Origin of the sequence: Alishewanella maricola, from assembly GCF_016343785.1 — a bacterium.
Lineage (GTDB): Bacteria > Pseudomonadota > Gammaproteobacteria > Enterobacterales > Alteromonadaceae > Alishewanella > Alishewanella maricola.
In genome coordinates, this window is sequence record NZ_JAEINI020000003.1 from 230,685 (window position 1) to 346,027 (window position 115,343).

Here is a 115,343-nt window from a genome sequence, read left to right on the forward strand (position 1 = left end):
CATCAGCGGGATGGCACCAAACAAAGCTGCCAAGGTGGTCATTAAGATCGGCCTAAAACGCAGTAAAGCAGCCTGATAAATGGCTTCGGCTGGAGTCATGCCGCGATTACGCTGCGCGTCTAACGCAAAATCGACCATCATAATGCCGTTCTTTTTAACCAAACCTATCAACAACACGATACCGATAACGGCAATCAAATCGAGCGGCTGCCCTGTTAACAGTAACGCCAATAAGGCACCGACGGTGGCAGAAGGTAAGGTTGATAAGATGGTCACGGGATGGATTAAGCTTTCATACAAGATCCCCAGCACGATATACATGGTGATAATAGCCGCAAGAATTAACCATAGCGTGTTATCCAAAGAAGAACGGAAGGCCTCTGCTGCACCTTGGAAACTCAGCTCAACTTCAGCGGGCAGTTGCAGTTGTTGCTGCACTTGCTCGATCGCGGCTACCGCCTGACCGAGTGAATACCCTTGGGCTAAGTTAAAAGATAAGGTCACGGCCGGGAACTGCCCTTGCTGGTTAATCAGCAAACGGGTAGGTCGCTGACTCACCTTCGCTACTGCCGCTAGGGGTACTGAGTCGCCTCGGCTATTGGTTAAATACAACTTATCAAGCGCGTCCACCCCTTGCACCTGTGCAGGGTCAACTTCTAACACCACCCGATATTGATTACTTTGCGTAAACAAGGTGGCGATTTGCCGCTGACTATAAGCACTTTGCAACACTGAGCTAATTTGTGACACCGTTAACCCCAATTGCGCAGCGGCATTGCGGTCAATATCAATATAGGCTTGTAAGCCTTGCTGCTGCAGATCGTGCGCCACCTCAGAGAGCTCAGGTTGTTGCTGTAAAGCCTCAACCAGCTCGGGAAGCCACTGGCTAAGGGTCTCGTAATCAGGTGTACTAAGCGTAAACTGATATTGCGTGCGGCTAACCCGATCTTCAATACTCAGTTCCTGCACCGGCTGAAACCAGCCTTTAATCCCGGGGACATCTAACACTTGCTGCTCCAGCTCACGGATAATTTCTACGGCAGATTGCGAGCGCTCATTGTGCGACGTTAAGTTCAGTAAAATACGACCGCTGTTAATACTGCTATTACTGCCATCGACACCAATAAACGACGATAAGCTAGCGACATCTGGGTGTTGCAGCATATTTTCGGCTAAAGCTTGCTGACGCAGTGCCATCGCTTGAAAAGAAACATCCTGTGGCGCTTCGGTGATCACTTGAATGACACCACTATCTTGCACCGGGAAGAACCCTTTGGGCACCGCCATATACAAGCCCACGGTTAACGCCACGGTAGCGGCTAAACTTGCCAGCGCCAGCCGTTGATGGCGCAACACCCATTGCAAACCACGACCATAACGCTGGATCACCCGCTGCATTAAATCATTCGGGTTATCATGCGCTGGCATTTTGGTTAGCAAACGCGCACAGAGCATCGGCGTTAAAGTGAGCGACACCACTAGCGAAATCATAATGGCCACCGCTAAGGTCACGGCAAATTCAAAGAATAAGCGCCCCACTACATCGGCCATAAACAATAGAGGGATCAGCACCGCTATTAGAGAGAAGGTCAATGAAATCAGGGTAAAACCAATTTCTTTCGCGCCTTTTAGTGCCGCTTCCAGCGGCGAAGCGCCTTCTTCACGGTGGCGCGCAATGTTCTCCAGCATCACGATGGCATCATCGACCACAAAGCCGGTGGCAATGGTCAGTGCCATTAACGTCAGGTTGTTCACTGAAAAATCTAACCACAACATGACCGCGAAAGTACCAATTAACGACAGCGGCACAGCTAAGCTAGGAATGATGGTTGCCGGTATGGTACGCAGAAACACAAAGGTCACTAAAATCACCAAAAACACAGCAAAAACCAGTTCTTTTTGCACATCGCGTACCGACGCTCGAATGCTTTGCGTTCGATCGGTTAACACCATCACATCAACTGCGGCAGGTAAGGTCGCGGTTAATTGCGGCAAGAGTTGCCGCACACGATCGGCGACTTCAATGACGTTAGCCCCCGGTTGACGCTGAATATTCAGTAACACCGCCGGTTGCTCATTGGCCCACGCGGCTAAAAAGCGATCTTCAGCGCCTTGTTCAATACTGGCGACATCACGTAAACGCACCGGCGAATTATCGCGCCAAGCGATGATCAGGTTCTCGTATTCAGCGGTGTCGTTAATTTGATCATTCGCATCTAATAAGGTTGAGCGAAACGGGCCGTCAAAGCTGCCTTTCGGTTGATTGGTATTGGCTGCAGCAATAGCTTGACGCAAATTTTCTAGGCTCAAGTTCATATTGGCTAATGCCGCAGGATTGGCTTTAACCCGGATGGCAGGGCGCTGTCCGCCGGCGAGGCTAACCATACCGACGCCCGGTAATTGCGCTAACTTTTGTGCCATACGCGTATCCACTAAATCATAGACTTGCGGTAAACGTAAGGTTGCCGAGGTAATGGCTAAGGTTAAGATAGGTGCATCAGCTGGATTCACTTTGCGGTAAATCGGCGGTGTCGGCATATCCGATGGCAATAACGAGGAAGCAGTATTAATCGCCGCCTGGACTTCTTGCTCGGCAACGCCCATATCCACCACTAAAGCAAACTGCAGGGTAATAACCGACGCGCCAGCCGAGCTGCTAGACGACATTTGTTTTAAACCAGGAATTTGCCCCAAGCGCCGCTCAAGCGGCGCGGTAATGGTTCGCGTCATAATGTCTGGGCTAGCGCCCGGGTTAAAACTAAATACTTGGATGATCGGATAATCAACCTGAGGCAATGCTGCTACCGGCAGCTGCCGCCAACTGAGCACGCCAGCAATTAAAATGGCTAGCATTAACAGCGAGGTAGCAACCGGTCTAAGAATAAACGGGCTGGAAAGGTTCATTATTGCGCCCTCTGCGGACGTCTTCTTGGTTGCTCCGTTACGGGTTTTGCTTCTTTAACCGAGCCATCATTTTCTATCACTTCAACCGCACGACCTGGCCGTAAACGATCCAAGCCTTCCAGCACCACCGGCGTACCCGGCTGTAAACCTGCGGTGATGGCCACTTTGCCATTATCGACCGCCCCTAGGGTAACTTGACGAATTTGTGCACGATTTTGCTCAATGGTGTAAATATAGGTTCCGGCCGAGCCATATTGCACCGCATCTTGCGGGATCGTAATAGCCCCTTGTTGCACCGAAACATTTAAACGCACATTAACAAACTGATTTGGAAACAGCTCTTCTTGTTCATTTTTAAACTCGGCTTTTAAGCGTAGCGTGCCCGTTGTTGCATCAATTTGGTTATCTAAAGTGGTTAGCACGCCTTGACTCAGCAGCTGCTGCTCTGCGCGATCCCAAGCTTCTACGGTTAACACCTGCCCACTGCGAAAGGCATTACGAACTTGTTGCAGCTGGCTTTCAGGAATGGCGAATACCACCGTAATTGGCGAGCTTTGGGTAATGGTAACCAGCCCTTCGGCACTATTCGCTTGCACCAGGTTACCCACATCAACCCGGCGTAAGCCTAAACGCCCGGTAATAGGAGCATGAATTTTGGTATAGGATAACTGTAACTTCGCCGCATCTAACTGCGCTTGAATACTCTTGCGGCTGCCTTCTAATTGCGCGACCAATGCCTGTTGCGTATTATATTGCTGCGCAGAAATAGAGCTTTGTTCGCGTAATTTGCTATACAGATCTAAATCCATCTTCGCATTTTTCAATTGCGCGGTGTTTTGCTCTAACTGCCCTTGAGCTTGGGCAAATTGAATTTGATAATCGGCCGTATCAATTTCCGCTAATAGCTGACCCGCGGTCACTTTATCGCCTTCATTAAAATGCAGTTGAGTTAATGGCCCACTTACGCGACTTTGTACAATCACCGTATTGAGCGGCGTCACCGTACCAATGGCTTTTACTTGCACACGTAAGTCAGCCAATGCAGCTTCAACAACGCGCACCGGCACCGGCATTGCCCAAGGACTAGTGGGTCGTTGCCCAGCCTCTGCAGCCGGGGCCTCTGCAGTTTTTGGCCAAAACCAATAAGCGCTTGCTGCTGCCACCAACACCGAGGCAACGATGAACATTGTTTTTTTCTGCCAAGCCATTTTGTATTTCCTTCACCCTGGATCTTAAATTGCTGACACTATAATGTGCCGACAGCCCGCACTCAACGCGACAACCGTCAAGATTTGGTAAAGACGCGCCTGCATTCGCCCAACTGCATTTTTCTGACGGTAGATAGCAGTAAATGCCCTCACGCACCGCAGCGCACACGCCCATAAAACCGCTACAACAAGCTGACGTTCGTAAAAAAACAGTTTGCGCTAAACCTTGAAAGTCAGGCTTGCCGTACCTAACTCCTAAATCACTGATGCTTATACATAGAAATAGGAATGATGATCATGTCCAACACGCTTGAATTACTTAACTGGCGCTATGCCACCAAAAAAATGCGCCCTGATGCGGTAGTGCCCACTGAAAAACTCGATATTATTCTGGAGTCAATTCGTTTATCTGCCAGTTCAAGTGGCCTGCAGCCCTATCAGGTATTAGTGGTAACGGATGACGCCTTAAAGGCACAAATTCGTAAAGTGGCGTGGGATCAGTCACAAGTTACTGATTGCTCGCATTTATTGGTTTTTGCTGCTTGGGATAACTACACCCCTGAGCGCATTAATATGATGTTTGATTTGGTAAACGAACAGCGCGGCTTTAAAAACGAAGGGTGGGAAGCCTATCGGCAAAAACTCTTGGCTTATTATCCACAACGTCCGGCCGAGCAAAACTTTGAGCATGCCGCACGTCAAGCATACATTGGTTTAGGCTCCGCCCTGATCGCGGCAGCGGAACAAGAGGTGGATTCTACGCCAATGGAAGGTTTCGAACCTGAGCACGTTGATCGCATTCTGGGATTAGGTGAACTGGGTTTAAAATCGGTGATATTACTGCCATTGGGCTACCGCGAAGCCGGTGCTGATTGGTTAGTCGACTTGAAAAAAGTACGCCGCGACAGCGCTGATTTCCTGATTAATCGCTAAATACCTACCGCTTCCACATGGTGGGAGCGGTGGTTTCCCTCCCCCTCGGCTTTTTCATTAAAACCTAGAACAACATGTTAAATTGTGGCTTTTCAATCTGGCTCAAGCTATCTTTAATATGCTTGTTATTTCAGCGCATTAAAATGCGACAAGCTTGCTACGATGTATCTTAAATAACAAAAAAGGAAGCGCCTTTGTTGCCCAAATTTAACAAATCGCTATTAAATAAATGGTCATTGCTTGTTTTAATTTGCAGCCTAGCATTGAGTATTACTCTGAGTTATAAAGTTCATCAAGCAAACCAGTCACGTATCCAAACAGCCGCCAAAGCCTCACTGCAACAAAAAGCACAAGATATCTTAACGCGTATTCAACTTTATCAATATGGATTACGCGGTGCTCGTGGAGCACTAATAACAATAGATGAAGAAAAAATAAGCCGAGACCTATTTCTTCGTTATAGTCAAACCCGAGATGTGGATAGCGAATTTCCTGGTGCGCGTGGTTTTGGTTTTATTCGCAGAGTACCGCGCCAGCAAGAAGCGGCCTTTTTAGCGGCTGCCCAAGCGGATGATTGGCCTAGTTTTAGTATCAAAGAGCTGACGCCTCATATTGGTGAGCGTTATGTTATCCAATATATTGAACCGGTAGATCAAAATCTCGCGGCTATCGGTTTAGACATCGCCTCAGAACATAATCGCTACCAGGCGGCTTTGTCTTCCATGCAAAGCGGGGAGGTGCGGTTAACAGGGCCGATCACCTTAGTACAAGCTAGTGGTCAACCTCAACAATCCTTTTTAATTATGATGCCAATATACCGTGGTGCAGTTACACCAATAACAGTGGCCGAGCGCGAGAAATTAGCTTTTGGATGGAGCTATGCAGCGTTATTGATGTCAGAAGTTTTAGCTGAACAGGAGCTGGATAATCAAAAATCTATCTTACATTTAACTGATATCACGGATCCTGCTAAGCCCGTATTATTTTTTAATAATGCCATAAACAGCAGTAGTGGCCGTTACCTCAGCACTGAAACACACCAAGTTTATGGTCGTACTTGGCAGTTTGATTACTCAGTCACGCCACAATTTATCGCAGAACTGCGACTGCCCTCACCTTCACAACTCGGTATTATTGGCTCAACGCTGTCCTTCTTGTTAGCCTTACTAACAAGTTTAATTAATATCAATTTAACCCATAAGCGTTTGTTACAAGCGGAACAAGCTAAGCTCGCAGCTATTGTTCACAGCTCAGCAGATGGCATTATTGGTCATACTATTGACGGCAATATAATAAGTTGGAACCAAGGCGCAACAGCTATTTTTGGCTTTAAAGCGGATGAAGCTATAGGCAAAACGCTAAGCAAACTGATTGTCAAGCCAGCGGATATCGACGCCGACTTGGCTTTTTTTAAACGCGCCGCGCAGGGCGAATATATTCCTAATGTTGAGGTTGTACGTCAACATAAAAATGGCAAGTCTATCGATGTCTCCATTACCTTTTCACCCGTTCGTTCGTCAGAGGGTCGCGTAATTGGCGTGTCTAAGGTTGTACGCGACATTTCAAAACAAAAAGCCGCCGAAGCGAAGATCCAACAACTTAACGCAAATTTAGAAACCCAGGTTGAGCAGCGAACCGCTGATTTGGCCAAAGTTAATTTACTTTTTGAAAACGTGCTGTCGGCAGCATCAGAGTTTGCCATTATTGCCACCGATACGGCAGGGAACATTAAATTATTCAACCACGGCGCTGAGCGCTTATTAGGGTATCAAGCGTCTGAAGTGATCGGCCAAACCACACCTTTATTGTTTCATGATCAAACCGAAATTGCCTCACATGCTACCGCACTGTCTAAAATCCACAATACCCATATTAGTGGCTTTCAAACGTTAATTTACACCTCTAATCTTACCGGTGTAGATAAAAGCGAATGGCATTATATTCGTAAAGATGGCCAACGCTTTCCGATCACCATGGTGGTTACCACCATGCGTAACGAGCAAGCTCAAGTTGTCGGCTATCTCTGCATTTCAACGGATATTACTCAACAAAAACAGCAACAAGCCGCTTTGCTATCTATTCAAGAGCAATTATTGTCAAAAACTGAACAACTGACGCTGGCCTATGAAGTTGCCCAACTCGGCATTTGGGAATGGTCTATCAGCGATGATGTGCTGCAATGGAATGACAAGATGTATCAGCTATACGAGCAACCCATCACTTTACGCGAACAAGGCTTAAATTATGCACATTGGGAGTCTCGGGTGCATCCAGAAGATCGCGTTTTCACTCTCTCCAAACTGCACAATGCCGTTGCCGGTATTGGTGAATATACCCTGACCTTTCGACTGATTTTACCCAGTGGAAAAACTCGCTACATTCAAGCAGGTGCCTATGTACAGCGCGATGAAAAAGGACGGGCCATTAGAGTCATTGGCGTAAACAGTGATATCACTGCTACACATGAGTTGGAACAATACTTACGAGAGTCTAAAGCCGCTGCAGAAGATGCCAATGCAGCCAAATCGTTATTTTTAGCCAATATGAGCCATGAAATTCGTACCCCGATGAACGCCATATTGGGTATGCTGCAACTGATGAAAACCACCGAACTTTCCATGCAGCAAGATGATTATACCAGTAATGCGCAGATTGCCGCCGAGTCGCTACTGCATTTAATCAATGACATCCTCGATTACTCAAAAATTGAAGCAGGTAAATTAGAATTAGAACAGCATCCCTTTAATCTGGATGAATTGATGCGGGAGTTAGCCGTGGTTCTGGCGCATAACCTCGCGACTAAAACAGTAGAATTGCTGTTCGATATCGATCCCGAACTTCCACAATGGATTATTGGCGACAAACTTCGACTACAACAGATCCTGATTAACCTGGCGAGTAATGCCATTAAATTTACTCACCAGGGTGAAGTCATCATTCAGTTACAACAAGTTCATGCACAAGACCGTGCTTGCCGGTTCCGCTTTAGTGTAATCGATACGGGTATCGGCATAAGTCCGGCCCAACAACAGCGCATCTTTGATGGTTTTACTCAGGCTGAAGCGTCTACCACACGTCAATATGGTGGTAGTGGCTTGGGCTTAGTGATCAGTAAAAATATGGTGCAGATGATGGGCGGCGAATTACAGCTAAAAAGTGCTTTAGGTGAAGGTAGCCACTTCTGGTTTGACATTGACTTAGCGCTAGATACCAACAGAGCCTTAGCTGAAGCAACAACGTTTGAAAAAGATACCAACATTTTAATTATTGATGACAACCCTTCAGCTCTGACGCTCTTAAGCCAGGCGGTCAGTCAGCATGGTGCCAAGGTGCTGACCGCGGCATCGTTAACAGCCGCAAAGGCTGAGCTGACACGCTGCTATGACCAGCAGCAAAACATACAGGCGCTACTGCTGGATTACCCTTTACCCGACTTAAGCGAACTCAGCATATTAAAACAACTTAACACATCTACTGACCACGCCTTGCCGCCGATTATTATGCTGGTAACGGCAAAGGGCCGTGAAACCCTGAGCACCCTACCGCAAGATCGTCAGATACCCTACGCCGCCATGCTCACGAAACCCGTTACCCCCAAGCAATTAGTTGAACTGATCGCGAGCGTGCTTGCCGGTAAACAACCTGCGCTGAACACACGAGTGAAGCCATCAAAACGCACAAAACAGCTCAAAGGGCTGCGCCTCTTGCTGGTAGAAGATAATGAAATTAACCAGTTTGTGGCCAAAGAATTACTACAAAACGAAGGCGCCATAGTGGATATTGCGACAGGCGGGCTCGAAGGGGTAAATGCTGTGTTACAGAGCAGCACACCAGAACAAGGCTATGATGCGGTCTTAATGGATGTGCAGATGCCTAACATAGATGGTCTTGAAGCCACTCGGCGCATTCGCGCCGATGGCCGTTTTTCTGATTTACCCATAATCGCAATGACCGCCAATGTGTATGCAGCTGATCAAGCCGCTTGCTTGCAAGCCGGTATGAATGCGCACCTGACCAAGCCCTTTGATATTGATGCCGTCATTAGCACATTACTTCAGTATACGGGCCGAAGCCCAGCAGCGCCAAACCGCAACAACCTAAACAAACTGCCAATTAGCCGCCATAAACGTATCGTTATGGAAAACGCCATAAGCAGCGCAGAGGCAGATCTGCCAAGCCAGCCTCGCATCATAAAAACGCGCGCCAACTTGCTGCAACGTTTTGCCGATAATGAACAGTTTTTTCAACGAGTCTTACAGAGCTTCGAATCAAACCTAGCACAGCAATTAATAGACTTGCAGCAAGCTATTACACAGCAAGACTGGGCCCAGATGCTAGCCATTGTGCATACACTAAAAGGCACTTCTGGTACTGTGGGGTTGACCGATCTGCACCAGCTACTTTGTCAGCTGGAACACAACCTAAAGCAGACCAGCGTGCACGCCGAAGACGTTGCAACCTTTACTATGCTCACTAGTGAACTTGAGCAGCAAATCCGGACTGCCGCGGCTAACGAGTTAAGTATTATTCATCAGCTATTCGCCGAGTAAGATAGTCTTTGCGCATCAAAAGCGTCTAATAACAAACTTTGCTGTGGATGCATCAATTCACGATGGGTGGTGATAAAGTAAAAGTTCTCATACACCTCTGGCAGCATCAGGTATTTCTCTAAACTGCCATTGTGTAATTCATCTTTTACTACTACCTCGGGGATCACCGACAAAGCGCCACTGTCGCGCGTTAACAGCCGCAGCATCGCCATATCATCTGCCTCTGCTACGACATCGGGTTGCAACTGGTATTGTGCGGCCAAGGCGTCAAAGGCGGTGCGGATGGGGCTATGCACTGGTGGTAACACCCAGCGCTGTTGTTGATAGGCCGCCAAGTTTTCGGGTAAGGCTTTACCCGGCGGGCCAATCACTGCCACCGGTTGTCGTGCCAACAAACGACACTGCCACAGTTGATTATCGGTTCCTTGCACCGCAATATTGCTTAATACTAGGTCTAATTGATGTTCGGCCAGCGCATTCAGTAACGCCGTTTGATTCATCGAAAACAAGCTGTAGCGCACATTAGAAGACAACAGCAAGGGCGCGATAAAGCTTTCAATAAAGTTTCGCGACATCGTGGCTAAAGTGCCAATGCGCAGAGGGTTGTGTTGCGGTTGCATGCCTTTCAGCAGCAATTGTTCCAGCTCCTCGCCACGGCTAAAAATATCTTCGGCATATTTTAAGGTTTGATAGCCGCTGTCGGTTAACACTAAGCGCCGCCCCTGCCGCGAGAACAGTTGTACCTGCATGCTTTGTTCAAATTGCTTGATTTGTGCCGACAAGGCCGACTGCGAAATATGCAAGCGCTGCGCGGTTTCGGTCAAATTACCACCACGGGCCACCTGCCAAAAATAATAGAGATGATGGTAATTCAGTCGGCTCATAGTTCTCTTTTAGTGAACAATTTCTAACTTAATATGTATTTTACTTATATTAGTGCTTTTCGCAAAATAGCACCACGTTTAATCAGCCTAGGTGTGGCATGCAAACATTACTTCATTTAACCTCTTTAAAGCTGGTACTGCTCTCACTGGTTGTCTTACTGGGTATTGTCATTTGGCGTTACAGCGCCACCGCTTTATATGGTGAAGCCGAAAAAGCACGTTTTATGCGCGCGCTAACCGCAACGCTAGCGGCCGTTATGGTTACGCTACTGAGTAATCATCTGGTGCTATTCTGGCTCGGTTGGGTCGCCATCAGTTTAAGCGTACAACAATTACTGCTGTTTTATCCCGAGCGGCCACGAGCACAACTGGCTGCGCATAAAAAAGCCCTTAGCGCACGCTTGGGTGAGTTGCTGTTAGCCCTCGCCATGCTATTACTGTATTTAGAGTTTGATACCGCTAGCATCAACGAACTGCTCCTGCAGCTTAGTCAAACGTCTGAAGCCTCAGCCATGCTGCACAGCGCCGCACTCTTGCTGGTAGCAGTAGCCTTACTAAAGTGCGCTCAACTGCCGTTACATGGCTGGCTGATCCAAGTGGTAGAAGCACCAACGCCAGTGTCGGCTCTGCTGCATGCCGGTATTATTAATCTTGGCGGTATCTTGCTGTTATTGTTTGCGCCATTACTCAGCCTGAGTCCGTTAGCCACGGCAGTATTACTGTTTGCCGCGCTAATCAGTACCTTTTTAGCCGCGCTGATAATGACCACTCGCGTTAGCATCAAGGTACGTTTAGCGTGGTCAACCGTGGCGCAAATGGGTTTAATGCTGGTGGAGATTGCACTGGGTTTGTATACCCTAGCGCTACTGCATCTGCTGGCGCATTCCTGTTACAAAGCCTATGCCTTTTTACACAGTGGCAATGCTGTGAATCATTACCTTGCCGCGCAATTGGCTGATCAGATAGAGCCCAGCGCTAAACACTGGTTTGCCGCTATAATACTGGCAGCATTGCTCACTGGGCTAACCCATTTCATTGTGCCACTCGCCAGCTTAGCCAGTAGCGTGCTGTTAATCCTCGCCATTACCGTGTTGTTGCTGCCCTCGCTTAGCCGTGCCGATAGCCATCGCCTACAACGTTGCTTGTTAGCCAGCAGCTATGCACTGGGTTTACTGACACTGTATCTGCTGGGTAAAACCTGCCTCTCTGCAATTATGCCGACACCGCAAGGGAGCACATTTGTCGCTGATGTGCTAAGCAGCTTGGTATTTATCATCTTGTTTGTGGTGGCCGTTCTATTGCGTTATCACGCCAGCCAACCGGCGCTAAATCAGCTGTTTATTTGGCTGAATGCCGGTGGTTATTTGGATGAATGGGCAACCCGGTTAACCCTTAAAATTTGGCCTTACAAAGCAACAACGCCACAATCGAAAACCGCCTCATCGCAACTAAAGGAGCCATTATGAGTGCGCTGCAAAGCAACGTGGATATTACGCTGGAACAGACTGAACGTTTACTCGCGGCTGCCGCCCGTCAGATTGCACCACAGTGGCCATTAGATCAAATGATCGCGGTTAACCCTTGGTGGCCGAAACGCGCCACGGCCTTTACTGCCGTCTGTGCCGAACAACAGCTATTGGCTGGCACATCTTGCATAATGCCGGCTGATTGGTATCTGGCACAGTGGCAGCAGCAAATTATGCCGAACCACTTACAACAGGCACTGTTAGAAGCAGGCTTATCATTCAGCCATGAACAAGCCCTTGCTGGCCTGGCGCAGCCCACTGAATTAAGCCAGTGGCAAAGCCTGCCCACACTGTTAGCAGCTCAAAAAAAAGCCACTTCAAGCTTGCCTTGGCCGCAGTTAATTCAACAACAGTTAAGCCAATTTCTGGCACTCTATTACCAATATCCCGAGCGCTTTAATGCCGATGCCAGCAGCCCCGATCATGCCTATCACAGTTGGCTCAGTGTGGTGCGCCAAGACAAAGGCTTGCAGGTGCTCACCGGGCAAGGTTTAACGGCTTTATTTGTGGCATTGCCGGATTCACCCAAAGCATTATTGCAGCAATTAAGCCCCTGGTTTGCAACGTGGCTACCGACTGCACAAGCTCAACAAGCTTATTTCGAAAGTTTGTTACAAAGCCTGTCTGGCTGGGCCGGCTGGCAAGCATGGCTCGATTGGCAACAGGCTTTGCAAGGCCAGCAAGGCCAACATGCTGTTTGCCAACTGCTTTATATGTTATTGGGGTGGGATTGGGTGTTATGGCAACACAGCAAACAGCATAATCCGCAGCATCAATCGCTGCTACAAGCACTGCAGCAACAAGCGCAACACTATGCCAAAACGTTAGCACAAACCGAAGGCCTATTGCATCTTCGCCAAGTATGGCAACGCGCACTGGAGCTGAGTGTGCAACAACCTCTGCTGCGCCAACTGCAGCAACAGCAAAAGGTTGCAACTGAGCCAGCACAGCCCTTGCTGCAAGCGGCTTTTTGCATCGATGTAAGGTCTGAGCCAATGCGCCGCGCGCTGGAGCAACAACATAAGCAAATCCAAACTCTCGGTTTTGCTGGCTTTTTCGGCCTGCCTATCGCTTTTAAAGCCACAGACAGTGCCCTTAGTCGGCCACAATTACCGGGGTTGTTAGCCCCTGCGTTACAGGTCACACAAATTCGTGCTAACACACCTACCCTATCACGCCAACCTGACTTGGGCTGGAAACAAAGCTTTGATCTCGCCTCCTCTAGCTTAGGCATGGTAGAAGCTGCTGGCGCGACTAAGCTACTGAGTTTAATCAAACGGGCATTTCTGCGCACCGCAGCACCGCATGCTATTAATAAGCACCTTACCGACAGCCAGTGGCAATTAAGTCAAGCCGACCAACCACTGAGCATCAGCGAGCAAGCACAATTAGCCGCTGCCATTTTAACCGCCATGGGCTTACAGCATAATTTGGCGCCCACTGTATTGCTGTTTGGACATGGCAGCGACAGTTGCAATAACCCACATGCTGCTGCCTTAGATTGCGGCGCCTGTGGCGGCCAAACCGGTGAAGTCAACGTCAAAGTGTTAGCGCAAATGCTGAACGATGCGGCAGTACGAACCGCTTTAGCGTCTGAGCAGAATATTGACATCCCTGCTGACACCCAGTTTTATGCCGCGATGCACCACACTACCTCAGACGAGCTGGAAGTATACCGTGCGCCTGAGCAAGCAGATTGGCTGCCATGGCTAGCCAAGGCAACTCAGCAAGCCCGGCAACAGCGCGCGCCGCAATTTGGATTAAAAGGTCAAAGCGATCCGGCGCTAGCGCGCTTTTTCAAACTGCGCACCCGTGACTGGGCACAAGTTCGCCCTGAATGGGGCTTAGCCAATAATGCCGCTTTTATCGTGGCACCACGCAGCCTCACCAAGAATCTCGATTTACAAGGTCGCTGCTTTTTGCATGATTACGATGCGGCACAGGACAGCAATTTTAGTTTATTGCATACCATTATGACGGCACCGATGGTGGTGACTAACTGGATTAACTTACAATATTACGCCTCAGTGGTTGCTCCAGAAAAATACGGCAGCGGTAACAAGTTATTGCATAATGTTGTGGCAGGCCATGTTGGTGTTTTTGAAGGTAACGGCGGTGACTTACGCACTGGCTTAGCCTGGCAATCAGTGCATGATGGTAAAAAATTGATGCACCAACCGGTTCGCTTAAGTGTAGTAATCGCTGCGCCAAAAGACGCCATCGCCAATATTATCCAGAGCGCTCCCGATGTGGCGGCCTTGGTCAATCAGCAATGGTTGTGGCTTTATCAACTGGACAAAGACGGCAGCGTGCACCAGTGGCAGCAGCAAGGCTGGCAAGAGACCCCACTATGAGTGAAACCGTTGCCATAGCCACACTGCATGGTAAAGGGGCAATTATCCGCCCCATACTGGCCGAACTGGGCTGGCAGGTGCAAGAGCTAAACAGTTTTGATACAGATAGCTTAGGCACTTTTGCCAACGAGCGGGCACGCTTTATGTCACCGGTTGAATGCACCCTACGCAAAGCCGCTATTGCTGCCGATCTCAGTGGTTGCGCTATCGGTCTTGGCAGCGAAGGCAGTTTTTCCGCTGGCCCCTTTGGCCTAGGTACCTTTAACCAAGAACTGATTAGCGCGGTAAATATTGAGGCAGGCTGGGTTGTTACCGGACGATTTTACGGCCCAAGTGCCGTGCAGCAGTGGACGATATCGGATCACACCGCACTACAGCAGGCGCTAAAACAGCTGCCTGCCGATCAACGTTTGTTGATCCAACAACAGCAACAGATCTGTAAAGGCTTAACATTGGCAGAAGCAGAACAACAAGCCACACAGCTGTTAGCCAACGGCGCGCTACAACTTAGTTATGATTTGCGTGCGCATTGTTGCCCAGAGCGCCAGCAACATATTGCCCATGCAGCCCGCGACTTGCTGCAGCGCTTAAAGCAACATTGCCCTGTGTGTGCCACCCCAGGTTTTTGGCCAGATCACGCCTTACCGGGTTTGCCATGCGAAGACTGTGGTGCCCCTAGCAGCTTAACGCGGCTGCGACGAGCCAGCTGCCAACGCTGTCAGCATACCGAAAGCTACCCGGTCGCAAAATCGTTTGCTGCCGCTCAATATTGTCAGATATGTAACCCATGAACACACTACGATTAAACGCCCAACAGGGCCAAGATATTGCCACCGCCGCTGATTTACTACAACAGGGTAAGTTAGTGGCCGTGCCAACAGAAACCGTCTATGGTTTAGCCGCCGATGCCAGTAACCCTAGCGCGGTAGCTGGCATTTTTACTGCCAAGGGCCGCCCAGCCAATCACCCGTTAATTGTGCATCTGCATGCGAAAACCGCACTAGGTGAGTGGGCAAAAGATATTCCCGCGGCTGCCTGGCAGCTGGCCGAGGCTTTTTGGCCAGGGCCATTAACCTTGTTATTGCCCAAAGCCGATCACGCTAGCCCAGTGATTACCGGTGGCCTAAATAGTATTGGTCTGCGAATGCCGGCACACCCGGCCTTGTTACAAGTATTGCAACTAAACCAACTGGCCGTTGCAGCGCCTTCGGCTAACCGTTATAAAAAGCTGAGCCCGACCAGTGCCGAGCAAGTACTTGCCGGGTTAAATGGCCGTATTGATGCGGTATTGGATGGCGGTGAATGTGAGCATGGTGTGGAGTCAACCATTGTCCATTTAACCGGCGAGCAAATCCGCATTGTGCGCGCAGGCCCCATCACGGCCTCGCAACTGCAAGCTGTACTTAAAACAACTGTACTGCAACCGCAGCAACATCAGGTGCAAGTGCCCGGCAATGTTGATGCGCATTATCAACCGAATACCCCACTGCGCTGCTTAGATAGCGCACAACTGCATGCGTTGTTGTTAGAACAGCCAAGCAATATTGCGGTGCTGCATCTCAACGCTTTACCGACAGCGCAAGCAAGTGTATTCACTACACAGATGCCAACCGACGCTGCCGGCTACGCCAGCCAGCTCTATCGCCAGTTATACCAAGCGGATAAGCTAGGCGTCACTGCGATCTGGTGTGAACTGCCGCCGCAAGGTGAAGCCTGGCTCGCTGTTCATGACCGCTTACGCCGGGCGCAGTTTATTGAGCGCACATAGCGTAAACACCCTACTAACCTAAACAAAAACCCCGCAATAGCGGGGTACCGTTCAGTTTAACCTTTAGCATGACGCAGTTTGCTCACATCAACACGCCATGAATCATCCCTGAGGCTCGATTCCGGCCATCCATGGCCTTCAACGGTTGATTTAGAGCAAACAGGTCATGCTTAACTGACTTGCATTGCGCAATAGCGGGGTTTTATTTAATGCCTTGATTAAATGAAATTTATTGGCAATAAATTACACAATTACATCTTTGGTGAAAGTCAGAACGGAACAGTAATGTTTTTAGTGTGTAAAGTCAGATCATCAATGAAATCAATACTTGCCTGCCTTTCTCTAGTAAATCACACCAAAATGTAAAGACACGCTGAAGATCCGGAATCGTCTTTACATTTTTAGTTTTCGCTCACAAATTAAGCGTAGCGTACAGGTGTCCACTTCTCCACTTTTACCCGAAAAATAAATTCTCACGTCAGCGAAAAATGATGATTTTAATTGTTCTACGTAACAATAAAGCAAAGATCTTCCGCAATTTAGTTGTTATTGGGTGTTGAGCTAGAATTCCAGCCAAGAGCAGCACACTAGCCTTTCATTGTTGGCACGTTAATTGATGTATTAGGATTAGATGACGCCAAAACCTGCTGAAAACCAAGGATTTCGTGTAAGAAAAACTGACAGCAGGCTTTAATTTTTTCTCGTGTAAAAGGAATTGACTATGCTTAAGAAGCTTCTTGTTATCGCCACCCTGGTGGCCGGATTAATTTCAACTCAGGCAAGTGCTGCGTTTGTGTCAACAGACTGGAAAAACGCTGGTGACGGTTTTGCAACGCTGGATACTGAAACGGGACTTGAGTGGTTAGATCTTACTGCAACTGGCAACAAAAGTATTGATCAAGTTAAATCAGAACTTGGTACTATTTATATGGGCTGGCGAATTCCTACACATCAGGAAATAGTAAACCTGGCCATGAATTTATACCCCATAAACTTTTCTAATGGTCCTCACGTAACAATTAATGAAAATTACGGAGATCAAGGTATACAACATCGGTTATTTGGAGCGAATTTAAGCGGCTATTACTATGGCTTATATGAAAAAAATGGTCAAACATTCCTGTTTGGAAGAAATGAAGTAAATAAATACGTCTGGTTAGAACACCTTTACTCAAGCAGTTTATTATATAAGAACATCTATGCGGGGGTATATTTGGTGAGTGATGGCGGCACCACGCTAAGCTCCATCAACGACCCGACAATTAACATCAATAACCCCAATGCCCCTGTAAACATGGCCGATGTCTCAGCTCCTGCTGGGTTAGCCGCAGCCGTAGCACTGATGCTCATCTTTGGCGCCCGCCGAAAGGCTGCATGAGGCTTGTTAAGGTGTTAAATTTCTAACGAGGATGCATTGCTTCCTCGTTTTTTTCTTCATGTTAGCAATATAATCAAAGAGTTTACGTAGTAATAAAACAAATCACTCATAGGTTTTCGAGCTCTTTTAATACCGATTCAAGTTCCACCCTGATTTCATCAAAACTTAGATCATCACTAGCACGAGCAATAAGTGTATGTGCGGCACCGATAACAAATCGGTCCCCCATAGATAAACGCATGCCGGCCAATCCAAGTTTATCTGCAATGGAAGATATGGATCTATGGAGTTCTGGCGGTTGAAAAGTTGCGAACACCTTCTTCCGGCATACTAAAATCGCATCTAGACTAATAGGTTCCTTTGCCGCTGTTTTCGGACTTGCGGCGCGCAATTCCGCATGAACCGGGTGAACTGCCACAACAGCAAGCCCTGCTCTGTTTATGGCTTCATAGATAGCCGCCCATCCCTCAGCCCTTGAGTGATGAAAACTAAAAGCTAATACACCTTCATCTTTAAGCACTCTACACGCCTCAGTGAATACAGAGGAAAGTTGGCGTGCAAAAACACGAGGGTCCTTATGCTGAACCTCTCCTAAATCAGATGAATCCTGTTTGTTCATCCAGGGATATCTGCTTCTTAGAGCCGGAGAAAGCCAAGCAAAGAAGAAATCACTCAATTCAGAGTAATGCACAAAGTCAAAATATGGGGGATCAGTAACTACAGCATCTACCGAACTGTCAGGGATTGGCAATGCTGAACTATCACCGTTCAGGATAAGCAGCCCCTGCTCTTGATCTTTCAGCTCATTCCAGTTTTCATAATTTTTGGCTCGAATAGGGTGGCTAGCAACTATTTTGCTGGAACCCGCACGATTACCCTCTTTATCGTATCCCAGTGCAATTTCAAAGGGTTCTTCGAGATATCGTTTTGCTCTCAGTAACCTAGACTCAAATAACGTACTGAATGTGCCGCTACTTTTTGGTGTTCCCCATACTGAGTTTTCGAGTGGTGCTCGCTCAGGCTTGAGGATATGGTTTGAGAACATATGCCGAACGGCACCGGTGCCCTCGCCCTTAAAACTGCAAAACATATTGTTGAATTCAAGAGTTCCGGAAAATAAACACAACATCTGTTCTTGAATAATTTGATCTTTTATACGAAGAATTCCACGGAGTAATATGCCAAGACAAAGTAGTTGACGAGAGTTAAAAAAATCACGCCATTTGGTGTAGTTATACCCCCTAGCTTGGTCAGTATTGTGCCCAGATCGAACATTCGACTCAGGCAGAGGCAATATTTCAACCGAGAGTCTAGCAGCAGCTGAATTGAACAAGTCAATATCTTCTTCTTGTACAGGCAAGTAAACTTTTTGCCCGTTATCACGTAACGCCATCATCGCATACATGCGATGCTTTGGAGGTTCATCATCCTTTGATAAAAGATCTTTGATACGATGACGCACACCATTAGCGCCAGTAACATACTGGCCAGATACAGGACCTTGTTGAGGATTGAAATGATGGTTGCAGTGTTTACATTGAAGCTCTGTAGTGTCGAAACGATCCTCAAAAATCCCCCAACACCTAGGGCACAATATTTGTGCACGAGGTTTTTTCTTAGGGTATGCATCTTGAGAGAAAACAAAGCGAGATAGAAGCGGCAATACTTCCCCGTCAGGGGTTGCTACAGTTTTAACCCAAAAGTAATAAAGCACAGGAATGAGTTCACCTGTTTCTGGGTCTCTTGTCTGATAATAACGTCTTATCTCTGAAGCTACATCTTGCTCTAATTGTTTAAATGCATTCCGTAGTAGCTCCTCACTAGCGGGAGTAAACGCTTGTCTAACAAGAAATGTGCTTACCGGATTGATGTCACATCCGATAGCTTTAGCGCCAAGCTTTACAGCTTCTCCCAGAGTCGTGCCACTCCCCATGAATGGATCAAGAACAACTTTTCCATCGAAGTTATGAGTTTCATAAAATTGCGCCCACAAATCAGTTCCAGGCTTACTTAGCGCACCCAATGTAATCCCACGAAATACTGATCCAAGCCGAGTTGCCCACCACTTATGTATATGATAAATCGGGCGGTTTATCTCTTTGCGCCAACTCTCTTGCTCAGCAATTTGGCTGATTTCAACTATAGGAAAATCACTCTCTAGCGCAGTGGTTAATTTAGTTTGCGTTGGCACTTCATATATATCCGTTGAACTCATTATTAATCGGACTTTCCGTTCGTTTCTGAAGACACTGAAGCCCCTGATATTGAGACACTTTTACTTGTTTGTGTTTTTAGACGGTAAGCAATAAATTTATGCTCAGTACCTGCCTTTGGATTTGGGACCCGTTCAGCTCGAAGCTCATTAGTACGAAGATCAAAGTTATATCCAACGACTAATGATTCCGACTCGACTCGTGTCAATTCACCAACCGCTTGATACCGTTCATCACAGCCAAAGTTTTCAGGTAAAATAAGAGTCATAAGGCCGGTAGTCCCCTCGGTTAGCGCAAAAGGGGTTGGCGCTACGTACATTTTTCTGTCGCGGATCATAATATCACCATAGGTTCCAAACCCCTTAACGCTCTTGTTTTTGTGAACATAGTTATGATCAGCATTAAGGAAATCACCGTGACAAATTACTAGGTCTACAACCGGGTACTGTTTACGTCCATTACTACTCTCAACATAGCCGGATAAGTCTGCAGGGTAACGACCAAAAACATAGAAAATTTGACGACCATTATGGTAGCCCGTTGGGACCTGGCTGTTCGAATCATAGTCCCTTTCACGACCTGGCCATGCAAGCCCTTTAATTTCATAACCCTCTGTATGTTCGACCAAACTGAAATCAGGATATGTATTCCGACCAGATCCCTCAAAGTGCATTGAGAGTGTTTCAAGCCTTGCTTGGAACCAGTTTTGAAAGTGAAATTCTTTATCTTTAGAAGAGAGTGACTCAATTAGTTCACCTTCCTGAACAGCTTGGACGCATTTCTCAAAAACATCGAACGCCGTTGTCTTTTTCATATTTTTCCTTATTTATTAAAAATTTAGGCTAAAATCCCTAGGTAGATGTTTTTAGCGAATTGTTTTGTTGTGAAGGCTATCACAACTGACATGCTAAGTAAGAGGTTTTTAATACATCACGCAGATGGAACATTAAGGTAACTGATTCAGCCTTCATGTGCTTGGTGATGCAGGTTGTATACAAGTTAGACAAGGAAATAATCATAAAATGCCATATCGTAAGTGTCGCATGAATATGTCGAGTGGCTGAGAACTCTACAAAACTTTGGGCAAAATATTAAAGCTATCCACTCGCATTTTATTTATCTTACTTTCTTCTGCGATTAGCTTCAGTGCATCGACTAACTTGTCAAAAATCCTTGAGTATTGCTTGTTACTACCTGAGTAGTGTTTATATTTTTCTAAGGTTCGAACCTTATCCACCATCCGATACCCTCCATGACTCGCTTTGAGAAAATCAACGTAATCAGATACCGAGCCATTTACCACAGCAACGATGTGCTCTTCAGCATATTGTCCATTAAGCAATCGGACGGCTGCATCTGTAAAATTTACTGAGGCTTTCCGCTTGAGTTGTTGCGACCAAATATCACGTATTTTTGGATCTATCTCATCAGAAACACTGTCAAAAGCTTCTTCTATCTGTGACGTATCGTTTTCAGTAGCCCTGCTTTCCACAAACAAGCCGATGATCTCATCAGCATAGTCCGACCTGTCCAACTGTCTAAGCCTCTTAACTGCTGAATTTAAGTCGGCAAAGCCTATGTGCTTTATATTAGATTTTGATGACTCATATAGAGCTGCAATAAATGCGTCAGCATTATCATCAAAACTACCTCTAAAAATTTCCCAAGCTTTCTTAATATCTCCAGCCAAGGCAGTTTGACGAAACTCAAGATCTCTAGACGCAAGGAGCGGATGTAATTTCTCTTTGTCTATAAATCCACAAACAACGCCTTCTAACAAAACGGAGTCTTTCTCGTCAGTTTCTCCGTAACCATAAGCTTCAAAATATTTTATCCATTTTTTTCTCTGAAGTTGTTCAGGAGATGTTGATGCCTCACCATCCATCTTGTAATACAATGAAAAAACATCACTAGCTTTATACTCAGAAATAAATGTGCAGCTTGGTATCGAGTTGTCGGCATGGTGAGAAAAATTACAATGACTATATAAGATTAGTGAACTGATAACATCTTCTACCAAAGCGTCACTGTAGACAGATAAATCGGTAAAAATAGAGTCTATTAGTGATTTGCATCTTTTGAGAACTCGGATGTTTCTAATTCCCAAAGACTCTGACTTTTGCTTGGCGTATGCGTAGAATTGGAAGCTATTGTCAAAAACGATATCGAATATCTGGTCTGGCCGTGGTTTATATTCAAATTCAAAATCAACGACTTTTTCCTTATATTTTTCATAATCGTCGTTAATTTGCTGAGCACGATTGAGTAAAATAACGACCTTGGAATTTTTTTGCTCTTTTAAACTTGAAGCAAGTCCAAGCACATCTTTAACATCAAGACCTTTACCAGCTCTCTCAAGATCATCTAGACAAATTACTAAATCTTTAAGTGCAAAAAACATAAGGCTTTCTTCGCTTGGAAGCATACGCTTAAGCAATGGAACGCTCTGTAGGACTCCGCCAAGTTTTTTCAACTTGGGAGTAAAGTTACCAGAAAGCGTGTCTAAGTCAGGATTCTGACCTATCTTTTTCTTATCGACTGCATTTAGGAATATTTCTCGCTTTACATCTATTATAGAGGTTAAACCAAACAGGCTGACATATGAGTATTTTGGTCTTGTTAATGAATCCTTTTTTTCTTCAATAATCTGATTCCAGATATGCGTCTTACCTACCCCCCAATCTCCAATTAAAGCAAAAACACCAGCTTCAGACGATTTGAGGAATTCATTAAGTGCATTTTCAACAAGGCTCATTTAAATATCCTTTTACTGTTGAGCATGTAGCATGTTTTATATCAGAATTTGTTTTGGGTAAACTAAATTCACCTATTCTAACTGGCACGATATGAAGGTAAAAATCTTAAATGCTTATGTTAAATACTTTCCTGCAATCTCAACCAGGTTAGTTAGCATCACGAGATTAGGAGAACCCCGTTTAGCAAAAAACGCCTGCTATTGCTCTAATACAATCATTTCCGCGCTTATTCACTACTGTCCAACGCTTTATTTAACGTCACGCGACTTACCTTAAAGTGTTTGGCAACATCAGTCTTCGTTATTTTAGAATCTAACAACATTGCAGTTGCTTTTTGAATATCGGACTGGCTCATAGAGGGTTTGCGCCCACCTTTTCGCCCTCTCGCTCTGGCAGCAGCTAAGCCGGCAAGTGTTCGTTCGCGGATAAGGTTGTGCTCAAACTCAGCCAATGCGCCAAATATGTGAAACACCAACTTGCCACCGGCGGTAGTGGTATCTATAGCCTCGGTAATAGAGCGAAAGCCGACCTGTTTTGCTTCAAGCTCGGTAATGAGCTCAACCAGGTCTTTGAGTGAGCGCGCCAGGCGGTCGAGTTTCCAAACAACCAATACATCGCCTTTACGAAGCATCCGCAGGCAGTTTTGCAATTCAGGCCGCTCGCGTTGCTTACCTGTAATCTTCTCGCTGAAAATTTCCTCACAGCCGGCCGCTCTTAAAGCATCGCTCTGGAGATCAAGAGATTGGTCTTGAGTACTCACCCGGGCATAACCAACAATCATCGTTCACCTCCAACAACCGATTCACCTTTTGGATTCTAGTTCAAACGCATAGAAAAGGTACCTAAAATTTACATAGATTTCTTTACAGAATTTATTTACACGTTTTGAGGCTGAAGTGAGTTGATTTGAGTATCGGCCGGAAGTGTAAAGAAAACGACCGTTTCTTCCGCGGTAATTGAAAACCCACCTAGTAAAATTAGGAGTGGGAGCGGGAGGAATTCAACCGCCTTCTGCGGAATAAATCATCAAAAGCAACTGTCATTGGTTTTGTTGTATCGAAAAATCAGCTAATTACTTAAATGTTAACTCTATGAAATTTTGTATTATTTTTTGGGCAGATAAAAAATGAGACCTGCTATATTAGTGAAACTAATCGAAAAGCAGGATGCATCATGAAAAAATCAGCTTTGTTTATGCTGTTAGGATTTTTCACTTCGGTATTAACATTCTCATCAGAAGCTAAAGAGGTCCGCCCGACTTTTAATCCTCAAGGGAAAGAAGTTTTTATTTTGGGTAAACTTAAAGGTGCTGATTATGACAGTTATTACAAGGGGGTTTGCACCTCGCTTCCCGATGCTCCTAGATACTCTTTTCGTACAGAGTGTGAAGATGATGGGCTCTATTACCACGGCAACGTCGGTAAACGCTTTATATTCACCGGTGTAACCAGCATATCGCCAATCAAAGACATTGCCAAAGAGATCCTTTTGGAAGATGGACAAACCGTATACTTGATTTATTATGAAAGTGGTTCTGGTCCTTCTTATGTCAAGCCTGCAGATAAAGAGGTTCTTAAAGAAATAGATAATTTCCAGCCCGGCCCAATTTATCCAGGGGCGAAAACAATGATCACGAGCATAAACAGAGGTGAAGAACTGACTTACAGTTTGTTTCACCAATTTGGGCCTCGCATGAATAAGGCACAACTTTCTTTCCTGAGGACAATTGCTGCAAGATACCCGGAAACAGGCCCAAGAATTGCTGACTTACTGGCTTCATTTGTATTTGAGTATGATGACTTTGATAAAAGAGTAATTGTGTATGGGAGTTCGTCACAAGGGATACATAACTTTTGGTCATTGCGTTTACTGATCACAAATGAAGGTGATGTTCATCCATTGGTTGCTGTTAATTATCGCGGAGACGACTGGCTATTTATTTCTCAATACAGTGTTTCTGCTGACGAGTTCCGTTGGAGTAGCAATAGAGTTAATTTCAAACGACGCCATGAAAATGGAACCGTATATGAGTGGAATATTACGGATGCCGATGATTTCAGTCTTTCTCTTGCCAAGAAAATATCGAAATCAGAAAATGCTGTTATCCGATTTAGAGGGCAAAACTCAAATTTTGATGAGGAACTTTCCAGAAGCCAGAAATTGGAGCTTTCAAGTTTGCTGGAGCTATACGAGTTGTTGATTGCGCGTCCGAATGGAGCCAAAGAAAAATGACAGATCTCCAGGCGCTTTATCAACATGTCGGCAGAGCGGTGCACAAAGCCCAAATTGTCGAATTCAATCTTGTAACACTATGGGTTTTATCGGAAAAGCTCGAACCATCTGGCGTAGACCCAAAAGAAGATGGCGTTTGGTCTAAAAAAACACTGGGGAAACTTCTTTACCCGGTAATAAAATCCGGCGTAATAAACGATGATACAAGATTATTTTTGGAAACAGTACTGAGTGCTAGAAATCACCTCGCACATGCTTTTTTTATGTCAGAGGCATCTATCGGTAATACTGACGGTATCTTGAAGTTAGTGCGTGAAGTTAATGCAATGGTAAGCGTTTTCGACAGAGCAATCGCCTTATTTGATCACGTCATGCAAACATTCTGTAGAGAGGCTGACATTGACTATCTCCAAATCATAGAGGAATCACGGACATTGGTCATGTCGACTCTTGACTAATGTTACACTGATTTTCATCTTTTGGGATGATGCAAGCGTGCTTTGACGATGATTGAGTCTTTAAGGGATTACAAAGAATGGGAAAATTCACGGTTCGCATTTCAGAGCGATCTCGCCACACTTCAATTAACGAAGGTTACTGCTTAATTTGCGGCAGCTATGGCCGTCTTTCACCTGATCATGTCCCTCCTAAAGGTGCGATCACGATTACCAAGGTTGAACAGCGGCACATTACAGAAATGAAGGGGTTAAGTGTTGATGACATCAGAGGTGTTGTTTCCAATAATGGAAGCAAGTTTAAGACAATTTGTCACGACTGCAATAATCGTGTGTTGGGCGGCAATGATGACGAAATAGCGAGAGTCTGCAAAGATCTGACATCAAAGATTTCGCACTATTTTCAGTTAGCAAACAGCCCCTACTCAACTATCCAGACAAACGTCAATTCAATCAGGTTTGCTCGGGCAATGATCGGACATGTTTTAGCGGCAACCTCGGTGGAAGAATGCAAAACGGAACCAGTAAACACACCTTATTTTGAGCCCCTAAAACGCTTTGTTCTGGGGAATGATTCAGCAATTGATGGCACTCACGATATCTATTACTGGTTTTACCCGTTTAATATGCATATTAGTGCTAAATTTGTGGCCTTTCGGAATGCAGGGCATTTATCTTTTTGTAGTTTGTTAAGCTTTTTTCCTATCGCGTTTATGGTCACAAAGAAAGGTGAAGGTACATTCCCGGCTCATGCCCAACAGCTGTCTTTGTCAGATAAATTCCTTTATCTAAATTTACAGACCAGAGGTTTTGAGTTCGCTCAATTTCCATTTCATGGTGTCAGAGGAGATCAGATGATGGCGCTTCATAATTCTCAAGCAATCGTAAGTTATCCAATCGGACGCTAAGTGCATAGGCTTGACAGGCTTTTTCTGATTAAGAACACACGGTTGCCGTCAACACCAGGTTAAACCAAAGGCCAGCTCTCCAGCGTGGACGAATATTCATGTCATGACACTTTGATCATCTGGCAACGGGAAGTTGCTGCCAATTTGTTGTATATGCGGGAGATAGAGCTTCTCGCTTCATTCCCCAGCTTTGACTAATCCCTTGCCCAGCGAACCAAACTGTTTTTGCATGCTTGCTGTTAAGCTGATCCATAAGCTGCATAAGCCTGTGCGCTGACTCGTCGTCTTCGGCCGGCATGTCAAATAAACTTGGCTGATATATCCCTGGATCGTAAAAGTCCGAGAGCATAACCCCAGCTTTTGCATAGCGGTAACCGTTAACCCAAATTTTGTCGAGCAATTGCATAGCATGAGTTAAAAATACCCGGGTATCACTGCTTGGCCTATCCAGCTCAACACTTCGGCTCGCACTATAAGGCGCATCCTTGTCACTAAATGGGCTCGTTCTGAGAAATACGGTAAGGTGCTTAGCGTCCTGTCCTTCCTGACGGAGTTTCTTACAGGCCCGACTAATGTATTCACTGATAGCTTCTCGCATTTCCTGCTTATCAGTGATGCGCTCACCAAAAGCCCGGCTGCTGACGATTTGTTTTTTCGTGGGAGCCATTTCTTCCAATGCAATGCAGCTCTCACCATTAAGCTCACGAACAGTCCTCTCCACAACAACAGAAAACTGTTGTCTGATAAAACGGGGATCGGCATCAGCTAATTGTAGCGCAGTGTGTATGCCAAGCGCCTGCAGCCGCTTTGTTAACTTGCCACCGATTCCCCATACTTCATCCACCGGAAGCAAGGCCAGTAACTTTCGTTGTCGCGCTTTGCAGGTAAGATCCACAACACCACCCGTCTTTTGCCAGGTTTTAGCGGCGTGGTTGGCGAGCTTGGCAAGGGTCTTGGTAGGGGCAATACCAACACAGACGGTGATCCCAATCCACTTAAGGATGGTTTTACGAATGGTAAAGCCAAACTCCGTCAGATCATGGGTGTTTTCCATACCGGAGAGATCAAGAAAGGCTTCATCAATCGAGTAGACCTCAACCCTGGGTGCCAGGCTTTCCAGTGTGCTCATGACGCGCTGAGACATATCTGCGTAAAGCGCGTAGTTAGAGGAGAACGCCACAACGCCGTGCTTCTGTATGAGCTCGCGCGCCTGAAATACCGGCACACCCATTTTAACACCAAGTTTCTTAGCTTCTCTCGATCGCGCCACCACGCAGCCGTCGTTATTTGATAACACAACAACCGGGGTATGGGCTAAATCAGGGCGAAACAGTTTCTCGCAACTGGCGTAAAAATTGTTACAGTCCACTAAAGCAAAGAGGGGAGTTGTCATTTGCGTTTCATTTTTCTAATCACGTTGGTCACGACCCCGAAGATATCGAGGCTTTCACCGTTACGTGGCCAGATTGGTTTGTAGGCTGGGTTATGGGGGATCAGGCATAGCGATGGCCTGGTACACAGCTCTTTTACGGTAAATTCGTTTCCAACCGCGGCCACCACGATATCTCCATGCTCGGCATCGACTGAGCGGTCAACAACCAGTACATCTCCGTCATAGATCCCGGCGCCAATCATGGAGTCACCTTCGACTCTAACAAAAAAGGTTGCGTACGGATTCCGGATACACAGCTCGTTTAAATCAAGCTCGCACTCAACATAATCCTGAGCCGGTGAAGGAAAACCGGCTTTTACAGGATCACAAAAAAAGGGAAGTGGCGTTTGTGGCCACTTATCACCCGCTTTGCCAATCAATACCGCCAACGTCACCCTCCAAAACTGTATTTATATACAGTATACCAGCCGGGAAACTTTTGGCAATTTGCAGAGCTAGTGTCAGATTAAATCGTTTTAAACCCCGACCCATTTTAATGGCATGAAATTTGAACATATCTTGTCAATAGCGCATTTAATCAGGGAAAGCCACTGATTTCGCGTAAAGAACACTGACAGGCTCTTCGCCCATTTTTAACGTGTAAAAGGAATTGACTATGCTTAAGAAGCTTCTCGTTATCGCTACCCTAGTTACAGGGTTAATCTCAGGACAGGCAAGTGCGGCTTTTGTCGCCACAGATTGGAAGAGTATTGGTGACGGACTTGCTACTTTGGATACGCAAACTGGCCTGGAGTGGCTGGATTTGACTGAGACAGGCGGAAAAAGTATCAATGAAGTTAAAGCGCTTTTAGACACTGTTTACGCGGGCTGGCGATTGCCAACGCATGATGAAATAAAGACACTTGCTGTCTCTCTCTTTCCAACCATAGAGCCGCGCAAGGACGTATTCAGCAATGCGACGGTCTCTTCTACGGCAGAGCAACGCGCCACCCATTCAATGTTCGGACAAAACGTTACAGGGCACACATATGGCTACTATGAAGTTTCAGGCAGTACATATGGATTCAGCTCTCGACAAGTTAACGGTGCTGCTGTTTGGTTTAGCTATCATTACGCCACTAACTTAGACAAAAAGAGGAATTACGAAGGCATATATCTTGTGAGTGATGGAGGTACAACGCTAAGCTCCATCAACGACCCGACAATTAACATCAACAACCCCAATGCACCCATTAACATGGCTGATGTGTCAGCCCCTGCTGGGTTGGCTGCAGCCGGCGTGCTGATACTGATGATGGGTGCCCGTCGTAAAGTGGCATAAAACCGAATTTAAGCGACAATCAAGAGGAGGTTTGATCTCCTCTTTTTTATTGCTGAAGAGTTTCTGTGACACGCTCACGCGCAGCTATGATGACTGGTTTATTGCTCTCCCCATGATATTTGTGGAACACCGGCGACCAATACTTTGATTGGTGCCGGTTTTGGCGAATAGCAGTTTTGAGTTTCTGTATTTCGGCCAGGGGGAAAATCCACGTGATGAGCTTATCCAAATCTTCACACACGTTATCAACCTCCTCAATAAAATCTAGGCCATTAAGAAACAGCATCGCTTTCTCTACCCGGAGACCAAGGTAAAACAGGCTGATCCGGTTATAGCTATTGTGGATAGGGTTGTTGTTTTCAATAGAACGCTTCGAGTGACACAGTAGCAGTAGATATTTAATAACGTACTCCAAATCCGTCACTGTCACCTTGATAAGTGATAATGGAAGCATGCAAACCTCGCTGACTGTTAAAAAAATAACGTTTTGATGCAGGTTAGGCTGTTATAAGCATTGTGGACGCAAATCATTAACGCCCGTGCTCAGTGCACAATTAAGGATGCCGGCCCTAGAATTAACTCTTCCACGAAATCTGGCAGCTTGATATGGCCAAACAAATCACAAATTAAGGTTTTGTAGGCTGGATCGTCGATTTCGTGGTAAAGCGAATAAAACTTGTATATCGTCCTGAATCGACGGCGGTTTGCATCGAAATCGGTGATTGGAGAAGTTCTGATCAGATGCGCACCTATAGGCTCCAGATACCGGATCCCATAGGCGTAAAATATCGGAGATGAACGTTCCCGGTAAAAGAAATATTCAATAAACTCACCGCCGTAAACTCGCCTCATGACAGACACTGCAACAGATATTGAGATAGGATCCGTTGCACCGTGGGTTTAAAAAGGATCCCGGTTTGTTGGCAGATCTGCTCCACACTCATCCCACCGGCATACAGGTATATGACTGAAGCATCCCGAAGTGCGCGGCTACCCAGCTGTCCCATGCCGGCACTCGAACAGGCAGTACGCCAACACTCGTTCCGTAACCAATTCAGTCTTCCCTCAAGTTTTTGACCAAGAGAGTTACAAAAGACATATTGGTTATTTCCTGAGCGCTGTTTTAGCTTGAACAGCAGTTCTCGGGCATACTTGTCGACATGCACGAACCGGCCGGATAATTCAAAAAAAGCTTCATCAGGACGATACTGCTCCCACTTCAAGCTCAGCAATATCGACGCCGGCAGCCCGGTGATGTACTGCAACAGGAAAAAATCACGGTACTTAGAGGGGACACAGTCGCAAATCACCAGGACATCTAAATAGCCCAACAAAGCTTGATTATCATCACTGGGAGTCAAGTGAAGAGGCTTATCCAGCATAAAGGCCACGGCGGACTGGTCGAGTATATTTAAGGCCAGCCTAAGCGTTCTGATCCGCTCTTCCAGGCTGATCTCACGCAAATCCCGGAGCTCATAGGCAAGCTTGCATAGATGCCGTCCCGACACACGGTCGACGGGCACATCGCCAAAACAGGCCATGATCCGAGCCGCGCGTTTTGGATTAACATAGTAACGGTGTTGCTCAAACTGATACTGATAGAATTGCTGCACCGTCGGAAGGCGTCTCTCATCTAAGGCAATGAACTTAGATTTGAGCGAAATGATCTTCGTGAGGTTTCTACTGTGCGGGAAGTAACTGACGTAATCGAATTCACCCTGTCTTACGCCATGTTGAATGGCATTTAAGATGGTAGACAGTCGCGCACGGTTCGTCTTTGAATCAACGAAATTGGTAGGCTCTGCGAAGCTACACCCAAGGAATTTTAGCCGTATATTCAACTTGCCAGTGCTATCGCGCATGATCGCTCTCATTTCGACCTCCGTTGAGCAGGTTTTGTGCTCAATTTTCCAAAAACCAGTTATGATAAAGACACGACTGCGTAGGAGAGCTTATGATCAAGTACCACCTCATGACATTGATAGAGCAAAAGTCATTTCAAGATCGTAAACGGCTTACACTCAATGAGATCTGTGAAGCGACCGATCTAAGTCGGGCAACATTGTCAAAAATGTTGAATGAGCCCGGCTCTGTGGTGTCGCTGGATACCATTGATCGTCTGTGCAATTTTTTTAAGGTCCCTATCGAAAAACTCATCGAGCATGTGCCCGAGAAGTGATCCCAATATCTTAATCTTGCCAGACACCCAGTTGGTCTGAGAGTAGTCGTAGCAACCTGGCTTCCACTTCCTTGGGCGCCAAATGCATAAAAGACCGATCTTGCTCTACCGATCTAACCAGCCAGCCCATCAACGCATCCGCATTATTTCTCTCATCTGCACCACCAAACACGACAACAAGGTTTTTGCTATGTGGATTAATAAACAAGGAGCAGATTAAATAATCTCTGAGGTTAAGTAACCGGCATCGTTTAGCTTTTTTCTCGCTGAACGATTGGATAAGCATGTCGAGCGGGTTTACAGGGATGGTCATCATAAGTTGTCTCCGATGTATAACCATTTTCTTGGCCGTACCTGGCAACCTACCCATCCCTGGAAGTTTGACTGTACAAAAAACACTCATAAAAAATGTAGATTATAATCGACATATGTCAAACTTAATTGACATAAAAATTCAATATTCAATAAAAATGTCTGTTGGTGGCCATTTCTTAAGAAATCACAAACCAGCTAAAAGGGTACAAATAAAAGAAAAACAGGAGATGAAAAAGCAAACTCAGCACCGCAAACATCAAGACAACAATATGAAACTACTCAGTTTTGCAGTAGCGCTTTCATAAGAAAAAAAGCGCCATCCATGGCACTAAGAATAAGAAGGGAACTTACTTAGCCATTTCAGTTTCCACTCTGAATGTAGATTATAATCGACATATGTCAATTATAATTAACCTCTTGGCAGTCCCCGCGTTCTTGAAACCAATTTAAAGCTCACGCCGATGGGCTTATCTAAGTCGAGCAAGTTAATCCCTTTACTCTGACAATTGTGCGCCCATCGCATGAACCGTTTTTCGTGTTCAAGAACCAGTGCAGCCAGTCTGGCATTTTCCTCCCGCAATAAAAGGATCTCATTTTGGGTCTTTTCAGTATCAAGCGGCTTCTTCTTAGGATCTTTTAATGCCTGCTTCGCCTTGTTGAAGGCATCTCGGATCGGTCGATTAGCGCTAAGCGCCTGGCGTGTATAGCCAGACGCTTTCGCCACCTTTGCCCAGGACAAAGCTTGACCCAGCTCGCCACTTTCCCACTGCTGCAGAAATGCCACAATCTGCTGCTCCAGTTGCTCGCTGATATAACGCTCCATCGTTACTTCACCTCACAAGAGTCCCGGCCGCTAGGGAAGATCTGCACGATTTGCCCAGGGGTGTACTGGGGATCCTTTTCGACGGCAAGCGCCGCATCACAACCGGCCACCAATTCTGCGTGATGGTTATACCACTGATTAGCGCCGGTAAATCCATCCTCAGCGTCAGTGAGCGCAATCTTCATTTGCTCCAAGGCAATAGAGCGCCGGGCTTCAAGACGGGCGATCTCAGTGGCATCACCTTTGGTTCGCCGATAATGTTTGCAGTTATGCAAACAGGCATAGTGGAGGCCGCAAGGCCCCTGCACATAGTCATGTCGGCAACGACCAATATCCATCACATGAGAACTCCCGAGACTATCCAGATCCCTAGTCAGCTCATTAGGCGACAATAATGGAAAGCTTCGAGCGAGCTTCGCTGCCGTTTCAAGAGGAAGATCTTCCTTTTTGGCCATGACCAAACTGACAATCCCCTCGATAGCAGGCGCAGCACCTTTGCTCTGTGTTCGGTGATTGTAGGCAGCATTATCCTTCACACCTGAGCGCAAGAAGTTTCGGGCGATCTCCTCTTGAGAGAATTGATCGGATTCTTGCATGATGGTATTCAGTAGGTGCCGGAACTGGTGTGTCCTTACCTGAAGATCCGGCTCTAAATCCGCCAACTCTGGAAAGTCATAACGTTCAAACACACTTTTGATCCGGCTGTCATCCCCCGAAATGCGCCCTTTATAATCGCGTCCCTGGAAGAAGTCTCTGATCTGTGTGCCGGTTAGCGGCTCGGCAAAGACATTCAGCACTTCCTTGGGCGTATACTGATCTTTAAAGCGCAACGTGATCAGATCCCACACGTTCACCTTGAGACTGCCCATACCAAAGCCATCAGCAATGGGCTTAATTCGCTCTCTGTATGCATCAGAAAAAGCCCGGTGGATATCGCCTACCCGAAAGAAGGTGTGCTTGTGTTTAGAGCCAGGTGTCGGCTCAACACCATACCGTTTAAGGGTGCTGATCGTATTGCTGGTGGAGGACATGCCGATAATGTCCATTACCTGCCTTGAGGTCAGCAGATCATCGTCATCAAATTCCATGAACAACGGCCATTTTCCCTGCTCCAACAACGTCCGGCTGACGACACGGTGATCTTCAGATAACGCCACCAATCTGTCATAAGCCTGGAAGATCAGCTCGTTCATGCTGGGTGGCACGATCTTGGAATCCCAGACATAGCTTTTTCTGGCCATGACTCGAATTTTCAGGATCCGACTTAACTTGCCCGAAATGGGATCAAGTTCTAGCGTACGTCGCTCAAACTCCTCCCTAGACGGAATGCAGTTGATATCCAAACTCACAAACTCGTCCATGCGGAAACCGCACACCATAAGTACCACAGCCATGCAGATCAGCGCTTTGTCCTTCTCCTCCAGCTCATCGTAGTGTTTCCACAACGCAGACAGAAAAACCAAGGCGGCCGTTTTCGGTAACATCTCCGCGCGACGAGAACGTCCTTGCTTGGTGTTACTGAATTGCTGACTTCCTCCATGCTTCTCGCTACGTGGGATCGGGTTTATCCAATTAAGCGGCATGATGGTCAGGTTGAGCTCTTGCACACGAGAGGCGATTGAACTCAGTTTTTCACCGGTAACATAGAGCGTAGAGGGATGTTCCCCCTGCGCAATTGCCAGTTTTAACGCCTCAGTGAAATGCCCTGGATTAAGCTGATGGATCTTCGTGCAACCATTAAGCTCAAACACCTCCTCCAGGTAACGAATGGCGCGAATAAAGACCATATGCGCCACATGTGTAATGGGCCGCTCAGTATGAGCCGTGACAACAAGCGACTTAGCCAGCGAAAGGAAAGGCTCGCTCAGCGGGCGCTCTGCAGATTTACTCTGCTTCTGGCGCGCTTTTAAGCCAGAGCGTTTAGTAAAAAGCACATTACAGGCTTCACCCATCCGGCGGAGGGAAACCGTCGATGTCATGGCTCTGATGTCCCAGGTGTTGCTGTGCCAGTCAACTTGCCCATTAAATGTGAGGTGGCAGAGTTTTTGGCTCAAAATCACCAATTGCCGGAAGTTCTCTTCCGTGCTGTCCGTTGGTTGCCACAGGTTGTAGATCTTGGCTACCTCCTTGTTCGCACTTTTTACGTTGAAATTCGGCATCAACATATTTGATAACAGCGCGCCAGACTTACTCATGATCCACCTCCAGACGTTCAATCAATTCACCACAAGCTTTGATATGTGTCGCGGTATAAAACCCGGGAGGGGCTTCGTCACCGAACTTTTCTCGGATCTCCGCTTGCATCGCGTTAAAAACTTCACGGTGCACCGAGACATCGTTAGATGCTTCGAACTTTTTGCAGCTGTAGCACGAATAAGGGGGTTGCAACTTGCAGGGCTCTTGCTTGGCGCACAACCCAATCCCGACCAGCTTTCTGAGTGAATCAGGGCCGAATACGGTTTTGACATCATTACGGTTAACCAGCTCGGCCAGAGTGATCTTGCCTTCGAAGAAGGAGATATACTCTTTAAAATGCTGGGTGTAGACAGCATCTGCCTTAATAGCAAAAGAGACCCCCAGCTGGTAATAAATCATCACGTGCTGTAAATCGTCATGATCCAGCAGCTCCATCAATGTGATTGCGGACGCCCCCATTGCCGCGGCGTGAGTCGCAAACGTCTTGCGAAGCCTTCTGGGGTACAGTTTTAACAGTAGCTGCGGTTTTCCTTCCTTGTTCCGGTATTGATTGATGAAATCAACAACCTCACTTGGAGCGCTGTTAAATAATCGATCTGATGCGGCATCCTGAAACCGCTCAAAGGTTGAGCCCCGCTCTTTACGAACGTTCTCCGCCGATTTACGGAATATAGGGAGAGCATCACTATTTTGCAGCTCCTCCTTGTTAGCGAGACCCCGGTATTGCTCAGCAATGAGCATCTCAAGCAGTTCTCCCAGGAAAATAGGGATGAAACGAGGTTTAAATCGCTCTCTGATCCCGGTGAAGCGCTTTTTCACCGAGGGAACGTTCAGCATGAATGACTTTTCCCCTGTCGAGGTATTCACATTCACTGCAAAATCGCATGTCATGAGCAGCAAGATCTGGCGAGGCCGGACCCCCAGCACTACATAGAGCCAAGTAACCACCAATTTCTTGAACATCGGATCGGAGGGAGTTACGTAATCACGACACTCGGCTAATGCCGAGCGTAACGCAATAAGCTCATCAGAGTGCAAAGGGGAGCGGTTTTCGATGTAGGTCATAACATCGATCCCCTTTATGTTGCCCCTAAATCTGAACCGCTTTAGAAGCTGAGCCGTGTTTCGAGAAAAAAGCGTCAACCCAAGATGGTATGAGTCCCGGTACCAGGCTCTGAGTACGGACAGATCTCCTTCGTCAGAACGATCTCTGTGCGTGAAGATAAAATCCAGAAGAGACTCACTGAGCTGCTCCTTCAGGCTTTCGCTTTGATCAAAATCGTCAATAGAGCGAAAGAAGCGCTTTAGCGTGGCGAATTCCTGATAGATGGTGTCGGGTGCCATTTTGCTGATCAGCGACTCAAAGTAATATTTGAGCTGGCTCAAAAGCAGCGGCGGTAGACCAGGGAAAAGTCCCCAATTGAGTGATGTAGGAACACTCTCACCAATTTCCCAGACATTCCCAGTGGTATCTACCATTCGGGAACGACCGATTATGGATGTTTGAGAGAAGATTGGGCGTTTGATCTGCTTGATGATCAGAACAGATTTGATACGCTTACGGGTGGATTTTACCATAGACTACGACCTCACTTAGCCTGGATATACGCCCTCTTTTTTTAGTCAAATAAAAATAAGAGGCACAGTACATCTGTTATAAACGTTAGGCTAAGTAAGGTTATTTATGATAAAGAGCATGCGAAGCGTGTTCGCGTATGGTTTTGCACAAATTTAATTATGCGTGGCATATATGCCAAAAACCATACAGAATTTATTACCTAATATGTATGGCTTTGCACAAATCTAATTGCGCGCGGCATATAAGCCAAAACCACACTGAATTTACACCCTCGTTAATGAGGATTTTTAAGCGTAAACTGTTTTTCAATTTCTTGCAAGTGTCTTGATGCAATTATTTCTCGGGATCGTTTCATGTACTCTAATCCTTGTGTACTGGTCGAAGACCATCCACAGAGCTGCCGTTGAATATTTTTAAACTCCTCACCACTCGGATCTAGCTTCGTCGTTAATACCAACAAATCGTTAAATGTGTGCCGAAGAATGTGAGGGTGGAGATTTTTAAGAGTCTTAGGCTCCATTTTGCGCACTCTCAGACAGAGGTTAACAAGCGCTGAAATGGTCATAGGCTGTGGATTGATCTTTGTATTCAAAAAGAGATACGGCGGTGCCTTCGCGGCAGCTTTCCCACGTTGTTTACGCTCGGTAACGATATAATTATCGATCATGCCGGCGAGCCTCTCAGTCACAGGGATTTCCCGCTCATAAGTTTTGACGTTTGGAGGATTCTTCCTGGTGTCGAGATCAAGCGTGGTATTTTGCGTCACTCTAAGCACATATCCATGCGGTCGGCGGATCAGTGCATCGGGGCGAAGACAGAGCAACTCACCATCTCGGATCCCGGTAAGTAACAGTAAATCGATAATTAACTGATTGCGAACCTTGATTCTCTCCTGAAATGGGTTTTCAGGATTATCAGGATCCACGCACCATCTAAGTTTATGCACTTGCTCATCGGTTAAGCCATAGCGTAGATTGGGTATAGCAAGTGCGCGGTGTGCGTTAAATAGTTGTGACAAGCGAGCAATGAAATCCCGTTTATTTTTGCGGTAAGGATCAGTTAACTTCCTGGAGCCCGCGAACACATCCCCAAGGTAAGCCAAGAACGCAAGTATATGATAACATCGTGTCCGGTAGGTGCATTCACCGATAAACGTTTTCTTTCCTATTTCAAGCGTTTCTGGAGCGTCTGTGGGGGCTCTTGACCGAAAACGTAAGCTGGACTGAAGTGACTGCATTTCCAGGAAGGAGAGAAACTCTCCACTTTGGATCCTTTCAACCAAATCAATATCCTGCTTCTTCGCCCATTCATAAACTCGCATGATCGAGTACGCTATCGTCAATCGATATGAATAGGAGCATTCCCGATATGTCATGAGATACAAATTGATCTCAATCGAGGGCAACCCTTCAGGGCATCGGACAATGACCTCCCGATCTCCATGCTGCTCAACTTGGATTAATCTGGCTGTATACGACACAAGATACCCCAATTGGTTAACAATACCTCGCCGAGTATAGCACCAGAATCACAAATGCAAACGAAAGCAGGAACGCATTTTCCTTACTTAAGGTAAACGTTGAATGATTGATTTAAAAGCGAAAAAGGGAAGGAGGGGGTCGTCTTTACAATCGTCTTTACATTTAAAAACGTTTTACTTTCTTTTTCACTTAATTCGCGTACCCAGAAGGTAAACAAATCATATTTTTGACTTAAGCCCCTGATTAAAGGGGCTTTTCTCTTAGATCTGAGAGATTGTCTTTACAAATTACAAAACATTTTTTCAGAACGGAATATCGTCATCAAAGTCGATTGGCGGTTCCATTGGTGCAGCCTGCTGATTGGGCCTAGGTGCTTGATAATTTCCACCGCTCTGCTGGGGAGCTTGTGCAGGTTTTTGATAACCGCCACCGCCTTGCGCTGGTTGCTGATAGTTACTGCCACCTTGCTGTGGGGCTTGCTGGTAATTATTATTACCGCCTTGTTGGCCGCGAGGCTGGTAACCGCCTTGCTGACCGCCACCCATACCGCCACCTTGTTGCTGACCTTCACCACGGCCATCCAACATTTGCAGCTCGTTTGCCACGATCTCCGTAGTGTAACGCTCTACGCCGTCTTTGTCGGTCCATTTACGGGTTTTAAGCTTACCCTCAATGTACACTTTTGAGCCTTTACGCAGATATTCACCGGCAATTTCAGCTAAACGCTGATAAATCACAATACGGTGCCATTCGGTTTGTTCTTTGCGCTCATTGGTCGCTTTGTCGGTCCAGCTTTCTGACGTTGCGATAGTCATATTCGCAACAGCACCGCCTTGCGGCATGTAACGCACTTCAGGATCAGCACCTAAGTTACCGATTAAAATGACTTTATTAATTCCACGCGCCATGCGTATCTCTCCTGCAAAAATGTTACTGGTTGCCGTTGGCAACCAAAGACTGAGCTTGCGCTAAATCGAACTGCTGCGAGCTAACTTTCAGATAGCAACGTTGATCTGCTAACAATATCGTGACCTCTTGAACTCCCACCAACGCGGCCAGCTTGCTGGCCAACTGATTGGCTTGCTGCTCAGTCGTTACCGAAACCGGTAACGATAAGCGCTGAGAACGCGCAGGCACCTGCATGGTGCTGGCAATTGCCAGCCATACTAAACCAATCAAGGCTAAACCTGCAAACACTGCACTAAAACCAAATTGCTGTGCCAAGGTGCCGCCTAATAAGCCACCAAAAAAGGCGCCCAAAAATTGACTACTGGAATAAATGCCCATGGCGCTACCGCGTTGTCCTGCTGGCGCAACACGCGAAACCATGGCGGGCAAACTGGCTTCTAAATAGTTAAAACCAATAAAGAAGACCAACAATGCCAAAACAAAACCCCAGAGGGTAGCCGCCTGCCAACTAATTAACATTGCTATAACTAATAATAGAACATTAATTAAAAAATATCGTTTTTCTTGCTGCCGACGCATCGCAATAATCATCATCGGCACCATAAACACAAACGATAACAACAGTACCGGTAAATAGACCTGCCAATGCTGCTCTGCCGCTAACTGCTGCTTAAGTAATAACGGCGGCAAAGCGACAAACATAGCGGTTAACATTAGGTGCAATAGCATTACACCAACATCTAAACGCAACAACTGACCATGCGCCAACATACTGGCTAAGCTTTGCGGTAACGCTATGGTTTCAGCGCCAGCCGAACGGCTCACACTGTGTGGTACTAAAAAAGCCACAATCAGCATCGCCGCACACGCTAACACGGCGGTAAACCAAAATACGCCGCTAAGCCCTGCCCAACGCGCTAAAATTGGCCCCAGCACCATAGCCAGCGCAAAGGATAAACCAATACTGCCACCAATAATCGCCATGACTTTAGGGCGCTGTTCTTCTCGGGTTAAATCCGCAGCTAACGCCAACACGGCACCCGCAATAGCACCGGCGCCTTGCAGTACACGCCCAAGTGTTACCATATACACTGACTCAGCCATCGCGGCGACTACCGAGCCAAGCACAAATAATGACAGCCCCAACAACATCACTTTATGCCGGCCAATTCTATCCGATAACCAACCAAAAGGAATTTGTAAAATCGCCTGCGTGAGACCATAAGCGCCAATCGCTAAACCAATCCACAAGGGTGAAAAGCCAACCAGCTCTTTACCATACAGGGCAAATACCGGTAATAGCATAAAGAGCCCGAGCATGCGGGTAGAAAAAACTAAAGCCAGTGCGATGGCCGCGCGTTTTTCAAGAGAATTTAGTTGATGCATTCTGCCAGAGCGTTGCTAGATATTAGATTTCACGAAGGCCGCAGTTTAGCATAAAAAAACTGAGCGGGCGGTATAACTAACGACAGGTTGTCTTAACCAAGCGCTGTTACCCTGCATCAACTTAACTGGCCATATCACTCGCCACAAGGCATGCCAGTAAGCTAACTGAAAAATCACGGTTTACAGATAAATTTCGGTGTTTTAAGCCAAACCCCACTTCAATACGTAAGTAAGCGCTTTATGGGTGTTTTACCTTGCTAAAATAGCTTGAGCAGGGGCAATTCTAGCTCGATACTGGCTATTAACCCTGCCATTAGTGTATATTTGTACAGCAAACAGCACGCCAACCACCACTGGAAGCCTGAATGGACAAAATTGATATCCGGGGTGCCCGCACCCACAACTTAAAAAACATTTCGCTGCAAATTCCCCGAGATAAACTAGTGGTGATTACCGGCCTATCAGGTTCGGGCAAGTCGTCACTGGCATTTGATACCTTGTATGCAGAAGGCCAGCGCCGTTATGTTGAGTCATTATCGGCCTATGCCCGGCAGTTTTTAAGCCTGATGGAAAAGCCCGATGTCGATCATATCGAAGGCTTATCGCCGGCTATTTCGATAGAGCAAAAATCGACCTCGCATAACCCGCGTTCTACCGTGGGCACTATTACCGAAATATACGATTACCTGCGCTTACTGTTTGCCCGTGTCGGCGAACCGCGTTGCCCCGAGCATGATTTACCGCTGGCCGCGCAAACCATCAGTGAAATGGTCGACAAAGTGGCCGAGTTTCCTGAAGGCACCAAGCTAATGGTACTGGCGCCGGTGGTACAAGAGCGCAAAGGCGAACATGTCAAAACCTTGGAAGGCTTAGCCGCCCAAGGCTATATTCGCGCCCGGATTGATGGCGAAATCTGTGACTTATCAGATCCACCAAAACTCGATTTACAAAAAAAACACACCATTGAAGTGGTGATCGACCGTATTAAAGTACGCGACGACATTAAAGTGCGTTTAGCCGAATCCTTTGAAACCGCCTTGCAGTTATCTGGCGGCGTGGCCAAAGTGGCGTTAATGGATGATAGTACTGCCCCAGAGCTGGTGTTCTCGGCCAATTATGCCTGCCCAACCTGTGGTTATTCGATGGCCGAGCTAGAACCGCGTTTATTCTCGTTTAACAACCCGGCTGGTGCTTGCCCCAGCTGTGATGGCTTAGGCGTAAAACAATTTTTCGATCCGAAAAAAGTCATCGTCAGTGACGAGTTAAGCCTGGCAGGTGGCGCCATTCGCGGTTGGGATAAACGCAACTTCTATTATTTCCAAATGCTCAAAGCACTGGCCGATCATTATGGTTTTCAGCTCGATGTGCCCTTCAGCACCCTCAGTAAAAAGCATCAAGAAGCCATTTTGCAAGGCAGCGGCAATATCATTGTTGACTTTAAATACTTAAATGATCGCGGTGATATTGTGCAGCGCAGTCATCCGTTTGAAGGCATTTTGCCAAATATGGAACGGCGTTACCGCGAAACCGAATCCAATTCAGTTCGCGAAGAGCTGAGTAAATACCTCGCCACCCAACCTTGCCCGAGTTGCCACGGCACCCGTTTACGCACCGAAGCGCGACATGTGTTTATTGGCCAAACCAATTTACCGCAAGTGGTGGAGCTGTCGATTGGTGATTGCTTAAGCTTTTTCCAACAGCTTAGCTTGCTGGGGCAAAAAGCCAAAATTGCTGAAAAAGTATTAAAAGAAATTCAAGACCGCTTAAGCTTTTTGGTCAACGTCGGCTTAAATTACCTTAATTTATCACGCAGTGCGGAAACCCTCTCGGGCGGCGAAGCACAGCGTATTCGCTTAGCCAGCCAAATTGGTGCGGGTTTAGTGGGGGTGATGTATGTGTTGGATGAGCCGTCGATTGGTTTGCATCAACGCGATAACGATCGCTTATTAGGTACGCTTACCCACCTGCGCGATTTAGGCAATACGGTGATTGTGGTTGAACACGATGAAGATGCCGTGCGCATGGCCGACCATATTATTGATATTGGCCCTGGCGCAGGCGTGCATGGTGGTTACATCGTGGCGCAAGGTAGCCTTGAGCAGGTAATGGCCGAGCCGGAGTCTCTCACTGGGCAATATATGGCCGGTACCCGCAAAATTGCTGTACCAGAGAAGCGCACAGCATTAACCGATAAATGGTTAGAAGTAACCGGCGCTAGCGGCAATAACCTAAAAAACGTTGATTTAGCAATCCCGTTTGGTGTGATGACCTGTATTACCGGCGTATCGGGTTCAGGTAAGTCTACCCTGATTAACGACACGCTGTTTCGCGTTGCCCATCGTGTGTTGAATAAAGGCGAAGGTGCCGATCCGGCTCCGCACAAAGACATTAAAGGCTTAGAGCACTTTGATAAAGTGATCGATATCGATCAAAGCCCGATTGGCCGTACCCCGCGCTCGAATGCCGCCACTTATACCGGTATTTTTACTGCGGTACGTGAGCTATTCGCCGGCACCCAAGAAGCCCGCTCACGCGGTTATCAGGTGGGGCGCTTTAGCTTTAACGTTAAGGGCGGCCGCTGTGAAGCCTGCCAAGGCGATGGCTTAATTAAAGTGGAAATGCACTTTTTACCCGACGTGTACGTGCCGTGCGATGTCTGTAAAAGCAAACGCTATAACCGCGAAACGCTGGAAATCAAATACAAAGGCAAAAACATTCACGAAGTGCTGGATATGACGGTCGAAGACGCCCTGGCGTTTTTTGAAGCGATACCGGCAGTAAACCGTAAACTGCAAACCCTGAAAGATGTAGGGCTTACTTACATTAAACTCGGCCAATCTGCGACCACCTTATCGGGAGGTGAAGCACAGCGGGTTAAGCTGGCGCGCGAACTGAGCAAACGCGACACCGGTAAAACCCTGTATATTTTGGATGAACCGACTACCGGCTTACATTTTTATGATATTCAGCAACTGCTAAACGTATTGCACCGCTTGCGCGACCACGGTAATACCATCGTGGTTATTGAACACAACTTAGATGTGATTAAAACCGCCGACTGGATTGTCGATCTCGGCCCAGAGGGCGGCAACGGTGGTGGCGAGATCTTAATAGCCGGCACACCCGAGCAAGTCGCTGCTTGCGAAAAATCTTACACTGGCCAGTATTTAAAGCCGTTGTTAAACCAGTAATAATAAGGCGCTGGCCAATTAAAGCCAGCGCCTTACTTGCGTAAGATAAGCCTGATAGTCAGCGCCAAACTTCTGCTGTAAATGGCGCTCTTCCGGCATTATTTGAAACCGGTTCATGTACAGCACAAACACTGGCAGTAACAGCAACGCCAACGCGCTTTGTAAATAACAGCCCCATGCCATCAGCAACAGCAAAAAACCTAAATACATGGGGTTACGGCTGACACGATAGATACCCCGAATCACCAGGCTTGAGCTTTGCTGCGGTACGCGCGGGTCTACCGTAGTATCAGCACGTCGAATCGCTAACACGCCCAACAACGCCACAACTGTTCCTACACTAACAAAACCCGCAGCCAAGAAAACACTAAGCGTATGCCACCGCAACCAAGGCGGTGTCAAAGTTACGATCACCCACATCGCCAGCGCAAACAACAACACCAAAATCAACGGCGGGATTTTCAGCTCTAACGCTTGCATGGCTTGCTCCTATTTACTTTGCTTCTCAACTATTTTTAGTTCTTACTCCATAACCGGAGCAACCGCATAGCTTCACTTCTGAGCTCTACTTGAGTAATGAGAGCGGCATTTGCGATAGCAGCTAACACGTTATGCGCGATGACATTCTGCAAAAATCTTAGTATTCATTATCGAAGTCTTTGTTAAAAGCAATAGCAGTTACATTCCTCCACGTTGTTTTGAATTCAAGCTATTCAAAACGACGATATAAATAACGCCTTATCAACGCGGTTATAACTAGATAATCATAAAACAAGAAATAAAAAACCCAGCTAAGCTGGGTTTTCTCAAAAATCAAAAAAAGCTTAAATAATGCGCTTACGACGCAACATTAACCCGCCCATTCCCAACATTAATAAAACTAGCGTTGAAGGTGCAGGTACGACTTGAGCAGCGCTTAAGCTAAAAGTGTCGAAAGCGATGAAATCATTGTTCAGGTCAAAGATTTCTAAAGATCCAAATGTAAATGCATCAAAAATCATATAGTAATTCCATGTATCCGCACCGAAACCTACATCATTTGCGTCGAACTCGAAAAATTCAATACCCGCGTAAATGTTGTCGCTATCGATACCCACATCAAAGAATGAAATGTCAAACTCGCCTACTGAAGAAAAAAGACCAAACAGGCTAATATTTACTAAAGTAATCTGATCGCCAAAACTTTTATAAAGCAAACCGGTATTTAACAAACTGTCATCTATTTGAACTTCAATAGAGCCCATTTTGCCGTAAAAATCACCAATAATATCGTGTTTTATATTAATAAGACCGGCATTAGCAGCGAAAGAGGTGGTGAACATTAATGTAATTAATAACAACGAGTGACTTAATAGTTTTTGCAGATTTTTCATTATCGACTTCCTTATTTTTATAACTTGCCGGAACAAACTAGTTGCTCCGGCGTTTCTTATTATTATGGTTGTACTTCAAGCGCTGTGGTGCCTTGAACTTCACCATTGCCATCAGTAAACGTCACGGTCCCCATGTATAACCCATTTGGATTTAAGTCACGGGTCAACAGAGAAATGTTTTGTAAACGACCATCAACTGCGCGTGGTGAAGCAGATACACGTGTTGTATTCTCTTTGTCATCAACAATCCAAATAAGCGCCTGATAGTTAACACTATTATTGCCAAGCAAGTTCACGCCTTGGACCATTAACAAATAGAAGTTAATATCGGTGTTTTCTGAGTTTTGTGGATTAACAATGATCATATCTTCGTTGGCATCTGGGCCTTTCGAGTTTTGGAGAGGTGAACACCCCGCAGCGCGACACGCCCATAGCTCTAAGTCTAAATTAGTACCCGGAACGCTGACTAATGCGTCACGTGTGCTAATTCTAAGTAACGTAGAACCGGCAGGCACTTCAAACGTAGTGTAACGGTTAGCAGCCGCTACATTTACCCCAAAGTTAAAGGCGCCAGGGTTGCTAGGTGAAGTTTTATTTACACCAAACGGCAAACTTAGCCCTTGATAATCAGCAGTGAAGCTACCTGAGTACAAAGTTTCAACAAAGAACAATGCCCGGCCCCGGTTCAACTTCAATGACAGTGATTCTGGAACAACAATAGTAGCCGACGGCACTTGATTCACCGCAATCGGACTACGAACAGTCAAACCATCGGTACGCTCAAGGGTTACTGCACCAAACACCCATTGATTAACTGGGAAGCCAGGTACTGAATTAAAGGTTAAGCTATAGCTTGCTTTACCGTTTGGCGTTACTTCTAACAAACCACTTGGAATAGCATTACCAGCAGCATCAAAGGTTTTTACCGTGACCGTGGTGCCTGCAGGCGCTTCAACGTTTACTGTGTAAGAGCCACCATCACCCGATACGTCAGTTACAGTACGAGAAATGGTTTCCTTACCTGCAAGCTGAGCAATTGCAATTGATGGATAGTTCAATTGACTGGCGTCAGTAGCAAAGCCAGAAGCAGTAATATCGTTACAATTAGCGCCAAAACGGACTGAAGAGACTAACCCCGCTTCGCCTTGTCCGCAAAGGAACCCTAGGTAATCCCCTAAATTTGCGTCATAAACTAAGCCTGGGTTTAATGATGAAGCAGGTGCAACATGACCCGCACCAAAATCAAATGGACTCGCTGGTGTGGTGCCATTTTCTTTTACCAGATTTTGACGAGCGGTTGTCATCATGGCTGATTTGATTTTCGCTGGGCTCCATCCCGGATACTGACCCGCTAGCAATGCCGCCATACCCGCAATATGTGGGCTAGACATTGAGGTACCTTGCAAGTAGGCAAAGTTTTCACCTTGTGGGTTACCACCAAATCGCAACTGCGCTGGACTTGTCGCCGCTAAGATGCGAACACCCGGTGCAGTGATGTCAGGTTTAAGAATATCACCGGTTTGCGTATTAACACCACGTGAAGAGAAACTCGCCATGATATTGCCAACCTCAACCGCCTCTGTCGCAGCACCATTGAGTGACATTGTCACATTCGTTACACCTGTATTAACACTATTTACCAAAGCTAGGCCATCAGCATTGAACACCATTACACCAGGGATATTCAAGCCCGTGACAGTACCACCCATTGCAATAGGTGTACCACTGAGTGTATAGACTACCGCACCCATAGCACCCGCAGCCTGAGCATTTAATAACTTATCAGCAAATGGACAACCGCCACGGGCAATAAGTGCGATCTTACCTGTCAAGTTACTACTTAAAGGACCACAAGCCTCAATTGGGCTAGCAAGCGCTAAATCTGCTGTTAAGCCACCGACAGGAACCGGAGACCCAATAACTGCAGGAACAGAAAAAATACCGCTGGGTGCTAATGTGCCGCTATTTATTGTTAACTCGTTGCCAATAACCGCAGAAACACCATCATAAGTAGACGCTGCTACTGTGGTAATCCATGGTGCAATATTACTTACTGTGGCAGCAGTCGGGCCACTGTTACCCGCTGAGGCTGAAAAGAACACACCGGCATTAGCAGCACTGAGTGATGCATTATAAACCGGCGAATTAATTGCTTGAGAATTACCGATGGAATAGTTTAATACATCAACACCATCTACCACCGCTTGGTCGATAGCAGCTAAGCTATCACCAAAGAAACACCCTCTTTCTGCGGTTCCACTTGCATTTGTATAGTTTGAGTTCCAGCACACTTTATAAGCGGCAATCCTTGCGCGAGGGGCTATACCCGATACGGCGCCAACATTAGCGCCACGTAAAGACGCTGTTACGCCTGCATTACCCGCAGCGGTTGATGCAGTATGGCTACCATGGCCATCAGCATCTCTGGGAGAAGCAAACTCGCCTAATTCAAACCGAATATTGTATACGCTTGAGAACGCACTACCGAAATAGCGCGCGCCAATTAGTTTGTTGTTACAGGTAAACTCATCCAGAGGTGCAGTACCATCAGCGGCACCAACGCTACCTACGTTACACTCACCATCCCAACCCGCTGGAGCAGGTCCGTAAGTGTTTTCAAGAGTGTTTCCTTCTGAGCTAAACGAAGGGTTTTCAGGCCAAATACCAGAGTCTAATATGCCTACAATTACGTCTTCGCCTACAATGCCGGTGTCGTGTAAACCATCACCCGCATTACTAACTAAACCCATGAACTTAGGTGTATTAGCTGTTTGTAATTGATGTAATTCGTCTGGGTATACTGCTGCAACGTCGGGATGGTTACTTATTGCATTTAATTGTTCTGGAGAGAGGCGGGCCGAGAATCCATTGAATGTGTGTACATATTTGTGAAGTACATCCAACACACCAATTTCAGCGGCAACGGAAACTTGCTTAGCTTTAAGAGCTGCAGCATAGGCTTCAATTTTTGGTGATTTAGCGTTGTAGTTATTACCTGCAATTGCCACCAATTGGTTACTCGGTCTTAGCTCACCGAGTTGGGCAGCCATATTAATTGCTGTAGCACCTTTCAACTCAACGATGTACATACCTGAGGCGGCTTGAATCGCCGGGGCAGGGCCTGTTGCAGTAAGCTGACTGGAATCAACTTGAACGATATATGGCGATGTATTTGCATTTGCATACATACTCGCCAACGCCGCCGATAAAGTAATAGTTATCAGGCACTTATTAAATTTCATTTGCTTCTCCCGCTTTATCATTATTGTTCTTTAGACAACGAAGCAAAATTCTTTTTAAATACCTAACAAGGCTAGAGGGAGACTGTTAGTCGTTCAAAACAAGAAGTTTTGCAAACTTAAAGATTTCTTGGGTTGTTATTATTTTTAACATTAATTTATTTTTATTAACGTAGGAGGGTTGCTTATAGCATTAGAGCAACTTCTGATAGCAGCAATATTCACGCCACCTATCTAAGCCGCTAATTTAAAAAAGTTTATTAAAAATTAATTATTTTTAGAACTTGATTTTGTAAAAATAGCTGACAGTAAGCTCGCTAAATACACTGGAAGAGTTTGTTAAATAGACAGCAATACTAATGCAAGGCCGAAAAAATGTTACAACCATGTAAGTTGGAATTAACTTGCGCTGCAGCAATGATGAAAGCCAACAACCATAGCCACCTTATATAAATCTGGTAAATTTTCTCAATGGCCGGCGCCAATGCGTTTTTTAAGATAATAAATTGTCAGAGTAAATATTCACCATGTGGCGGTCAAAAGTTACAATAGATATTTTTAAAATGTAACAAAGCAAGTTGTTAATCATTAACAGTCGTTTCTGTTACTGCCGGTCCAGCAGAAAAGACCCTAGTTCTGCGCTAATAGCTATAACATAAGACGATATGCGATGAACAAAATCACAGAAAAACACATAGCGAACATCATCAAAAAACACCTAGGATTTACGTTGCTGTTGGCCATCGCGCCTGTCATCTTCTTTTTGTTGATTGGCTTTTTTGAAAAAACAATTTACAGCATTATCCCGTTTATTTTGCCCATTAGCACCCTTGGTGCGGTGGTCTACTTTATCAAACAGGTACTGACTGAGTTGTTGGTCGATCGCTAAGTCAAACTGCCTAAGCGCAACTGCACTAAATACTGCCGCAGTTGTGCAATACGTTCGCTTCGCCCAAACAGCTGATAAATCTGTAGCCAATCGGCGGGAGGCATCCAACAGATGCCGTCTTGCCAGCGGCAGCGCTCAGGATGAAAAGCAAAGCGGCTGATTGTATTTTCTTTTCGCACTGCAATGCCGGCCATCAAATCCACACTACGGCCCTCTGCATGGCGAAAATGGCTGAACTTGGCGGTAGCATATTTGGGATCCGAGGTTATTAACTGCGGTTGATAACCTGCTTTGCTTAACAACGCACTTATGGCGGCAAAGTCTGCTTCTGTACACACTACATCAATATCTGTTGGTTTTTCGACCAGCCCCAGTTGCCACAACAAACAACTGCCGCCCACGCCAAATTGCTTATCGGCTAACAGGCGGCAAAGCTCGGTCAGTTGTGGGGTTAAAGTATCAGCTTGGCTCATGCGCTAACTCACTTATCAGGGTTGAAAGCAGCTGAATTTTTTCATTATTCAACTGCCGATAATCAAAATAGGGGCAGACTAACACACGTTGCTGCTGGTCGATGGCAAACTCGCTATTGAGCCAATGTAATTGCGCATTTAAACCGGCACTCACCAGTGTTTTAGCATGGGTGCGGCCAGCAATAATATGGATGCGTTGGCTGGCTGGTGTCAGTTGCGGCATACTAAATAACAACGCCGTATTACTGCCTGCTTGTAACAAATACTGCTCACGAAACTGCTGCCAACTACCGGCAGTTTGTTGAAAGGTAAACCGCTGCGGCGCTAGCGCAAATAACAGCTTGGCATAGACATTAAACACTTTGCGCCAGCCATTGCCACAGGTTTGATTAATTGCTGTTATTTCACCAAGACTGAGCGGCTGTATGTTGCGTAGTGCGGCATATTCTTGCATCGGTGGCCGCTTTGCAATATACACACAGATTTGTGCCTGCGGAACGCCAAAACCTATGGCGAGTTCGCTCACAAGCGGCGGCGCTGTTGTCACACCAACCAGTGGCATAGATACTCCCGTTTAACGCCTTAGTTCTTGCGGCAGAACGCCTTAACCTAGTAAGGCTTTGTGCTACTATTCTAACGGTAAAGTTTCATAAAAATAACCTAATAATACGGTAATGCCGATCAGTAAAGCATGACCGGTTTGCTTTAAATCACCCCTGACAGGCCATGCATGATTATGGCATGTGGATATGAGCAAACCGCGTTTTATAAAAAACCACACTGATCGGCATTCAATGATACGGAGTCTTACGATGAAAAAATTCGTGTTGCTGTGTTTGTTTTGGCCACTGTTAGCCCTAGCTAACCCGGCCGATGATAAAAGCTTAAGTGTAGAGCGGTTATGGCAATTAGAGCGCATTGGCACTCCGGTTGCCTCCGCCGATGGCAGTATGATTGTCGCGCCCGTGACCCGCTATGATGTACCCGCCGATCAAGGCCATACCCGGCTTTGGCTATTTAGCGCCGATGGTAAAATGCAACGCCCCCTTACCGCTGAAGGCATGCGTGCCAGCGAAGCCACCTTTTCGCCAGACGGTAAAACCTTGGCTTTTATCAGCCAACGGCATAAAGACGATGCCGGACAAATTTATCTGTTACCTCTTACCAGCCCTGGCGAAGCACAGCGTTTAACACAAGTACCCACTGGCGTTTATGGTATTAAATGGGTCGGTGAACACCTGTATTTTGTTAGCCGTATTTGGCCAGGCAAAACCTGGGAAGAAATGAGTGGCGAGCTAAAAGCCAATAAAGAGAAAAAAGTGTCAGCGTGGCAGTGGAATGCGCTGCCTTATTCGCAGTTTGACCATTGGATAGATGAAAATCGCCAAGCGCATGTTTTCCGTATGCCTGCTAAAGGCGGTGAAGTAGAAGCTATCACCCAAAAAATCGGCATCGAATTACCGCGCTCTAGCCAAAACGCCAGCAGCTACGATATTGATGCGCAAGAGCGCTATATCGCCTTTAATGCCAATGGTTCAAGCAACAGCGTTGATCCGAAAATTGATTTGTTTTTAGCGGCCATCGGCAGCGATAAAGCTGACAACATTACACCGGATAACCAAGCCCCCGATGCCAACCCCAGCTTTAGCCCTGATGGTAAAAGCTTGGCCTTTAGCCGCCAGCGTATTCAGGGTTTTTATGCCGATACCGCACGTTTAATGGTTTACGACCTAGCGAAGAAAACCACCCGTGAGCTCACCACTGAGTGGGATCGCTCAGTCAGTGACTTTGTTTGGGCCGCAGACAGTAAAGGCTTTTACGCCAGTGTGGATGACGCGGCTACCAGCCGTTTATTTTATGTCGATGCCAAGAATGGCAAACAACGCGCCATTACCAAAAACACCAGCTTTGGTAGCCCGGTATTAGCGGGTAAAAATACCTTAGTCACCACCAACGACAGTTTTATGTATCCTGCTCGTTTGGTGAAAGTGGATGTGCGCTCGGGTAATACCACACGTCTTGATAGCTTTAATGACGAACTGCTGGCTAAAACGGATTTAGGCAGTTATGAATCGGTAACTTATAAAGGTGCTGAAGGCCAAGATATCCAAATGTGGGTGCATTACCCACCGGGCTTTGATAAGAGCAAAAAGTATCCCTTCTTTATGCTGATCCACGGCGGTCCGCACAATGCCATTGGCGATAGCTTTAGCTACCGCTGGAATGCACAAACCTTTGCTTCTTGGGGCTATGTTACGGCCTGGCCTAACTTCCATGGATCTAGCAGTTTTGGCCAAGACTTTGCCGATGCCATTAACCCCGATTGGCGCACGAAACCCTTAGCCGATATTCAAGCCGCGACAGCGTGGTTCCAGCAACAACCCTGGATCGATACCGAGCGGATGGTGGCCGGTGGCGCCAGCTACGGTGGTTACTTAAGTGCTATCTTGTTAGGTACTGAACATCCGTATAAAGCGCTGCTGATCCATGCCGCGGTATACAACATGTATTCGCAAATGGCGGCAGACTTTGCTGTACATTCAACCCGCTTTGGCAATTTCTGGGACAAACCAGAGATATACAAAAGTATTTCGCCGCATTATTTTGCCGGTAAATTTAATACGCCAACCTTAGTTATCCATGGCCAGTTAGATTATCGGGTACCGGTTGGGCAAGGCTTTGAGTTATTCCGTACCTTGCAAAGCCGTGGCGTGGAATCGCGAATGATTTACTTCCCCGATGAAAACCACTGGATCTTAAAACCAAACAACTCCATCTATTGGTATAACCAAGTGAAAGATTGGATGACCCAGTTCGCCGAGCCTGGCGCGCGTTAATCCCTCCCAGCACGCAGCACGCGCTGCGTGCTGCAGTTTTTCTCTCGGCATTCAAACTAAAGGCCGACTTTTCAACTCTTTAGCTGTTACTTCTACCCATTAACGCCTAGTATAGAGAAAGAGCGGTTATTCGACAGTGGCTTTGCCCCTGTCTGGTAAAGGAACCTTTATGACGCTTGACCAGTTACTGATTTTTTTGATCCTAGGCATCACCATAGTACTGTTTATTTGGGATCGTTGGCGACACGACATTGTAGCGCTGTTTAGCCTACTAGCCTGCGTGTTGGTAGGTTTGATCCCTGCAGAGCTAGCCTTTAATGGCTTTGGTCACCCCGCGGTGATTACCGTTGCCTGTGTATTGGTCTTAAGCCAAGCACTGCAAACGACTGGCGCGATTGATGTCTTAGCACACAAAGTTTTACCCTCTAATGCAGGGCCAACACTCACTATTACTGCTTTAACCGCGTTTGCGGCGGTATTGTCTGGCTTTATGAATAACGTTGGCGTATTAGCGTTATTGATGCCGATGGCCATTCCGCTTGCCAGCCGCATTAATCTGGCACCCGGCCAAGTATTAATGCCATTGGCCTTTGGCTCAATGCTTGGCGGTATGACGACGCTTATTGGTACCCCCCCGAACTTGATCATTTCCAGCTTTAGAGCCGAGGTACATGGTCAAGGTTTTGCCATGTTTGACTTTGCAGGGCCGGGCATCGCGGTGACACTAGCAGGCGTGTTATTTATCGGTTTATTAGGTTGGCGCTTGGTGCCGGTAAGGCAACGGGCTGATCTCAGTAGCTTTGAAACCAGCAAATATTTAACGGAAGTTAGGATCAAAGCGAGTAGTAAATTCTGTGGTAGCCGCTTACGTGAGCTCGAGCGCAGTTTAGATGAACTCGATTCACAAGTAGTGGGTATAGTACGAAACAAGTACCGAGAGCATGTTCCTTCTAGCTCTTATCAACTAAAAGAAAACGATATTTTAGTGATTGAAGCCGAACCAGAAACACTGGGTAAATTGTTGTCGAGCTTAGAATTAGCACTGGAAGATAGCGCCGATACGCAGCTGCAAAAAGAACAAGATAAAGCGTTAGCCAAAAGCCAAACCGATATTCCCCCCTCTAAAGAAAAAACCTTAGTCAGCCCTGACGTCAGTTTGATTGAGCTAACACTTTTACCCAACTCCGATCTTATTGGTCGCACCGCCGTGCAAATTCAAATGCGCCGGCGCTTTAATATTCATTTGTTAGCGTTATCACGCCACGGTAATCGTTCAGTTAAACGGGTACGCCGTACTCGGTTTCAAGCCGGGGATGTGATCTTAATGCAAGGCAACAGCCAAGCCTTACAAAACTTCGCTACCGATTTTGGCTGTGTGCCTTTGGCTGAGCGGCAAATTCAGGTGCCGGATAAACGCAAAACCTTACTGGCCAGTGGCTTTATGCTCGCAGCCGTACTGTCGGCTTCGGTAGGATTATTACCGGCCGCCGTGGCTTTTGCTGCCGGCATGTTGTTGATCATGGCCTTTCATGTGATTCCGTTGCGCAAGGTCTATAGTGCGATTGATTGGCCGGTGATCGTGTTATTAGGCTGTTTAATCCCCGTTGCCGGGGCCATGAGTTCGACGGGTGCAGGGGATTTATTAGCCGTAAGTATGCTCGATTTAGTCGGTAAAGCAGACCCACAGCTAACGGTAATCAGCTTATTAATCCTCACTATTGTTCTAACGTCCTTTTTAAATAATGCCGCCACAGCCGCGATGATGTGCCCCATTGCCATCAGTTTAGCCACACAACTTGACGTAAACCCCGATACGCTGCTGATGACTATTGCTATCGGTGCTTCTTGCGCCTTTTTAACCCCTATTGGCCATCAAAATAATACCTTGATTTTAGGCCCAGGTGGTTTTAGTTTTACAGATTACTGGCAGCTTGGTTTGCCGATGCAAATTGTTGTGATTGTCGTCGGTGTGCCGGCATTATTGTTCTTTTGGCCTTTGTAGGAGGAAACCATGAAAGCACTTTTCAGCTTAGCGTCACTTTTTTTTGCGGCCAGTTTATCTGCAGCCATTACCTTTGGTGAGAACCTTGATAAAACCGCATTGACCAGCGTAGCCTCGGTATTAGCATCGCCTGCCACCTATCTTGATAAAGAAATTACCATTGAAGGTACTGTCACCGCCGTTTGTACCAAAATGCATTGCTGGATGACACTCGCAAGCGATGAAGCAGAGTCTCGCTTTCGCATCAAAGTAAAAGATGGCGATATGGTGTTTCCATTAAGCGCGAAAGGCAAAACGGCTTATGCAAAAGGTATCGTTAAAGTTTGGCCACAAGCTGAAGGTAAAGCGGAGGCTTATCAGTTAGTCCCTACGGCTGTCGAGATTGCTGATTAAGCGCATAGAAAAGGGCCAGCATGCTGTAATGACGATCAGTTTAGTATTTAGCATGACACGGTTTGCTCACATCAACACGCCATGAATCATCCCTGAGGCTCGATTCCGGCCATCCATGGCCTTCAACGGTTGATTTAGAGCAAACAGGTCATGCTTAACTGACTTGCATTATCAGCATGCAGGCCCTTTTTATTAGCAAGATATAACTAGTCTTTCTTTAATAAAAACTCGATAAGGTTTTGCATATCTGTTTGCAGATTGCGTTGATCTAAGTTTTGATTATTGATTTTATATTTACCGTTAACAACCAACATTGGCACACCCGTTAGAACGCGGCTTTCACTTAATTGTTCTTGTTCACGTGCCATTTGGCCTACCGCTCCGCGCACTGGGAAGCTGCGCATGGCTTTATCAAAGGCTTCTGCATCAATGTCATTAATCAGCGCTAGGCTACGCACATCGTCTTCTGCCCGAAATGGTACGCGGCTTTTATGAATTTGATTAAAAATAGCTGTGGCCATTTCATCGCCTTTACCTAGGTTTTTCGCAGAGATATAAGCACGCGCTAAAGCATTTTGAATTTCAGGTGAAGCGGCGCGGATAAAGTCGACGTGTGATTTTTTGAACTCGGTACCGGCAGGTAAGTTTTTCGATAAACTCTGGGCAATCGGCTCAAAAGCGTAACAACCACCACAATAGAAAGAAAAGTATTCTTTCACTTCTGGCTTAGCTGTTTTTTGTTCTGATATCACTTCGTAATGCTTGCCTTCTTCGTAATTGTTGGCGAATGCCGACAAGGGTAACAAGACGACAGCGACGGCTGCTACTAACCACTTTTTCATTATTTACCTCTGTTTAGTCATACTGCTGGGTCATTTTGCGCACTAGCTTAGCAAATTGTTAATAGTCTGGCACTAAGCTTAAAGGGGGTTGCTGTAATAATGACAGTTGCTCTTTTAGCGCCAGACACTGCTGTTCCCAGTATTTGTCTGTACCAAACCATGGAAAGTTCATCACAAAAGCTTGATCTTCCCAACGCCGTGCTAACCATGCCATATAATGGATCATACGCATAGCGCGTAATGGCTCGATCAGTTTTAACTCGGCCGGATCAAATTCACAATACTGTTCGTACTCTTCTAGCATTAACTCAAGGGTAAAACGCTGCTGTTGCCGATCACCGGACAGCATCATCCAAATATCCTGCATCGCCGGCCCCATGCGACAATCATCTAAATCGACAAAAAACGGGCCATTGCCCGTGTAAAAGAGATTACCCGCATGACAATCACCATGCAGCCGGATCAGCTGAGCGGGCCGATATTGTCGACTGGCTTCGGCAATCACCTGCGCTAAGGCGCTGTCAAAGGCCGGCCGCAGATAAGTAGGAATTAAACTTAAGTTGGCTAATACTTGCTGGCTTTCAATTAAATGACTTTCGACGGTTAAGGTGGGGCGTTCACGAAAAGGTTGCTGGCGGCCAACCTGGTGCATCCGACCTAAAAACCGCCCCAGCATAGCCAATTGCTCATCATTGTCGATTTCTAAAGTACGGCCACCACGACTTGGAAAAACCGCAAATAAAAAGCCCTGATAATGCAATAAACTACTGCCAGCAAAACGAAGCGGCGCCACTACGGGGATGTCGGCGTCGACTAAGGCAAAAGCATATTGATGCTCTTCCTCAATCTGCGCCGCGGTCCAACGCTCTGGTCGGTAAAACTTAACCACCAGTTTTTCGGGCTGTGCGGCACCATCACGATAAGCACTAAATTGATAAACACGATTCTCATAACTGCTCAGTGCCAGCAGCCCCGTGCTGACATCTAAACCATAATGGTACAGCGCATCTAAAATAAGGTCGGGCTGCAGCGTTGAAAAATCAAAACGCTGCGTCAGCTCAGCGCCCGGCAAAGAATTTATTCTCCTGAGAAATCGTTAACTCAGGTTGTCCTGCATCCGTCACGGTAAAGCTTACGTCTAACACCGGCTTCTTCGCATAATAAGGGTCTAAAGCGAGGCTTATCACCACGTTACGGCTTTCGCCCCCGGCTAATATCACTTCGGTATCACCAATCCATTTTAACTGCTCAATGCCCAGAACCGACAAGTTCAGCGTTTTTGGTTGTTGCGATTTATTGATAATACTGAGGGTATAGGTATTTTCAATTAAGCCTTCTGGCGTTTCACGATACAAGGCGCCACGATCGCGGATGATGTCGAGCTCCAGCGGTTTACGAATAGTTAAATTCACCACAAAAGCCACACAGACCAAAATTAAGACAAGGAAATACCCCACCAGCTTCGGCCGGAACACCTTGGCCGGTTTACCTTGTAACGTGTGCTCGGTGGTGTAACTGATCAAGCCTTTGGGATAGCCCATTTTTGTCATCGTATCGTCACAAGCATCGATACAGGCGCCACAGTTAATACATTCATATTGTAAGCCGTTGCGAATATCGATGCCCGTAGGGCAGACATGCACACACAAGTTACAGTCGATACAATCGCCTAAGCCCTTTTCTTTGTAATCGGTATCTTTACGGCTTCGAGGTCCACGGTTTTCTCCACGCGCTTCATCGTAGGTTACGGTAAAAGTGTCTTTATCAAACATCGCTGATTGAAAACGCGCATAAGGGCAAATATGCGTACACATAATTTCGCGCATCCAGCCGGCATTACCATAGGTGCAAAAAGTAAAAAACAGTACTGACACCACCGCCCAAAACCCGGCTTGCAGTGTAAAGAAATTAAGGAATAGTGGGCCAATCGGCGTAAAGTAACCGACAAAAATTAATGAGGTAAACAATGCAAAAGCCAACCAACAAAAATGCGTTAGGGCTTTCTTCCAAAACTTATTAAAACTCATCGGCGCTTGATCAAGCTTCATGCGCTGATTACGCGTGCCTTGGATCTTCTCTTCAAACCACATAAAGGTAAAAGTCCACACCGATTGCGGACAAAGATAACCACACCAGACACGCCCATAAAAGGTTGTCACAAAAAACAACGCATAAGCGGCAATCACAAAAATCCAGGCTAATAAGGTAAAGTCTTGTGGCCACAGGGTTAAGGCAAAAATATTAAATTTTTGCTCACCAATATCCAACAAGATGGCTTGCTGACCATGATATGGGATCCATGGCAAAAGAAAAAACAACGACATAAAGATAAAGCCCATATTACGACGCAGGCTTTGGTGTAATCCCTTCACCGAACGAATATAGATCCGATCGCGTGAAGCATATTTCGTTGTGGTATCAGCGGCAGGTCGATGAATTTTCACTTCAACCGGTATGTTTTTCACGTCAATTTTTTGCTTATCCACTGGTCTTCCTCAACAATAACATGGCACTGGGTGACAACTGGTGATGGCCTCAGTATATCAGGCTCTTACCGAAATTATTTGACATAAAATAAGCTAGCGCCATATATCACAACACTTTAATGCGAAAGCGTTTGAATTCCGCTAGAATGAGGCATCGCTTGCAATTATAAGCCTTAACTATGAAAAAGTTTTTTTGGTTTGCCTTTATTATCTTACTTTTAATCACTTTTTCTGGCAGAGAGCCACTTAAAACCTACCGAGATATGTTTTTTAACAAGGTAGAGTCTGTGGTGTCTGAAAGCTGGCAGCAGGAAGATCGTGGAGTGATTGCGGTACAGCGCGAATTTACCGCCTTAACTGAAAACCTTGGGGTTGGCCAACAAAAATTACTAAACAATGCGGCAGCCAGTCGCAGCAGTATTTTGGAATATCGGCAAACCTACTGCGTAAACCAAGAATTTAATTCTTTGCTTTTTGGTGAGGTGCAGCAAAAAAGCTGCCGGATTATCGAAAAACATTTAAACCAATTACAAGATAACTAACAGGAAATTGCCATGCGCGTCTGCGGGATCGAAATAAAAGGCAGTGAAGCCATTTTATGTTTAATGAATTTAGAAGACGGCTTATTTGATCTTCCGGAATGTCGGGTTAATCGAATCGCGCTAAGCCAAGATCAACTAGCTGAAAGCGTACAAAAATTTCAATTTGCGATAAAAAAACTGGTCGAAGATTATAAAATTGAGCATCTGATCATTAAAGAACGGCCACAAAAGGGTAAATTTGCGGGCGGTGCGGTAGGGTTTAAAATTGAAGCGGCAATTCAATTAATTCCCACTTGTCCCACCACCATTTTGTCGGGTGCGGCAGTAAAAGATCGCATTAAACGTCATCCTTTACCTGTAGATTTTAAATCAACCGGCCTAAAAGTTTTTCAAGAAACGGCTTATGTAACTGCCTACGCGTTTTTAGTTAACTAACTTACAAAACACTGGTGGAATCGTTAGTCTTTTTTTGATGTTGTGGGTTTTAAGCGCGCCAAATCAATTTGCACTGATTGCGTGGCGCGTTTAATTAAGGTGCGGATCAGTTTCGATTTAGATTCACCGGTTAATTCACTTAACTCGGCTAAGGCGGCAATCGCCTCTTCGCTTAACGTAAAAGTCGCATGACGCATCGGCAGTTTAGCCGTTTCATCCTCGTCTGGTAATAGTTGCCGCAAGCTGACAATTTGCGGCAGCCCCAAGGCATAATTATTTGCATCATCAATAAACTCTTCAGTGGTAAAACTGGGTTTATTTGACGGCAAAGACTTTTTCTTCAGGTCGCTTAGCGCCATCTTGTTGTATCGCCCTCATGGATAGCAATTCTTCAATAATCGATTTCATTTCCGAGGCTGCTTTACCTTCATTATCCACATCCATTACCGATAAGCCTTTTTCTTCGCTATCGTCATAAATGTTGCGACTGTAAGTAATGTTGTCGAGCACACGTAAATTAAAGCTCTTACAGACCTCTTTTGCATCTAAAATGCGCCCAGCTTGATTGGGTAGTGACGGACACTGGGTTAAAACACAACCCACAATCATCTCTGGATTAACTACATTACAGGCACTGACCAAATCTTCAAGGTGTTCGAGTGTTTTTAAATCGCGGCGCTTCGGTCTTAGTGGAAATAATACATGACTGGCCACCACCATCGCTGAACGTAAAGCCACACTGTCTTGGCCACCACAATCCACCACAACCACATCGTAATGCATTTCTAAGCTTTTCAGCTCATAACGAATTTTGCCGTACATTTGCACACAATTCAGCCAAGGCAATTCTGGATTCATGTGTCGCTCTTGCACCCAATCTGACGTGGTGCGTTGCGGATCGCAATCGACCAACATCACATTAGCATTTTTCTCGCGGGAAAAGTACACAGCAATATTCTGTGCTAGACAACTTTTGCCGCTGCCACCTTTTTCACCACCAACTAACAAAATCATTTGTGCACCCTCTCTGTTGTACAACAGCGCTGGCTGTCTGAGCTGCCATGACACTATTAAAGTGTAGGCAATCTTTGCAATATAGCTAGTGCCAGCCTATAAGCACTGCACTGTTACGGTTATCTTGCTCTATTTATAGCCTAGTGCATCCTTCTTGTTAGCGACACCTGAATTAGCGCTATTGCGCAAAAGCCTTGTTTTACTGTGCTTTATTAGTAAACAGCCTAAGATGCTATAACTCTTTTGGGTTAGGTTGTAACTGCGGTTTTTTATTGGCTGCTGCGACGAGACCGAGTGCTGCCGGCCGCTTTTTTGGTTGAGGTTGTTTTCCTTGCTGCTTTGCTGCTGGTTTTCTTGGCGGCAAATTTAGCCCGACCGGTTTTACTGCGGCTAAAGCGGTTTTGACCCAGCCCTTTTAATCCCGAAAACTGCCCATGTTGCTGGCTAACTTCGCTGATGAGCTCGACTAAGCCATGTTGTAACGGTTGCATAAACTGGTCGTATCGCAAGCGTTTTTCACAAATCGCTTCAAGCTGCGCTTCCCAGTGTGCCGTCATATCGGGCACCACCATGCGCTGCGGCAAACTTTGAATTAATTGCCGGCCAATGGGTGTGGCGTGGATCTCTTTACCTTGTTTCGTTAAAAACTGTCGTTTAAACAACAATTCAATTATGCCTGCTCGCGTGGCTTCAGTGCCTAAACCGTCAGTATCGCGTAGCACTTTTTTTATTTCTGGATCGGTAACATAACGCGCGATGCCGGTCATAGCGGCCAGTAAGCTAGCGTCGGTAAAATGCTTCGGCGGGCTGGTTTGCTTCTCATCCAGTTGCCCTTCAACACAATTAACCTGATCGCCCTGCTGCACTGCCGGCAAGGCTGTACTGAATTCATTCGTCTCTTCGTCAGTTGAACCGGAACGTGCAAGTAAGGCCTTCCAGCCCAGATCGACGGTCGATTTTTGCTTGGCGACAAACAACCCACCGGCAACTTCAGTATCAATTTGATGCTCGCTATAACGAAACGCCGGATAAAACTGCATTAAATATTGTCGAGCAATTAACTCATAAATATGTCGCTCATCTAGCGAAAGACGCTGCACATCCAGCACCCGCTCGGAAGGTATAATGGCATGGTGCGCCCCTACCTTGCTGTCATTCCAGGCCTTGCTTTTTAAGTTTAAATCTGCTTTTTTCACGGCCTCACTTAATTGCGAACTACTGCTGGCAATCGCTTGGCTTACCTTTTGCCGCTCAGCATAGTGACCCGCCGGTAAATAACGACAATCAGAACGCGGATAGGTAATTAACTTATGGCGTTCATACAATTGCTGACAAATATCTAAGGTTTTTTGCGCGTTTAAATTAAAGCGTTTAGACGCATCAATTTGTAATGAGGATAAATTGTAAGGCAAGGGTGCAGCCTGGCTTTTTTGTTCGCGTTTCACGGCTTTAACTTGGCCCGTTTGGCCCCTCACCTTTGCTAACACGGTGTCAGCCAACTTTTTCAGTAACACCCGGCCATCTTCATCCATGTAAGGCTCGCAGGCGGCACTCGGTTGCCACTTTGCCTTAAACTGCTCACCACTGCGGGTTTGCAGCGTTATCCACACCTCATAAAAGGGTTTCGTTACAAAGTGTTCAATCTCTAGATCGCGGTGCACCACTAACCCCAACACCGGCGTTTGCACACGGCCGATCGACAACACGCCCTGATAACCATGCTCTTGGCCTAGTAAGGTACATAGCCGTGTCATATTAATACCATACAACCAATCGGCCCTTGCCCGCGCTAAGGCTGAAGTGGCTAACGGAATAAAATCAGTGTTTTGGCGCAAATCCTTTAAGGCTTTGCTGATCGCCGCCGGATTCATGTCATTCACTAAACAGCGCTTGGTGGCCGCACGCTTGGCTTGACTGATCCCCGCATAATTAATCACTTCATCCACCAAAATTTGCCCGACACGATCCGGATCGCCCATATTCACTAACACATCGGCTTCTTTGATCAGTTTTTTAACCACATTAAATTGCTGGCGGGTTTGCGACTTAACGTGTTGTTTCCATTCTATTGGAATAATTGGCAGGTGGGCTTTGCGCCAACTTTTGTAATCGGCATTGTAGGCTTCAGGTTCTGCCTGTTCCAGTAAATGACCAATACACCAAGTCACCACATCACCATTGGCGGCTTTAATAAAGCCATCGCCTTTTTGCTGTGGTTTGGGGAGCACATCGGCTACGGCACGGCCAACGCTGGGCTTTTCTGCAATGTATAAAATCATCAGACAAAACACTGTACAAATAATCAGTTAATTTACCTTGCCTAACATTAAATAGCAAAAACTTGTGACACTGACTAATACCTAAGGATTATATTGATGGTTAAAACCACAATTTTGACCGTTAACTTAACTCGCTAAATAAAAAATAAACTGAATTATTTTAATCACTTAAAAACTTTAAGGTTTAAAAAACACTCGCAACATAATTAATCAGTAGATCAATATTGCTGGCAACTTGGCTATTTTCTAAGCTGTGAATATGGGTTCCTTGCCTACTCTGGTTTTGCTGCTTCGCTGTGAGGGCGTAGAAAATGTCGCAATATACTGATGTGAAAAGAATTTGTGATGATCTAGAAAGTACCGGTAAAACCGTGTCGCTAGATTATGTTTTGTCTAAAGTGTCTGACGCACAAGCAACGGTGATAGCACACTATAAAAAGTGGCGATACGAGCAAGCTCAACAGCGACAGCTTGAGCAAGCGCCAATACTCAGTGACGATTTTATGCAAGCGTTTCTGCGTGAAACCGAGCGACAAGGCGCGCAACAAACGGCGCAGTTGCAAAAACAATTAGCCGAAGCACTGCAAGGTGAAGTGGTTGCGGTTGAGCACTTACAACAGGCACAGCAGCAATGGCAGCAGTTGGAACAGCGTAAAACGGCTTTAGAGCAAACATTGCACAGCCAACAACAGAAACTGACCACTCAGGCAGAACACTTTGCCAGCCTGCAACAAGAACGCACCGCTTTGCAACAACAACTGGGCCAGTTAGAACAACAACTGAGCAAGGCAACGGAGCAACTAACCGCCAGCCAAGCGGCCGTGGCCGCCGCCAATGCTCAAGCCTCTGAACACGCAACCGCTCTCGCCTCAAAGCAAGCACAGCTTAACGACACCGAGCAGCAATTGTCTGAGTTACAACAACAGTATCAACAACAACAGCAGTTAATTGCTCAATTAGAGGAAAAGCAGGCGGCACAGCAACAACTGGCTGAGCAATTAAGCACAGCTCAAACGCAACTCGAAGTACTTGAAACAACGTTGCAGCAGACTAAAAGCGCACAGCAAGACACCGAGCAAGCGTTAAGTGCAGCGCAAAACGCGGTGGCGCAGTATCAACAAGAGCAACAGCATTTTTCTGAGCTACAGGCCGAGTATGATGCCTTACAACAACGATTGACAGAGCAGCAACGCCAACACTTTGAAATGAAAAAACAGATCCATCAGCAACTGGCCGAATATTCCGAGCAATGTGCTGAACTCAGCTCTGAGCGCGATACGCTGTTGAGTCAGATACGCCGTCAAAAAACCACAGCAGAGCCATCTGCATTAGCCGACAGCATTCAGTTACAGCAAGAATTAAAACAACTGCAGCAACAGCACCAAGACTTACTACAACAACTGGCCATGCCACAACACAGTGCCGCCGAGCAGGCCACGGCAACAGAAAACCTTCAGTTACAGCAAGAATTGCAACAACTGCAGCAACAGCACCAAGACTTACTGCAACAACTGGCCTCGCCACAACACAGTGCCACCGAGCAGGCAACGCAAAGCGAGCAACTCAGTGCGTTAACAGCAGAGCGGGATGAGGCGCTAGCCATTAATGCAGCACAAGCGGATCAACTGCATAACGTGCAACACGAATTAGCCGAATTAAAAGCCCTTTTGCAACCGAATAACCCTGAACAATGCGACAATGTGGAACAATTACGCGCTCATTTAGCATTGTTGAAACATCAAAATAGCATTACCTCGCAACATCAGGCCGAGCAACGCGAAACGATCAAACAGTTACGGGAAGAATTAGCACAACAGCGCGAGGCGGTGCAGCAAATTCAACTAGAACGCTTTCAATTTAATAAACAAAAAGTGCAATTTGAAGAACAAGTGAGTTTTGTGAAGAGCAATTCAGCCGCGACCATCGAGCGTTTAACACGCTATCGTGAACAAGCACAGGAGCGTATTGCGCAACTAGAACGGAAACTTCAGGAATGTGGCTGTTAAGCGGCGGTGTTTAGCAACGTCATTTAAGCTATTGGTAATGCTCGTTGATATAACCAACCGGTCTGTTCAGGCGTTAAACTAAAGGGGCTATGGTAAGCAAAACCCAACTTGTGTAACAGGGCCTGCGAAGCCGTATTATCTTCATTAACAATGGCATACAACGATGGTATCCGTAGCGTAACCGCCCACTGCAACACGGCCTTGGCAGCTTCATAAGCAAAACCTTGTTGCTGATAAGGTTCGAGCAAGGCATAACCAAGATCGGGCGCATCAAGCTGTTCGCGCTGCAATAAACCACAGATACCAATCAACTGTTTGGTGGCGGTGTGCTCCATTGCCCGCAAGCCAAAACCGTATTGTTGATAACTTTTCAACGGCCCTTGTTGCAAATGCTGCTCAGCGCCAGCCAAATCGCGTACCCCGCGATCGCCAATATGTTGCAAAAAGCCCGGATCATTTAATAACCTCAGCATAAAAGGTGCATCAGCAAGGGTCAGTGGCCGCAGTGTCAAACGATGTGTGTAAATCACCAGCAGCCTCCAGGGCTGAGCAACGGTTGCTGTGCCTCATTTAGTACAATAGTGTAATTTGCTCGTGTCGGCAACTGCTGCCAACTGGCTTGAGTCAGCCGCTGAAAGGGCAACATAAAAGCAGCCAATTCAGTAGCCGACATACCTTTACCTCGTTGCTGCCATAATTGCTGCTCTTGCTGAGCTCGCCAACGACAAACACTGAACCAATCAGGCGCTTTTAACCAAATCAGTGGCTGTAGGAAAGCCCATAACTCGGCATAACTACCGGCCAGTTGCTGATTAACATAGCTACGCCACACGCCCTTAGCGTCGGCAGCGGCTTCAAAATCATTTACAGGCTGCGCCAACACCTCAGCAGCTTCGGCTTCCACACCTAAACACCAGCCTTCAACAATCAGCACATCAAACTGTTGTTTGGGTAAGTCAGCTAGCCGATCGTCCATCGCCTTATCAAATTGTGGCAATGCTACAGCCTGCCCAGCGAGTACCGCTTGCACATCCGCTAATGCTTTATGAATGTCATGTGTGCCGGGTACGCCACGTTGGGCCAACAACGGATGCACTTGCGCGGCTAACTGTCGCCGAGCATGTTGCGACAAATAGTAATCGTCTAGCGACACGGTGGCGGCCGAAATACCCTGCTGTTGCAGCAAGCCACACAGCATTTTGGCCAAGGTGCTTTTACCGCTGCCTTGCGCACCGCTAATACCCAGCACTAAAGGCCGTGCCAAAGGTATGATTTGCTGCAATAACAATTGCAAAACTTGCCGATAAGCCGGTTGTGTGGCCACAGGTAGTTGTTTGAGAAGGGCAGAAACATCCATCACGTTAAGCCTGCTGTTAGTCGCGCGAGGAAGAGATAAAAAATGGTTTAAGGCCGCAACCCTTTTTTAGTAAACGGCCTGAAAAGCTTAACGCACTCATTTCGCAATCAAAACATCGCCAAACGAACAAAATCTAAACAGCAAACGTCAACAAGCCTTAGCTACGATGAGCGGCACGCAAACGTAAAGCCGCTAATGGCAATAATAACAACACGAGCCAATTAATCGAGCCCGAGCCTGAATCGCCTTCGGAAGTGCCATTACTTGCTAAAGTATTGGCTACAGGGGTTAAACCGGCAGCAGTGTTAACTCGAGTATCAATCACAAACACACTTTCAATCAGCACCAAGTTGTCAGCCGTTAGGGCTTTACCGGCGGCAAAATCGGCTGACGTATAATTACGCAGTGGAATGTTGGTTGCGGCGCCACCAAAATTATAAGTAGGTAATTGTGCCATTTGCTGCAAAATCTCCAAACCTTGCACAGAGATTTGACCGAATACGGTAAAACCGCCATTTTGCGCATCTAAGTTGGTTTGGTTATCCACTAAATTGAAAAACCATTGGCTAGTTGCACTGTTGGGTTGATCGCCAATTTTAGCCATAGCGATAGTGCCACGTCGATTAGACCATTTCGGTTCATTTTGTACTGCAGCCTTAGCCACCACATTCCCAAACGGCACCTGACCGGTGTAAACAAAACCGCCACCTTGCACAATAAAGCCCGGCACCAAACGATGCACCACGTTATTATCGTAGCTTTGATCTTTAACGTAACTTAAAAAGTTTTCTACGGTTTTTGGCGTGGTTTCGTCGAATAAGTTGACTTCAAAGTTGCCCAACGACGTATTAAATTGCACGATTGTCGCATGTAACGGCGCCATTAAGGTGCTGCCAACTAACAACGCTGTCGTGGCTAATAAACGAGATAATTTCATTAATTTTTCCGGATAAACACAAAACCTAAGCATACGCTAAAGCGACAAGGCGAAGCCAGTGCCTTTACGTTTAATCACTCTTGGCATAAGACTAAAGTGTGCTGCGGCTAACGCCTTGTAGCGGTTGTGTTGTTTGGCTAAGCTGTTTTAAAGTTAAGCCTATTATTATTATAAAAAGAGTTGATGATGCTTAATACCGCTGCGAAACCCTTTGTTCGCTTAGTCGAACGTTATCTACCTGATCCTTATATCTTTGTCTTACTACTCACCATAGTGGTATTTGCTGCCGCAGTGCTGTTTGAACAGCAGTCGCCGCAGCAAGTATTACAACAATGGGGAGATGGCTTTTGGGGCTTACTCAGTTTTGCCATGCAAATGCTGTTGGTGCTGGTTACCGGCTACATGCTGGCCAGTACGCCCTTGGTAAAAGCCATTTTAGATCGCTTAGCTATGCTGGCCAAAACGCCGGGCCAAGCCATTGTGTTAGTTAGCGTGATTTCATTATTCGCCAGTTGGCTTAACTGGGGTTTTGGCCTAGTGGTCGGCGCATTATTTGCCAAAGCATTAGCCCGACAAATCAAAGTGGATTATCGCTTATTGGTAGCCAGTGCTTATTCAGGCTTTATTGTATGGCATGGTGGTTTAGCCGGTTCTGTGCCGCTGACCATTGCGACACCTGGACATTTTGCCGAAGCGCAAATTGGCTTAATCGCAACCAGTGAGACTATCTTCGCGCACTTTAACTTGATATTACTGGCCTTGCTATTTGTTGCAGTGCCGCTGGTAAACTACCTGATGCTACCGTCAGCAAAAGACAGTATCTATGTCGACCCCGCTAAACTCGATGACACGCCTTTACCAGAAATCACCCAGCAGCGCCCGGCAGATAAACTTGAAAATAGCCTACTATTAGCTTTGATCGTCGGCTTTGCGGGTGTTGCTTATTTAGTCCAGTATTTTGTCAAAGGTGGCAGCCTTAATTTAAACATCGTTAATTACTTATTCCTATTTTTAGCGATAGTGCTGCATGGCACACCACGGCGTTTACTGCATAGCTTGCAACAAGCGGTGCAAGGCGGCGCCGGTATTGTGATCCAATTCCCATTTTATGCTGGCATTATGGCTATTATGATTCAGTCGGGTTTAGCACAAAGCATGTCAGAATGGTTTGTTAGTTTTGCTAGTGCAGAAAGTTTGCCGTTTTTTAGCTTTATCAGTGCCGGTATCGTTAATATTTTTGTGCCCTCTGGTGGGGGTCAGTGGGCAGTGCAAGCCCCAGTAATGTTACCGGCTGCGCTGGAGTTAGGCGCTGATATTAGTCGCGTTGCCATGGCGGTGGCCTGGGGCGATGCTTGGACTAATATGATCCAGCCATTTTGGGCCTTGCCTGTGCTGGCTATTGCCGGTTTAAAAGCCAAAGACATCATGGGGTTTTGTTTAATGCAGCTGCTGATCACCGGCGTGATTATTAGCCTGGTACTCACCTTTGTTTAAGCAACTAAATACCCAACCAGCGACTAAACTCGCTGGTTCGGCTTTGGCTGGTTTTTAACTGCACGCCAGAACGAAGAAAGACCGTGAGCGTATTTTTACAAAAGCGCTCTAACCGCTCAATGTAATGCGTTTGCACTAATTCGCTGCGATTAATTCGAAAAAAACGTTGCGGATCTAAAATCGCCTCTACCGCTTGCAAGCTCGTGTAAGGCAAATAATGCCGCTTTCCTGCTGCATCAAACGCCATAATCAGGCCACCATCAGCTTGGATATAGCTGATATCGGCTATATCTAAAAAGTAAATCTGTTGCTGCTGCCGTATCGCTATGCGCGTGGCATAACTGGCCACGGCAGGGGTTGCAGGCAACTGCGCTAACAAGGCAGTCAGCTTGGAGAGATCAGGCTCCGCAGTAACGGTTTTGGCACTTAATAAGCGAAATTTCTGCCAAGCCTGCAACAGCTTTTCACTGTTATAGGGTTTAAGTAAATAGGAAATGCCCTGACTATCAAAAGCCGACAACATAAATTGATCATAAGCGGTAATAAAAATCAGCGGGCAGCGAGGCGGAATTTGTTGATAAGTGGTCAGCACATTGCCATCCGCCAGCTCGATATCAGAAAAAATCACATCAACAGCCTGGCCGCTCGTTAAAAAAGCGGCCGTTTCTTTTATTGTCGCCAGTTCAGCGACAACTTCCATCGGATCAGGTAGTTCGGCAATCAACCGCCGTAACTTGCTGCGCGCCAATGGCTCATCTTCCACAATGGCTACCCTAAACACGTGGCTGCTCCTCTAATAATGGCAAGCTCACACTAAAGCGTTGATTTGCATGATTGATATCTAAATTACGGCCGGTTAAAAACAAAAACTGTTTAGCTAAATTTGTGAGACCGATGCCGTTACCGCTGCGTGTTTTTTTGGCGCTCGGCTGTAAGGGGTTACTGACCACCACACGTTGTTGCTGCAGCGAAATATCCACCAGCAACGGCGCTGCAAGGCTGCCTTGGTTATGTAAAAACACATTCTCGAGTAATAACTGCAAACTAAAGGGTGGCAACAAGCTTTGACTGGAGCGCAAAGCCGGATCAATAATCAACTGATAACCGGGCCCGACACGAGTTTGCATTAATTTAAAATAATATTCCGCAAACTCTATCTCTTGTGCCAGCGGCACTAACTGCTGCGTAGCATTGTGCATAGATAACCGATAGAGCGCGGCAAAGTCATGCAAATAGCGGCTGGCCTGTTTTTGATCGACACTGATCAACTCATCTAAAGTGTTTAACGCGTTAAAAATAAAGTGCGGGTTCAGTTGCGCTTTTAATTGCTGAATAGTTAATTGCGCCAGCTGTTGATTATAATCGGCAACTTGTTGTTGATAACGACTGGCCGCCTGCCAATGATATCGCGCCAAATAAATACCGGCGAATAACACCACATCGACAATATCACCTAAATTTTTGCTTAACAGCAAATTCGGTGAAAAATTACGTTCGACAGTGTTAAACATCACGGAAATCAGAACGCTAATGCTGTTATTAGCGGCTAAATAGACTAGCAGAGAGACAAAGATAATCTGCAACATCTTCAACCAACTGAGCTGGCCGTCATCGTTATGTTGAAACCGGTTTAAGCAATAACGCACCAACAAAAAAATAAGCAAAGCGGAAAAAAACGTGACAATGGGCGCTTCGGGCGTAAAGGTATACCAAGACACCATACCCGCTCGCACGCGGTTACTAATGACTAAAAAATAACTAAAGCAGAAAATACCTAGTAAAAAAAGCCGGTCAACTTGTAAGTAGGCGTAAAACCGCTGCAACATAATCAGTTCCTGTCTGTCCTTGGAAAGTGACAAAGGCGGCCATTGCCGCCTTATCCATTATTTAGCCGCAGTACTTGACCATGAACGCGTCACTTCGCCGGCTGCGTCCATAAACTTTAACTGCACTTCATCGTTTTCGTCTACATAAAACATCGCACGTGGCGAACCATCTTTGGCAAAAAGAAACAAACCATTGTTTTGCTGTGCAGTTTTTCCTAATAAGATACGGGGTGCGCCGCCAATTAGTCCGGCATCTTGATATTCTTGTATCTTCTGCCGTTTTAGTGATTGATCGGTAATTTGTGCCAACTCGCGCATAATTTTCCGCACGCCATCTTGGGTTTCTGCTGCAGGACGATCATTAAAAGCCAACCCAGAGCGAACAATACGTTTATCACCTCGCTGTTCATCAACGGTTAGTAGCTGCATGACTTGATCACCATCGTATTTATCGAAAGTCATCGACATGCCCGCGCTATGACCGTTCGCATTTTTCGCACCATCGTAAATAAAACCACCGGCTTCCATACCTTCTTCATTAAAAAACAACATACCGGCGCGCTTTTTACGATCCTCGTTTAACACCTTGCCATTCACTTCTTCGGTAGTAGGAAAGCGTGCAGTGTTCGTTAACAGCATTCTCACGGTACCATCCGCTTCAATAATGTTTAAGCGCTCAACGGTTAAGGTCTCAAAACGCCCGTCATTAGATGATTTCATACCCATCAAACATAAACTTAAAGACAAAACTAAGCTGGTCAAAGCGGTAACGCGCAATACTTTTACTTCGTGTTCAATTTTCATCGTTATTTACCTATTGGTTGTTTGGCTTGCAGTGAGTATTAGCAAAGACCTCAGAGGCAACAAGGCACTTCGGCTTAGCTAAGGAAAGCATCTGATAAACGCAGGAAAATAAAGGATGAAACAAACACTCTCTCGGTAACAACCCGAACTGATTGGCATTGAAATGGTCTATCCCCAATAACGCAACGTAGATTAAAACTCGTCATTGAGGGCAGTAACATGCGTATTTTAAGCAACATCGTTAGCAGCTTTTTGTTCAGTATTTTCTTTTTAACCACGCCATTAATGGCAACTACACCGCAAGCCAGTATGCAGCTTGAAACCATAGTGCTGGGCGCCGGTTGCTTTTGGGGTGTAGAAAAACGCTTCGAAGCGATGCCTGGGGTCACGGATGTACAGTCAGGTTACGCCGGTGGCAATGGTGTGGAACCAAGCTATCGGGTGATTACCCAGCAGCGCAACAAATTTAACCCGAATAACCATGCCGAAGTGGTTCGAGTGACTTTTCAACCTGAATTAGTCAGCCTCGAAACCTTGTTACAGCGCTTTTATGAAATGCATGATCCCACACAGCGCAATCGCCAAGGTAATGATGTGGGTACGCAATATCGCTCGGCCATTTTCTTTCAAAATGAACAGCAACAAAAAATCGCTAAGCAAGTGACGGCGCAATATCAGCCTCTGCTTACGGCAGCCGGTTATGGCGAGATCCAAACGCAAATACAGCCATTAAACCAATTTTTTCCCGCCGAAGATTTTCATCAAGATTACATCGCCAAAAATCCCAATGGCTATTGCCCAGACCACTCAACAGGCGTGCGCTTTGATAGCTCAAATGTTACCGCCGCGCCGGCGGTCGACAACAGCGCTTTATTAAAGGGCAAACACATTGTAATGATTGATGCAGCGGAATATTGCCCATATTGCGAAAAATTCAAAGCCAATGTCAGCAGTAAATATCAGGGTAAGATCCCGCTACATTATCGCTTAGCCAGCCAGTTAGAGGGTTTAACCATCACCACGCCCACTTGGGCAACCCCCACCCTGTTATTTATCGAAAACGGGGTAGAAGTCTTTGGCGTACAAGGCTATATGGAGCCAGAGGTATTTTATAAGGCATTGGGTTTATTCAGTGTCGGTGCTGATAGCGAAAGTTATCAAGTGGCCTTTCAAAGTGATACCGACCGGCCTTTCTGTAAACAATATGAAATATTTAAAAATACCCCTGACGGCGTATTTGTTGATGCGTTTAGCGGCGCACCGTTATTTGACACCCGAGATCGTTTTAACTCGGGCAGCGGTTGGTTATCCTTTAAAAAAGCGATTGATGGCGCGGTAACCACCCGCACTGATTACAGCCATGGCATGATCCGCACCGAAATTGTGGCGGCGGTATCAGGTATTCATTTAGGACATCGCTTTAATGATGGCCCGAATGGCACGACACGCTATTGCATTAATGCTACCGTGCTAGAGTTTGTACCACGCTAACCCGTCGCATTTGGCAGGCTAAGCTAAAATGCTATAGCCTGCTTTTATTTTGCAAAAACACCCCGCAATATTTCTCTGACAAAATGCCGTTGAAAACGCTACACTGCTAAAGCGTTTTACAGCGCTGCGCTTCTGCATATTGCAGCACCTATTAATATGAATTATCAGGAAGATATTATGAAAAAACTTTCCCTAGCATTATTGGCCAGTGTGGTGTTATTAGCAGGTTGTGCCCCTGAAGTGGGTTCAAAGAAATGGTGTGAACAGATGGATACCAAAGCTAAAGGCGATTGGACAGCCAATGAAGCCAAAGATTATGCCAAGCATTGTATTCTGCGCTCTGACGATTAATACTTTAGACCGCTAACCCCTTCATGCGCCAATAACCAAGCTTTTTTATCAACGCCACCGGCATAGCCTGTGAGTGTTTTATTGGCGCCGATAACGCGATGGCAAGGCACAATAATCGAAATCGGGTTTTTACTATTGGCTAAACCCACCGCGCGCATGCCTTTTGGATTACCAATTTGTTTGGCGATATCACCATAACTGGCGGTTTGGCCATAGGGTACGGTGAGAAGCGCCTGCCAAACATGCTGCTGAAAAGGAGTGCCCTCTGCCGCCAGCGGTAATTGAAACACCGTTAACTCACCGGCAAAGTAAGCAGCCAACTGGGCTTTCGCTTCGCGCGTCCATTGCGGCTCAGTGCTCGGCTGCTGTTGTCTTTGGCAAAACGTCACCGCAACCACACCGGCCTCGTTCGCCACAATTTCTACTAAGCCCAGCGGGCTCGCTAAGTAATCAATACCTTGCATCTTTATCTCTCTGCGCCATATTGGCGCTACTCAATGTTCAAACTATGTGCAAACTGTCAGGTTGGATAACCGTGACTGTAGTGGTCTAGTAAAACCCGCCCGCATTGATGTAAAAAAAACCAGTGGCGTGCATAGTGATAACAAACCGCCATGTCGCTGCAGCTGAGTATGTCACGCTGCAAGCTGCATATTGACACGTCACAATTGAAATCCTAACTGATCATTGCTGATTAATATACCGCAATAACGAATGATGACGCCCGCTTTTCGGCTCAAACACCTCCGACCACACTCTGAGACAGGTTGGACCACACTCAGACACCGGTATGACCTGTCTCGGAGTGCGGTTGGACCAGTGGGTTAGGTAGGGTAACCGGTGATGTCGCGGATTTTGTTATACAGCGGCTGGAGTTGGCGGTACATTTTCAAATACACTTCCCGATACAGTCGTTGATATTGCGCAGCGTTAACCGGATCAGGCAAATAACGCTGCGGTAAACGGCACATGGCAGCAATAGCGCTGGGGTGATCCGGGTAGCGGCCTAAACCCACCATCGCTGAGATCGCCGCGCCCAGCGCTGACGTTTCGTGGGTGTGCGGGCGCTCAACCGGCAGATTAAAGACGTTCGCGGTTATTTGCAGAACTTCAACGCTTTTAGCACCGCCACCCGATACACGCAGCGTTTGAATAGGTTGGCCATTTCGCCGTTGCAGCCGCTCGCTGCCTTCTTTTAAGGCATAGACTAACCCTTCAATAATGGCACGATAGACATGGGCCCGCTCATGCACATCACTAAAACCAATCATCGCGCCTTTCGCTTCAGGCCCCGGAAAAGTAATACCCGGTGACCAATATGGCTGGAGCATTAATCCCATACTGCCGGCAGGTACAGCTTTTAACAGCGCATCAAACAGTTGCTCAGGCTCTATCCCTTGCTCTGTAGCCGCTTGTCGCTCCTGCAAACCAAACTGTTCTTTAAACCAACTGACTAGCCAAAACCCGCGATGAATCATCACCTCACTGGTATAAGCATTCCCGTGCGCAGCTGGATAGGCGGGTAACCAGCGTTGCGGTTCTACATAGCGCGAGTTTACTGTGGTGATGGTGGCTGTAGTGCCATAACTGATACAACCGATATCGGGCGTTAACCCGCCACACCCTAACACTTCACAGGCTTTATCCGATCCGGCCGCCAATAGCGATAATCCTGCTGGTAAACCCAAATCAGCCGCAGCCTCTGCACAGAGTTTTCCTATTGGCTCACCCGCTGCGACTAAACGGGGCAGCTGATGGGGTTGTATCGATAATGCTCGCCACTTCCAGCTAAAACGGCTGGCCCAACGTTGTCGTTTAAAATTAAAAGGCAAATAGCCAACTTGTGCTGCTGTGCAATCGGTAAGTTCGCCGGTTAAGCGCCAACTTAAATAACCTGACAGCAATACATAATGCGCGGTCTGCTGCCAAATGGCTGGTTCGTTACTGGCTAGCCAGTTTGAAGGAGCGCGTGTTTGAAATCGGCGTACAATGGCCGCTGCACCAACGACCTTAAATAGTACTCGACGCCACCCCAGGTGAGGCAACTGACTCGCTTGTCGTTGATCAAGCCAAATAATGGCAGGCCGTAAGGGCTTTTTGTCTTTATCTAGACAAAACATCGTGCCTCGTTGGGTAGTTAACGTCATAGCCGCTAAAGCAGAAGCTGGAATAGCACTTACTTGCCATAGCTGCTGACACGCTTGTTGTAACGCTTGCCAATAGCTGGCCGCTGTTAATTCTGCAAAACCAGGCGAGGTAGTTTGATAGGCCGGCATCGGCTGCTGGCCTTTTGCCAAAATGTTGCCATGCTCATCAATAATGATTGCTCGCACACTTTGCGTACCAAAATCAATGCTTAGTATGTAGGTCGGTTTACTAGAGGCTAGTGTGGTCATGATATAGCTTATTACCTTTACGCTTTGCCAAGCAGAGTAACGGATAGCTTCGTGAGATACCATACACAACACAAAGCCTACCGAGTAAAAAGTTGTATCTTTTTTCTGCAAAAAAACCGCGGCTAAATACCGAAAAACATTGCTATCAGCAGTCAATGTGCTATAAATGAAAGCGCTTACATTAAAAAGACGCCAATAGACAAGACGTCAATTAACAACCCAAAAGACAAGGGAGCCTTTATGGCAGCATCACCTCTATCAAACCCGGCCGAAACGCATATGCAAAACAACCCGGGGAATTACCGTTTTGCACTCACGGCACTGACCACATTGTTCTTTATGTGGGGCTTTATTACCTGTCTGAATGACATTTTAATTCCCTACCTAAAGCAATTATTTGACCTGAGTTATACCCAGGCCATGTTGATCCAATTTTGCTTTTTTAGTGCTTATTTTATTGTCTCTGTACCCGCAGGGATTTTGGTTGGCCGCATCGGCTATCAAGCAGGTATTGTCACTGGTCTACTGATTGCAGGCGCGGGCTGTTTGTTGTTTTATCCAGCCGCTGAAATGCATGTGTATGGGCTGTTCTTATTGGCGCTGTTTGTATTAGCGTCCGGAATTACCATTCTGCAAGTTGCAGCAAACCCCTACGTTAGCGCCCTTGGTAGAGCAGAAACCGCGTCTAGCCGTTTGACGATGACGCAAGCCTTTAACTCGCTGGGTACGACAGTGGCGCCATTCTTTGGTGCCTGGTTAATCTTTGGTGGTAAAGATGCCCCAGTCCCTACCGCTACTGAAGTGACAGAATCAACTGTGCAACTGCCTTACCTATTATTAGCGGCAAGCTTAGTTGTTTTAGCGATTATTTTTGTTTGGTTAAAACTACCCGCCATGGGCAAAAAAGCGCCCAGTGCAGCAGTACCGCTGCAAGGTAGTGCCTGGAAACAACGGCATTTAGTATTAGGCGCGGTGGGTATTTTTGTTTATGTCGGTGCCGAAGTGAGCATTGGTAGCTTTTTAGCTATTTACTTATCGTTACCTGAAATTGGCAACATGACGACGGCCGCCGCTTCACACTATATTTCCTGGTATTTCGGTGGTGCTATGGTAGGCCGCTTTATTGGTGCCGCGGTAATGCAAAAAGTAGATGCGGGTAAAGCGCTGGCATTCAATGCTATCACTGCCGTGTTATTACTGGCCTTAACTATGCTAAGTGAAGGCCAATTGGCCATGTGGTCATTACTGTTTATTGGCCTATGTAACTCTATTATGTTCCCAACCATTTTTAGTTTGGCGATCAACGGTTTAAAACATATGACCAGTCAAGGCTCTGGTATTTTGTGCCTCGCTATTGTCGGTGGCGCCATTTTACCTTTAGCGCAAGGCGCCTTAGCCGACCGAATTGGCGTACAACCGGCCTTTATCCTGCCACTACTTTGTTACATTTACATCGCTTATTACGGCTTGATTGGTTCAAAACCTCAGGTTGTTACAGACGCAGCTAAGGATTGATGATGAAACTTAAGACCTCCCTTAACCGCCAAACCCTGCTACTTACCTTGACGAGCACCTTAGTGCTAGCCGGGTGTAATAAGGCGGTAACACCACCAGAAACTGAACAACCAGCAAACATCTGGCCAGTACTGAATTTACCCGTGGCACAAGATCCCAACATTGAGCAAGCCATTACTGAGTTAATGGCACAGATGACCTTAGAGCAAAAAATTGCGCAGATGATCCAGCCGGAAATTCGTGATATTACCGTGGAAGATATGCGCAAATATGGTTTCGGTTCATACCTAAATGGCGGCGGCGCTTTTCCTAACGATGATAAATATGCCACGCCAGCCGATTGGACCGCCTTAGCAGAAAAAATGTACCAAGCGTCAATTGATGACAGTTTAGATGGCAGCAAAATCCCAACTATGTGGGGTACTGACGCAGTACATGGTCACAATAACGTGATTGGCGCGACGATTTTCCCACATAACATCGGTTTGGGTGCGGCCAACAACCCAGCGCTAATTGAGCAAATTGCTGAGGCTACGGCACGCGAGGTGATGGCGACGGGCATTGATTGGGTGTTTGCACCCACCGTTGCGGTAGTGCGAGACGATCGTTGGGGCAGAACCTATGAAGGCTATGCTGAAGATCCGACCATCGTACGCAACTATGCTGCAGCCATTGTGCGCGGCTTACAAGGTGCAGCCGATGCAGATTTTCTGGGCGATCGTCGCGTGATCAGCACCGTTAAACACTTTGTTGGCGATGGCGGCACCACCGGCGGTATCGACCAAGGGAATACCGAAGTCAGCGAACAAGAACTGTTTGAAATTCATGCCCAAGGCTATGTGGGCGGCTTACAAGCCGGAGCACAAAGCGTGATGGCCTCATTCAATAGCTGGAATGGTAGCAAAATTCACGGCAATGGCTATTTGTTAACAGATGTGCTGAAAAAGCGTATGGGTTTTGATGGCTTTATCGTGGGTGATTGGAATGGCCATGGCCAAATTCCTGGTTGTACCAATGATAATTGCCCACAAGCAGCCAATGCCGGTTTAGATATCTACATGGTACCTACCGCAGCGTGGAAGCCGCTTTACTACAATTTGATTGAGCAAGTAAAAAGCGGTGTGATCAGTCAAGAACGTGTGGATGATGCGGTTCGCCGTATCTTACGCGTGAAAAAGCGCGCCGGTCTTTTTGATAAACCCAGCCCCGCCAATCGCCCATTAGCCGGTCGCATTGAACTGATTGGTGCGGCAGAGCACCGTGCGGTAGCACGTGATGCAGTGCGTCAGTCCTTGGTGTTATTGAAAAACCAAAATAATCTACTGCCATTAAACCCAACGCAACGCATTTTAGTAACTGGCCCAGGCGCAGATAATATCGGCCAACAATCAGGTGGCTGGACTATTAGCTGGCAAGGCACCGGTAACACCAACGCCGACTTCCCCGGTGGTACCTCCATCTATGCGGGGATCCAGCAACAAGTTAGTGCAGCGGGTGGTAGCACTGAGTTATCAACTGATGGCAGCTTCTTGCAAAAACCCGATGTGGCCATCGTGGTGTTTGGTGAAGAGCCTTATGCAGAAGGTAACGGTGATATCGATAACCTAGAATATCAGCGCGGTAATAAAGCTGATTTAGCTTTACTGCAACAGCTTAAAGCACAAGGTATTCCTGTGGTGTCATTGTTTATCAGTGGCCGAGGCATGTGGGTCAACCCAGAGCTTAACGCCTCTGACGCCTTTGTCGCGGTATGGTTACCGGGCAGTGAAGGCGCAGGTGTGGCCGATGTGATTTTAGCAAAAGCAGACGGCACACCGCAGTATGACTTCCACGGTAAATTATCGTTCTCATGGCCTGCTAACCCGCAGCAAACGACGGTCAATGTTGGTGATGCCGATTATGCACCTCTGCTGCCATTTGGTTTTGGTTTACGTTATGGCGAAGCAGATGTGTTAGGTAATCAATTGTCTGAAGATGCTGGTGATGCTGCTGGAGAAACCGAAATGGCCATTTTTGAGCGCGCTCCGCGTTCACCTTGGCAATTACAATTACGTAGCGGTACTGACACGGTGACCGTTGGCAGTAGCGTTCAACAGCTAGGAAGTATCAGCAGCCGTACCTTTGATAATCTGGTACAAGAAGATGCGCGCCGCTTTGAATTTACGGGTGAAGAAACTGCTAGCTTAATTTTTGGTAGTCCGTTTCCACGTGATTTGCGAGCCTTTGGCAGCGCAGAAAGCGTGTTAAGTTTAACTGTGCAGCGCCATGGCGCAGTACCGGATAGCGTATTATTAGGCATGCAGTGTGGTGCAGATTGTACGGCTAGCCAAAATATTGCTGCGGCACTCGCCGCTATGCCAGAAAACGAATGGCAGCAGCTCACTCTTAATATCAGCTGCTTTCAACAGCAGGGCTTAAATTTGGCTCAGGTGTTTGAAGTATTCAGTATCAGTACTTCAGGCAAGCTGCAATTAAGCCTGTCAGATGCACGCATTACCAGTAATGCCAGCACCACTGCGCTGAGTTGTGATATGTAAAGCGCCTTTGCCGTATAAAGCCCAGCTACCTCGCTGGGCTTTTTTATGCTTGCGATTTGCAGCCTATTTTTGCTACTTGATGCATAGCCGTTACCGCCCTTTGCTTACTAACCCCTTCGCGCTGGGTTATGGTTATCCTTATATCGTCTCATTGCCAAAAGCTTATTCTATGCAACTCATTAGCGCCTTCGCGCCACTCAACCGCTCACTTTAAGGGTTCCTCTACTGTGCTGCCTGTTACGCCCTTTGTTATTCAATTGCCGCTCAGCGCGTATCCTTGTTAAACCTTACTGACCTATTGCAAGGTGGGCTCTAACTATAAGAGGTGGGTTTACATGTCGCAGGTAAATTCAAGTGGTATTGGCCGTAATGTAAACAAGAGCAGGGGGTTGAGCATGAAGAGTAACGGCGCGGATAGCCGCAAGAAAAGACACTCAGCAAACAGCGTAGCAGCATGATACGCCAAGCTCATTTGGTTTTAATACAAAGGTTAAGGCAAAAAAAGTGCCCGCAAGCGGGCACTAAAGAAACAACAGGGAGAAGCAACACTTAGAACCGGTAACGGGCACCTAAGATATAACGTGGACCATATTGACGAGCAAACAGGAACTGCTCTTCGTAACGGCCGTAACCTTGCTCGGTTTCATTTGTTAGGTTGATCCCTTCAAAGAACACGGTAAAGTTATCAGTGACATCTTTGTTGATGCTGATGTCCCATTGCGCATAAGCCTTAGCAAACTGCGGTGGTGCATCAGACGAACCTTGGCTCTGGCCTACCCCGATTAAATAACTGTCACGCCAAGCGTAAGTTAATTTTACTGACCAACCATAGTCTTCATAGAATAACTGTAAGTTAGCAGAGTTACTCAGGCCGACTAACGGTGTTTGTTGCGTTAAACTTTCAATATCAAATTCAACGTCACCGTTAACGATGGTACCGTTAATACCAAAACCAAAACCGGTTTCACCTAGCATATGCTGCCAAGCGGCTTCGATACCATCTACCGTCTTAGTATCATCGATGTTTTGTGGTTGGCTAATACTCCAAACAATTAACGGATCAGCACTGGTCGGTGCAATTGCACCGTTAGCATCACCATGGCCATTGGCTAACAACTGATTATAAATAGCCGTGTCGGTAGGTTGTTCACCGCGCGCCGTAATATCAGCAACCGCTTGTTGATAACGTGGACCATTTAGAATGTCATTTAAACCTTCGATAGTAATATCTGTAATGGTATTACCGATAAAGTTTTTCACGCTCTTCCGATAGTAACCAATGGCGGCATAACTACCTGGTGCGTAATAATACTCTAGGCTCAAATCGAGGTTCGTTGACTCATACGGTTGCAGATTAGTATTACCCTGACCACCACTACGCGAACCGGGTTTTGGACTGCCACTTAAACTACGACCGCCAGCCAAAGCACCTAAAGGTGCGCGACTGATACTTTTACCAATTGATAAACGACTGACTAAGTCGTCAGTAATATCAACCCGTAAATCCATCATCGGCAATAACACGTTATGGGAACCGGTCAAGGTTAAGTAGTTGGCATCACCCGGCTCATATTGCATGATCCATTCAGATGGGCTAACCCAATTTACTTGGCGCTCTACATCTTGCAGCACCGTACTTGTCACATCGGTTTGTTCATAACGTACACCAACATTCAGCTGTACCGGGAAATCTGCCACTTCAAATTCCCATGCAGATTGTAGGTAGATACTGTCTGTTACTTCTTGTACATAACTTTCGCCATAAGGGCCATAAAAGGCATCTGGCACATACGCATTGTCGCCTAGCAGTGTTTCAGTTAAATAAGCAGTTTGCCGAGCCACGGCTTCATCGTAGCTATAGCTGTAGTAATAATTACTGACTAAGCCATTGCCACCACCGGCAAATTGATCAAGGAAGTTACCGGTATCACGCCGAATAAACATGCCGTCTGGGAAAATAAACGTATAGCTTGGGTTAAAGCCTGGGCCACCACGTAAGCCACTCCAAGCGTTTGAACCACTTAAGTTTTGATCAGTACGAGCAACACCGCCTTTAATTGAAACCAACGGAATATTAAAGCTCGAGTTAAACCAAGTGCTATCCAACTGAAACTGTTGAATATCTGACTCACCTGGTGAATCAAAAAACTGACTAAAGTTAGAATCAATTTCACCTGGGTTTAATACATTGCTACCGTTACGCCATAAAATGTACGCTTGCGGGATCTCACCGGTACGGTAATCATAAAACTTGGTAATAAGTTGATCAGAACCTAAGATCACCTGGCCGCTATTACCGCTGCCTTTATCGGCACCGTTATCGGTTTTATTGTTGGAATCATGAAAGTCGAAACTGACGTTCAAATCATCGGTGATCTGCCAATCCATATTAAAACCGATAGACGCAGCTTTAACTTCAGTGGTGCCCTTACTCGCAGTAAAAGAACCATCATCACCGCTGATATCAGCAAAAATGGCAGTACCGCGCTCATCTAACTCATAAGCATTGATGTTATCGCCAAAGTTATTCCAAATACCCCAACCAATACTTTCACTACCAACTAAGGCACGGCTGCCAGTGTAATCAAGGGTAAAGGTAATATCATCAGTAGCCGCATATTGAAAGGTGAGCTGACCGGTCGTTCTTTCCCGTTGAAAATCAGCAATGCCGTAGTTCATATCTTTTGGGAAGAAGTAATTGCCCGTTGGTAAACCATCGGCTCCCAGTGGCCGCCGATCGATAACCTCAGTAGGGTTACTAGGTAGCGGCACATTTGCTTGCCAACCTTGAACGTTGGCATTTTGGATTTGGAAATCACGACGGGCTGAAGCAAAAGACACCGCTACACCAAAACGATCATCCGCAAAGGTATTGCTGTATAACGCAGAAAACTCAGGGGTGACATCTTCGCCAACTTCATTAGAGCTGTCATGCACAGCTTTCCCCATCATGGCAAATTTCTCGCCTGGGCTTGATAGCGGTTTCGAGGTAACGATGTTCACGGTAGCACCTAGGCCACCGCTCGGGTTTTCTGCTCTCGCAGTTTTGTATACTTCCAGGGCGCTAACACCCTCAGAAGACAGGTTTTCTAAGTTAAAGGAACGGGTAAAACCGGTACCAGGCATCTGACGACCATTTAAGGTGATCAGGTTAAACTCAGGGCCGAAACCCCGAACGGTAATTTGGCTACCTTCACCATTTACTCGGCTTACCGAAACACCCGTAATGCGTTGTAATGATTCAGCTAAGTTCGTGTCTGGGAATTTACCCATCTCTTCAGAAGAAATTGCATCAACGACGCCTGACGATTCGCGCTTAACGTCCATTGAACGAGCTAAACTTCCCCGAATACCGCGGACTTCGATTATTTCAACTTGCGGCTCAGCTTCAGCAGCTGTTGCTTCTTGTGCCTGTAATGGCAGCATCATACCGGCAGTCAATACTACAGATACCGCTGCAGCTACTCGACTCTTAGTAAAAGTTATTGGTTTCATAATTATCCTACTCTTGTCGCACTGCTTAGTTATTGGCAATTTTTACGTTATCAATTTGATATACCGCGCCCTGGCCTGTACCCCACGCAGGGAAGACCATTAACACATTGATATCACTGATATCGAGGCCGGCATCAAAAAGACTTTGCAGTGAAAAACGATAAGTGGCCCACTCACCCGTAACCGGAGCTTGGTTATTATTACCAGAGGCCAAGGGTAACTCGACCGCGGTCGCTGCACCTGTTGACTCTACTTTGAAGAACCACGTGCTGCTGGTATTGGCTGGCGCAGTTACCACCCGCATATCAAAGCTAATGCTGCCATTGGCTAACAGTGGCGTGGCATTAAAGGCGCCATCGGCTTTTGCTAAGAAGCCCAATACGGTTTCTGGCCAACCCAAAATTTCAAACTGAGCCACATTGCCATACGGCGCACCTGCATCAACCACTTTTGGCGTTGAACCGGCACAACAGTCCCATAGATCCCACTGTGCATTGACGTTATTGCTGAACACATTAAGCGAACCATCACCGGCAGCCGCAGCATTTGGATTGAAGATTTTTACGTTATCAACACGGAATACCGCACCGTTGCCGGTATCCCAAGCAGGGAAGATCATCAAGACATCGATTGAGCTGATATCTAAACCCGCATCAAACAAACTTTGGATACTAAAGGTATACGTTGCCCACTGACCTGTTACCGGAGCTTGACCCGCATTACCAGCACTTAATGGCAGTTCTACGGCTGAATCACCCCCTGCAGCTTCAATTTTAAACATCCACGTTGAATTAGCATTTGCTGGTGCATTAACTACTTTCACTTCAAACTGCACCACACCTTCAGCTAACAGGGCTGACGCATCAAAAGCCGTACCTGAACCTAAAGGCGCACGGTTGAAGAAACCTAATACGGTAGGTTGAGGACCCACGGTAAATTCAGCCACAGTACCATGCGCTTCATCGTCCATCACTTCAATTGGGGTGCTACCACCACAACAATCCCATAATGGCCACGCTGGATTCGTTTGATCAGTGAAGATCACTAATTCAGGTGAGCTGCTCGGCTGAGAAATTTTTACATTGTCCATTCGATATACTGCGCCATTGCCCGTATCCCAAGCAGGAAACACCATCAGCACATCAATAGCGGACAAGTCTAAACCTGCTGCATCTAGTGCTTTTAACGGGAAGGTATAAGTTTGCCATTGGCCTGTGACCGGAGCCACACCTTCAGAACTCGCGGTAATCGGTAATTCAACAAAAGTGGTGTTTTCGTTACTTTCTACTTTAAACATCCAAGTAGAAGCCGAGTTAGATGGCGCTGATACCACTTGCATATCAAAACTGATGCTGCCGTTTTCAATTAACGGTGACGCATCAAACGGCGAAGCCTGACCATTTGGATCGGTGATGAAAGCAGAGCGCGTGATAAAGCCGTTTACGGTAGGTTGTGGACCCACTAAAAATTCATAAACATTACCACGGTCGGCATCAACAACCAGCGCAGGGGTAGAACCACCACAACAATCCCAAGCCGGCCAGTTTGGATTAGGCGTGCCATCAAAAATAGTCAAATTACGGGCTATGCCGTCTGAAGGTGGCACTGGAATAGGCGCCTTACCTTCAACTAAGGTTTCGGCATCTTTGTAGCCAGCACGAATGGTTTCACAACCTTTACCGGTGTTAGGGTTTTGGTCGCATTGATACACGCGCACCCATTCCACTTCCATAGTTTGACCATTTGCTAAAGCTGCTTCGTCAATACCTAAGTTATTCACGTTTTCTGGCCAGTTGCCACCAACAGCCAAGTTCATAATTAAGTAAAAACGCTGATCAAAGGGTGCATTATTCCACTGAGTTTCTAGCTCACCGGTAACATTATTAAAGTTTTCAACAAACCAGCCACGGTGGCTTAAACCGATAGCTTCACCTTTGCTGTTGGTACGAACCTTTGAGGCCATTTGCGTTTGATACAAATAATCGTTTACATACCAACGAATTTCGCCTTCCTGCCACTCAATGGCATAAGTATTGAAACCATCGGCTGGATTGGCCGAAGGTAAACTGTATTCTTTACCGCTATTCACATTATTAGGTGAGTCTTTACCATAATGCAGCGTGCCGTAGACTTTGTTTTCTACTACACCGTCGCCGTCCACGGTTTTTAAGTTTACCGCTTCAACAATGTCGATTTCGCCTGATTTTGGCCAACCGCCATATACTTCGTCCGTCGACATCATCCACACGGCTGGCCAAGTACCTTGACCCGACGGCATTTTTGCCCGAACTTCAATACGGCCATAACGCCAATCACCCTGATAACGGGTGTTTAGCCGAGCTGAAGTGTAAGGTTGTGGTGCACCCTCTGCTGCAGGTTTAGCCACAATTTTTAAGCTACCGTTAGAAACAAAAACATTTTCTGGGCTATCGGTATAGCATTGTTTTTCCTGGTTTCCGCCGCCCAAACAGTTAATTTCAAAATTCCATTTACGACGATCGATACTAGTGCCATCAAATTCATCGCTCCAGACCAGTTTCCAATCAGATACTGGCTGCTCGGTGTTGACAGCGGTAAAGTCTGAGTTCGTTGTAACGTCTCCGCCACATGCACTTAAACCCGCCAGCAGCGCCAAAGCGGCTAGGGGTTTAGCGTTATTCATTATTTTAGTCATACCCTGAGTTCCTGTTTTTAACCTTGTCACGCCGGCATTTGCCCACAGCAAAGCACCCAATTTCATGTAAGCGCTTACATAAATTAGGCCAATATCATGTAACAGTCAATCAGCTGTTTAAAAAAACCTCAAAAAATATTGGTGAATATGTGCCAAAAAAGCACGGCTGTGAGCTGATCAAAAATTCAGCAATGCATACAGCACTGGCAAGAAACCTAGTTCAGGGGGCATACGCTGTGTTATGTCGCAGAAAGACGAAAAGTAAAACAAATGGCTAAAAGGCTCAGCAGCGCAAAGAAACACAGTACAGCGGTTACTGACCATGCAGCAAACAAGGCCGCTATTGCGCCTACAAGCAACAATAACACGCCCATCAAGCTATTACTTAAGGCAACATATTCGGTGCGTTGGTTACCGGTGGCGATATCAACCAAATATGTTTTACGCCCCAACCTCACGCCAGCATGACTGATGTTTAACCACACAAAGAGTAAAGGGTAAAACCAACTATTCTCAGCAGCAGGTAAATAAACAATCGGCAACACACACCCCAAGAAGGTGAAAACCGCGGCCAGTTGCAGTACTTGTTTACTGCTTCGATCAGCAGCTTTTCCCCAAAGACTGGCGCTAACAGCACCCGCCACGCTGCTGGCGAGTAACAGTAACATTAAGGTTTGATGGCTATTATTTTGTTGTTGCGCCAATAACACGACAAAGGGTTGCACTAAGGCTGAACTTAACAACAAACCGCGACAGAAAATAAAATTACGTAGCACCTTATCGGTTTTTAATTTACGCACATTTTGCCACGCCGCTTGCATTGCATTAACGCCGCCGTCGCTGGCGCCAGCTTGCTCGCGGATCGCTGAAAACAGTGCGCTTGCGCCAAACCATAATAGCGCTGCTGCCAACAAAAAACCGGCATAAAACCAGCTATGGTGGCTATCTTGCTGCAATAACCATAAAGATATGATTGCGGTGATAACACCTGAAACAGACGTAGCTAAGCCACTTAAACGGCCGCGTCGCCCTTTGGGTACGGTTTTACCCAAGACATCTTTTTGCGCCACCGAATTCAAACCCCGCGCCAAACTAAAACAAGCTAGCAGTATTAGAATAGCGACACCCGCTTGACGCCCCTCGAGCCAAAGGGCAACCAGCGCCATCCCTAGCAAACTGCTAGCTTGCAACACACTGCCCAACACCAAAAAAGCTTTACGTTTAGCAAAGCGCCTAACGTAGGCCCCAATCATTAACTGCGGCAACATTGAACCTGACTCGCGCAGCGGCACCAACCAAGCGATAAAACTGGCTGGCGTACCCAGCGAGGTCAGTAACCACGTTAAGATGGTTTTTGGATTAGCTAATAAGTCGGCCAAGGCGGTGCAGCATTGACTGCATAACAACAATAAATAATTGTTCGGTAAGGCAGTACAAACCTCATCAGGGATATCCTTGCAGGCACGGCCATCAGTATCATCGGCCAACAACTGATAGAGCTGTTTGGTCGGTTTTGCTGCTGGCTGATCTGGCATAGACACTCCAAAATCGGACAAAGCCTTTACGAAGGCCAAACCGCGGCTATCGCCAATGATTGACCCCGGTAATGAGATAGAACTAAATGATAAGGTGAGTTGAGTCGCGACTGATTAAATACGGTTCAAACACTTGCTGCACCTCGGTATCCGCTTGCTGATAAACCTGACTAAGCACCCAACGTGCCGCCATATGCCCCATTGCACTGATCGGATAATCAATGGTGGTTAATTTAGGATAGGTGTAATAAGCAAAGTTAACGTTATCAAACCCGACAACAGAAAAATCTTCAGGCACGCGATAACCTAGCTCACGCGCTGTCGTCAGTGCACCAGAAGCCATTTCGTCGTTAGCACAAACCACCGCGGTAAAGGGCTGTTTGCTTGCAATGATACTCTGTAAGCCTTCGCTACCACCCGTTTCTCGAAAGTCGCCTTCAAAAAATAACCCGGTATTTAGCGCGCAGTGAAACTCTTGTAATGCCCGCTGGTGTCCAGCATAACGCTCGCGCGCATCCGTTTTCCACATTGGGCCAGCAATATAGGCAATCTGCCGATGTCCTTGCTCTAATAAATGCTGAGTGGCGAGATACCCACCCAATTCGTTATTTAAACTGATACAGCGATCGGCTAAGGCATCGATATGCCGGTTTAACAACACAAAAGGCGTATCACCTTGCGCCAACTCAATAAGATAGTCATCAGATACCGCTTCGACATGCAAAATAAGTGCGTCGCAATTGCGGCTTTTTAAAAACTCAATACCGTCTTGCTCGGTTTCTCGTTCACTGTGGCCCGCAGCAATAATCACGTGCTTACCCGCAGCACGAAACTCGGCTTCAATACCGGTTAACATCGCACCATAAAAAGGACCATGTAACTCAGAAACTAAAATACCAATACTATTAGAGCAATTAGAAGCCAATGATTGCGCAATACTATTAGGCCGATAACCTAGCTCTGCCATTGCCGCCAATACTTTTGTCCGTGTGGCTTGCCGCACCGGCGTATTATTGTTCATCACACGCGATACCGTCGCCAGCGACACACCCGCCGCTTTTGCCACTTCATAAATGGTTGCCATTTGCGTCCTATTAGCCAAAATTTAACCTCGTTAGCTTAGCACTCGCTAGTGTCGAGCAGCAAGATCAGTGGCGATTTGCTGTACACGGGCATTATACAAGGTATAGCGCGTCATCACGATGGCAACTAACACCGAACAGATGGCTGGCCAGAAGGTAAAGCTAAGTAGTAAGCCGTTCAGCGTTTCGGCAGATTGTGCCTGATTGGCTTGATAACCGTAAACTGCTAACAACCACCCCGCTAAAGCACCACCGACCGCTAAACCTAATTTAATAAAAAATACGATAGAGGAATACACCAAGCCGGTCACTCGAATACCTGTTTTGTAATGACCATAATCAACCGTATCGGCCATTTTTGCCCATAATAACGGCGTAGCCATTTGCAGGAAGAAACTCCAGAAAAAGTGCAGAGCAAACGCCATTTTGATTTGCTCGGGGCTGATAAAGAAACCCAGCACACAGATCACGGCTGAAATAAGTTGCAAGCCAATATAAGCTTTTACTTTATCCACTTTAGTGGACAACCATTGCGCCATCGCCACACCGGCGATATTACCGATCATACCTAGCGTAACAAAGGAGGTGACCAGATCGTCTCGACCTAAAAAATATTTTACGTAATAAATCGCCAGAGTATTTCGCAACACCATACCGGTTAACAAAAATAGCGCAGCAACACATAAAATACGCCACTGATCGTTTTGCCATAAAGTCGACATGCCACTGCGTAATGTGATTTTTTGATTCGCTGGCGCGTGAACTCGTTCACGAGTACCGGCAAAACAGAGCAAAAACAGTATCATGCCTAATAGGCTCATGGCGGCGATGGTCCATTGATAACCCCGCGCCTGATCGCCCTGACCAAAGTATTCTACCAAGGGCAAGGTACAGGCGGTTACTAACAAGCCCCCTAACATACCAAAGATAAAACGATACGTTTGCACCGAAACGCGCTCATTCGGATCGGCCGTTAATACCCCACCCAGTGCTGAGTAGGGAATGTTAATCGCGGTATAGGCTAGCATCAGCAGGGTATATGTGGCAAAGGCGTACCAGACTTTACCGTTTTCAGAAAAATCTGGGGTGGTAAAAGCTAAAACACTACAGAAGGCGAAAGGCAACGCCAGCCAAAGTAAGTAAGGCCGATATTTACCATGTCGACTTTTAGTGTTATCGGCCAGTGCGCCCATTAACGGATCGGTCACAGCATCAATGATCCGCACTAACAAAAACATACTGCCGACGATAGCGGGCGAAATACCAAAAATATCGGTGTAAAAAAACGTTAGAAACAACATCACTGTTTGAAAAATGATGTTACTGGCCGTGTCACCTAGGCCGTAGGCTATTTTTTCTTTTTTACTCAGCATAACCGCTCCTGCAAACAGACCCGAGTTAACGCCGGTTAGCGAACACGTCACGTAACGCTATGGCACTATTCTTTAAGGTACGTTGTTGCGTAACATAATCAACATAAACAATACCAAAGCGTTTCGCATAGCCTTCAGCCCATTCAAAATTGTCCATCAAGCTCCAGGCGAAATAACCCTGTATATCAACACCCGCCTTGATGGCATCTTCCGTAGCTTGTAAGTGTTGCTGAAAATAATCTACACGATGCTGATCGGCGACTTTATCTTGCAGCAAACTATCCGGCATGGCGGCCCCATTTTCAGTAATATAAATGGGCGGCAACGTATAACGCTGGTGCAACGCCAGCAGAATTTCAGTTAAGCCTTTTGGATATATTTCCCAGCCCATATCCGTTAATGGCGGTGTTGTTGGTGGTACATCACTGAACCAGCCTTTTTCATTGGCCCGATAGACAGTGCGGGTGTAGTAGTTTACGCCGAGGAAATCTATTGGTTCAGCAATAATCGCCATATCACCGTCAACCCTTAAAGGTTGTTCATCAGTAGCTAATTCAGCTAACAAAGGAGGGTAGCTGCCTTCGAGTAGCGGTTGCAGATACCACTGATTATGATACTGATCCGCCATCTCGGCCGCACGCACATCGGCTGCACTGTTAGAAGCCGGGTGACACGGGCTAAAATTAAGCACAATGCCATTTTTAGCATGTGGAGCATTTTTCCGCAGCACGCGCATGGCTAACCCATGCGCTAACAACAAATGATGGGCGGCTTGTCGACCTTGTTGCCGATTTTGAAACCCTGGTGCGTGGATCCCCGCTTCATAACTGAGATAAGCACTACAAAACGGCTCATTTAGCGTGGCATAAGAGTACACCTTATCCCCAAAAGCCTTTGTTACGATATCGGTATACTCGGCAAATTTATAAGCGGTGTTCCGGTTTAACCAACCTCCGTGATCTTCAAGATATTGCGGTAAATCCCAATGATAAAGTGTCACGAAAGCCTTAATTTTTTTGGCTTGCAGCGCATCAAGTAACTGCTGATAAAAAGCTAAGCCAGCCTCGTTAATACTGCCATCACGGTTAATCACCCGCCCCCAAGCAATCGAGAACCGATAGGCATCAACACCTAAACCGGCAATCAGCTCAATATCATCACGCCAACGAGCAACATGATCACAAGCCACTTTGCCGTCGGAATTATCTTTGATCCGACCCGGCGTATCACAGAAGGTATCCCAGATGCACGGCTCACGACTATCAGCCGCACCTTCAATCTGAAAAGAAGAGGTTGCTACGCCAAAAACAAAGTTAGGCTGCAATAAAGGAGAGGTTTTTGCTAGAGTTATCTTCATCAGTTCTGCCAAGGTTCGCTAAAGCCGAAAGTCGCTGCAACAATACAAAGTAGTTACTTGCAGCACGGTATTATGCTATATATGAAAGCGCTTACATCATACTAGACGGCCTAGACACTGTCGTCAAATATAATACGCATAAGCGCTTAACGGCATAAAGAGTCACATCACGGATTGTACCGCATATCAGTACAGCAAGCTTTTTAGTTAGACTTTTCTTTTAAAAATAACCCCAGGTGAACACTGGATACCTAAGAGGCAATAATGCGTTTTAATTTACCTTTACTGGCTATTAGTTGCACGTTGGCGTTAGTCGCTTGCAATCAGCTACCCGAACTCAGCACGCCGTCGGCCAACATCGCTTTTGCAGCCCCAGCGGGTTGGCAATTAGTTTGGCATGATGAATTTGAGGGTAAACAGCTCGATCGAAGCAAATGGACCCCAGAGCAAAATTGCTGGGGCGGCGGTAATGATGAGCAACAATGCTATACCGACCGACCAGAAAACATCATGGTAAAAGATGGCCTGTTACACCTCATCGCGCGAGCAGAAAACTTCTCCGGCCCAGATATTGTTGAAGATGCCGCGAGCTTTGATCCCAAGCGACAACGCACCTTACCTTACACATCTGGCCGCATTCGCAGCAAAGGCCAAGGTGACTGGCGTTATGGCCGCATCGACGTCAGCGCCAAATTACCCGGCGGTCAAGGCAGTTGGCCGGCGATTTGGATGCTACCCACCGATAACGTTTATGGTGCCTGGCCGTTATCAGGCGAAATTGACATTATGGAAGCGGTCAATCTCGGCACCCAATCAGATGAAAAAAATGCGGCAATGGGTGAGCCAGAGCGACGCATCCACGGCACTTTACATTATGGCAAACGCGCGCCGAACAATACTTATTCTGGAGAAAGCTACAAATTACCAGCAGGCGCCAGCCCCACTGACGGCTTTAATACCTACAGCATTGAATGGGAAGAGGGTGAAATCCGCTGGTACATGAATGGTGTGCATTATGCCACCCGCACCAGTGCCGATTGGTTTACCGATGCCGCACAAATTATGCCCGGCATAGGTGAGCATGCGCCCTTTGATCAGCGTTTTCATCTTCTGTTAAATTTAGCGGTGGGCGGCAATTGGGCTGGCAACGTTAATGAAAAAGGTATCGACGCTGGCATATTCCCACAACGCATGCAGGTTGATTTTGTCAGGGTGTATCAAAAACGCTGATTAACAAAACAAAAAGCCGCTACAGACGACTGTAGCGGCTTTTTTTAAGATTAATATTATTTGCTCATCGCGGGGCAATAGCTTTGTAAAAACGTCTGATGACTGGGTAATTGCGCCACTAACCGCTGATTTTGCACTTTGATTTGGTTGAGGAAATGACTCAGTTCCTCTTCACTCATTTGATCCACTATCGGATGATAGTGTTCTGGCAGCAAACCTTGGCCCAACATCACTTGCGTCCATGAGTTCTCACCAAATAACTCATTCGGCACTTTAAATACTCGGCCCGTTTCTTTAAACAAACGAATACGATGGGCAAGTGATTCAGGAATAGGCATGCTTTGACAGTGTCGCCAAAATGCCGTGTCGCGCCGCGCCGTCACATTGTAGTGCAAAATAATAAAATCACGAATATTCAGCACTTCGTGTTCAGTTTGCTGATTAAACTCATCCACATCTGCTTGGCTGACGCCATTAACAGGGAACATTTGTAACAAACGCACAATGCTGCGTTGAACCAAGTGAATACTGGTCGACTCTAGCGGCTCAAGAAAGCCACTGGCCAAACCCAAGGCGATACAGTTTTTGTTCCAGTGCTTACGGCGCATGCCGGTTTTGAATTTGATCAGTCGAGGTTCGGTCAGTAACTCACCACTGACATTAGCCAGCAACAAGGCTTTTGCCTCATCATCTGAGTAATACTTACTGCAATACACTAAACCATTACCGACACGATGTTGCAGTGGTATTTGCCACTGCCAGCCAGCACCGTGAGCGATAGAACGTGTATAAGGCACCGGCTCACGCGTAGCGCGAGTTTGTACCGCAATCGCTGAGTCGCAAGGCAACCAGTGGCTCCAATCATCAAAGCCGGTGTGTAAAGTTTGCTCAATTAACAGTGCGCGAAAGCCCGTACAATCAATAAATAAATCGCCAGCAATGCGCTCACCGTTTGTCATCTGTAACGCTGTAATATTGCCGCTTTGCTCACAGGTTTCAACCTTGGCAATTTTACCTTCAATCCGCGTTGCACCATGTTTCTCAGCCATAGTCCGTAAAAACTTTGCATATAAACCGGCATCGAAGTGAAAAGCATAATTTAGGGAACGATTCGGCAAATGCGCAAACTTTGCCGCTTTTGACGCCAATAACTCCGGACAATAATCACCGTAATCACTGGCTAAGCCGATTTGCTGACCTTTTAACCAGAAATGCTGAAAGCCCGCCGCCCAGCAATCTTGGCCAGTGGTTCCAAATGAGTGAATGTAATCTTGGCCTTGATCGCGCCAGTTTTCAAATTGAATACCCAGTTTAAAAGTAGCTTGAGTGGCCGCCATAAACTCTGCTTCGTTAATGCCTAGCAGTTTATGCAGCGTCAATAACGGGGGTATGGTCGCTTCTCCCACCCCCACAGTACCAATATCTTCACTCTCGACTAAACAAATTTCAAAATGTTTACCCATTAACTTGGCGATAGCGGCAGCCGCCATCCAACCAGCGGTTCCACCACCGGCAATCACCACGCGTTTAATTGCTTGCGACTGCATTTGGACCTCGTTGTTATAGATTGAGTTATCGGTTAAGTTTATTTAACAGTTCAGCACGCACTTGCCGTGCCACAGGCTCAGTTAACGAACCTTGCAAACCACGTAAATGTTCAGGAATATGCGCAATTTCTCCTTCACCAAACACATAATGCTCAAAGTGTGCACGCCATGCCGCCTTTTGCTCTGCCGGTAAAGTGTTAATACTCAGCATCGCCAGCTGCAATGCCAGCTGTGGGCTGGGCAAATAACTAGGGCAGTCGCGCCACCAAAAATTCATTAGTACATTGAGCGAGCTTAGCGCTTCTACATGATGCCACCACATACTGGGAATAATGAGCGCATCACCAGGACCAAGTTCTACCACTTGCGCATGTTTCATCGCTTCGGCGAATTTTGGAAATTGTGTCAGATCGGGGTTGGTAAAATCGACCAAACTAATCGCTCGGCCTGCAGGCGAAACATCCAGCGGGCCAATGTACAAATTGGCTAATTGTTCAGGTGGAAACAAGGTGAAACGTCGACGCCCAGCCACTACCACCGCCAAATTTTGCGGAAGATCAGAGTGTGCTGCTACACGACTTTGATTGCCAATCCATAAGCTAACCAGCGGATCTTTGCCCTGTTGCGCCAACGCCGGCACGTGTTGTTGTTGCAACCACTGCGGAAACCAACGCGGTACCAAAGTAGCACCAACATACCAGTGCGCTTTATCCTGTGATGCCGCTAACAATTGCCCAAGTTTGGCATTTACCGGCTGAAAGTTAAAACCACTAAAGTTAGTATTGTAAAATACTCGGCCACCACTACCCGCCTCACTGATATAAGCGGTAAGTGGTTCACCACTATAGTGGCTAAGCAAATAATCATTAATGGCAGGCTGGCCTTGCTTAGCCGCACAAACTGCAGGCCAGTGCGCAGCAAAATCAGGCAAGTGCAGCGGTATCGAACTATTCAGTACATCACTGCTGATGCTATACGCGGTTACGCCGGTTAAGCTTGCTACCGGTTGCGCTGCAGGCCACATCTTAGTTGCTTGCCAACAGCTGATTCTTAAAACCAATCAACCGCGCAAACTGTGCTTGCGAAGCTAGCATCATGTAAATGGCCTCTAAATAACCCGCCTGCTGTAACTGCAACAATTGCTCGCCGCTCAGTTGCGCTAACCGTGGCTCGTTAATCGTATAGAAACCATGCAAACTGTGCTGTTGACCATTATTTAACGTAACATCCAGTACAAAAGACTCAATCAACTCCAGTGCCAATAGTTGCTGCGTAAAGACCTTAGCGTCGGTAATGCCATGATGCAAAGTCTCTAATTGTGCCGCCACTTGCTGCAAATAAGACGTTTGACCACCAAACTCTAAAAACAACGGCTCACCCGAAGCGCTATTGACTCTCGGATGCGAGGTATCGATATTGATCACGCGCTCACCCTGTTGCAGGCCAATGGTAAAAGGCTCACGAAGGATATCTAGCGGCACATAACCCGCTTGCCATCCTTGCTGCTGCAAAAATAGGTTTTCACCCGATTGAAAACCGAGCAGTAACACCGGCATAAATTGGCCGCTTTGGCCGTCTTTATAAAATAAGACGGGGTAATAGGCTTGGGCAGCGCGGAATTCAGCTGGAAAACTCAAACAAAACATTTTGTTATCGCCAAGCTCTAGGCTGCGCTCAGTAAGGATTTTCACACCAAGATGGTCAACGTTATTGAGTAATTCGATAGTAGCCATCGGCTCCCCTTTAAATCTTTTGTAAGCCATGAGCTTTAATTTGGTTTAATAATTCGCGATTACTGACCAAGCCCGCTCTGAGTTGTTGTGTTTTTTGTTGTACTTCGGCAAACGCTTGGTTAGCACGTAATCCTAAGCTTGCCTTTATTGGCCGCTCACTACTAGGTAAATGTCGCATGCCATACAAAATATACTGGTAACTGGCAGCCGGAAACAATTCTTCAGCCATGGGTAAATCATAACGACTTGGCACAAATTGTTGCCACATCATCAACTTTTCTTGCAGTGACGAAGGTATCGAGCTGTCGGCACGCTGGGCCAGCCAATAATCGCTATCATCACGTGTCGACAACACGTAATGCAACTTTAAAAACTCGACGATTTGTTGCCAACGATAGCTAAAGGTTTGATTAAAGCGCTCACCGATCACGGCCTGTTGTGCCAAACTGCGTGGCAATTGCTCGCTAATAAACTTGGCCGATAACTCAACCATCACCAAGGCAGACGCTTCCAGCGGCTCAATAAAGCCTGCCGCCATGCCAACTGCCACACAATTGTGCCGCCAAAACTGTTGGCGATAGCCCGGCGTAAACCGAATAAGCCTCGGCTGGTAGCGGGCTGTAAATGCCTGCTCTGATAATTGCAGGTACTGCGCAAGCGTGCTGACCGCCTGATCCTCGCCGGTATGGCCACTGTGATGCACAAAACCGACACCGCGACGGGTCGGTAAGCCGATATCCCATACCCAACCTTGTGATTGGGCAGTGGCCAAGGTTGCAGAGGCAATTGGCGTACGTTCATCCTCATAAGGCACCTGCACTGCCAAGGCACTGTCGTTTAACAAACAGTTTTGCACACTGACCAGGGGTGTTTGATAATGCTGGCCGATAAGTAAACTCTGTAACCCCGAGCAGTCCACAAATAGATCACCGGTTAAAGCACCATGCTCAGCCGTTTGCAAGGCGGCAACACGACCATCTATGTGGTTATGCACGGCAACAACATCATCCACAATATGCTTCACCCCAAGCCGTTTGGCATGCTGGCTTAGTAAGGCAACAAACTTTGCTGCATTAAGGTGATAGCCATAATTTTGTAAAAAGGCATATTCTGGAGTCGCGATGCGTTTGGGTGCTAAACCCGCAGCAATCACGGCAGGCTGGCTTGATACAGCAGCAGCAAACTCGACTTGCTGATGATGACCAAACCAAAAGTCAGCAATATCTAACTCATTGGCAGCTACTGGTGGCGTAAAAGGATGGTAATAACAATCTTGTGGTGATGAGCTACGCCATTGGCGAAACACACTGCCTTGTTTAAAGCTGGCATCGCAGCTAAGAATAAATTCTGTTTCAGAAATCCCAATACGCGCTAATGTCGCACGCATTGAAGGCCAAGTCCCCTCGCCAACACCAATGGTGGGCACAGAGGCAGACTCGATCAAACTGATATTGACATGTGGGTCTGTTTGATGATCTGCAGCTAAGATAGCGGCAGTAAGCCAACCCGCACTACCACCACCGACAACCACAATATCCACCTGCCTTTTAAAAAAAGGCTTTTTATTTTCAGTGTTTGCGGGATTATCTGTTGCGAGTGACTCGTTTGCTTGCATCATAACTACTTCTTGTAAAAAGTAGCCATCTTACGATGGCTACTTATTTCAGGACAACGACATCTTAGAACGAATAACGCGCACCAATGGCAAAACGACGACCTGTTTCAGTATAATTCACTAATTGTAGTGTATTACGTTCATGAGAACGTACTGACTCGTCAGTTAAGTTAATGGCTTCAATAAAGAACGTTAAGTTCTCGGTATAATCGTAGCTGGCACTGGCGTCCCATTGACCATAAGCTTCAACGTAAATAGGGTTTTGCAAACCTAAAGTATTCACTGTGGAGGCAAGGAACTTGTCACGCCAGTTATAGGCCAAACGCGCTTGGAAACCGTCTTTATCGTAGAAACCGACGACGTTGTAGGTATCACTCATACCTAATAACGCAAATTGCTCGCCACGACTGAAGTTGTCGTATTCAAAGTCACCATCAACAAAAGTTGCGTTGGCAATCACACCAAAGCCTGTTTCGCCAAATAAATGTTGTAAGGCTAATTCCCAGCCGTCTAAATTCGCATCATCTTGGTTAACCGGAATAGTGATATCAAATGTTGCAGCAGTATCGCCAGGTACACCTAAGATAAAGCCGTTTGCGTCAACCGTATCAGGGTAATTGGTTCTGATGTAGTTACGAATCGCTGTAGCATTATTGCCGACGGCAGCAACGGCTTCAGCATAACGAGGGCCTTGTGCCGGATGCGGTAAATTAAAGGTTTGCTCTTCAACGGTAGTACGACCGATAAAGTTCTTCGCCTTCTTCTTGAAGTAACCCACGGCCATGTAACTGCCTTCGTCGTAATACCACTCTAAAGACAAGTCTAGGTTGGTTGATTCAAACGGGTCTAGATCTGGGTTACCACGTCCACCGGTACCACCGTCAATCCGCACTAAGGCATTCAGCGTTTGTCCACCTTGGATATCGGCATAGCTTGGACGAGCCAATGTTTTACTGACCGAGGTACGGAAAATTACATCTTCAACCACTTCAATGTTGAAATCGACATTGGGCAGTACGTTAGTGTAATCACCGGTTAGCTCAGTAAAGTCACTTTCACCAGTGCTGATCAAGTTGAATTCGTTATCACCTGCCCAAGCAATACCACTGTAGACCGGTACTAAGGCGTTTGATGTAACGTCGGTTTTCTCGTAACGCACACCCGCGGTTAAGCCATAAAAACGCTCACCAATTTCACCGGAGAAATTTAACTGCACATAAGCAGCTTTTTGTTCTTCCGTAGTACGGCGGTCCGTGGTCATGTTAGACGAAGCACAGAACGAGGTACCGCAATCACCCACTTGACCCAAGGCACCATATTTATCATTGGCAATTTGGCGGATGGTATTGAAGTCCCAACGGAAGAACTCTTTCAGCATATCGCTGCTGGTGCTTGCGCTGAAGTTATCGCCCAACTGATCAAGCTGGAACACTGACGGATTGATATCGCCAGCGGCACCTAAACCACCCCAGTTATCTTGTTGCACGTTAGAGAATGCTGAACGGTTTTTGGTTTCTGAACTTGTTACACCAAAGTCAATGCTGTTTAAGATGCCATCGTCAAAGGTATAGTTTCCGCGAAGTTGCAGTTGGTCAATGTCACTGCGCATTTGGCTATTACGAAATGAACTACCGGTTACTCGCATATCTTCACCGCGAATACCAGTAAAACCGGGGGGATAACCAATGGCTAAAGTAGGTAAGTCAGTGTCAAAACGTGCGGTAGTGAGAGTACGCACGAAAGTCGCCATACCAATAACGTTGTTGCTACCAAAAGGGCTGTTTGGGCTAGAATCAGCTGACGAGCTATGATAGTCCAACTCTAACTTTAAGTTGTCACTTGCTTGCCAGTTAACATTGAAACCTAAAGACTTATTCTCGTTTACGGTTGAGAACTGCCCACCACCCATGGCTAAATCGCCAGGAGCACCAAAAGCTTCAGAATAGACAATGGGTGCTGCTACTGGGCCATCGCTCCACACACCTGAAGAAGGGCCGAAGTTAAACCAGGCTGAAACGTCATTGTAACGATCGGATATTTCGTTTTTTGAATAGGTGAAATCTAAGGTTGTTCTTACAGCTTCAATCGGTTGATATTGTAAAACCAATTGGCCATTAGTACGAGTTCTTTCTACTTCATGAAAGGCAAATCCTAGGCTTTGTGGAACCGAATAGATAGAATCTGACGAGGGTAAATTTTCAATAGCATTAGGACTGGCAGGACATAAACCACCCCAGTCTGCATTGCCCATGTCACAGTCTGGGCCAGTTACAATTCCAGGGTAAGTTCGCCAGCCGCCGCTATTGGCTTGCTTGTTGCCGCTATCACGCTGCTGGTATGAGCCGCTAATGGCGACACCAAATTTGTCGTCATTAAAAGTATTGCTGTATAAGCCTGATAGCTCTGGCGTGATGCTGGCGCCTTCGTCAGTTGACTGGTCCATTACACCTTTGATACCAAAGCTGGATTTCTCGCCGGGAGCATTCAATGGTTTAGTCGTTAAAATGTTAATGGTTGAGCCCATACCACCGGTAGCGATAGTGGCACGACCCGTTTTATACACTTCAACTCCTGAAATACCCTCAGAAGCGATGTTTGCAAAATCATACGAACGAGAAGATGAGGCTGAGGTCGCTTCCAGTGACGAAGCGGGCATTTGCCGGCCATTTAACATCACTAAGTTAAAATCTGGGCCAAAACCGCGCACCGTAACGCGGCTTCCTTCACCGTTTGAACGGTCGATAGCCACACCCGTGATCCGTTGCAAGGATTCTGCAAGGTTAGTGTCTGGAAATTTACCAATATCTTCAGCAGAGATGGCATCAACCACGCCGACAGAGCTGCGTTTAACATCCATCGACTTAATTAAACTGCCACGAATGCCCGAAACTTGAATTATTTCAATATCACTGTTTTCGTCCGCAGCGGCTTCTTGCGCGAAACCAGGCGCCATCATGCCGGCGCCTGTAATCAGTGACAAACTCAACGCTATGCGCGACAGCTTGAAACGTGTTTGATTCATACCTTTCTCCCGTGTTTCCTGTATTTTTGCCATTTTATTATATGCTTCGCTTACATTTTAATGACATTTGCAGGCACAAAAATGTAAGCGCTTACACAACTTAGTTGATTAATATTTCTACGTCAAGACAGACCAGTAAAAAGATGCACAAATGTGTGGCAACAAAAGTTCACTTTTAGTGCACGGAGTACAACGGAAATAAAGGTTTCTGGCTAAAAAACTGCTGAAAAAAGGCTATAATTATCAAATGACGCTAAATTGCCTTATTTTGGTGCACTACAATTTTTAGGGTACTTAGCTACCACTGTTTTCTACGCACTTACCACTTGATGCAATCTTTACGCATAAAAACTTTCATCCTGCGAACGCACCAACAATTAACTCACTTCAACTATTAGCTGTTTTGCACAAATGGCAAAAATTCAGAACAGGCTCTTTCTAAAAAGATTTACTTTCCCTCAGTTCAAGACACTCTCTTTTCAAGAATGAAGTTCACCATCACACGCCTCGTTTGTTAACCCAGTTCAGTATGCCGCTCCACACCAACACGCTAAATTTGTCATTATTTAGGATAATTGTTAACATAAACCCTCGTTGGGGAGTAGCCTGCTTTCGAAATTTGGAAGAATTCGTATCAACATAATTGGCCACATGCCATGGTGCGAATACCTCTTGGTTGGCGAGACCATCGATATATCCATGCCCAAGGTCGGGCGTGTGGATATATCGTGGACTTGATATGCCCGACCGGAGCCAACTAAATGAACCCAATTCCGCTTATTTTACTTGCCTTTGCTATGTCCACAGATGCTTTCGCTGCTGCGATTGGTAAAGGTGCAACCCTTAAAAAACCACGATTGATAGAAGCTTTCAAAATCGGACTCATCTTTGGTTTTATCGAAGCAATCACGCCGCTTGTAGGCTGGTTAATAGGAAAGTCAGCCTCAGAATATGTAGAAGCTTGGGATCACTGGATTGCCTTTTCACTCTTGACGATTCTGGGTCTGCATATGATTTATGAAGGTACAAAGCCGGCTGGAAATGATGAAGAACAAGAAACTGGAAAGTCTTTATTTCGAATCTGCCTAACGGCATTTAGTACAAGCATTGACGCAATGGTGGTTGGTGTGAGTCTTGCGTTCATCAACGTCAACATTTGGATAGCAGCAGCTTTGATTGGGTTTGCGACGACACTGATGGTGACTATTGGCATAATGCTAGGGCGTGCAATAGGCTCGGTTATAGGGCACAGAGCTGAGATTTTTGGCGGCCTTACGCTAATTGCGGTTGGGTCATTAACATTGTACAGTCATTTGTAATTTTTTTTCGAGGCACCAACCTTTGTGGAGGCCAGCAATCTTTTATTCGGTGCGGCCCCACGTATTATTAACACAGCGCACTGGCTCGACAGTTACTGGTACCCACAACGGGCATCGAGGCATTAGCACTTAACAGCGTTTTTTTACTCGTCATATCTTTTAAACTCATACATCGATAATTACATGAATGGGATACTGACTGATAAAAGCGAGAAACAGAAACACCTCGCTGAACCATCACATATATGCGAAAGCCGGCTTTATCTCACAACCGAATATGTTTTCTAGTTTGTTTAAACTGTAAATTAAAGTTCAATAGGATTAATTTTCTCTGAATAATATTGATTGCATCATAACTGTAAGAGCTGCATACACAACATCGGAGGATGACATGGCAGACGTTCAGAAAGCCTTAGAAACACAAATCAAGAATATTGAAACGCGTACTGGGAAGACGATAGATCAGCTTAAATCGCTTGCTCAGGATTGCGGCCTCACCAAGCACAGCGAAATCGTCAATATGTTAAAAAGCGACCTTGGAGTTGGACATGGCGATGCAAACACCATTGCTCATTTAGCCAAAACATTAACTCAAACAGATAACAGCATTGTCGTCGGTCCAATTGATGCTCTTTATGTTGGCCCCAAAGCAGCTCTTCGCCAGATTCATGAATCGCTCCTTGCGCAAATGGAAAATTTTGGATCATTCGAGTCTGCTCCAAAACAAAAATACGTCAGCTACCGCAGAAAGAAGCAGTTTGCCACGATAGGCCCTGTAACCAAAACGCGAGTGGAACTTGGACTAAACATTAAAGAGCTTCCAGCTTCTCCGCGTCTCGAAAAGCTACCAGATGGGCAGATGTGCAAATTTCGCGTGAAGCTGACAGATGCAACGCAAGTTGATGCGGAGCTTATTGCATGGATAAAGATGGCTTATGACGCAGCAGGTTAGTAGCAGATCTGACAATTAACGAAGCTTTCTTAACCAATCCAGCTTCTCATAGCTTATGCCCATTACTGACCTCAGTAATGAGCATAAACTAATATTTTATTGATACCAAATTTAGAGCAATTTATTTTTTACGTACCAAATACAATTTGCCCCAACAAACAAAAAGCAAAAAAATCAAGTGCTTATTCAACTGTTACACTTTTGGCTAAATTTCTTGGCTGATCTACGTCGGTACCCTTTATGATTGCCACATAATAGCTCAGCAGCTGCAATGGCAGGGTATACACTACCGGCGCTAACCATTCATGGGTGTGAGGTACGTTAATTACGCGCATCGTGGCGTCTGACTTAAACTGCGCATCGGCATCGGCGAACACATACAAGATACCGCCACGGGCACGCACTTCTTCCACGTTCGACTTTAGCTTTTCTAACAAGTCATTGTTTGGCGCTACCACGATAATCGGCATATCGGCATCAATTAATGCCAGTGGGCCGTGCTTAAGCTCACCCGCCGCATAAGCTTCAGCATGAATGTAAGAGATTTCTTTTAGCTTTAATGCGCCTTCCATCGCAATGGGGTACTGATCACCGCGGCCTAAGAATAACGCATGGTGCTTGTCGGCAAACTCTTCAGCTAAAGCTTCAATTTGTGGCGCCAGCGCTAAGGTTTCTTCTAACTTGGCCGGTAAACTTTTCAGGGCATGAGTTAATTCACGCTGCTTTTCAAGGCTTAAGCCGTTGTATTTACCTACCGCCATGGTCAACATGGCTAAACCCACTAACTGCGTGGTAAATGCCTTAGTCGAGGCTACACCAATTTCTGCGCCAGCACGGGTCATAAAGGCTAAGTCAGATTCACGAACCAGTGATGAACCCGCCACGTTACAAATGGTTAAACTGCCTAAGTAACCGGCTTCTTTCGCTAAGCGCAGCGCGGCTAGAGTATCGGCGGTTTCACCTGATTGCGAGATACTGACCAATAAGCTGTTAGGCTGCACAAAAGATTTGCGGTAACGGAATTCTGAAGCGATTTCGACATTACAAGATACACCGCCTAATGACTCCAACCAATAACGCGCCACCATACCAGAGTGATAACTGGTGCCACAGGCAACAATTTGAATATGCTTAACCTTTTTAAATAGCTCAGCTGCGCCATTACCAAAGGTTTCGTCTAGCACGCTATCATTGCTTAAACGGCCTTCTAACGTGTTGTTGATCGCTTGTGGCTGCTCATAAGTTTCTTTGAGCATAAAGTGACGATATTGGCCTTTATCACCGGCATCGTAACTGACGTTGGATTCATGCACTTCACGCTCTACCGCGTTACCGTCTTTATCGAAAATACTGACGCTTTGTCGGGTAATTTCTGCTACATCGCCTTCTTCTAAAAACATAAAGCGACGGGTTACCGGCAATAAGGCCAGCTGATCAGAGGCAATAAAATTCTCACCGATACCTAAACCAATCACCAAGGGGCTACCTGAACGGGCCACCACTACACGGCTAGGATCGGTTTTATCTAATAACACGGTACCATAAGCGCCATGCAGTTGTTTTACCGTTGCTTGCACGGCTGCTAACAGTGAACTAGCTTGCTTTAATTCTTCTTCTACTAGGTGGGCAATTACTTCGGTATCGGTGTCTGAGGTAAACACATAACCTTTCGCTTTAAGCGCTTCGCGCAGCGGGTTATGATTTTCAATAATACCGTTGTGTACCACGATGATATTGCTAGAAATATGAGGGTGCGCATTACGTTCACTTGGCTCACCATGCGTTGCCCAGCGCGTATGCGCAATACCCGTACCGCCAAGCACCGGCGCTAATGCCACCGCATCGGCTAGCTCTTTTACTTTACCTAAACGGCGTAAACGCTGTAACTCACCTTGCTGGTTAACAACCGCCACGCCGGCCGAGTCATAACCGCGATATTCTAAACGGCGCAAACCTTCAACTAAAATATCAACCACATCACGCTGCGCAACTGCGCCAACAATACCACACATATTCTTACTCCGTTAAATTAACTAAAAGGGTTCGCAAAAATGCTATTTAATACGCTGCGCGGATCACGCTAACGCCTTGCTGTTCTATTTCCGCAGCCTGAGCAGCGGATAAACCGATGTCGGTCACCAATACTTTGATCATTGACCAGGGTAATTCTAAATTGTGTATTTTTCGCCCCAGCTTGTCTGATTCCAGCATCACGATGACTTCGCGCGAGACCTCAGCCATAACTCGGCTTAAGCTGTATAACTCATTGTAAGTAGTTGTACCGCGAGCTAAATCGATGCCATCGGCGCCAATAAACAGTTGGTCGAAGTCGTAATTACGTAACATTTGCTCGGCTAATTGCCCTTGAAACGCTTCAGACTGCGGATCCCAAGTACCGCCGGTTAAAAGTAGCGTCGGCTCGTTTTCCAACTCTCGCAAGGCATTGGCAATAGCTAATGAATTAGTCATGACCACAAGGCCACGTTTTTGCACTAGTTCTGGCAATAGCGCCGCCGTTGTGCGGCCACTGTCGATAATAATTCGGTAATGATCTTTAATCAGTGTCGCAGCCGCTTTAGCAATTGCTAACTTTCGTTCTGAAACTTTCGCTAAACTACTATCAGAAATAAAATCTTGTGGTACCGGCACAGCACCACCGTATCGACGTAATAATAAGCCGGCAGCCTCTAGGGCAGTTAAGTCTTTGCGAATGGTCACTTCGGACGTGTTAAATTGCTCCGCCAGCTGCTCAACGGTCACTTCGCCTTGTTTTTGCAATTGGGCGACAATTAAATGCCGACGCTGTTGTGTATTACGTTTATTCATTTCTTTCACTTAGTTTCGAAACGAAAGGTATTTTAGCGATTTCTGCTGCTTTTGCAAGCAATAGCAAAAAACCAAACTTATTAATGATAATTATTTGCATTTGCGTTTGGGTTGTTTTATAGTCTGCGCTATCAACGGATGGCGGTGAGCTTTTGCTCTGATAAGGATGTTCTGGTCGTTGTTAATGTTGTCCTGCATTTATGGGGAGCTTAGGCTCCCCACTTTTTTTACGACCATCTGCCACCTTGTTCTGTCTTAGCCAAGAAAAGATGGCGGTTAACGACTTTTCCCCGCCGGTAAAAAGGCAATTCTCCCTTGTTGCACGGTCATATTTATCGGTAGTGCGGTTAATAATTTTACCGTTGGATCGCTGGTATCCAATTTATAAACTGGGTTAGTCGCCAAAAATTGATTCACTATCTGTAATAACTCATTGGTAACCGGCGTAAGGTTACCGCGGTAGCCTGCAGCTTCAATCGAAGAGTCGAGTAATTTTACTGAGCGCACAAATACCGCTTTTTGTTCCGCATCATAATAAGGAGCTCCTTCAACCTGCAGTTGCATACTGGCAGGATACGTTAAACCGAACAGGCTTAAGGTTGCCGAAGCAGCCGTGTTAATTTGCACCAGATCGCTATTATCCGGGCCAATTTTAACTGCCATACTGTCGACCGCCAGCTTTAAAGGGATCCCGGCAACATTGGCTTGTCGCGTTAACTCAGGGATTTGCTGGCTAATCATCTGCTCTAATTGTGTTTCAGAAACAGAGTAAACCGGCATTTGGCCCAATTGACTGCAACCGACCAGCAAAATCGTTAAAATAAATAACCCTATTTTTCGCATTATCTTGTCCTATTTATTGAGTTAAGTTGCAGCCTTGCTAATAGGCTTTGATCTAATTAACCTTACCTTAGCTAAACTTAGTATAGGCTGAATGTGAGCAACGCTTACCTGTAAAGGCCTTTTTCTTTGCTTTAGCACGAGTAATCCACGGTAAACTCCATGATGTTTTAGTTTTTTTGCCTGTTTTCAAAAGTAGATCAAACGTATTTTGTTACCTTATGCTAGCCTTGAAGCTAAGCTATAAGAATTAGGTGGCTATGACTGCATTACTGCAAAAGGTATTTAATCGCGTTTCACATGCCAATATTTTCGCGATCCCCGCAATAATCGCGTTGATTATTTTGATTTTTTCACCCTTTGTCAGTCGGCTGATCCCTGGCATTAGCGACATAAATTACCTACCGCTGCACTCTATTTTAGAAATTATTTCGGTTAGTTTTGCCTTTATGATTTTTGCCGTCAGTGCTGAGCGTATTCTGATTAGCATGAATATCCGCACCGCCATCTTGGCTTGTGCTTTTTTGGCGGTAGTTTGTTTTGATTTATCGCATTTATTATCTTTTACTGGCATGCCTGACTATGTCACCCCTAGCGGCCCACAAAAAACCATCTATTTCTGGCTTGCTGCCCGCTTCACCGCCGCTGTAGCGTTATTCTTAGCGGTACTGCCACTGGCCAATCGGCCCATTAAACAAGCCGTCTTTGTAAGTATGCTGGTTGTAACCGTAGCGATAATTGCGCTAGTACATATGGTTATTTTTTATCACACCAACGCATTACCCACGGTCTATGTGCCACAGCAAGGCCTAACCTTAACCAAAATTGCTGCGGAATATCTGTTTATTAGTTTGAATATTTTGACCATCTTGTGGATGCGCTTTGGCTATGCTCAAAACACTCACTATTATGCGCCAGCTTTATATACGGCAATGTGGTGCTTATTGTGTAGCGGGTTTTACTTCACCTTATATCTTGATATGCACGACGCCTTTAATGCTGTTGGCCATGTTTTTAAAATTGCAGCTTATTTATTTTTGTACCGTGCGCTGCTGCATGAAGTGCTGAGTAAACCTTATTTAACGTTGATAGAACGCGAAGCGGATATCTCTGCCACTTTGGCGGCGATCCCCGATGTGTTATTTGAAGTGGATGATGAAGAGCGCTTTTGTCAGGTTAAAAATACCGATAAAGTCCCCATGTACCTGCCACCTGAGCATTTTTTAGGCAAAACTTTAGCGCAATGTATGCCGAAAGAGGCTTATATTGCGGGTCAAAAGGCTATTGCTCAAGCGCGCCAGTCAGGCCGCTCTGAGCCTTGTAGTTATCCTTTACTGATCGAAGGCAAAGTTTTCTGGTTTCAAGTGATTGCCGCACGACGCCAAGCCAAGTCAAACAAGCCTCGCTTTGTCTTAGCGGTACGGGATATCACCCAGCAAATGTTAGCGGAAGCCGAACTGAAGGTAAACGCATTGGCGTTTTATACGCGTGAAGGCATTATGATTACCGATGCCAATAATCATATTATTAAAGTCAACCCGGCTTTTTCTTTTATTACCGGCTATGAAGCCCATGAAGTCGTTGGCAAATCACCGTCGATACTAAGCTCTGGGCAACATGATGCCGCCTTTTACAAAAAAATGTGGCTAGCGCTAAGTGAAAACGGTTTATGGCAAGGTGAGATTTACAATAAACGCAAAAACGGTGAGATATTTCCTGAGCAAGTCGTTATCAATGCTTTAACCGATCAGCAAGGCACTGTTACTCATTATATCGCCAGCTTTAATGACATTAGCAAAGCAAAAGCAGACCAGCAATATATTCATCAATTGGCGTTTTATGACCCGCTGACCAAATTACCCAATCGACGTTTATTGATCGAGCGCACTGCGCAAGCACAAACGCATAGTGATCGCAGCGGGCATTACGCAGCCTTGTTTTTTATTGATCTCGACCACTTTAAACAACTGAATGATAGCCTTGGCCATTCATATGGTGATGAACTATTGCGGCAACTTAGTGAGCGTTTACAGCAGGCCATTCGGGAACAAGATACTTTAGCAAGACCAGGCGGCGATGAGTTTATTTTGTTAGCGCAATTCAACAGCAGTGAACTAACCAAAGCCACGGAGGATGCCCATCAGTTGGGCCATAAGTTATTAGAGATTATCAACAACCCTTTTGAATTGAAACAACATCACTATCAAATTTCAGCCAGTATTGGGATAGCGTTGTTTAATGATAATAAGAAAAATATTGATGATTTAATGTCTTCAGCTGATCTTGCGATGTATCACTCGAAAGAAATGGGGCGTAATCAACTGTACTTTTTCGAACCGGGAATGCACAAAACGCTACGAAAAAAACAACGGTTAGAACAATCATTAAAACAAGCGATCAGCAAACAACAACTAAAATTGTTTTATCAACCCAAGGTTAATAGCCAAGGTCAGATCGTCAGCTATGAAGCACTGATCCGCTGGTTTCATCCAGAATTTGGTTTGATTACACCTAACGACTTTATCCCCTTAGCGGAAAACTCATATCTTATTAATGAAATAGGCGAATGGGTGTTAACAACGGCTTGTCAGCAAATACGCGTATTCCAACAACAAGGTACTCCTTTGCCCATTGCCGTTAATGTCAGCGAGCGACAATTAGTGCAGAAAAACTTTGTTGAAATTGTCAGCAGTATTGTGCAAAACAGTGGTATTGATCCCCACCTTTTAGAGCTTGAAATAACCGAAAGCATGCTTAATGAAGATTTGGAAAACACACGAATAAAACTATTGGCGTTAAGCAAGCTGGGCATCACATTTTCACTTGATGATTTTGGTACGGGTTATTCCTCGCTAATTTATTTAAAAAACCTACCGATCACCGTTCTCAAAATTGACCGATCTTTTGTGCATGAGTTTTTAACGCAAGAAACCGATTTGGCCATTGTAAAAACCATTATCGCCATGGCAAAGTCGTTATCATTGCATGTGGTTGCAGAAGGTGTTGAGCAACAAGAGCAATTTGAAATGTTAATGAGTTTAGGTTGCGATTTGTTTCAAGGCTACTTATTTGGTAAACCCGAGCCACTTACACCGCCAGAGCCGACAGAATAAGTCTGGTCGGCTCGCGAGCACATATTAAGTTATGTTATGCTCAGATCGCTACCCCAAGGGATACCTCATAACTAGAACGAGAACACTATGGCACTGATACTAAAACTGATTGCCGGCATTGTGCTGGGTATGTTGTGCGGTCTGTTTGCACCGCACTGGCTAACGCAACTACTGCTGACCTTTAAAGGCCTTTTTGGCCAACTGTTATTTTTCACCATCCCATTATTAATCTTATTTTTTATTACTAGTGGTATTGCGGCCTTGCCTCGCAATTCAGGTAAATTACTGGGCCGCACGCTGGGTATTGCCTATTTGTCGACGATTTGCGCAGGTACCTTAGCCTTTATCGTTGCGGCGTTAGTTGTGCCGATGCTGGCGCCTGCAACTGCCGATTTAGCCAGTATTGATGGCGTAAATTTAACACCTTATATCGAGATGAATATTCCACCGGTGTTTAATGTAATGACCGCTCTTGCACTCGCCTTTGTATTCGGTTTAGGTATTGCTAGTACGCAAGCCACTTCGCTAAAGCAATTATCTGATCAAGGCCGCGATATTATTCAGCTGTTATTGAGCAAAATTATCATTCCCTTTTTACCGCTTTATATTGCAGGCGTTTTCGCGCAAATGGCGGCGGCAGGTACGGTGTTTGTTACCTTAAAAACCTTTGGCATTGTGTTAGTTTTAGCCTTGGTTCTCCATTGGTTATGGATCGTACTGCTATTTACTGTTGCAGGTTTAAAAGCGGGTAAATCACCACTGAGCTTAATCAAAACCATGTTGCCCGCCTACTTTACTGCGCTGGGTACCATGTCGAGTGCAGCCACGATCCCGGTATCACTGCAGGCCACCAAAAATAATGGCGTGAAAGAAGACGTTGCTAATTTTGCAGTACCCTTATGTGCCACGGTGCATTTATCAGGCTCGACCATTACTATCGTCAGTTGCGCTGTGGCAGTGATCATGATGAAGAGCAATCTGGAGATCCCATCTTTATTTACCATGTTGCCGTTTATCCTTACCTTAGGTGTGGTGATGTTGGCGGCGCCAGGTGTTCCTGGTGGCGCAGTGATGTCGGCCGTGGGCTTACTTGGTTCAATGCTCGGTTTTGGCGAAGGCGCTATTGCCCTGATGATTGCCCTCTATATGGCGCAAGATAGCTTTGGTACCGCCTGTAATGTCACCGGCGACGGTGCCATTGCCGTGTTAGTAGATCAAGCCGACTAACCGTAAACCGGCATATCGCCAAGCGATGTGCCGGTATCAAACACACCCTAATATTTTTCAGTAAAAGAGCTGTTCATGACCATTTCTTCGCCCTGTGTGGCATGCTGCAAATTAGATGAGCACAAAGTATGTGTTGGTTGTTACCGACATATCAATGAAATTGTCGACTGGAATCGGCAAAGTGAAGCCGACCTAGTATTAATTATGCAAAAAGTCGCCTTACGCCGCGAACACTACCAGCAACAAGATGCCAATAGCATCGCCACCTCACCGATCACCCAAGCTGAATGGCAAGCGGCAAAAGCGCAGCGTAAATAAGCGTAAAACACCGTGTTGTGTTGCCATCCGTGCAACAACAAAAAAAACCATCACAGATATACTGCAACTGACCGCAAGCATCACAACCAAGTATTCAGCTAATCTGTATAGTAAACCTGAGTTGACTCAAACTAGGATCGATTATGTTTACTGCCCGTACTTATCTGGCTGCCTTGTTACTCGCAGCCTTACCCGCACAAGCTCAACAAAATGATAATAAACAACAAATGTTGCATGCGATTGCCGAAGCCCCTTCTGCTGACAATATTAAACGCGATATTGAGAAGCTAGTGAGTTTTGGTACTCGCCATACTTTGTCTGAAACCGAATCGGATACGCGTGGGATTGGCGCAGCACGACGCTGGATCAAAGCTGAATTTGAAAAAATCTCCGCTGAATGTGGAGGCTGTTTAGAAGTATCTTATTCTACAGGGGTGATCAGCGGTGAAGCACGCATCCCCAATGCCACGGAAGTAGTCAGTGTTATTGCCATCCAACGCGGTAAAACCGACCCTAATCGTTTCGTCATTATGTCAGGTGATATTGATTCTCGGGTATCCGATGTGATGGATTTTACCAGTGATGCGCCAGGTGCGAACGATAACGCTTCGGGTGTAGCCGGCACGTTAGAAGCCGCCCGCGTATTAAGCAAATATCAATTTAACGGTAGCATTGTTTATGCGGCTTTAGCTGGTGAAGAACAAGGCTTATTTGGCGGCAAAATATTAGCACAACAAGCCAAAGACGCAGGCTGGCGCATTAAAGCGGTATTAAACAACGATATGATTGGCAATACCGCCGGAATTAACGGTGTGGTCGACAACACCACGGCGCGCGTGTTTGCTGAAGGCACTCGGGCCAACGAAACCGAAGCCGAAGCGCGCAGTCGCCGCTTTACTGGCGGTGAAAACGACTCACCGACGCGTAACCTTGCCCGTTATATTGATTTGATCGCAGATAACTACATGACAAACTTAGATGTGATGCCAGTCTATCGGTTAGATCGTTTTGCCCGTGGTGGTCATCATCGGCCTTTTAACGATTTAGGCTACCCAGCCGTACGTATTATGGAAACCAATGAGCACTATGATCGCCAGCATCAAGATTTACGCACCGAAAATGGCATCGTTTATGGCGACACCATTGATGGCGTTGATTTTGCGTATGCCGCAAAACTAACGGCACTGAATGCCGTTAGCTTAGCCAGTTTATCTTGGGCACCTAATCCACCTGCCGACGTAACGATTAAAGGCGCAGTAAGTGCCAATACCACTTTGTCATGGGCCGCTCCCTTGCCGCAAGAAGACAAACTGGTAAAAGGTTATAAGATTTACTGGCGTTATACCGACGCTTCAGCTTGGCAATTTAGCCGTGAAGTGGGCAAGGTAACCGAATTTACCTTGGAAAACGTAGTCATTGATAACTACTTTTTTGGTGTAGCCAGTGTTAGCCAAGATGGCATTGAAAGCCCTGTGGTCTTTCCAGGCGCAGCGGGTTCCTTTGGTAATTAAACATCAATGAGCCTAAGCATTTACGGTAAGCTTTTACAGTATGTACCCCAGGCTAAACTAAAACAAAAAAGCCGGTCTTTTCATGACCGGCTTTTTATTAGCGCTTAAGACGCGCGTTTATTTTTTAATTTTAACTGGGCGCTGCCAGTCAGTAATATGCCGCTGTTTAGCACGAGCGACGACTAACTCACCCGCTTCGGCATCACGGGTTAATACGGTTCCGGCACCCACAGTCGCATTTTTACCTACGGTTACCGGTGCAACCAGCGCACTATTTGAACCAATAAAGGCCCCATCTTCGATAGTTGTGACAAACTTATTGGCACCATCGTAGTTACAGGTAATGGTTCCGGCGCCAACATTCACTTTGTCACCAATGACCGCATCACCTAAATATGTTAAGTGATTCGCCTTAGAGCCTTGGCCTAAGGTGGTTTTTTTCATTTCAACAAAGTTACCAACATGGCTGTCATCTAGCATAACCGTGTCTGGTCGTAAACGAGCGAAAGGGCCAACCGAGCAATCACTGCCTACGCGAGCTTTTTCAATCATCGAATTAGCTTTTATCTCGGTGTTATCGCCGATAACACAGTCTTTTAAAATACAGTTAGCGCCAATAGTTACACCTTTACCCAGCACAACTTTGCCTTCGAAAATAACGTTGATATCAATCATTACGTCATTGCCTACTTCAACACTGCCGCGCACATCAATTCGCGCCGGATCACGTAAGTTAGCGCCAGCTAACATCAGCTCTTCTGCTTTACGCTGTTGATAGGCCCGCTCTAATGCCGCTAGTTGCACACGGTTATTAGCCCCTTCAACTTCCATCGGATTTTGCGGTTGTGCAGTGGTAATGGCGACACCTTCGCTGTGCGCCATGGCAATAATGTCGGTGAGGTAATATTCGCCTTGCGCATTGCTGTTCGATAAGCGGCCTAACCAGCCTTTAAGCTGTTTGCCTGGCAGCGCCATAATGCCGCTGTTGACTTCAGTGATCTTAAGCTGCTCGGCTGTGGCATCTTTTTGTTCAACAATGCCTGTTACTTTGCCGTTTTCCCGCACGATACGACCATAACCGGTTGGGTTAACTAAGTTCACCGTTAAGATAGCCAAACCGTCAGCGGGTTTAACGGCTAACAATTGCTGCAAGGTTTCAATACGAGTTAACGGCACATCGCCGTATAACACCAGTACCGTATCGTCATCGGCGATATTGGGGATGGCTTGCGCCACCGCATGGCCAGTACCCAACTGTTCGGCTTGCAACACCCAATGCAGTGGCTGTTCACCCATTGCCGCTTTTAATTCGTCAGCACCATAGCCATAAACCAGTTGCGGTTTAGCTGCACCGAGCGCACGCGCAGTATCAATAACGTGTTGTACCATTGGCCGCTCAGCCACCTTGTGCAATACCTTAGGTAAGTCTGATTTCATACGGGTGCCTTTACCGGCAGCCAAGATCACTACATTTAATGCCATAACCAATTATCCTTAACGTTTTAATGCGGCTATTCTACCTGAAAACACCATGGCTTGTGGACGTTTGCGGTTTAGATTTTGTTCATCTGGCGCTGCTTAATAAGCAGACACAGTTAAGTACGCCTTTTGCGATGGGTAAATCGTAATAAATAGCCATGGCCGCAGTTGTGGCCTGTGCTCAGTGCTCAGTGCTCAGTGCTCAGTGCTCAGTGCTCAGTGCTCAGTGCTAAGCTATAGCGATCTCGACTAACAAGTCTACAGACTAGTAACCGGGTTATTAACAAATAAAAAGGGCTAACACCAACGGTGCTAACCCTTTTAGTTGCTCATTAAAAAGCGATTTAATTCGCAGCTTGTTTATCGCCAATATATTTATCAAAGAAAGCTAACATTTTTTGCCAGCGCTCAACGTTATTCTCGGGTTTATAAAAGCCATGACCTTCTTTTTCTTTCACTAACCACTCATAAGGATGGTTACGTTTATCCAGTTCTTCTCGTAAGCGGTATGCGTGAATAATTGGCACGCGCCTATCCTCTTCACCATGGATAATAAAAACTGGCGCTTTTAATTTATCCAAATGTTTAATCGGTGATTGCGCATCCAGTTGCTCTTGGTTACGACCAATTGCCATTTCTAAATAATTAATGCCGCTTTTACGTTCTTGAATATCACCATCGGTATACATTAAGTTTAAGTCAAAAACGCCAACAAAACCGACAGTACATTTATACAAATCCGGTTCGCGCACTGCACTCATCAAGGCGGCATAGCCACCATATGAACCACCGTAAGCGCACACCCGATCTTGATTAACAATACCCTGCTCAACCAAATGCATGACACCATCTGTCATGTCATTAATCATTGTTGTGCCCCAATTCTGGTAACCCGCTTGTAAAAAGCTCCGTCCAAAACCGCCTGAGCCGCGAAAGTTTGGCTGTAACACCGCATAACCGTGTTGCGCTAACACTTTGGCATCTGGATTAATTTCTAAAAAATCTCTTGGACCATGCGGGCCACCATGCGGATTCATAATTAAGGGTAAGTTTTTCGCTTCAACGCCACGAGGTAAGGTTAGGATGGCATGAATGTCTAAACCGTCTCGACTTTTATAAATAATTGCCTTCGTTTCAGCCAATAATTCTGACTTCATCCAAGGACGACCATTTAACAAAAAGCTTAACTGATTATTTTTGGTGTCAAACAGATAAAATTCTGGCGGATGGTTAGCCGAACGCGTGGTAAGAACCAAAATACTGTTGTCTCGAGTTGCTGAGTTAATAGCAATTTTCTTTCCTGGAAAGGCTGCTTTTAAGCTTTGTAAGTAACCACTGAAGGTTTTATCTTTAACGTCAGCAAAAAACACATCCTCATGCGTCTCATATTCATAAGAAGCGCCTATCACTTCTTTTAAAAACCCGTCTTCGATACTGAAACTCGGTGTAACATCTACTTTCGGGTGATGAGCTAGTATTTCTTCTTTACCCGTTTCTGGATCCATAACACTTAACGCTTTGGTATCCGTTTGAATATCACTTATCCCCACTACTCTTTTATTATCCGCTAAAAACGCGATGGGTAAAAAACTACCATCACGCTGGCCATAACGGCGTAAAGTAACCCAATCTGATTTTTCATCCTTGCGGTACATCATGACCATTTCGTTGTCATTATCTTGGTCTTCACCCACCGCCATCCGTGCTACACCGTTATTGTCAGTAATCATGCCTGAAGAGCGCATTGGTGCTCTGGCCACCTGCCTAGTACGACCATTTTCAATATTTAACCGCTTAACTAAACTAAATGACCCTTTACGGTTTGGTGTGCTGGTTGTAATAAGCACATACTTGTCATCATCTGGTAAATAGTTAATCACTTGTGCGGGATCTTTTTCTGTTTCAGAACGATAACCCGTTAGCATTCGGGCATTAGAGCCATCCGCATTTACCGCAAAGATTTCACCGGTGCCAACCGGTTGCTCTAAAGCACCGATATCACGCACTAAGGTGATCAATAAACGCTCATTATTAGCCCAGTCGATAGAGCCGATAGAATCTCGGCCAGTAAAGTGACGAACGCTGATAATTTTGTTTGATTTAATATCAATAACGTTGAGGTAAACGTTGCCTTCTTCACTGCGGCTAGTCGCCGCTAAGTATTTACCCGATGGCGATATTTCAATTTCAAGAAACTGGGAAGGGCGTGCAAAATCTTCCAAGGTTAACTCTGCTGCCTGCACAGAAAAGACCGCAAAAAATAGGCAACTTATTAGTAGTGCTCTCATTTTATTTACCTCAATTTTTATCAAAGCGTAAGGCTAAATCGCTTTATTATTATTTAAATTCGCAACAACGCGTAAAATATCAAAATAAAAAAGGGCTGTTATATAAGGTATCAGCCCATGTTTAAGATAATAATTTATCTGTTAATTGGCCGCTTGCTTATCACCGATATATTGATCAAAAAAGGCTAACATCTTTTGCCAGCGCTCAACGTTATTCTCGGGTTTATAAAAGCCATGGCCTTCTTTTTCTTTCACTAACCACTCATAAGGGTGGTTACGTTTTTTCAATTCATCACGCAGTACTTCGGCTTGGATCAGCGGCACGCGTTGATCTTCAGTGCCATGAATAATAAAGATAGGAGCTTTTAGCTTATCAAGATTTTTGATGGCCGATTGTGCATCTAAGCGCGCTTTATCACGGCCGATATACATTTCTAACGTATTTAA

General features: G+C 46.1%; 85 protein-coding genes, 1 pseudogene and 1 riboswitch (2 of these 87 cut by a window edge). Of the genes and pseudogenes, 32 read left to right on the forward strand and 54 right to left on the reverse strand.

Annotated features, from left to right (window positions below; genetic code table 11):
- Positions 1-2,904, reverse strand: the 5' portion of a protein-coding gene (locus JAO78_RS06560) for a multidrug efflux RND transporter permease subunit (RefSeq protein ID WP_226750565.1). Its footprint begins 174 nt before the window's first position; only the first 2,904 of its 3,078 coding nucleotides appear in the window; the start codon lies at positions 2,902-2,904; the stop codon falls past the left edge of the window.
- Entirely contained in the window at positions 2,904-4,112 is a 1,209-nt protein-coding gene (locus JAO78_RS06565) for an efflux RND transporter periplasmic adaptor subunit (protein ID WP_226750566.1), read from the reverse strand. The genes JAO78_RS06560 and JAO78_RS06565 overlap by 1 nt, the downstream gene beginning before the upstream one ends.
- Positions 4,113-4,409: 297 nt before the next feature.
- Here JAO78_RS06565 and JAO78_RS06570 point away from each other — a divergent pair, with 297 nt between their 5' ends.
- Both JAO78_RS06570 and JAO78_RS06575 read left to right on the forward strand, forming a co-directional pair.
- Complete coding sequence (locus JAO78_RS06570) at positions 4,410-5,045, forward strand: NAD(P)H-dependent oxidoreductase (RefSeq protein ID WP_226750567.1); 636 nt, start codon at positions 4,410-4,412, stop codon at positions 5,043-5,045.
- 263 nt (positions 5,046-5,308) lie between these two features.
- A complete protein-coding gene (locus tag JAO78_RS06575; RefSeq protein WP_226750568.1) occupies positions 5,309-9,595 on the forward strand; it encodes a PAS domain-containing hybrid sensor histidine kinase/response regulator in 4,287 nt (1,428 codons plus the stop codon).
- Here JAO78_RS06575 and JAO78_RS06580 read toward each other — a convergent pair.
- A complete protein-coding gene (locus tag JAO78_RS06580; RefSeq protein WP_226750569.1) occupies positions 9,577-10,479 on the reverse strand; it encodes a LysR family transcriptional regulator in 903 nt (300 codons plus the stop codon). The two genes, JAO78_RS06575 and JAO78_RS06580, sit on opposite strands and share 19 nt — an antisense overlap.
- A gap of 95 nt (positions 10,480-10,574) precedes the next feature.
- Here JAO78_RS06580 and JAO78_RS06585 point away from each other — a divergent pair.
- The 5 genes and pseudogenes from JAO78_RS06585 to JAO78_RS06605 form a co-directional block, all read left to right on the forward strand.
- Positions 10,575-11,945, forward strand: a pseudogene (locus tag JAO78_RS06585) (NADH-quinone oxidoreductase subunit L); the annotation flags it as partial.
- Positions 11,942-14,359, forward strand: coding sequence for a DUF2309 domain-containing protein (locus tag JAO78_RS06590; RefSeq protein WP_226750571.1), 2,418 nt, complete (start codon positions 11,942-11,944; stop codon positions 14,357-14,359). The pseudogene JAO78_RS06585 and the gene JAO78_RS06590, both read left to right, overlap by 4 nt.
- A complete protein-coding gene (locus tag JAO78_RS06595) occupies positions 14,356-15,150 on the forward strand; it encodes a DUF6671 family protein (protein ID WP_226750572.1) in 795 nt (264 codons plus the stop codon). Before JAO78_RS06590 ends, JAO78_RS06595 begins: the two co-directional genes overlap by 4 nt.
- A complete protein-coding gene (locus JAO78_RS06600; protein WP_226750573.1) occupies positions 15,147-16,127 on the forward strand; it encodes an L-threonylcarbamoyladenylate synthase in 981 nt (326 codons plus the stop codon). Before JAO78_RS06595 ends, JAO78_RS06600 begins: the two co-directional genes overlap by 4 nt.
- A 721-nt stretch (positions 16,128-16,848) precedes the next feature.
- Complete coding sequence (locus JAO78_RS06605) at positions 16,849-17,505, forward strand: hypothetical protein (RefSeq protein WP_226750574.1); 657 nt, start codon at positions 16,849-16,851, stop codon at positions 17,503-17,505.
- 106 nt (positions 17,506-17,611) lie between these two features.
- Here JAO78_RS06605 and JAO78_RS06610 read toward each other — a convergent pair whose 3' ends face one another.
- The 4 genes from JAO78_RS06610 to JAO78_RS06625 all read right to left on the reverse strand — a co-directional run bounded on the left by JAO78_RS06610 (position 17,612) and on the right by JAO78_RS06625 (position 23,255).
- The gene (locus JAO78_RS06610) at positions 17,612-19,720 is read right to left on the reverse strand and encodes a DNA methyltransferase (RefSeq protein WP_226750575.1); all 2,109 of its coding nucleotides are present in this window, start codon (positions 19,718-19,720) and stop codon (positions 17,612-17,614) included.
- 2 nt (positions 19,721-19,722) lie between these two features.
- Positions 19,723-20,532: a hypothetical protein gene (locus JAO78_RS06615; RefSeq protein ID WP_226750576.1), complete on the reverse strand. Its 810-nt coding sequence runs from the start codon at positions 20,530-20,532 to the stop codon at positions 19,723-19,725.
- Between the two features lie 255 nt (positions 20,533-20,787).
- A complete protein-coding gene (locus JAO78_RS06620) occupies positions 20,788-22,473 on the reverse strand; it encodes a P-loop NTPase fold protein (protein WP_226750577.1) in 1,686 nt (561 codons plus the stop codon).
- A gap of 227 nt (positions 22,474-22,700) precedes the next feature.
- The gene (locus tag JAO78_RS06625; protein ID WP_226750578.1) at positions 22,701-23,255 is read right to left on the reverse strand and encodes a recombinase family protein; all 555 of its coding nucleotides are present in this window, start codon (positions 23,253-23,255) and stop codon (positions 22,701-22,703) included.
- 392 nt (positions 23,256-23,647) lie between these two features.
- Between JAO78_RS06625 and JAO78_RS06630 the strand changes: the two genes are divergently transcribed.
- From JAO78_RS06630 to JAO78_RS06640, 3 genes are all read left to right on the forward strand, one after another.
- Positions 23,648-24,706 (forward strand): hypothetical protein, encoded by a 1,059-nt coding sequence (locus JAO78_RS06630; protein ID WP_226750579.1) that lies wholly within the window; start codon positions 23,648-23,650, stop codon positions 24,704-24,706.
- Positions 24,703-25,164 (forward strand): hypothetical protein, encoded by a 462-nt coding sequence (locus JAO78_RS06635; RefSeq protein ID WP_226750580.1) that lies wholly within the window; start codon positions 24,703-24,705, stop codon positions 25,162-25,164. The genes JAO78_RS06630 and JAO78_RS06635 overlap by 4 nt, the downstream gene beginning before the upstream one ends.
- A 77-nt stretch (positions 25,165-25,241) precedes the next feature.
- The gene (locus JAO78_RS06640; RefSeq protein WP_226750581.1) at positions 25,242-26,069 is read left to right on the forward strand and encodes a metal-binding protein; all 828 of its coding nucleotides are present in this window, start codon (positions 25,242-25,244) and stop codon (positions 26,067-26,069) included.
- A gap of 115 nt (positions 26,070-26,184) precedes the next feature.
- Here JAO78_RS06640 and umuC read toward each other — a convergent pair whose 3' ends face one another.
- Together umuC and umuD are read right to left on the reverse strand one after the other, a co-directional pair.
- The gene (umuC, locus tag JAO78_RS06645) at positions 26,185-27,462 is read right to left on the reverse strand and encodes a translesion error-prone DNA polymerase V subunit UmuC (RefSeq protein ID WP_226750582.1); all 1,278 of its coding nucleotides are present in this window, start codon (positions 27,460-27,462) and stop codon (positions 26,185-26,187) included.
- Positions 27,459-27,878, reverse strand: coding sequence for a translesion error-prone DNA polymerase V autoproteolytic subunit (gene umuD / locus JAO78_RS06650; RefSeq protein WP_439647504.1), 420 nt, complete (start codon positions 27,876-27,878; stop codon positions 27,459-27,461). The genes umuC and umuD overlap by 4 nt, the downstream gene beginning before the upstream one ends.
- A 239-nt stretch (positions 27,879-28,117) precedes the next feature.
- On the opposite strand from umuD, the gene JAO78_RS06655 reads away from it, so the two are divergent.
- The gene (locus JAO78_RS06655) at positions 28,118-28,783 is read left to right on the forward strand and encodes an Lcl C-terminal domain-containing protein (protein WP_226750583.1); all 666 of its coding nucleotides are present in this window, start codon (positions 28,118-28,120) and stop codon (positions 28,781-28,783) included.
- Positions 28,784-28,829: 46 nt separating this feature from the next.
- Here JAO78_RS06655 and JAO78_RS06660 read toward each other — a convergent pair whose 3' ends face one another.
- Both JAO78_RS06660 and JAO78_RS06665 read right to left on the reverse strand, forming a co-directional pair.
- Positions 28,830-29,237 carry a hypothetical protein gene (locus JAO78_RS06660; protein WP_226750584.1) on the reverse strand — a complete coding sequence of 136 codons (408 nt, stop codon included), beginning with the start codon at positions 29,235-29,237 and terminating at the stop codon, positions 28,830-28,832.
- Positions 29,238-29,631: 394 nt separating this feature from the next.
- Complete coding sequence (locus JAO78_RS06665) at positions 29,632-30,657, reverse strand: Arm DNA-binding domain-containing protein (protein WP_226750585.1); 1,026 nt, start codon at positions 30,655-30,657, stop codon at positions 29,632-29,634.
- Between the two features lie 80 nt (positions 30,658-30,737).
- Here JAO78_RS06665 and JAO78_RS06670 point away from each other — a divergent pair, with 80 nt between their 5' ends.
- Positions 30,738-30,962 (forward strand): helix-turn-helix domain-containing protein, encoded by a 225-nt coding sequence (locus JAO78_RS06670; protein WP_226750586.1) that lies wholly within the window; start codon positions 30,738-30,740, stop codon positions 30,960-30,962.
- A 10-nt stretch (positions 30,963-30,972) separates the two neighbouring features.
- Here the strand turns inward: JAO78_RS06670 and JAO78_RS06675 are convergent, their stop codons facing one another.
- From JAO78_RS06675 to JAO78_RS06705, 7 genes are all read right to left on the reverse strand, one after another.
- Positions 30,973-31,278, reverse strand: coding sequence for a hypothetical protein (locus JAO78_RS06675; RefSeq protein WP_226750587.1), 306 nt, complete (start codon positions 31,276-31,278; stop codon positions 30,973-30,975).
- A gap of 408 nt (positions 31,279-31,686) precedes the next feature.
- Positions 31,687-32,100 (reverse strand): hypothetical protein, encoded by a 414-nt coding sequence (locus JAO78_RS06680; RefSeq protein ID WP_226750588.1) that lies wholly within the window; start codon positions 32,098-32,100, stop codon positions 31,687-31,689.
- 2 nt (positions 32,101-32,102) lie between these two features.
- Entirely contained in the window at positions 32,103-34,295 is a 2,193-nt protein-coding gene (locus JAO78_RS06685; protein ID WP_226750589.1) for a hypothetical protein, read from the reverse strand.
- Positions 34,288-35,874 carry a tyrosine-type recombinase/integrase gene (locus tag JAO78_RS06690; RefSeq protein ID WP_226750590.1) on the reverse strand — a complete coding sequence of 529 codons (1,587 nt, stop codon included), beginning with the start codon at positions 35,872-35,874 and terminating at the stop codon, positions 34,288-34,290. The genes JAO78_RS06685 and JAO78_RS06690 overlap by 8 nt, the downstream gene beginning before the upstream one ends.
- Before the next feature lie 275 nt (positions 35,875-36,149).
- Positions 36,150-37,196, reverse strand: coding sequence for a tyrosine-type recombinase/integrase (locus tag JAO78_RS06695; protein WP_226750591.1), 1,047 nt, complete (start codon positions 37,194-37,196; stop codon positions 36,150-36,152).
- 462 nt (positions 37,197-37,658) lie between these two features.
- Positions 37,659-38,264, reverse strand: coding sequence for a single-stranded DNA-binding protein (ssb, locus tag JAO78_RS06700; RefSeq protein ID WP_226750592.1), 606 nt, complete (start codon positions 38,262-38,264; stop codon positions 37,659-37,661).
- 22 nt (positions 38,265-38,286) lie between these two features.
- Complete coding sequence (locus JAO78_RS06705; protein ID WP_226750593.1) at positions 38,287-39,651, reverse strand: MFS transporter; 1,365 nt, start codon at positions 39,649-39,651, stop codon at positions 38,287-38,289.
- Positions 39,652-40,016: 365 nt separating this feature from the next.
- On the opposite strand from JAO78_RS06705, the gene uvrA reads away from it, so the two are divergent.
- Positions 40,017-42,842 carry an excinuclease ABC subunit UvrA gene (gene uvrA, locus JAO78_RS06710; RefSeq protein ID WP_226750594.1) on the forward strand — a complete coding sequence of 942 codons (2,826 nt, stop codon included), beginning with the start codon at positions 40,017-40,019 and terminating at the stop codon, positions 42,840-42,842.
- 18 nt (positions 42,843-42,860) lie between these two features.
- Here the strand turns inward: uvrA and JAO78_RS06715 are convergent, their stop codons facing one another.
- The 3 genes from JAO78_RS06715 to JAO78_RS06725 all read right to left on the reverse strand — a co-directional run bounded on the left by JAO78_RS06715 (position 42,861) and on the right by JAO78_RS06725 (position 47,457).
- Positions 42,861-43,322 carry a methyltransferase family protein gene (locus JAO78_RS06715; RefSeq protein WP_226750595.1) on the reverse strand — a complete coding sequence of 154 codons (462 nt, stop codon included), beginning with the start codon at positions 43,320-43,322 and terminating at the stop codon, positions 42,861-42,863.
- Positions 43,323-43,666: 344 nt separating this feature from the next.
- Complete coding sequence (locus JAO78_RS06720; RefSeq protein WP_226750596.1) at positions 43,667-44,215, reverse strand: PEP-CTERM sorting domain-containing protein; 549 nt, start codon at positions 44,213-44,215, stop codon at positions 43,667-43,669.
- Positions 44,216-44,277: 62 nt separating this feature from the next.
- A complete protein-coding gene (locus tag JAO78_RS06725) occupies positions 44,278-47,457 on the reverse strand; it encodes a S8 family serine peptidase (RefSeq protein ID WP_226750597.1) in 3,180 nt (1,059 codons plus the stop codon).
- A 667-nt stretch (positions 47,458-48,124) separates the two neighbouring features.
- Between JAO78_RS06725 and JAO78_RS06730 the strand changes: the two genes are divergently transcribed.
- Positions 48,125-48,343, forward strand: a complete 219-nt coding sequence (locus JAO78_RS06730) for a hypothetical protein (RefSeq protein ID WP_226750598.1) — start codon at positions 48,125-48,127, stop codon at positions 48,341-48,343.
- On the opposite strand, the gene JAO78_RS06735 is transcribed toward JAO78_RS06730, so the two are convergent.
- Positions 48,340-48,816, reverse strand: a complete 477-nt coding sequence (locus JAO78_RS06735; RefSeq protein ID WP_226750599.1) for a hypothetical protein — start codon at positions 48,814-48,816, stop codon at positions 48,340-48,342. The two genes, JAO78_RS06730 and JAO78_RS06735, sit on opposite strands and share 4 nt — an antisense overlap.
- Positions 48,803-49,378: a DUF6942 family protein gene (locus JAO78_RS06740; protein WP_226750600.1), complete on the reverse strand. Its 576-nt coding sequence runs from the start codon at positions 49,376-49,378 to the stop codon at positions 48,803-48,805. The genes JAO78_RS06735 and JAO78_RS06740 overlap by 14 nt, the downstream gene beginning before the upstream one ends.
- Positions 49,379-49,628: 250 nt before the next feature.
- On the opposite strand from JAO78_RS06740, the gene JAO78_RS06745 reads away from it, so the two are divergent.
- The 3 genes from JAO78_RS06745 to JAO78_RS06755 all read left to right on the forward strand — a co-directional run bounded on the left by JAO78_RS06745 (position 49,629) and on the right by JAO78_RS06755 (position 54,048).
- Positions 49,629-51,653, forward strand: a complete 2,025-nt coding sequence (locus JAO78_RS06745; RefSeq protein WP_226750601.1) for a S9 family peptidase — start codon at positions 49,629-49,631, stop codon at positions 51,651-51,653.
- 169 nt (positions 51,654-51,822) lie between these two features.
- Positions 51,823-53,655 (forward strand): SLC13 family permease, encoded by a 1,833-nt coding sequence (locus JAO78_RS06750; RefSeq protein ID WP_226750602.1) that lies wholly within the window; start codon positions 51,823-51,825, stop codon positions 53,653-53,655.
- Positions 53,656-53,664: 9 nt separating this feature from the next.
- The gene (locus JAO78_RS06755; protein WP_226750603.1) at positions 53,665-54,048 is read left to right on the forward strand and encodes a DUF4920 domain-containing protein; all 384 of its coding nucleotides are present in this window, start codon (positions 53,665-53,667) and stop codon (positions 54,046-54,048) included.
- A 206-nt stretch (positions 54,049-54,254) separates the two neighbouring features.
- Here the strand turns inward: JAO78_RS06755 and JAO78_RS06760 are convergent, their stop codons facing one another.
- From JAO78_RS06760 to ccoG, 3 genes are read right to left on the reverse strand one after another with little or no spacing between them, the layout of a single operon-like run.
- Positions 54,255-54,890 (reverse strand): thiol:disulfide interchange protein DsbA/DsbL, encoded by a 636-nt coding sequence (locus JAO78_RS06760; RefSeq protein WP_226750604.1) that lies wholly within the window; start codon positions 54,888-54,890, stop codon positions 54,255-54,257.
- 58 nt (positions 54,891-54,948) lie between these two features.
- Entirely contained in the window at positions 54,949-55,962 is a 1,014-nt protein-coding gene (locus JAO78_RS06765; protein ID WP_226750605.1) for a serine/threonine protein kinase, read from the reverse strand.
- Positions 55,949-57,376: a cytochrome c oxidase accessory protein CcoG gene (ccoG, locus tag JAO78_RS06770; protein ID WP_226750606.1), complete on the reverse strand. Its 1,428-nt coding sequence runs from the start codon at positions 57,374-57,376 to the stop codon at positions 55,949-55,951. Before ccoG ends, JAO78_RS06765 begins: the two co-directional genes overlap by 14 nt.
- 179 nt (positions 57,377-57,555) lie before the next feature.
- Here ccoG and JAO78_RS06775 point away from each other — a divergent pair, with 179 nt between their 5' ends.
- Positions 57,556-57,918: a hypothetical protein gene (locus tag JAO78_RS06775; RefSeq protein WP_226750607.1), complete on the forward strand. Its 363-nt coding sequence runs from the start codon at positions 57,556-57,558 to the stop codon at positions 57,916-57,918.
- A gap of 12 nt (positions 57,919-57,930) precedes the next feature.
- Entirely contained in the window at positions 57,931-58,353 is a 423-nt protein-coding gene (locus JAO78_RS06780) for a DUF3010 family protein (RefSeq protein ID WP_226750608.1), read from the forward strand.
- A 23-nt stretch (positions 58,354-58,376) separates the two neighbouring features.
- On the opposite strand, the gene JAO78_RS06785 is transcribed toward JAO78_RS06780, so the two are convergent.
- The 3 genes from JAO78_RS06785 to JAO78_RS06795 all read right to left on the reverse strand — a co-directional run bounded on the left by JAO78_RS06785 (position 58,377) and on the right by JAO78_RS06795 (position 61,646).
- The gene (locus JAO78_RS06785) at positions 58,377-58,682 is read right to left on the reverse strand and encodes a ribbon-helix-helix protein, CopG family (RefSeq protein WP_226750609.1); all 306 of its coding nucleotides are present in this window, start codon (positions 58,680-58,682) and stop codon (positions 58,377-58,379) included.
- Positions 58,669-59,367 (reverse strand): nucleotide-binding protein, encoded by a 699-nt coding sequence (locus JAO78_RS06790; protein ID WP_226750610.1) that lies wholly within the window; start codon positions 59,365-59,367, stop codon positions 58,669-58,671. The genes JAO78_RS06785 and JAO78_RS06790 overlap by 14 nt, the downstream gene beginning before the upstream one ends.
- 269 nt (positions 59,368-59,636) lie before the next feature.
- Positions 59,637-61,646: a DNA topoisomerase III gene (locus tag JAO78_RS06795; RefSeq protein ID WP_226750611.1), complete on the reverse strand. Its 2,010-nt coding sequence runs from the start codon at positions 61,644-61,646 to the stop codon at positions 59,637-59,639.
- A gap of 311 nt (positions 61,647-61,957) precedes the next feature.
- Between JAO78_RS06795 and JAO78_RS06800 the strand changes: the two genes are divergently transcribed.
- Positions 61,958-63,652, forward strand: coding sequence for a coiled-coil domain-containing protein (locus JAO78_RS06800; protein ID WP_226750612.1), 1,695 nt, complete (start codon positions 61,958-61,960; stop codon positions 63,650-63,652).
- A 23-nt stretch (positions 63,653-63,675) separates the two neighbouring features.
- Here JAO78_RS06800 and JAO78_RS06805 read toward each other — a convergent pair whose 3' ends face one another.
- The 3 genes from JAO78_RS06805 to JAO78_RS06815 form a co-directional block, all read right to left on the reverse strand.
- Positions 63,676-64,182 (reverse strand): GNAT family N-acetyltransferase, encoded by a 507-nt coding sequence (locus tag JAO78_RS06805; RefSeq protein WP_226750613.1) that lies wholly within the window; start codon positions 64,180-64,182, stop codon positions 63,676-63,678.
- Positions 64,179-65,009 (reverse strand): ATP-binding cassette domain-containing protein, encoded by an 831-nt coding sequence (locus tag JAO78_RS06810; protein WP_226750614.1) that lies wholly within the window; start codon positions 65,007-65,009, stop codon positions 64,179-64,181. The genes JAO78_RS06805 and JAO78_RS06810 overlap by 4 nt, the downstream gene beginning before the upstream one ends.
- 157 nt (positions 65,010-65,166) lie before the next feature.
- Positions 65,167-65,946: a peptidylprolyl isomerase gene (locus tag JAO78_RS06815; RefSeq protein ID WP_226750615.1), complete on the reverse strand. Its 780-nt coding sequence runs from the start codon at positions 65,944-65,946 to the stop codon at positions 65,167-65,169.
- Positions 65,947-66,132: 186 nt separating this feature from the next.
- Between JAO78_RS06815 and JAO78_RS06820 the strand changes: the two genes are divergently transcribed.
- On the forward strand, positions 66,133-67,440 hold the full coding sequence (locus JAO78_RS06820) for a short-chain fatty acid transporter (protein ID WP_226750616.1): 1,308 nt from the start codon (positions 66,133-66,135) through the stop codon (positions 67,438-67,440).
- A 4-nt stretch (positions 67,441-67,444) separates the two neighbouring features.
- Here JAO78_RS06820 and JAO78_RS16840 read toward each other — a convergent pair whose 3' ends face one another.
- Genes JAO78_RS16840 through JAO78_RS06835 form a run of 3 tightly spaced genes read right to left on the reverse strand, consistent with a single transcriptional unit; the run spans position 67,445 to position 70,070 of the window.
- Positions 67,445-68,221: a LytR/AlgR family response regulator transcription factor gene (locus JAO78_RS16840; RefSeq protein WP_226750617.1), complete on the reverse strand. Its 777-nt coding sequence runs from the start codon at positions 68,219-68,221 to the stop codon at positions 67,445-67,447.
- Positions 68,214-69,266: a sensor histidine kinase gene (locus JAO78_RS06830; RefSeq protein ID WP_226750618.1), complete on the reverse strand. Its 1,053-nt coding sequence runs from the start codon at positions 69,264-69,266 to the stop codon at positions 68,214-68,216. Before JAO78_RS06830 ends, JAO78_RS16840 begins: the two co-directional genes overlap by 8 nt.
- A 57-nt stretch (positions 69,267-69,323) precedes the next feature.
- Positions 69,324-70,070 (reverse strand): hypothetical protein, encoded by a 747-nt coding sequence (locus JAO78_RS06835; protein ID WP_226750619.1) that lies wholly within the window; start codon positions 70,068-70,070, stop codon positions 69,324-69,326.
- Between the two features lie 219 nt (positions 70,071-70,289).
- On the opposite strand from JAO78_RS06835, the gene msrA reads away from it, so the two are divergent.
- Positions 70,290-71,561 carry a peptide-methionine (S)-S-oxide reductase MsrA gene (gene msrA, locus JAO78_RS06840; RefSeq protein ID WP_439647501.1) on the forward strand — a complete coding sequence of 424 codons (1,272 nt, stop codon included), beginning with the start codon at positions 70,290-70,292 and terminating at the stop codon, positions 71,559-71,561.
- Positions 71,562-71,738: 177 nt separating this feature from the next.
- Entirely contained in the window at positions 71,739-71,912 is a 174-nt protein-coding gene (locus tag JAO78_RS06845; RefSeq protein ID WP_226750620.1) for a DUF3012 domain-containing protein, read from the forward strand.
- Here JAO78_RS06845 and JAO78_RS06850 read toward each other — a convergent pair.
- Together JAO78_RS06850 and JAO78_RS06855 are read right to left on the reverse strand one after the other, a co-directional pair.
- Entirely contained in the window at positions 71,909-72,376 is a 468-nt protein-coding gene (locus JAO78_RS06850; protein ID WP_226750621.1) for a methylated-DNA--[protein]-cysteine S-methyltransferase, read from the reverse strand. The genes JAO78_RS06845 and JAO78_RS06850 overlap by 4 nt on opposite strands.
- 360 nt (positions 72,377-72,736) lie before the next feature.
- Positions 72,737-74,308, reverse strand: a complete 1,572-nt coding sequence (locus tag JAO78_RS06855) for an FGGY-family carbohydrate kinase (RefSeq protein WP_226750622.1) — start codon at positions 74,306-74,308, stop codon at positions 72,737-72,739.
- Between the two features lie 240 nt (positions 74,309-74,548).
- On the opposite strand from JAO78_RS06855, the gene JAO78_RS06860 reads away from it, so the two are divergent.
- Both JAO78_RS06860 and JAO78_RS06865 read left to right on the forward strand, forming a co-directional pair.
- Positions 74,549-75,823 (forward strand): sugar MFS transporter, encoded by a 1,275-nt coding sequence (locus tag JAO78_RS06860; RefSeq protein ID WP_226750623.1) that lies wholly within the window; start codon positions 74,549-74,551, stop codon positions 75,821-75,823.
- A gap of 2 nt (positions 75,824-75,825) precedes the next feature.
- Positions 75,826-78,360 (forward strand): glycoside hydrolase family 3 protein, encoded by a 2,535-nt coding sequence (locus tag JAO78_RS06865; protein ID WP_226750624.1) that lies wholly within the window; start codon positions 75,826-75,828, stop codon positions 78,358-78,360.
- A 549-nt stretch (positions 78,361-78,909) separates the two neighbouring features.
- Here JAO78_RS06865 and JAO78_RS06870 read toward each other — a convergent pair.
- The 6 genes from JAO78_RS06870 to JAO78_RS06895 all read right to left on the reverse strand — a co-directional run bounded on the left by JAO78_RS06870 (position 78,910) and on the right by JAO78_RS06895 (position 89,876).
- Entirely contained in the window at positions 78,910-81,855 is a 2,946-nt protein-coding gene (locus JAO78_RS06870; protein ID WP_226750625.1) for a TonB-dependent receptor, read from the reverse strand.
- Between the two features lie 25 nt (positions 81,856-81,880).
- Complete coding sequence (locus JAO78_RS06875; protein WP_226750626.1) at positions 81,881-84,529, reverse strand: glycoside hydrolase family 16 protein; 2,649 nt, start codon at positions 84,527-84,529, stop codon at positions 81,881-81,883.
- A 239-nt stretch (positions 84,530-84,768) separates the two neighbouring features.
- Positions 84,769-86,064 carry an MFS transporter gene (locus JAO78_RS06880; protein WP_226750627.1) on the reverse strand — a complete coding sequence of 432 codons (1,296 nt, stop codon included), beginning with the start codon at positions 86,062-86,064 and terminating at the stop codon, positions 84,769-84,771.
- An 82-nt stretch (positions 86,065-86,146) separates the two neighbouring features.
- A complete protein-coding gene (locus tag JAO78_RS06885) occupies positions 86,147-87,148 on the reverse strand; it encodes a LacI family DNA-binding transcriptional regulator (RefSeq protein ID WP_226750628.1) in 1,002 nt (333 codons plus the stop codon).
- Positions 87,149-87,193: 45 nt separating this feature from the next.
- On the reverse strand, positions 87,194-88,519 hold the full coding sequence (locus tag JAO78_RS06890) for a glycoside-pentoside-hexuronide (GPH):cation symporter (RefSeq protein ID WP_226750629.1): 1,326 nt from the start codon (positions 88,517-88,519) through the stop codon (positions 87,194-87,196).
- 25 nt (positions 88,520-88,544) lie between these two features.
- Complete coding sequence (locus JAO78_RS06895; protein WP_226750630.1) at positions 88,545-89,876, reverse strand: GH1 family beta-glucosidase; 1,332 nt, start codon at positions 89,874-89,876, stop codon at positions 88,545-88,547.
- A 264-nt stretch (positions 89,877-90,140) separates the two neighbouring features.
- Here JAO78_RS06895 and JAO78_RS06900 point away from each other — a divergent pair, with 264 nt between their 5' ends.
- The gene (locus JAO78_RS06900; protein WP_226750631.1) at positions 90,141-91,106 is read left to right on the forward strand and encodes a glycoside hydrolase family 16 protein; all 966 of its coding nucleotides are present in this window, start codon (positions 90,141-90,143) and stop codon (positions 91,104-91,106) included.
- Between the two features lie 56 nt (positions 91,107-91,162).
- Here the strand turns inward: JAO78_RS06900 and JAO78_RS06905 are convergent, their stop codons facing one another.
- From JAO78_RS06905 to JAO78_RS06925, 5 genes are all read right to left on the reverse strand, one after another.
- A complete protein-coding gene (locus JAO78_RS06905; RefSeq protein ID WP_226750632.1) occupies positions 91,163-92,653 on the reverse strand; it encodes a tryptophan halogenase family protein in 1,491 nt (496 codons plus the stop codon).
- Positions 92,654-92,678: 25 nt separating this feature from the next.
- Positions 92,679-93,677, reverse strand: coding sequence for a cupin-like domain-containing protein (locus JAO78_RS06910; RefSeq protein ID WP_226750633.1), 999 nt, complete (start codon positions 93,675-93,677; stop codon positions 92,679-92,681).
- Position 93,678: 1 nt separating this feature from the next.
- Positions 93,679-94,386, reverse strand: a complete 708-nt coding sequence (locus JAO78_RS06915) for a SapC family protein (RefSeq protein WP_226750634.1) — start codon at positions 94,384-94,386, stop codon at positions 93,679-93,681.
- 10 nt (positions 94,387-94,396) lie between these two features.
- On the reverse strand, positions 94,397-96,004 hold the full coding sequence (locus JAO78_RS06920; RefSeq protein WP_226750635.1) for a tryptophan halogenase family protein: 1,608 nt from the start codon (positions 96,002-96,004) through the stop codon (positions 94,397-94,399).
- Between the two features lie 61 nt (positions 96,005-96,065).
- On the reverse strand, positions 96,066-99,023 hold the full coding sequence (locus tag JAO78_RS06925; RefSeq protein WP_226750636.1) for a TonB-dependent receptor: 2,958 nt from the start codon (positions 99,021-99,023) through the stop codon (positions 96,066-96,068).
- Between the two features lie 584 nt (positions 99,024-99,607).
- A riboswitch (yybP-ykoY riboswitch) is annotated at positions 99,608-99,777 on the forward strand.
- A gap of 7 nt (positions 99,778-99,784) precedes the next feature.
- On the opposite strand from JAO78_RS06925, the gene JAO78_RS06930 reads away from it, so the two are divergent.
- Entirely contained in the window at positions 99,785-100,342 is a 558-nt protein-coding gene (locus tag JAO78_RS06930) for a manganese efflux pump MntP (RefSeq protein WP_226750637.1), read from the forward strand.
- Positions 100,343-100,733: 391 nt separating this feature from the next.
- Positions 100,734-101,294: a DUF4287 domain-containing protein gene (locus JAO78_RS06935; protein WP_226750638.1), complete on the forward strand. Its 561-nt coding sequence runs from the start codon at positions 100,734-100,736 to the stop codon at positions 101,292-101,294.
- Positions 101,295-101,476: 182 nt separating this feature from the next.
- Here JAO78_RS06935 and glmS read toward each other — a convergent pair whose 3' ends face one another.
- From glmS to JAO78_RS06950, 3 genes are all read right to left on the reverse strand, one after another.
- Positions 101,477-103,306, reverse strand: coding sequence for a glutamine--fructose-6-phosphate transaminase (isomerizing) (gene glmS, locus JAO78_RS06940; RefSeq protein WP_226750639.1), 1,830 nt, complete (start codon positions 103,304-103,306; stop codon positions 101,477-101,479).
- A 46-nt stretch (positions 103,307-103,352) separates the two neighbouring features.
- Positions 103,353-104,120, reverse strand: a complete 768-nt coding sequence (locus JAO78_RS06945) for a DeoR/GlpR family DNA-binding transcription regulator (RefSeq protein WP_226750640.1) — start codon at positions 104,118-104,120, stop codon at positions 103,353-103,355.
- A gap of 276 nt (positions 104,121-104,396) precedes the next feature.
- A complete protein-coding gene (locus JAO78_RS06950) occupies positions 104,397-104,963 on the reverse strand; it encodes a YceB family lipoprotein (RefSeq protein WP_226750641.1) in 567 nt (188 codons plus the stop codon).
- Positions 104,964-105,220: 257 nt separating this feature from the next.
- On the opposite strand from JAO78_RS06950, the gene JAO78_RS06955 reads away from it, so the two are divergent.
- The 4 genes from JAO78_RS06955 to JAO78_RS06970 all read left to right on the forward strand — a co-directional run bounded on the left by JAO78_RS06955 (position 105,221) and on the right by JAO78_RS06970 (position 111,129).
- Entirely contained in the window at positions 105,221-108,073 is a 2,853-nt protein-coding gene (locus tag JAO78_RS06955; RefSeq protein ID WP_226750642.1) for a bifunctional diguanylate cyclase/phosphodiesterase, read from the forward strand.
- An 87-nt stretch (positions 108,074-108,160) separates the two neighbouring features.
- A complete protein-coding gene (locus JAO78_RS06960) occupies positions 108,161-109,300 on the forward strand; it encodes a dicarboxylate/amino acid:cation symporter (RefSeq protein ID WP_226750643.1) in 1,140 nt (379 codons plus the stop codon).
- Between the two features lie 75 nt (positions 109,301-109,375).
- On the forward strand, positions 109,376-109,618 hold the full coding sequence (locus JAO78_RS06965) for a DUF1289 domain-containing protein (RefSeq protein ID WP_226750644.1): 243 nt from the start codon (positions 109,376-109,378) through the stop codon (positions 109,616-109,618).
- 143 nt (positions 109,619-109,761) lie between these two features.
- A complete protein-coding gene (locus JAO78_RS06970) occupies positions 109,762-111,129 on the forward strand; it encodes a M28 family metallopeptidase (RefSeq protein WP_226750645.1) in 1,368 nt (455 codons plus the stop codon).
- Between the two features lie 117 nt (positions 111,130-111,246).
- Here the strand turns inward: JAO78_RS06970 and glmU are convergent, their stop codons facing one another.
- From glmU to JAO78_RS06985, 3 genes are all read right to left on the reverse strand, one after another.
- On the reverse strand, positions 111,247-112,611 hold the full coding sequence (glmU, locus tag JAO78_RS06975; RefSeq protein WP_226750646.1) for a bifunctional UDP-N-acetylglucosamine diphosphorylase/glucosamine-1-phosphate N-acetyltransferase GlmU: 1,365 nt from the start codon (positions 112,609-112,611) through the stop codon (positions 111,247-111,249).
- A 341-nt stretch (positions 112,612-112,952) separates the two neighbouring features.
- Positions 112,953-114,851 carry an alpha/beta hydrolase family protein gene (locus JAO78_RS06980; RefSeq protein WP_226750647.1) on the reverse strand — a complete coding sequence of 633 codons (1,899 nt, stop codon included), beginning with the start codon at positions 114,849-114,851 and terminating at the stop codon, positions 112,953-112,955.
- A 186-nt stretch (positions 114,852-115,037) separates the two neighbouring features.
- A protein-coding gene (locus JAO78_RS06985; RefSeq protein WP_226750648.1) for an alpha/beta hydrolase family protein crosses the window boundary here: on the reverse strand, positions 115,038-115,343 show its end. The gene runs 1,644 nt beyond the window's last position; 306 of the gene's 1,950 nt are visible here — the last part of the coding sequence; its start codon lies off the right edge, out of view; it ends in the stop codon at positions 115,038-115,040.

Coding starts and splice junctions, on each gene's coding strand:
- JAO78_RS06690 (WP_226750590.1), bottom strand. CDS start 35,874: ATGGTAAAATCCACCCGTAAGCGTATCAAATCTGTTCTGATCATCAAG.
- JAO78_RS06790 (WP_226750610.1), bottom strand. CDS start 59,367: ATGATTTTGTTAGTTGGTGGTGAAAAAGGTGGCAGCGGCAAAAGTTGT.
- JAO78_RS06775 (WP_226750607.1), top strand. CDS start 57,556: ATGAAAAAGTTTTTTTGGTTTGCCTTTATTATCTTACTTTTAATCACT.
- JAO78_RS06750 (WP_226750602.1), top strand. CDS start 51,823: ATGACGCTTGACCAGTTACTGATTTTTTTGATCCTAGGCATCACCATA.
- JAO78_RS06660 (WP_226750584.1), bottom strand. CDS start 29,237: ATGCTTCCATTATCACTTATCAAGGTGACAGTGACGGATTTGGAGTAC.
- JAO78_RS06850 (WP_226750621.1), bottom strand. CDS start 72,376: ATGCAAGGTATTGATTACTTAGCGAGCCCGCTGGGCTTAGTAGAAATT.
- JAO78_RS06835 (WP_226750619.1), bottom strand. CDS start 70,070: ATGAAAATTGAACACGAAGTAAAAGTATTGCGCGTTACCGCTTTGACC.
- JAO78_RS06780 (WP_226750608.1), top strand. CDS start 57,931: ATGCGCGTCTGCGGGATCGAAATAAAAGGCAGTGAAGCCATTTTATGT.
- JAO78_RS06945 (WP_226750640.1), bottom strand. CDS start 104,120: ATGAATAAACGTAATACACAACAGCGTCGGCATTTAATTGTCGCCCAA.
- JAO78_RS06590 (WP_226750571.1), top strand. CDS start 11,942: ATGAGTGCGCTGCAAAGCAACGTGGATATTACGCTGGAACAGACTGAA.
- JAO78_RS06885 (WP_226750628.1), bottom strand. CDS start 87,148: ATGGCAACCATTTATGAAGTGGCAAAAGCGGCGGGTGTGTCGCTGGCG.
- JAO78_RS06845 (WP_226750620.1), top strand. CDS start 71,739: ATGAAAAAACTTTCCCTAGCATTATTGGCCAGTGTGGTGTTATTAGCA.
- JAO78_RS06720 (WP_226750596.1), bottom strand. CDS start 44,215: ATGAAAAATCTGCAAAAACTATTAAGTCACTCGTTGTTATTAATTACA.
- JAO78_RS06620 (WP_226750577.1), bottom strand. CDS start 22,473: ATGAGCCTTGTTGAAAATGCACTTAATGAATTCCTCAAATCGTCTGAA.
- JAO78_RS06900 (WP_226750631.1), top strand. CDS start 90,141: ATGCGTTTTAATTTACCTTTACTGGCTATTAGTTGCACGTTGGCGTTA.
- JAO78_RS06830 (WP_226750618.1), bottom strand. CDS start 69,266: ATGTTGCAGCGGTTTTACGCCTACTTACAAGTTGACCGGCTTTTTTTA.
- JAO78_RS06925 (WP_226750636.1), bottom strand. CDS start 99,023: ATGAATCAAACACGTTTCAAGCTGTCGCGCATAGCGTTGAGTTTGTCA.
- JAO78_RS06675 (WP_226750587.1), bottom strand. CDS start 31,278: ATGATGACCATCCCTGTAAACCCGCTCGACATGCTTATCCAATCGTTC.
- JAO78_RS06670 (WP_226750586.1), top strand. CDS start 30,738: ATGATCAAGTACCACCTCATGACATTGATAGAGCAAAAGTCATTTCAA.
- JAO78_RS06615 (WP_226750576.1), bottom strand. CDS start 20,532: ATGAAAAAGACAACGGCGTTCGATGTTTTTGAGAAATGCGTCCAAGCT.
- JAO78_RS06655 (WP_226750583.1), top strand. CDS start 28,118: ATGCTTAAGAAGCTTCTCGTTATCGCTACCCTAGTTACAGGGTTAATC.
- JAO78_RS06630 (WP_226750579.1), top strand. CDS start 23,648: ATGAAAAAATCAGCTTTGTTTATGCTGTTAGGATTTTTCACTTCGGTA.
- JAO78_RS06760 (WP_226750604.1), bottom strand. CDS start 54,890: ATGAAAAAGTGGTTAGTAGCAGCCGTCGCTGTCGTCTTGTTACCCTTG.
- JAO78_RS06635 (WP_226750580.1), top strand. CDS start 24,703: ATGACAGATCTCCAGGCGCTTTATCAACATGTCGGCAGAGCGGTGCAC.
- JAO78_RS06905 (WP_226750632.1), bottom strand. CDS start 92,653: ATGCAGTCGCAAGCAATTAAACGCGTGGTGATTGCCGGTGGTGGAACC.
- JAO78_RS06730 (WP_226750598.1), top strand. CDS start 48,125: ATGAACAAAATCACAGAAAAACACATAGCGAACATCATCAAAAAACAC.
- JAO78_RS06745 (WP_226750601.1), top strand. CDS start 49,629: ATGAAAAAATTCGTGTTGCTGTGTTTGTTTTGGCCACTGTTAGCCCTA.
- JAO78_RS06855 (WP_226750622.1), bottom strand. CDS start 74,308: ATGACCACACTAGCCTCTAGTAAACCGACCTACATACTAAGCATTGAT.
- JAO78_RS06640 (WP_226750581.1), top strand. CDS start 25,242: ATGGGAAAATTCACGGTTCGCATTTCAGAGCGATCTCGCCACACTTCA.
- msrA (WP_439647501.1), top strand. CDS start 70,290: ATGCGTATTTTAAGCAACATCGTTAGCAGCTTTTTGTTCAGTATTTTC.
- JAO78_RS06815 (WP_226750615.1), bottom strand. CDS start 65,946: ATGAAATTATCTCGTTTATTAGCCACGACAGCGTTGTTAGTTGGCAGC.
- umuC (WP_226750582.1), bottom strand. CDS start 27,462: ATGACAACTCCCCTCTTTGCTTTAGTGGACTGTAACAATTTTTACGCC.
- JAO78_RS06595 (WP_226750572.1), top strand. CDS start 14,356: ATGAGTGAAACCGTTGCCATAGCCACACTGCATGGTAAAGGGGCAATT.
- glmU (WP_226750646.1), bottom strand. CDS start 112,611: ATGGCATTAAATGTAGTGATCTTGGCTGCCGGTAAAGGCACCCGTATG.
- JAO78_RS06665 (WP_226750585.1), bottom strand. CDS start 30,657: ATGAGAGCGATCATGCGCGATAGCACTGGCAAGTTGAATATACGGCTA.
- JAO78_RS06755 (WP_226750603.1), top strand. CDS start 53,665: ATGAAAGCACTTTTCAGCTTAGCGTCACTTTTTTTTGCGGCCAGTTTA.
- JAO78_RS06960 (WP_226750643.1), top strand. CDS start 108,161: ATGGCACTGATACTAAAACTGATTGCCGGCATTGTGCTGGGTATGTTG.
- JAO78_RS06820 (WP_226750616.1), top strand. CDS start 66,133: ATGCTTAATACCGCTGCGAAACCCTTTGTTCGCTTAGTCGAACGTTAT.
- JAO78_RS06565 (WP_226750566.1), bottom strand. CDS start 4,112: ATGGCTTGGCAGAAAAAAACAATGTTCATCGTTGCCTCGGTGTTGGTG.
- JAO78_RS06695 (WP_226750591.1), bottom strand. CDS start 37,196: ATGCGAGTTTATGAATGGGCGAAGAAGCAGGATATTGATTTGGTTGAA.
- JAO78_RS06680 (WP_226750588.1), bottom strand. CDS start 32,100: ATGGAGCGTTATATCAGCGAGCAACTGGAGCAGCAGATTGTGGCATTT.
- JAO78_RS06920 (WP_226750635.1), bottom strand. CDS start 96,004: ATGATGCAAGCAAACGAGTCACTCGCAACAGATAATCCCGCAAACACT.
- JAO78_RS06725 (WP_226750597.1), bottom strand. CDS start 47,457: ATGAAATTTAATAAGTGCCTGATAACTATTACTTTATCGGCGGCGTTG.
- JAO78_RS06685 (WP_226750589.1), bottom strand. CDS start 34,295: ATGAGTAAGTCTGGCGCGCTGTTATCAAATATGTTGATGCCGAATTTC.
- JAO78_RS06950 (WP_226750641.1), bottom strand. CDS start 104,963: ATGCGAAAAATAGGGTTATTTATTTTAACGATTTTGCTGGTCGGTTGC.
- JAO78_RS06625 (WP_226750578.1), bottom strand. CDS start 23,255: ATGATTGTTGGTTATGCCCGGGTGAGTACTCAAGACCAATCTCTTGAT.
- JAO78_RS06735 (WP_226750599.1), bottom strand. CDS start 48,816: ATGAGCCAAGCTGATACTTTAACCCCACAACTGACCGAGCTTTGCCGC.
- JAO78_RS06705 (WP_226750593.1), bottom strand. CDS start 39,651: ATGCATCAACTAAATTCTCTTGAAAAACGCGCGGCCATCGCACTGGCT.
- JAO78_RS06600 (WP_226750573.1), top strand. CDS start 15,147: ATGAACACACTACGATTAAACGCCCAACAGGGCCAAGATATTGCCACC.
- JAO78_RS06965 (WP_226750644.1), top strand. CDS start 109,376: ATGACCATTTCTTCGCCCTGTGTGGCATGCTGCAAATTAGATGAGCAC.
- JAO78_RS06580 (WP_226750569.1), bottom strand. CDS start 10,479: ATGAGCCGACTGAATTACCATCATCTCTATTATTTTTGGCAGGTGGCC.
- JAO78_RS06930 (WP_226750637.1), top strand. CDS start 99,785: ATGAACCCAATTCCGCTTATTTTACTTGCCTTTGCTATGTCCACAGAT.
- uvrA (WP_226750594.1), top strand. CDS start 40,017: ATGGACAAAATTGATATCCGGGGTGCCCGCACCCACAACTTAAAAAAC.
- JAO78_RS06915 (WP_226750634.1), bottom strand. CDS start 94,386: ATGGCTACTATCGAATTACTCAATAACGTTGACCATCTTGGTGTGAAA.
- JAO78_RS06875 (WP_226750626.1), bottom strand. CDS start 84,529: ATGACTAAAATAATGAATAACGCTAAACCCCTAGCCGCTTTGGCGCTG.
- JAO78_RS06910 (WP_226750633.1), bottom strand. CDS start 93,677: ATGTGGCCTGCAGCGCAACCGGTAGCAAGCTTAACCGGCGTAACCGCG.
- JAO78_RS06860 (WP_226750623.1), top strand. CDS start 74,549: ATGGCAGCATCACCTCTATCAAACCCGGCCGAAACGCATATGCAAAAC.
- JAO78_RS06935 (WP_226750638.1), top strand. CDS start 100,734: ATGGCAGACGTTCAGAAAGCCTTAGAAACACAAATCAAGAATATTGAA.
- JAO78_RS06810 (WP_226750614.1), bottom strand. CDS start 65,009: ATGGATGTTTCTGCCCTTCTCAAACAACTACCTGTGGCCACACAACCG.
- JAO78_RS06570 (WP_226750567.1), top strand. CDS start 4,410: ATGTCCAACACGCTTGAATTACTTAACTGGCGCTATGCCACCAAAAAA.
- JAO78_RS06895 (WP_226750630.1), bottom strand. CDS start 89,876: ATGAAGATAACTCTAGCAAAAACCTCTCCTTTATTGCAGCCTAACTTT.
- JAO78_RS06880 (WP_226750627.1), bottom strand. CDS start 86,064: ATGCCAGATCAGCCAGCAGCAAAACCGACCAAACAGCTCTATCAGTTG.
- JAO78_RS06890 (WP_226750629.1), bottom strand. CDS start 88,519: ATGCTGAGTAAAAAAGAAAAAATAGCCTACGGCCTAGGTGACACGGCC.
- JAO78_RS06970 (WP_226750645.1), top strand. CDS start 109,762: ATGTTTACTGCCCGTACTTATCTGGCTGCCTTGTTACTCGCAGCCTTA.
- JAO78_RS06740 (WP_226750600.1), bottom strand. CDS start 49,378: ATGCCACTGGTTGGTGTGACAACAGCGCCGCCGCTTGTGAGCGAACTC.
- JAO78_RS06605 (WP_226750574.1), top strand. CDS start 16,849: ATGCTTAAGAAGCTTCTTGTTATCGCCACCCTGGTGGCCGGATTAATT.
- ssb (WP_226750592.1), bottom strand. CDS start 38,264: ATGGCGCGTGGAATTAATAAAGTCATTTTAATCGGTAACTTAGGTGCT.
- JAO78_RS06795 (WP_226750611.1), bottom strand. CDS start 61,646: ATGATTTTATACATTGCAGAAAAGCCCAGCGTTGGCCGTGCCGTAGCC.
- JAO78_RS06865 (WP_226750624.1), top strand. CDS start 75,826: ATGAAACTTAAGACCTCCCTTAACCGCCAAACCCTGCTACTTACCTTG.
- JAO78_RS06715 (WP_226750595.1), bottom strand. CDS start 43,322: ATGCAAGCGTTAGAGCTGAAAATCCCGCCGTTGATTTTGGTGTTGTTG.
- JAO78_RS06610 (WP_226750575.1), bottom strand. CDS start 19,720: ATGAGTTCAACGGATATATATGAAGTGCCAACGCAAACTAAATTAACC.
- JAO78_RS06955 (WP_226750642.1), top strand. CDS start 105,221: ATGACTGCATTACTGCAAAAGGTATTTAATCGCGTTTCACATGCCAAT.
- JAO78_RS06870 (WP_226750625.1), bottom strand. CDS start 81,855: ATGAAACCAATAACTTTTACTAAGAGTCGAGTAGCTGCAGCGGTATCT.
- JAO78_RS06800 (WP_226750612.1), top strand. CDS start 61,958: ATGTCGCAATATACTGATGTGAAAAGAATTTGTGATGATCTAGAAAGT.
- glmS (WP_226750639.1), bottom strand. CDS start 103,306: ATGTGTGGTATTGTTGGCGCAGTTGCGCAGCGTGATGTGGTTGATATT.